The 108,312-nt window shown below is 73.4% G+C and carries 109 protein-coding genes, 1 tRNA gene, 1 pseudogene and 1 riboswitch; of the genes and pseudogenes, 45 read left to right on the top strand and 66 right to left on the bottom strand.

Annotated features, from left to right (window positions below):
- Nucleotides 1-1,099 precede the first annotated feature (1,099 nt).
- Nucleotides 1,100-2,041: a hypothetical protein gene (locus ACZ501_RS29790; RefSeq protein ID WP_361603705.1), complete on the bottom strand. Its 942-nt coding sequence runs from the start codon at nt 2,039-2,041 to the stop codon at nt 1,100-1,102.
- A gap of 63 nt (nt 2,042-2,104) precedes the next feature.
- Here ACZ501_RS29790 and ACZ501_RS29785 point away from each other — a divergent pair, with 63 nt between their 5' ends.
- Together ACZ501_RS29785 and ACZ501_RS29780 are read left to right on the top strand one after the other, a co-directional pair.
- Entirely contained in the window at nt 2,105-4,573 is a 2,469-nt protein-coding gene (locus tag ACZ501_RS29785; RefSeq protein ID WP_468799572.1) for a helicase-associated domain-containing protein, read from the top strand.
- Nucleotides 4,574-4,654: 81 nt separating this feature from the next.
- The gene (locus ACZ501_RS29780; protein ID WP_468799570.1) at nt 4,655-5,281 is read left to right on the top strand and encodes a DUF4291 domain-containing protein; all 627 of its coding nucleotides are present in this window, start codon (nt 4,655-4,657) and stop codon (nt 5,279-5,281) included.
- Here the strand turns inward: ACZ501_RS29780 and ACZ501_RS29775 are convergent.
- A complete protein-coding gene (locus tag ACZ501_RS29775) occupies nt 5,266-5,733 on the bottom strand; it encodes a GNAT family N-acetyltransferase (protein ID WP_468799568.1) in 468 nt (155 codons plus the stop codon). The genes ACZ501_RS29780 and ACZ501_RS29775 overlap by 16 nt on opposite strands.
- A 175-nt stretch (nt 5,734-5,908) precedes the next feature.
- Here ACZ501_RS29775 and ACZ501_RS29770 point away from each other — a divergent pair, with 175 nt between their 5' ends.
- Complete coding sequence (locus tag ACZ501_RS29770) at nt 5,909-7,552, top strand: DNA repair helicase XPB (RefSeq protein WP_468799566.1); 1,644 nt, start codon at nt 5,909-5,911, stop codon at nt 7,550-7,552.
- Here ACZ501_RS29770 and ACZ501_RS29765 read toward each other — a convergent pair.
- On the bottom strand, nt 7,518-8,342 hold the full coding sequence (locus ACZ501_RS29765; protein WP_468799564.1) for a glycosyltransferase 87 family protein: 825 nt from the start codon (nt 8,340-8,342) through the stop codon (nt 7,518-7,520). The genes ACZ501_RS29770 and ACZ501_RS29765 overlap by 35 nt on opposite strands.
- An 88-nt stretch (nt 8,343-8,430) precedes the next feature.
- Nucleotides 8,431-8,616, bottom strand: a complete 186-nt coding sequence (locus tag ACZ501_RS29760) for a hypothetical protein (protein ID WP_361603723.1) — start codon at nt 8,614-8,616, stop codon at nt 8,431-8,433.
- A gap of 448 nt (nt 8,617-9,064) precedes the next feature.
- Between ACZ501_RS29760 and ACZ501_RS29755 the strand changes: the two genes are divergently transcribed.
- Nucleotides 9,065-11,056 (top strand): HelD family protein, encoded by a 1,992-nt coding sequence (locus ACZ501_RS29755; RefSeq protein ID WP_468799661.1) that lies wholly within the window; start codon nt 9,065-9,067, stop codon nt 11,054-11,056.
- Between the two features lie 470 nt (nt 11,057-11,526).
- Here ACZ501_RS29755 and ACZ501_RS29750 read toward each other — a convergent pair whose 3' ends face one another.
- Entirely contained in the window at nt 11,527-12,219 is a 693-nt protein-coding gene (locus ACZ501_RS29750; protein WP_361598598.1) for a copper homeostasis protein CutC, read from the bottom strand.
- 131 nt (nt 12,220-12,350) lie between these two features.
- Here ACZ501_RS29750 and ACZ501_RS29745 point away from each other — a divergent pair, with 131 nt between their 5' ends.
- Together ACZ501_RS29745 and ACZ501_RS29740 are read left to right on the top strand one after the other, a co-directional pair.
- A complete protein-coding gene (locus ACZ501_RS29745; RefSeq protein ID WP_468799562.1) occupies nt 12,351-13,010 on the top strand; it encodes an HD domain-containing protein in 660 nt (219 codons plus the stop codon).
- 90 nt (nt 13,011-13,100) lie between these two features.
- Entirely contained in the window at nt 13,101-14,321 is a 1,221-nt protein-coding gene (locus ACZ501_RS29740; protein WP_361598592.1) for a Cmx/CmrA family chloramphenicol efflux MFS transporter, read from the top strand.
- Nucleotides 14,322-14,327: 6 nt separating this feature from the next.
- On the opposite strand, the gene ACZ501_RS29735 is transcribed toward ACZ501_RS29740, so the two are convergent.
- Nucleotides 14,328-14,600: a DUF4031 domain-containing protein gene (locus ACZ501_RS29735; protein WP_361598589.1), complete on the bottom strand. Its 273-nt coding sequence runs from the start codon at nt 14,598-14,600 to the stop codon at nt 14,328-14,330.
- A gap of 7 nt (nt 14,601-14,607) precedes the next feature.
- Nucleotides 14,608-14,985, bottom strand: coding sequence for a hypothetical protein (locus ACZ501_RS29730; RefSeq protein ID WP_361598586.1), 378 nt, complete (start codon nt 14,983-14,985; stop codon nt 14,608-14,610).
- A 142-nt stretch (nt 14,986-15,127) separates the two neighbouring features.
- Between ACZ501_RS29730 and murQ the strand changes: the two genes are divergently transcribed.
- Together murQ and ACZ501_RS29720 are read left to right on the top strand one after the other, a co-directional pair.
- Nucleotides 15,128-16,108, top strand: a complete 981-nt coding sequence (gene murQ / locus ACZ501_RS29725) for an N-acetylmuramic acid 6-phosphate etherase (protein WP_468799560.1) — start codon at nt 15,128-15,130, stop codon at nt 16,106-16,108.
- 55 nt (nt 16,109-16,163) lie between these two features.
- Nucleotides 16,164-17,657, top strand: coding sequence for a PTS transporter subunit EIIC (locus ACZ501_RS29720; RefSeq protein WP_361598580.1), 1,494 nt, complete (start codon nt 16,164-16,166; stop codon nt 17,655-17,657).
- A 23-nt stretch (nt 17,658-17,680) separates the two neighbouring features.
- On the opposite strand, the gene ACZ501_RS29715 is transcribed toward ACZ501_RS29720, so the two are convergent.
- Both ACZ501_RS29715 and ACZ501_RS29710 read right to left on the bottom strand, forming a co-directional pair.
- On the bottom strand, nt 17,681-18,364 hold the full coding sequence (locus ACZ501_RS29715; protein ID WP_468799558.1) for a hypothetical protein: 684 nt from the start codon (nt 18,362-18,364) through the stop codon (nt 17,681-17,683).
- Nucleotides 18,361-18,579, bottom strand: coding sequence for a hypothetical protein (locus ACZ501_RS29710; protein ID WP_361598574.1), 219 nt, complete (start codon nt 18,577-18,579; stop codon nt 18,361-18,363). Before ACZ501_RS29710 ends, ACZ501_RS29715 begins: the two co-directional genes overlap by 4 nt.
- A 113-nt stretch (nt 18,580-18,692) precedes the next feature.
- Here ACZ501_RS29710 and ACZ501_RS29705 point away from each other — a divergent pair, with 113 nt between their 5' ends.
- Both ACZ501_RS29705 and ACZ501_RS29700 read left to right on the top strand, forming a co-directional pair.
- The gene (locus ACZ501_RS29705; RefSeq protein ID WP_468799556.1) at nt 18,693-19,526 is read left to right on the top strand and encodes a helix-turn-helix domain-containing protein; all 834 of its coding nucleotides are present in this window, start codon (nt 18,693-18,695) and stop codon (nt 19,524-19,526) included.
- The gene (locus ACZ501_RS29700; RefSeq protein WP_468799554.1) at nt 19,510-19,764 is read left to right on the top strand and encodes a DUF397 domain-containing protein; all 255 of its coding nucleotides are present in this window, start codon (nt 19,510-19,512) and stop codon (nt 19,762-19,764) included. Before ACZ501_RS29705 ends, ACZ501_RS29700 begins: the two co-directional genes overlap by 17 nt.
- Nucleotides 19,765-19,767: 3 nt before the next feature.
- Here ACZ501_RS29700 and ACZ501_RS29695 read toward each other — a convergent pair whose 3' ends face one another.
- Nucleotides 19,768-20,958, bottom strand: a complete 1,191-nt coding sequence (locus tag ACZ501_RS29695) for a S8 family peptidase (protein WP_361598565.1) — start codon at nt 20,956-20,958, stop codon at nt 19,768-19,770.
- Between the two features lie 373 nt (nt 20,959-21,331).
- Here ACZ501_RS29695 and ACZ501_RS29690 point away from each other — a divergent pair, with 373 nt between their 5' ends.
- Nucleotides 21,332-21,676 (top strand): protease inhibitor I9 family protein, encoded by a 345-nt coding sequence (locus ACZ501_RS29690; protein WP_468799552.1) that lies wholly within the window; start codon nt 21,332-21,334, stop codon nt 21,674-21,676.
- Between the two features lie 13 nt (nt 21,677-21,689).
- On the opposite strand, the gene ACZ501_RS29685 is transcribed toward ACZ501_RS29690, so the two are convergent.
- The 7 genes from ACZ501_RS29685 to thrC all read right to left on the bottom strand — a co-directional run bounded on the left by ACZ501_RS29685 (nt 21,690) and on the right by thrC (nt 28,419).
- The gene (locus ACZ501_RS29685; protein ID WP_468799550.1) at nt 21,690-22,352 is read right to left on the bottom strand and encodes a LamG domain-containing protein; all 663 of its coding nucleotides are present in this window, start codon (nt 22,350-22,352) and stop codon (nt 21,690-21,692) included.
- A 193-nt stretch (nt 22,353-22,545) separates the two neighbouring features.
- The gene (locus tag ACZ501_RS29680) at nt 22,546-23,238 is read right to left on the bottom strand and encodes a hypothetical protein (protein ID WP_361598556.1); all 693 of its coding nucleotides are present in this window, start codon (nt 23,236-23,238) and stop codon (nt 22,546-22,548) included.
- 262 nt (nt 23,239-23,500) lie between these two features.
- Nucleotides 23,501-24,112 (bottom strand): phosphoribosylanthranilate isomerase, encoded by a 612-nt coding sequence (locus ACZ501_RS29675; protein ID WP_468799548.1) that lies wholly within the window; start codon nt 24,110-24,112, stop codon nt 23,501-23,503.
- Between the two features lie 144 nt (nt 24,113-24,256).
- On the bottom strand, nt 24,257-25,879 hold the full coding sequence (gene groL, locus ACZ501_RS29670; protein WP_361598550.1) for a chaperonin GroEL: 1,623 nt from the start codon (nt 25,877-25,879) through the stop codon (nt 24,257-24,259).
- A 343-nt stretch (nt 25,880-26,222) separates the two neighbouring features.
- Nucleotides 26,223-26,429, bottom strand: a complete 207-nt coding sequence (locus ACZ501_RS29665; RefSeq protein ID WP_008743607.1) for a cold-shock protein — start codon at nt 26,427-26,429, stop codon at nt 26,223-26,225.
- A 401-nt stretch (nt 26,430-26,830) separates the two neighbouring features.
- A complete protein-coding gene (locus ACZ501_RS29660; protein WP_361598547.1) occupies nt 26,831-27,109 on the bottom strand; it encodes a ubiquitin-like small modifier protein 1 in 279 nt (92 codons plus the stop codon).
- Nucleotides 27,110-27,144: 35 nt separating this feature from the next.
- Nucleotides 27,145-28,419, bottom strand: coding sequence for a threonine synthase (gene thrC / locus ACZ501_RS29655; protein ID WP_361598544.1), 1,275 nt, complete (start codon nt 28,417-28,419; stop codon nt 27,145-27,147).
- A 17-nt stretch (nt 28,420-28,436) separates the two neighbouring features.
- A riboswitch (SAM riboswitch) is annotated at nt 28,437-28,575 on the bottom strand.
- A 197-nt stretch (nt 28,576-28,772) separates the two neighbouring features.
- On the opposite strand from thrC, the gene ACZ501_RS29650 reads away from it, so the two are divergent.
- Both ACZ501_RS29650 and ACZ501_RS29645 read left to right on the top strand, forming a co-directional pair.
- Nucleotides 28,773-29,723 (top strand): glucosyl-3-phosphoglycerate synthase, encoded by a 951-nt coding sequence (locus tag ACZ501_RS29650; protein WP_468799546.1) that lies wholly within the window; start codon nt 28,773-28,775, stop codon nt 29,721-29,723.
- A 104-nt stretch (nt 29,724-29,827) separates the two neighbouring features.
- Nucleotides 29,828-31,285 (top strand): alpha,alpha-trehalose-phosphate synthase (UDP-forming), encoded by a 1,458-nt coding sequence (locus tag ACZ501_RS29645; RefSeq protein WP_468799544.1) that lies wholly within the window; start codon nt 29,828-29,830, stop codon nt 31,283-31,285.
- A gap of 133 nt (nt 31,286-31,418) precedes the next feature.
- On the opposite strand, the gene otsB is transcribed toward ACZ501_RS29645, so the two are convergent.
- The 3 genes from otsB to ACZ501_RS29630 form a co-directional block, all read right to left on the bottom strand.
- Entirely contained in the window at nt 31,419-32,279 is an 861-nt protein-coding gene (gene otsB, locus ACZ501_RS29640; RefSeq protein WP_468799542.1) for a trehalose-phosphatase, read from the bottom strand.
- 54 nt (nt 32,280-32,333) lie between these two features.
- Entirely contained in the window at nt 32,334-32,606 is a 273-nt protein-coding gene (locus tag ACZ501_RS29635; protein ID WP_361598532.1) for a DUF3263 domain-containing protein, read from the bottom strand.
- A gap of 90 nt (nt 32,607-32,696) precedes the next feature.
- Nucleotides 32,697-34,001: an extracellular solute-binding protein gene (locus ACZ501_RS29630; protein WP_361598529.1), complete on the bottom strand. Its 1,305-nt coding sequence runs from the start codon at nt 33,999-34,001 to the stop codon at nt 32,697-32,699.
- A gap of 211 nt (nt 34,002-34,212) precedes the next feature.
- Between ACZ501_RS29630 and ACZ501_RS29625 the strand changes: the two genes are divergently transcribed.
- The 3 genes from ACZ501_RS29625 (at nt 34,213) to ACZ501_RS29615 (ending at nt 37,326) form a co-directional block, all read left to right on the top strand.
- Nucleotides 34,213-35,145 carry an ROK family protein gene (locus tag ACZ501_RS29625; protein WP_361598604.1) on the top strand — a complete coding sequence of 311 codons (933 nt, stop codon included), beginning with the start codon at nt 34,213-34,215 and terminating at the stop codon, nt 35,143-35,145.
- Entirely contained in the window at nt 35,145-36,296 is a 1,152-nt protein-coding gene (gene nagA, locus ACZ501_RS29620; protein ID WP_361598526.1) for an N-acetylglucosamine-6-phosphate deacetylase, read from the top strand. Before ACZ501_RS29625 ends, nagA begins: the two co-directional genes overlap by 1 nt.
- Nucleotides 36,297-36,399: 103 nt before the next feature.
- Complete coding sequence (locus ACZ501_RS29615) at nt 36,400-37,326, top strand: 1-phosphofructokinase family hexose kinase (protein ID WP_468799540.1); 927 nt, start codon at nt 36,400-36,402, stop codon at nt 37,324-37,326.
- A gap of 7 nt (nt 37,327-37,333) precedes the next feature.
- On the opposite strand, the gene ACZ501_RS29610 is transcribed toward ACZ501_RS29615, so the two are convergent.
- A complete protein-coding gene (locus ACZ501_RS29610) occupies nt 37,334-38,365 on the bottom strand; it encodes a carbohydrate-binding protein (protein WP_468799538.1) in 1,032 nt (343 codons plus the stop codon).
- A gap of 68 nt (nt 38,366-38,433) precedes the next feature.
- Nucleotides 38,434-40,161, bottom strand: a complete 1,728-nt coding sequence (gene cdgB / locus ACZ501_RS29605) for a diguanylate cyclase CdgB (RefSeq protein ID WP_468799536.1) — start codon at nt 40,159-40,161, stop codon at nt 38,434-38,436.
- Nucleotides 40,162-40,464: 303 nt separating this feature from the next.
- Between cdgB and ACZ501_RS29600 the strand changes: the two genes are divergently transcribed.
- Nucleotides 40,465-41,049: a flavin reductase family protein gene (locus ACZ501_RS29600; protein ID WP_468799534.1), complete on the top strand. Its 585-nt coding sequence runs from the start codon at nt 40,465-40,467 to the stop codon at nt 41,047-41,049.
- A gap of 27 nt (nt 41,050-41,076) precedes the next feature.
- Here the strand turns inward: ACZ501_RS29600 and arfB are convergent, their stop codons facing one another.
- Nucleotides 41,077-41,502 (bottom strand): alternative ribosome rescue aminoacyl-tRNA hydrolase ArfB, encoded by a 426-nt coding sequence (gene arfB, locus ACZ501_RS29595; RefSeq protein WP_361598511.1) that lies wholly within the window; start codon nt 41,500-41,502, stop codon nt 41,077-41,079.
- Between the two features lie 145 nt (nt 41,503-41,647).
- Between arfB and ACZ501_RS29590 the strand changes: the two genes are divergently transcribed.
- Complete coding sequence (locus ACZ501_RS29590; RefSeq protein ID WP_361598508.1) at nt 41,648-42,223, top strand: TerD family protein; 576 nt, start codon at nt 41,648-41,650, stop codon at nt 42,221-42,223.
- A gap of 55 nt (nt 42,224-42,278) precedes the next feature.
- Here the strand turns inward: ACZ501_RS29590 and ACZ501_RS29585 are convergent, their stop codons facing one another.
- Nucleotides 42,279-43,682, bottom strand: coding sequence for a M1 family metallopeptidase (locus ACZ501_RS29585; protein WP_361598505.1), 1,404 nt, complete (start codon nt 43,680-43,682; stop codon nt 42,279-42,281).
- Between the two features lie 9 nt (nt 43,683-43,691).
- Nucleotides 43,692-44,213 carry a GlcG/HbpS family heme-binding protein gene (locus tag ACZ501_RS29580; RefSeq protein WP_361598502.1) on the bottom strand — a complete coding sequence of 174 codons (522 nt, stop codon included), beginning with the start codon at nt 44,211-44,213 and terminating at the stop codon, nt 43,692-43,694.
- 341 nt (nt 44,214-44,554) lie between these two features.
- On the opposite strand from ACZ501_RS29580, the gene ACZ501_RS29575 reads away from it, so the two are divergent.
- Both ACZ501_RS29575 and ACZ501_RS29570 read left to right on the top strand, forming a co-directional pair.
- Nucleotides 44,555-45,802, top strand: a complete 1,248-nt coding sequence (locus ACZ501_RS29575; RefSeq protein ID WP_361598499.1) for a sensor histidine kinase — start codon at nt 44,555-44,557, stop codon at nt 45,800-45,802.
- Nucleotides 45,799-46,422, top strand: coding sequence for a response regulator (locus ACZ501_RS29570; RefSeq protein ID WP_267033560.1), 624 nt, complete (start codon nt 45,799-45,801; stop codon nt 46,420-46,422). The genes ACZ501_RS29575 and ACZ501_RS29570 overlap by 4 nt, the downstream gene beginning before the upstream one ends.
- Before the next feature lie 9 nt (nt 46,423-46,431).
- On the opposite strand, the gene ACZ501_RS29565 is transcribed toward ACZ501_RS29570, so the two are convergent.
- Nucleotides 46,432-47,271: a GbsR/MarR family transcriptional regulator gene (locus tag ACZ501_RS29565; protein ID WP_468799532.1), complete on the bottom strand. Its 840-nt coding sequence runs from the start codon at nt 47,269-47,271 to the stop codon at nt 46,432-46,434.
- A gap of 241 nt (nt 47,272-47,512) precedes the next feature.
- Here ACZ501_RS29565 and ACZ501_RS29560 point away from each other — a divergent pair, with 241 nt between their 5' ends.
- The 4 genes from ACZ501_RS29560 (at nt 47,513) to ACZ501_RS29545 (ending at nt 51,938) form a co-directional block, all read left to right on the top strand.
- Nucleotides 47,513-48,742, top strand: coding sequence for a serine hydrolase domain-containing protein (locus ACZ501_RS29560; RefSeq protein ID WP_468799530.1), 1,230 nt, complete (start codon nt 47,513-47,515; stop codon nt 48,740-48,742).
- 95 nt (nt 48,743-48,837) lie between these two features.
- On the top strand, nt 48,838-49,341 hold the full coding sequence (locus ACZ501_RS29555; protein WP_361598489.1) for a hypothetical protein: 504 nt from the start codon (nt 48,838-48,840) through the stop codon (nt 49,339-49,341).
- A gap of 95 nt (nt 49,342-49,436) precedes the next feature.
- The gene (locus ACZ501_RS29550; RefSeq protein WP_468799528.1) at nt 49,437-49,961 is read left to right on the top strand and encodes a hypothetical protein; all 525 of its coding nucleotides are present in this window, start codon (nt 49,437-49,439) and stop codon (nt 49,959-49,961) included.
- A gap of 105 nt (nt 49,962-50,066) precedes the next feature.
- Nucleotides 50,067-51,938, top strand: coding sequence for a serine/threonine-protein kinase (locus ACZ501_RS29545; RefSeq protein ID WP_468799526.1), 1,872 nt, complete (start codon nt 50,067-50,069; stop codon nt 51,936-51,938).
- Nucleotides 51,939-51,999: 61 nt separating this feature from the next.
- Here ACZ501_RS29545 and ACZ501_RS29540 read toward each other — a convergent pair.
- Nucleotides 52,000-52,672 (bottom strand): annotated as a pseudogene (locus tag ACZ501_RS29540) (pentapeptide repeat-containing protein).
- Between the two features lie 94 nt (nt 52,673-52,766).
- Between ACZ501_RS29540 and ACZ501_RS29535 the strand changes: the two are divergent.
- Complete coding sequence (locus ACZ501_RS29535) at nt 52,767-53,768, top strand: zinc-binding dehydrogenase (RefSeq protein WP_468799659.1); 1,002 nt, start codon at nt 52,767-52,769, stop codon at nt 53,766-53,768.
- Between the two features lie 117 nt (nt 53,769-53,885).
- Complete coding sequence (locus ACZ501_RS29530; RefSeq protein WP_468799524.1) at nt 53,886-55,262, top strand: NAD(P)/FAD-dependent oxidoreductase; 1,377 nt, start codon at nt 53,886-53,888, stop codon at nt 55,260-55,262.
- 87 nt (nt 55,263-55,349) lie between these two features.
- Here the strand turns inward: ACZ501_RS29530 and ACZ501_RS29525 are convergent.
- Nucleotides 55,350-55,423: transfer RNA gene (locus ACZ501_RS29525), tRNA-Thr, on the bottom strand.
- Nucleotides 55,424-55,657: 234 nt separating this feature from the next.
- Here ACZ501_RS29525 and ACZ501_RS29520 point away from each other — a divergent pair.
- From ACZ501_RS29520 to ACZ501_RS29510, 3 genes are all read left to right on the top strand, one after another.
- Nucleotides 55,658-56,734, top strand: a complete 1,077-nt coding sequence (locus ACZ501_RS29520; RefSeq protein ID WP_361598474.1) for an ABC transporter ATP-binding protein — start codon at nt 55,658-55,660, stop codon at nt 56,732-56,734.
- 192 nt (nt 56,735-56,926) lie between these two features.
- Nucleotides 56,927-57,337 carry a hypothetical protein gene (locus ACZ501_RS29515; RefSeq protein ID WP_361598471.1) on the top strand — a complete coding sequence of 137 codons (411 nt, stop codon included), beginning with the start codon at nt 56,927-56,929 and terminating at the stop codon, nt 57,335-57,337.
- Nucleotides 57,338-57,391: 54 nt separating this feature from the next.
- Entirely contained in the window at nt 57,392-58,162 is a 771-nt protein-coding gene (locus tag ACZ501_RS29510; RefSeq protein WP_468799522.1) for a nucleotidyltransferase family protein, read from the top strand.
- Nucleotides 58,163-58,296: 134 nt separating this feature from the next.
- Here the strand turns inward: ACZ501_RS29510 and ACZ501_RS29505 are convergent, their stop codons facing one another.
- The 6 genes from ACZ501_RS29505 to ACZ501_RS29480 form a co-directional block, all read right to left on the bottom strand.
- Nucleotides 58,297-59,865: a DoxX family protein gene (locus ACZ501_RS29505; protein ID WP_361598465.1), complete on the bottom strand. Its 1,569-nt coding sequence runs from the start codon at nt 59,863-59,865 to the stop codon at nt 58,297-58,299.
- Between the two features lie 168 nt (nt 59,866-60,033).
- A complete protein-coding gene (rlmB, locus tag ACZ501_RS29500) occupies nt 60,034-61,005 on the bottom strand; it encodes a 23S rRNA (guanosine(2251)-2'-O)-methyltransferase RlmB (protein ID WP_361598462.1) in 972 nt (323 codons plus the stop codon).
- A 91-nt stretch (nt 61,006-61,096) separates the two neighbouring features.
- Entirely contained in the window at nt 61,097-62,497 is a 1,401-nt protein-coding gene (gene cysS, locus ACZ501_RS29495) for a cysteine--tRNA ligase (RefSeq protein ID WP_468799520.1), read from the bottom strand.
- A gap of 115 nt (nt 62,498-62,612) precedes the next feature.
- Nucleotides 62,613-63,110: a 2-C-methyl-D-erythritol 2,4-cyclodiphosphate synthase gene (ispF, locus tag ACZ501_RS29490; RefSeq protein ID WP_361598456.1), complete on the bottom strand. Its 498-nt coding sequence runs from the start codon at nt 63,108-63,110 to the stop codon at nt 62,613-62,615.
- Nucleotides 63,100-63,846, bottom strand: a complete 747-nt coding sequence (ispD, locus tag ACZ501_RS29485) for a 2-C-methyl-D-erythritol 4-phosphate cytidylyltransferase (protein ID WP_361598453.1) — start codon at nt 63,844-63,846, stop codon at nt 63,100-63,102. The genes ispF and ispD overlap by 11 nt, the downstream gene beginning before the upstream one ends.
- Nucleotides 63,847-64,194: 348 nt before the next feature.
- On the bottom strand, nt 64,195-64,677 hold the full coding sequence (locus ACZ501_RS29480) for a CarD family transcriptional regulator (protein WP_003953493.1): 483 nt from the start codon (nt 64,675-64,677) through the stop codon (nt 64,195-64,197).
- 556 nt (nt 64,678-65,233) lie between these two features.
- Here ACZ501_RS29480 and ACZ501_RS29475 point away from each other — a divergent pair.
- The gene (locus ACZ501_RS29475) at nt 65,234-65,917 is read left to right on the top strand and encodes a DUF461 domain-containing protein (RefSeq protein ID WP_361598450.1); all 684 of its coding nucleotides are present in this window, start codon (nt 65,234-65,236) and stop codon (nt 65,915-65,917) included.
- Between the two features lie 112 nt (nt 65,918-66,029).
- Here the strand turns inward: ACZ501_RS29475 and phoP are convergent, their stop codons facing one another.
- Nucleotides 66,030-66,701, bottom strand: a complete 672-nt coding sequence (gene phoP, locus ACZ501_RS29470; RefSeq protein ID WP_467644498.1) for a two-component system response regulator PhoP — start codon at nt 66,699-66,701, stop codon at nt 66,030-66,032.
- 5 nt (nt 66,702-66,706) lie between these two features.
- The gene (gene phoR / locus ACZ501_RS29465; RefSeq protein ID WP_361610414.1) at nt 66,707-67,945 is read right to left on the bottom strand and encodes a two-component system sensor histidine kinase PhoR; all 1,239 of its coding nucleotides are present in this window, start codon (nt 67,943-67,945) and stop codon (nt 66,707-66,709) included.
- Nucleotides 67,946-68,152: 207 nt separating this feature from the next.
- On the opposite strand from phoR, the gene phoU reads away from it, so the two are divergent.
- On the top strand, nt 68,153-68,830 hold the full coding sequence (phoU, locus tag ACZ501_RS29460; RefSeq protein ID WP_361610415.1) for a phosphate signaling complex protein PhoU: 678 nt from the start codon (nt 68,153-68,155) through the stop codon (nt 68,828-68,830).
- Between the two features lie 108 nt (nt 68,831-68,938).
- Complete coding sequence (locus tag ACZ501_RS29455) at nt 68,939-69,088, top strand: hypothetical protein (RefSeq protein WP_468799518.1); 150 nt, start codon at nt 68,939-68,941, stop codon at nt 69,086-69,088.
- A 79-nt stretch (nt 69,089-69,167) separates the two neighbouring features.
- Here the strand turns inward: ACZ501_RS29455 and ACZ501_RS29450 are convergent, their stop codons facing one another.
- Together ACZ501_RS29450 and ACZ501_RS29445 are read right to left on the bottom strand one after the other, a co-directional pair.
- The gene (locus ACZ501_RS29450) at nt 69,168-69,809 is read right to left on the bottom strand and encodes a GNAT family N-acetyltransferase (protein WP_361610418.1); all 642 of its coding nucleotides are present in this window, start codon (nt 69,807-69,809) and stop codon (nt 69,168-69,170) included.
- A 144-nt stretch (nt 69,810-69,953) separates the two neighbouring features.
- Entirely contained in the window at nt 69,954-70,712 is a 759-nt protein-coding gene (locus tag ACZ501_RS29445; RefSeq protein ID WP_361610419.1) for a phosphoglyceromutase, read from the bottom strand.
- 137 nt (nt 70,713-70,849) lie between these two features.
- Between ACZ501_RS29445 and ACZ501_RS29440 the strand changes: the two genes are divergently transcribed.
- Nucleotides 70,850-72,199, top strand: coding sequence for an MDR family MFS transporter (locus ACZ501_RS29440; protein ID WP_468799516.1), 1,350 nt, complete (start codon nt 70,850-70,852; stop codon nt 72,197-72,199).
- A gap of 319 nt (nt 72,200-72,518) precedes the next feature.
- On the opposite strand, the gene ACZ501_RS29435 is transcribed toward ACZ501_RS29440, so the two are convergent.
- A complete protein-coding gene (locus ACZ501_RS29435; RefSeq protein ID WP_362458837.1) occupies nt 72,519-73,019 on the bottom strand; it encodes a type III secretion system chaperone family protein in 501 nt (166 codons plus the stop codon).
- Entirely contained in the window at nt 73,012-74,394 is a 1,383-nt protein-coding gene (gene mshA / locus ACZ501_RS29430) for a D-inositol-3-phosphate glycosyltransferase (RefSeq protein WP_468799514.1), read from the bottom strand. Before mshA ends, ACZ501_RS29435 begins: the two co-directional genes overlap by 8 nt.
- 223 nt (nt 74,395-74,617) lie before the next feature.
- Here mshA and ACZ501_RS29425 point away from each other — a divergent pair, with 223 nt between their 5' ends.
- The 3 genes from ACZ501_RS29425 (at nt 74,618) to ACZ501_RS29415 (ending at nt 78,719) form a co-directional block, all read left to right on the top strand.
- Nucleotides 74,618-75,445: a class I SAM-dependent methyltransferase gene (locus ACZ501_RS29425; RefSeq protein WP_468799512.1), complete on the top strand. Its 828-nt coding sequence runs from the start codon at nt 74,618-74,620 to the stop codon at nt 75,443-75,445.
- Between the two features lie 209 nt (nt 75,446-75,654).
- A complete protein-coding gene (locus tag ACZ501_RS29420; protein WP_468799510.1) occupies nt 75,655-76,770 on the top strand; it encodes a C40 family peptidase in 1,116 nt (371 codons plus the stop codon).
- 704 nt (nt 76,771-77,474) lie between these two features.
- Complete coding sequence (locus ACZ501_RS29415) at nt 77,475-78,719, top strand: PP2C family protein-serine/threonine phosphatase (protein WP_468799508.1); 1,245 nt, start codon at nt 77,475-77,477, stop codon at nt 78,717-78,719.
- Nucleotides 78,720-78,788: 69 nt separating this feature from the next.
- On the opposite strand, the gene ACZ501_RS29410 is transcribed toward ACZ501_RS29415, so the two are convergent.
- From ACZ501_RS29410 to ACZ501_RS29400, 3 genes are all read right to left on the bottom strand, one after another.
- The gene (locus ACZ501_RS29410) at nt 78,789-79,127 is read right to left on the bottom strand and encodes a DUF2516 family protein (protein ID WP_361604302.1); all 339 of its coding nucleotides are present in this window, start codon (nt 79,125-79,127) and stop codon (nt 78,789-78,791) included.
- 122 nt (nt 79,128-79,249) lie between these two features.
- A complete protein-coding gene (locus ACZ501_RS29405) occupies nt 79,250-79,795 on the bottom strand; it encodes a hypothetical protein (protein WP_468799506.1) in 546 nt (181 codons plus the stop codon).
- A gap of 23 nt (nt 79,796-79,818) precedes the next feature.
- On the bottom strand, nt 79,819-80,229 hold the full coding sequence (locus ACZ501_RS29400; protein WP_361604308.1) for a helix-turn-helix domain-containing protein: 411 nt from the start codon (nt 80,227-80,229) through the stop codon (nt 79,819-79,821).
- Between the two features lie 96 nt (nt 80,230-80,325).
- On the opposite strand from ACZ501_RS29400, the gene ACZ501_RS29395 reads away from it, so the two are divergent.
- Nucleotides 80,326-80,991, top strand: a complete 666-nt coding sequence (locus ACZ501_RS29395) for a maleylpyruvate isomerase N-terminal domain-containing protein (protein ID WP_362458853.1) — start codon at nt 80,326-80,328, stop codon at nt 80,989-80,991.
- 164 nt (nt 80,992-81,155) lie between these two features.
- Here the strand turns inward: ACZ501_RS29395 and ACZ501_RS29390 are convergent, their stop codons facing one another.
- Complete coding sequence (locus tag ACZ501_RS29390) at nt 81,156-81,506, bottom strand: winged helix-turn-helix transcriptional regulator (protein ID WP_468799504.1); 351 nt, start codon at nt 81,504-81,506, stop codon at nt 81,156-81,158.
- 62 nt (nt 81,507-81,568) lie between these two features.
- Between ACZ501_RS29390 and ACZ501_RS29385 the strand changes: the two genes are divergently transcribed.
- Nucleotides 81,569-82,492, top strand: coding sequence for an NAD(P)-dependent oxidoreductase (locus tag ACZ501_RS29385; RefSeq protein WP_468799502.1), 924 nt, complete (start codon nt 81,569-81,571; stop codon nt 82,490-82,492).
- Nucleotides 82,493-82,573: 81 nt separating this feature from the next.
- A complete protein-coding gene (locus ACZ501_RS29380; protein WP_468799500.1) occupies nt 82,574-82,915 on the top strand; it encodes a DoxX family protein in 342 nt (113 codons plus the stop codon).
- A 32-nt stretch (nt 82,916-82,947) separates the two neighbouring features.
- On the opposite strand, the gene ACZ501_RS29375 is transcribed toward ACZ501_RS29380, so the two are convergent.
- Genes ACZ501_RS29375 through ACZ501_RS29360 form a run of 4 tightly spaced genes read right to left on the bottom strand, consistent with a single transcriptional unit; the run spans nt 82,948 to nt 86,591 of the window.
- Nucleotides 82,948-83,844 (bottom strand): sigma-70 family RNA polymerase sigma factor, encoded by an 897-nt coding sequence (locus tag ACZ501_RS29375; protein WP_468799498.1) that lies wholly within the window; start codon nt 83,842-83,844, stop codon nt 82,948-82,950.
- A gap of 19 nt (nt 83,845-83,863) precedes the next feature.
- A complete protein-coding gene (locus tag ACZ501_RS29370; RefSeq protein WP_468799496.1) occupies nt 83,864-84,649 on the bottom strand; it encodes a putative protein N(5)-glutamine methyltransferase in 786 nt (261 codons plus the stop codon).
- Between the two features lie 18 nt (nt 84,650-84,667).
- Complete coding sequence (locus tag ACZ501_RS29365) at nt 84,668-85,912, bottom strand: GNAT family N-acetyltransferase (protein WP_468799494.1); 1,245 nt, start codon at nt 85,910-85,912, stop codon at nt 84,668-84,670.
- A 55-nt stretch (nt 85,913-85,967) separates the two neighbouring features.
- Nucleotides 85,968-86,591 (bottom strand): RsiG family protein, encoded by a 624-nt coding sequence (locus ACZ501_RS29360; RefSeq protein WP_468799492.1) that lies wholly within the window; start codon nt 86,589-86,591, stop codon nt 85,968-85,970.
- Nucleotides 86,592-86,723: 132 nt separating this feature from the next.
- On the opposite strand from ACZ501_RS29360, the gene dtd reads away from it, so the two are divergent.
- Complete coding sequence (gene dtd, locus ACZ501_RS29355; protein ID WP_361604335.1) at nt 86,724-87,149, top strand: D-aminoacyl-tRNA deacylase; 426 nt, start codon at nt 86,724-86,726, stop codon at nt 87,147-87,149.
- A gap of 30 nt (nt 87,150-87,179) precedes the next feature.
- Here dtd and ygfZ read toward each other — a convergent pair whose 3' ends face one another.
- From ygfZ to ACZ501_RS29290, 13 genes are all read right to left on the bottom strand, one after another.
- Nucleotides 87,180-88,148, bottom strand: a complete 969-nt coding sequence (gene ygfZ / locus ACZ501_RS29350; RefSeq protein WP_361604338.1) for a CAF17-like 4Fe-4S cluster assembly/insertion protein YgfZ — start codon at nt 88,146-88,148, stop codon at nt 87,180-87,182.
- A gap of 20 nt (nt 88,149-88,168) precedes the next feature.
- Nucleotides 88,169-88,609, bottom strand: coding sequence for a Fur family transcriptional regulator (locus ACZ501_RS29345; protein WP_361604341.1), 441 nt, complete (start codon nt 88,607-88,609; stop codon nt 88,169-88,171).
- 70 nt (nt 88,610-88,679) lie between these two features.
- A complete protein-coding gene (locus ACZ501_RS29340; RefSeq protein ID WP_361604344.1) occupies nt 88,680-89,252 on the bottom strand; it encodes a heme-binding beta-barrel domain-containing protein in 573 nt (190 codons plus the stop codon).
- Nucleotides 89,253-89,518: 266 nt separating this feature from the next.
- Nucleotides 89,519-90,391: a hypothetical protein gene (locus tag ACZ501_RS29335; protein WP_468799490.1), complete on the bottom strand. Its 873-nt coding sequence runs from the start codon at nt 90,389-90,391 to the stop codon at nt 89,519-89,521.
- Nucleotides 90,388-91,224 (bottom strand): hypothetical protein, encoded by an 837-nt coding sequence (locus tag ACZ501_RS29330; RefSeq protein WP_361604350.1) that lies wholly within the window; start codon nt 91,222-91,224, stop codon nt 90,388-90,390. The genes ACZ501_RS29335 and ACZ501_RS29330 overlap by 4 nt, the downstream gene beginning before the upstream one ends.
- Nucleotides 91,221-92,021: a hypothetical protein gene (locus ACZ501_RS29325; protein WP_468799488.1), complete on the bottom strand. Its 801-nt coding sequence runs from the start codon at nt 92,019-92,021 to the stop codon at nt 91,221-91,223. The genes ACZ501_RS29330 and ACZ501_RS29325 overlap by 4 nt, the downstream gene beginning before the upstream one ends.
- A gap of 116 nt (nt 92,022-92,137) precedes the next feature.
- On the bottom strand, nt 92,138-92,404 hold the full coding sequence (locus ACZ501_RS29320; protein WP_361604356.1) for a DUF3099 domain-containing protein: 267 nt from the start codon (nt 92,402-92,404) through the stop codon (nt 92,138-92,140).
- Nucleotides 92,405-92,514: 110 nt separating this feature from the next.
- Nucleotides 92,515-92,805: a DUF1416 domain-containing protein gene (locus ACZ501_RS29315; RefSeq protein WP_030030422.1), complete on the bottom strand. Its 291-nt coding sequence runs from the start codon at nt 92,803-92,805 to the stop codon at nt 92,515-92,517.
- A gap of 65 nt (nt 92,806-92,870) precedes the next feature.
- Nucleotides 92,871-93,716 carry a sulfurtransferase gene (locus ACZ501_RS29310; protein WP_361604360.1) on the bottom strand — a complete coding sequence of 282 codons (846 nt, stop codon included), beginning with the start codon at nt 93,714-93,716 and terminating at the stop codon, nt 92,871-92,873.
- Nucleotides 93,717-93,915: 199 nt separating this feature from the next.
- Complete coding sequence (locus tag ACZ501_RS29305; protein ID WP_350206375.1) at nt 93,916-93,999, bottom strand: putative leader peptide; 84 nt, start codon at nt 93,997-93,999, stop codon at nt 93,916-93,918.
- Between the two features lie 162 nt (nt 94,000-94,161).
- On the bottom strand, nt 94,162-94,869 hold the full coding sequence (locus ACZ501_RS29300) for an LmeA family phospholipid-binding protein (protein ID WP_468799486.1): 708 nt from the start codon (nt 94,867-94,869) through the stop codon (nt 94,162-94,164).
- A gap of 95 nt (nt 94,870-94,964) precedes the next feature.
- Complete coding sequence (locus ACZ501_RS29295) at nt 94,965-96,620, bottom strand: hypothetical protein (protein ID WP_468799485.1); 1,656 nt, start codon at nt 96,618-96,620, stop codon at nt 94,965-94,967.
- A gap of 10 nt (nt 96,621-96,630) precedes the next feature.
- Complete coding sequence (locus tag ACZ501_RS29290; protein WP_361608620.1) at nt 96,631-96,885, bottom strand: MoaD/ThiS family protein; 255 nt, start codon at nt 96,883-96,885, stop codon at nt 96,631-96,633.
- 502 nt (nt 96,886-97,387) lie between these two features.
- On the opposite strand from ACZ501_RS29290, the gene ACZ501_RS29285 reads away from it, so the two are divergent.
- The gene (locus tag ACZ501_RS29285) at nt 97,388-98,206 is read left to right on the top strand and encodes a response regulator transcription factor (protein WP_361608618.1); all 819 of its coding nucleotides are present in this window, start codon (nt 97,388-97,390) and stop codon (nt 98,204-98,206) included.
- A gap of 23 nt (nt 98,207-98,229) precedes the next feature.
- Nucleotides 98,230-99,252: a LacI family DNA-binding transcriptional regulator gene (locus ACZ501_RS29280; RefSeq protein WP_361608616.1), complete on the top strand. Its 1,023-nt coding sequence runs from the start codon at nt 98,230-98,232 to the stop codon at nt 99,250-99,252.
- Between the two features lie 122 nt (nt 99,253-99,374).
- Here ACZ501_RS29280 and mshD read toward each other — a convergent pair whose 3' ends face one another.
- Entirely contained in the window at nt 99,375-100,304 is a 930-nt protein-coding gene (gene mshD / locus ACZ501_RS29275) for a mycothiol synthase (protein WP_361608614.1), read from the bottom strand.
- A 138-nt stretch (nt 100,305-100,442) separates the two neighbouring features.
- Here mshD and ACZ501_RS29270 point away from each other — a divergent pair, with 138 nt between their 5' ends.
- A complete protein-coding gene (locus ACZ501_RS29270) occupies nt 100,443-102,260 on the top strand; it encodes a bifunctional metallophosphatase/5'-nucleotidase (RefSeq protein WP_468799483.1) in 1,818 nt (605 codons plus the stop codon).
- A 121-nt stretch (nt 102,261-102,381) separates the two neighbouring features.
- On the opposite strand, the gene ACZ501_RS29265 is transcribed toward ACZ501_RS29270, so the two are convergent.
- On the bottom strand, nt 102,382-103,167 hold the full coding sequence (locus tag ACZ501_RS29265) for an alpha/beta fold hydrolase (protein WP_468799481.1): 786 nt from the start codon (nt 103,165-103,167) through the stop codon (nt 102,382-102,384).
- A gap of 128 nt (nt 103,168-103,295) precedes the next feature.
- Here ACZ501_RS29265 and ACZ501_RS29260 point away from each other — a divergent pair, with 128 nt between their 5' ends.
- Both ACZ501_RS29260 and ACZ501_RS29255 read left to right on the top strand, forming a co-directional pair.
- Nucleotides 103,296-103,883, top strand: a complete 588-nt coding sequence (locus tag ACZ501_RS29260) for a TetR/AcrR family transcriptional regulator (RefSeq protein WP_468799479.1) — start codon at nt 103,296-103,298, stop codon at nt 103,881-103,883.
- A 61-nt stretch (nt 103,884-103,944) separates the two neighbouring features.
- The gene (locus ACZ501_RS29255; protein ID WP_468799477.1) at nt 103,945-104,820 is read left to right on the top strand and encodes a phosphatidylinositol-specific phospholipase C; all 876 of its coding nucleotides are present in this window, start codon (nt 103,945-103,947) and stop codon (nt 104,818-104,820) included.
- On the opposite strand, the gene ACZ501_RS29250 is transcribed toward ACZ501_RS29255, so the two are convergent.
- Genes ACZ501_RS29250 through ACZ501_RS29240 form a run of 3 tightly spaced genes read right to left on the bottom strand, consistent with a single transcriptional unit; the run spans nt 104,800 to nt 108,196 of the window.
- Entirely contained in the window at nt 104,800-106,239 is a 1,440-nt protein-coding gene (locus tag ACZ501_RS29250) for a sensor histidine kinase (protein ID WP_362466511.1), read from the bottom strand. The two genes, ACZ501_RS29255 and ACZ501_RS29250, sit on opposite strands and share 21 nt — an antisense overlap.
- Nucleotides 106,236-106,970, bottom strand: coding sequence for a response regulator transcription factor (locus ACZ501_RS29245; RefSeq protein ID WP_361608602.1), 735 nt, complete (start codon nt 106,968-106,970; stop codon nt 106,236-106,238). The genes ACZ501_RS29250 and ACZ501_RS29245 overlap by 4 nt, the downstream gene beginning before the upstream one ends.
- Before the next feature lie 50 nt (nt 106,971-107,020).
- A complete protein-coding gene (locus ACZ501_RS29240) occupies nt 107,021-108,196 on the bottom strand; it encodes a S1C family serine protease (RefSeq protein ID WP_468799475.1) in 1,176 nt (391 codons plus the stop codon).
- Between the last annotated feature and the right edge of the window lie 116 nt (nt 108,197-108,312).

The following is a 108,312-nucleotide window of genomic DNA, read 5'->3' as shown; positions in this document are numbered from 1 at the left end:
GAGGGAACGTAAGCGGAGGTTGGCTTATCGGATGCCCCTATTTGGCGAAATGTCAGCTCTGCGGGGATTCCTCACCGGGGGGCGGGGTGCGGGGGGGCGGTCTCAGGGATGGGTTGGGGGTTTCCCGTCAGTCCCATCGTCATTCCGGTTCGCGCCGGTCCCTCAAGGGCGCTCCTTCGTCGCGTCGCTCCGCGATGGCCTTCGGCCACCCTTGACCGACCGACCCGCCCCGGAAAGCCGAAAGACTGCCGGGAAGCCCCCAAAAGAACGGTCACGGGGCAGGAGAGGCAGGAGCGGGTCCCTCAGGGACGAGACGAGGGGCCAGGGGCCATGACCCCCACCGAACAGCGACCAGAGCAGCCCGGGAAGCGCCCAGGCGCGACAGATCGCTACGTGCCTCCTCTTGGTTCGGCGACCGACGGCCGTCTGGGGCCGATACCTGCACCAGACGGTGACCAACAGCCCGTCCGGGACCGAAAGACCAGCGGATCGCTAGGCGGGCCTTACGGCTTGGCGCTTGGCGGGCGTATGGGTCGAGAGAGGGGTGGATGGGCCCTTTGGGAAGCGAAATGGGCCCTTTCGGAGCGGGGTTGGGGGTTTGTCGGAGGCTAGGGACAACCTTTGTGGCGGCAGACTCCGACAGAAGCCCTTCACTCCTGACGCCAACCACCAAAGGCGAACAGAGGGAACGGGAGAGACCTTGTGGCGCCCCCCCACCAGCCACAGACGGGTCGCAGACGCCCTTCCAGAGAAGCGCGTAGCGATCTGTCGCGCCTGGCCCTGGTGGCCAGGGCCGGCGAAATCGGGGGACCGGATCCGGGAAGGGGATATGGCCCCTGGCCCCTCGCCTCATCCCTGACGGGGCCGCTCCTGCCTCTCTCCCCGGTGACCGTTCTTTTGGGGGGTTCCCGGCAGTCTTTCGGCTTTCCGGGGCGGGTCGGTCGGTCAAGGGTGGCCGAAGGCCATCGCGAAGCGACGCGACGAAGGAGCGCCCTTGACGGGCCGGCACGAACCGGAATGACGATGGGACTGCCGGGAACCCCCCAAACCGGCTGTGAGACGGCTCAGCCGAAACCCCGCCCCCAAACCCGGCCCCGCCCTACCGCCGCCGCGAGCGCCACAGCAGGTACGCCGCCGTGGTGGCGGCCGCCGTGCGGGCCAGGGTGGGCCAGAGGGACTGGAAGGCCTGACCGGCCTCCGTGGAGGGCAGGGGGTCGCCCCAGCGGCCGGTGGTGCGGCCCCACAGCCAGAGCGCGGCCAGGGCGAAGACCCCGGCGGGCAGGCCGGGGAGGACCCACTTGCGCTCCCGGGGGCCGAGCACCCGGGAGGCGTACGCCACCAGCGCGCCGGCCCCGAGCAGCAGCCAGTACCCGGTGAGCGCCCCCGCGAGGAGCAGCGCCGCCGCCAGCAGGAGGAACGCGTGGGGGCGGGGCCGGGGTTCCCGGGCCTCCGGCGCGGCGGCCTTCCTCCGTTCGCGCCGGTCGCGCAGGAACCGTACGAGTCCCCCTGCCCCTGCCCCTGACCCTGCCGCCGGAGCTCCCGGCTCCGGCTTCTCTCCCGGCTCCGCCGCCTCTTCCTCCCGCTCGCGGAAGAAGTCCGGGAACTCGATGCCGCCCGCGAAGCCCGCCACCTGCGGCCCCGCCCCGGAGGCGCCCGGGGACAGGCTCCACCAGTCGGGTTCGGCTCCGGCCGAGGGCCCGAGTTCGTCGAGCCCGGCGAGGTGCGGCGGCACGTTCTGCGGGGCCGCCGGTGTGCTCGGCGTGCCGCCCCGCTGCACCGGGACCCCCGGGCTCGCCGGCGGAGCGGCAGGACGCGCCGGCCCCACTCCGTCCACGACCTCCTCCGGCGTGCCGATCCGCTCCAGGATGCCGCGTACCGCCGCCGGGGTGTCCGGCTCGTACGTCGCGCGCCGGCGCTCGATCTCGTCCCGCAGCCCCGAAACCAGCCGCATCCGCTCTCCGGACGACAGCTGCCGCCGCTGGGCCAAGTCCCCGACGCGGCTCAGATATTCGTAGACCAGATGGTCGCTCTCGATCCCCACGCCCCCGACGGTAGCGCGTGCGTCCGTGGAGCGGCCGACGGCGCAGCGGATACCGTTGGCCGGATGGGGACCGGACGGCGGTCCGGCCGGCGTGACCAGGAGGCGACCAACGTGCCCGAGGCAAGCACCGCTGCGGCGAACGCCCCGCGCTCCCTCGCCGAGGCGCTCCGCGCCCGCGACGACGTGGCGCTGGCCGCCCTGCTGCACGCCCGCCCCGACCTGCTGAACCCGGTGCCCGGCGACGTCACCCAGCTGGCGACCCGGGCCGGCACCCGGGCGTCGGTGGTGCGCGCCCTGGACCGCCTGGACCGGTTCGCGCTCCAGACGGCGGAGGCCCTCGCGGTGGCCCCGGACCCGTGCCCGTACCCGGTGCTGGAGGGGCTGCTGGCCGGCTCCGGCGCGGAGGACGGGGCGGCCCGCGACGCGCTCCCCCGGGCCCTGGGCACCCTGCGCGACCAGGCTCTGGTGTGGGGGGACGAGGACCGGCTGCGGCTGGTGCGCACCGCCCGGGAGCTGCTCGCCCCGTCCTCGCAGCGGCCCTCGCCGACCGGGCTGGGGCCGACCGTGGCGGAGGCGACGGCGGGGATGTCGCCGACCCGGATCCAGGAGATCGTGGCGGCGGCGGGGCTGCCCGCGACGCACGACCCGGTGTCGGCGGTGGCCGCGCTGACCGGGCTGTTCACCGACCCGGAGCGGATGTCGGCGCTGCTGGACGAGGCTCCGGCGGAGGCGCACCAGGTGCTGGGGCGGCTCGTGTGGGGGCCGCCGTACGGGGAGGTGACCCCGAATCCGACGCCGCCGGTGCGCTGGCTGCGGGACCGGGGGCTGCTGCTGCCGGCTTCGCCGCGGACGGTCGTACTGCCCCGGGAGGTGGCGCTGCACCTGCGCGGCGGGCTCGCGCACCGGCGGACGGAGCCGCTCGCGCCGCCGGTGGGCGTGCACCGGGAGCACCGTCCACAGCTTGTGGACGCGAACGCGGCGGGGCAGGCGCTGGCCGCGCTGGCGACCGTCGAGGAGCTGGTGAAGTCCTGGGAGCACGCCGGGCCGCTGGTGCTGCGGGCGGGCGGGCTGGCGGTGCGGGACCTCAAGCGGACGGCGGCCGCGCTGGACACCACCGACCAGCAGGCGGCGTTCTGGATCGAACTCGCGTACGCGGCGGGGCTGCTGGCCAGTGACGGGGAGGCCGACGAGCGGTACGCGCCCACCCCCGCCTTCGACGACTGGCGCGAGCTGCCGCCCGCCGAGCGGTGGTCGGTGCTGGCGGCGGCCTGGATGGCGGCCACCCGCACGGCCGGGCTGGTCGGGGAGCAGGACGCCAAGGGCCGCACGCTGTCCGCGCTCGGCCCGGACCTGGACCGGTCGGCCGCGCCCGAGGTGCGCCGCCGGGTCCTGGACCTGCTGGGCGAGCTGCCCGAGGGCGGGGTGCCCGACCCGGAGGTGGTGCTGGAGCGGCTGGCGTGGGAGCGGCCGGCGCGCGGTACGGGCGACCTGCGGGCCCGGCTCGCGCACTGGGCGCTGCACGAGGCCGAGGTGCTGGGTGTCACCGGCCGGGGTGCGCTCAGCGTCTTCGGCCGCGCCCTGCTGGAGCACCGGGATCCGGCGGCGCTGCTGGCCCCGCTGCTGCCGGAGCCGGTGGACCACGTGCTGTTGCAGGCCGACCTGACGGCGGTGGCGCCGGGGCCGCTGCTGCGGCCGCTGGCGGAGACCCTGGGCGTGCTCGCGGACGTGGAGTCCAAGGGCGGGGCGACGGTGTACCGGTTCACGCCGGGTTCGGTGCGGCGGGCGCTGGACTCCGGGCACGCGGCTTCCGACCTGCACGCCTTCCTCGCCGAGCACAGCCGTACGCCGGTGCCGCAGCCCCTCGCGTACCTGATCGACGACGTGGCCCGGCGGCACGGGCACCTGCGGGTGGGCGCGGCGTCCTCGTACGTGCGGTGCGACGACGACGCCATGCTGGGCGAGATCCTGGCCGACAAGCGGTCGGCCCCGCTGGGCCTGCGGCGTCTGGCGCCGACGGTGCTGGCGGCGCAGGCGGATCCGGGCGCCCTGCTGGAGGGGCTGCGGGCGATGGGTTACGCCCCGGCGGCGGAGTCGCGGACCGGTGACGTGCTGGTGGCGCGGGCGGACGCGCACCGCACTCCGGCGCGTTCGGCGCCGGTCCCGGTGCCGGACGGGCCGCCGGTGCCGGACGCGACGCTGCTGGGCGCGGCGGTACGGGCGATCCGTGCGGGCGACTTGGCGGCGACGGCGGTCCGCAAGGAGCCGGCCGCCGCGTCGGCCGGGGTCCCGGGGGAGCTGCCGCGCACCAGCGCGGCGGAGACGCTGGCCACGGTGCAGGCGGCGGCGCTGACGGGGTCGGCGGTGTGGATCGGGTACGTGAACGCCGACGGCGCGGCGAGCCAGCGGGTGATCGCCCCGGTCCGGGTGGAGGGCGGCTTCGTCACGGGCTACGACCACACGGCGGACGAGGTCCGCACGTACGCCCTGCACCGCATCACGGGGGTGGCGGAGCTGGCGGAGGACCAGGTCTAGGGGGTGTCCCGCCGTGCGGGAGAACCGCCGCCCGCCGGAAAACCGCTGGTCGGCGGGCGCGTCGCACGGCACCCTGGCGGCATGTCCGAAGCCACGCCCCACGTCGCGCCCGCACCCGGGCCGGCCCTCCCCCGGTACGGGATCCGCGCCGCCCACACCGCCTCCACGATCACCGTCTACCAGGCCTACGCTCCCCGCCTCGGCCTGCCCGCGGCCCGCGACGGGCGTTTCCCGCCCGCCTGGAAGCGGGAGCGGATGACGTGGGTCAAGCCGTCGTTCCTGTGGATGATGTACCGCTGCGGCTGGGCCACGAAGGCCGACCAGGAGACCGTGCTGGCGGTCGAGATCACCCGTGCGGGCTTCGACCGGGCCCTCGCCCGCGCCTGCCTGTCCCACTACGTGCCCGGCGTCCACCCGGACCGGGAGGCGTGGAAGGCGTCCCTGGCCGGTTCCCCGGCCCGGGTGCAGTGGGACCCGGAGCGGGACCTGCACCTGAACCCGCTGCCCCACCGGTCCCTGCAACTGGGCCTGTCGGGGGAGGCGTCACGGGCCTACGCCGACGAGTGGACGGTGTCCATCCGCGACGTCACCCCGCTGGCCCGCCGGATCCACGCCCTGGTCCGCGCGGGCGACACCGAAGCGGCGCGCGCGCTGCTGCCGGCCGAGCCCCCCTACCCGGCGGGCCCGCTGCCTCACCTCGGCGCGTAGTCGGTCCGCGCGGGGTCGAAGGGCCACGCCTCGCGCAGCCACGCGCTCACGGCTCCGTACACGGCGGCGTCGAGGTGCGCCCGGTCCTCGCGCACCCAGGAGCTGACGTGCACCCGCCCGGGCTGCTCCTTCGCCGGATAGACGTACAGGCAGCCGACGACCTCCGCATCCCCTTCCAGGACGCTGTACGTGAACCCGCGCCGCTCCGCGAAGTCCCGGGCGTGCCGCTCCAGGTCGGCCAGGTTCGCCTCGGCGGACATCCCCTCCGGCGGCGGCCAGTGGCGGCCCGCGAAGCCGGGCGTGGCCCGGATGTGCGCGATGCTCCCGCTCCAGGCGGCGAGGTCCCGCGCGTTGTGCTCCGGCCCGAGCGGCTCCAGCCGGAAGCCGTCGCCGGCGAGCGTGCGCGGCACGTCGAAGTCCTCGGGGACGAAGGGCTGCTGATCTTCACTCATGCCGGGACGGTACGTTCGCGCCCGGACCGGTGTCAGCGGTTTTCCGCCGGGCCCCCGGCCGGACGGCGTGTGCCCGGGGGATTCCACGGCCGTCCCGCCCTGCTCCTCAGGGGCCGGGACGCCCCCTGATGAGGCACACTGGACGTTTGACCCATTGCGGAAGGGACGCAGCCAGGTGAACGGGCCCCTCATCGTCCAGAGCGACAAGACCCTCCTTCTCGAGGTCGACCACGAGCTCGCCGGCGCCGCGCGCCGGGCCATCGCTCCCTTCGCCGAGCTCGAGCGGGCCCCCGAGCACATCCACACCTACCGGATCACCCCGCTCGGCCTGTGGAACGCCCGGGCCGCCGGGCACGACGCCGAGCAGGTCGTCGACGCGCTCGTCGAGTACTCCCGCTACCCCGTCCCGCACGCGCTGCTGGTCGACGTCGCCGAGACCATGGCCCGCTACGGGCGGCTCACCCTGTCCAAGCACCCCGTCCACGGGCTGGTGCTGACCAGCACCGACCGGCCCGTGCTGGAGGAGATCCTGCGCTCGAAGCGGGTCGCCCCGCTGGTCGGTGCCCGGCTCGACGCCGACACCGTGGCCGTGCACCCGTCCGAGCGGGGGCAGATCAAGCAGACCCTGCTCAAGCTGGGCTGGCCGGCCGAGGACCTCGCCGGGTACGTCGACGGCGAGGCGCACCCGATCGAGCTCGAGGAGAACGGCTGGGCGCTGCGCCCCTACCAGGCGCAGGCCGTCGAGGGCTTCTGGCACGGCGGCTCCGGTGTGGTCGTCCTGCCCTGCGGCGCGGGCAAGACGCTGGTCGGGGCCGGTGCGATGGCCAAGGCGAAGGCGACGACGCTGATCCTGGTCACCAACACCGTCTCGGCGCGGCAGTGGAAGCACGAGCTGGTGCGGCGGACCTCCCTCACGGAGGACGAGATCGGCGAGTACTCCGGCACCCGCAAGGAGATCCGGCCCGTCACGATCGCCACGTACCAGGTGCTGACGACCAAGCGGAAGGGCGTCTACCCGCACCTGGAGCTGTTCGACTCCCGCGACTGGGGGCTGATCCTCTACGACGAGGTGCACCTGCTGCCCGCGCCGGTGTTCAAGTTCACCGCCGACCTGCAGGCGCGGCGGCGGCTGGGCCTGACGGCCACTCTGGTGCGGGAGGACGGGCGCGAGTCGGATGTGTTCTCGCTGATCGGGCCGAAGCGGTTCGACGCCCCGTGGAAGGAGATCGAGGCGCAGGGCTACATCGCGCCCGCCGACTGCGTCGAGGTCCGCGTCAACCTGACCGAGTCCGAGCGGCTCGCGTACGCGACCGCCGAGACGGAGGAGAAGTACCGCTTCTGCGCGACGACCGCGACGAAGCGGAAGGTCACCGAGGCGCTGGTGCGCAAGCACCGGGGCGAGCAGACGCTGGTCATCGGGCAGTACATCGACCAGCTCGACGAGCTCGGCGAGCACCTGGACGCGCCCGTCATCAAGGGCGAGACCTCCAACGCGCAGCGGGAGAAGCTCTTCGAGGCGTTCCGCCAGGGCGAGATCAACGTGCTGGTCGTCTCGAAGGTCGCGAACTTCTCCATCGACCTGCCGGAGGCGACCGTCGCCATCCAGGTGTCCGGCACGTTCGGCTCGCGGCAGGAGGAGGCGCAGCGCCTGGGCCGGGTGCTGCGGCCGAAGGCGGACGGGCACGAGGCGCGGTTCTACTCGGTCGTGGCGCGCGACACGATCGACCAGGACTTCGCCGCGCACCGCCAGCGCTTCCTGGCGGAACAGGGCTACGCGTACCGGATCATGGACGCGGACGAGCTCCTGACGAGCGACTGACCCCGACCCCGGGGGTCGCCCTGGGGGCCGGGACGTGCGCCGTCGTCGGCCGGCGGCCGGTGTGGCGGCGGTGGGCCGCGCCGGCCAGGGCCGTGAGCAGCGGTACGCACCACACCCACAGCTGCGGCCACTCCCGCAGCAGGGCCCGGCCGCTCCCGTGCAGGTGCCGGGCCCAGAAGTCGGCGGAGGCCTCCGGGAGCACCACCAGGCCGAGCAGGGCGGTGCCGGCGAAGCCGGCCAGGGCGGTCAGGGCGGCCCGGACGCGCCGGGTCAGCAGCAGGTACGGGATGCACAGCGCCGGGGTCAGGGTGATCCCGGCGGCGGTGCCCAGGGCGAAGCCCTTGCCGAGCGCGGCGTGCGCCCGGCCCAGGTCCCACACGGCGAGGCAGGCGAGCGCCAGGTTGATCTGGGCGGGCAGCGGGCTCTGGAACAGGGGCTCCAGCCACAGCCCGGCGATGGTGGCGGCCAGGACGGGTCCCCGCCGGGCCCGTACTCCCGCGAGGCGGCAGGAGAGCAGGACCAGCAGGGCGAGCAGGCCGGCGTTGCCGAGGACGAGGACGGCCTTGAGCACACCGGCCGGCAGCCAGGCGGCGGGCGTGAAGAGGATCGCGGCGAACGGCGGATAGGCGGAGGGCGGATGCCAGTCGGCGGCGGAGAAGCCGCTGAGGACGGCGTCCGCCGTCGGGATGCGCAGGGCGATGCCCAGCACGCCCAGCACCAGCAGCGGGGCTGTGACCAGCACGCCTGCGAGCGGCGACGGCGAAGAAGCGGAAGTGGAGCTGCGGGTCACGCGCGTGACCCTAGTGGATCAACCGCCCACCCCCGCCGAGTTCAGGCCACGGCTCGCACGCACCGTGAGCGCGCGGGCCGCCCGGGGATCAGCGGCGTATGAGGCCGGTGTCCTCGGCGTACTCACCCAGCACGACCACGCTCACGGCGGCGGCGGCGAAGACCCTCGCCGCGCGCAGGACGTCGCCGACGCGGTGGCGGGAACGGTGGTCGGAGGTGTCGGCGGCGCCTTTCGGGCGGCCGCCCTGGACCGGGGCGAAGGTTGCGGTGCTCATGGATCCATGGTGCGTTTCCGCCCCTCTTCGCACATCGCCCGCAGGACGGAACCTGCGGGCCCCCCGCGTCCTCCTCACGGCCCACGCCACCCCCGAGAAGCCCTGACCAAGGTCTGACACCCCCAGGTATGACACCCGTACGGGGGGCCTCCCCCGCCGGACGCCCGGCCCCTCAAAAGCATTCGCGCCGCCCCGCCCTGCTGCGTACAATCTCCGCTCTTGCCGCCTCCCGCCGCCCCATCGGGGAGAGCCGCCTTCCGGACGGAAACCGGGGGCTTTCCGTACCGCACCAGACGCAGCACCAGACACCAGACCAGCAGCTGGAGGCCTCCCCGTGTCCGCGCACGCCCCCGACACCGCACCCGCCACGGCGACCGCATCCGACCCCGGCGACCCGCTCGGCCGCGAGCGGGCCCACCTGTCGGCCTCGCGCTCCGCCCTGCGCGCCATGCGCGAGGACGTCGAGGCGCTCGACATCCGCGACGTCACCGCCAACTGGGTCAACGCCATCGTCCTCCAGGCGCAGATCGACGACCGCATCAAGGCCCTCGCCGACCTCGCGCACACCCCGCTCTTCTTCGGCCGCCTCGACTACCTGCACGCCCCGGGCGCGGAACTGGCCGAGGGCGCCGAGGGCGAGCAGTTCTACATCGGCCGCCGCCACGTCCACGACGCCGGGGGCGACCCCATGGTCATCGACTGGCGCGCCCCCGTCTCCCAGCCCTTCTACCGCGCCTCCAAGGCCGACCCGCAGGACGTCGCGCTGCGCCGCCGCTTCGGCTACACCGGCGGCGAGCTGACCGCCTACGAGGACGAGCACCTGTCCGACCCGGCGGAGTCGGCCGCCGTCAGCAAGCTGCTCCAGCAGGAGATCGAACGCCCCCGCGTCGGCCCCATGCGCGACATCGTGGCGACGATCCAGCCGGAGCAGGACGAGATCGTCCGCTCGGGGCTCTCCGGATCCGTCTGCGTGCAGGGCGGCCCCGGCACCGGCAAGACCGCCGTCGGCCTGCACCGGGTCGCGTACCTCCTGTACGCCCACCGCGAGCGCCTCGCCCGGACCGGGACCCTGGTCATCGGGCCGAACCGTTCCTTCCTGCACTACATCGAGCAGGTCCTGCCGGCCCTGGGCGAGCTGGAGGTCAAGCAGGCGACCGTGGACGACCTCGTCACCCGCGAGGGGCTGGAGGTACGCGGCACCGACGCAGCCGCCACGGCGGTGGTCAAGGGCGACGCCCGGATGGCCGAGGTGCTGCGCCGCGCGGTCCGCTCGCACGTCACCGTGCCGACCGAGCCCCTGATGGTGGTCCGCGGCTCGCGCCGGTGGCGCGTCCCCGCGTACGAGCTGGAGGAGATCGTCGCCGAGCTCCAGGCCCGCGACATCCGCTACGGCGCCGCCCGCGAGGCGCTGCCCCAGCGGATCGCGCACACGGTGCTCGTCCGCATGGAGCAGGCGGGCGAGGCGCCGGACGACCGGGTGCAGGACGCGGTGGCCCGCAACGCGGCGGTGAAGGCGGCGGTCAAGGCGGTCTGGCCGGCGGTCGACCCGGCGAAGCTGGTGCTGCGGCTGCTGTCGGACGCGGAGTTCCTGGCGCTGCACGCGGAAGGGGTCCTCACGCAGGCCGAGCAGGAGCTGCTGCTGTGGCCGAAGCCGTTCCGCAGCGTGAAGTCGGCGAAGTGGTCGGCGGCGGACCTGGTGCTGATCGACGAGGCGGCGGACCTGGTGGAGCGGACGCATTCGCTCGGCCACGTGGTCGTCGACGAGGCCCAGGACCTGTCCCCGATGCAGTACCGGGCGGTGGGCCGCCGCTGCACGACGGGCTCGGCGACGGTGCTGGGCGACCTCGCGCAGGGCACCACCCCGTGGGCGACGCGCAGCTGGGAGGAGGCGCTGACGCACCTGGGCAAGCCGGAAGCGGTGCTGGAGGAGCTGACGGCGGGCTTCCGCGTGCCGCGCGAGGTGATCGCGTACGCGTCCCGGCTGCTGCCGTCGATCTCCCCGGGGCTGGCCGCGGTGTCCTCGGTCCGTGAGACGCCGGGCTCGCTGACGGTGACCCGGTCCGCCGACGCCGACGGCCTGACGGCGGACGTGGTCGCCGCCTGCCGGGCCTCCCTCGCGCACGAGGGCTCGATCGGCCTGATCGCGGCGGACGCGCGGATCCCGGTGCTGGCGGAGGCCCTGCTGGCGGCGGGCCTGCCGTACCTGGCGCCGGGTGAGGAGACGACGGCGCAGTCGCGCCTGACGCTGGTGCCGGCGTCGCTGGCGAAGGGCCTGGAGTACGACTACGTGGTCCTGGACGAGCCGGCGGCGATCGTGGCGGGCGAGCCGGACGAACGCACGGGCCTGCGCCGCCTGTACGTCTGCCTCACCCGAGCCGTCTCGGGCCTCACGACCCTCCACACGGCCCCCCTCCCGCCGGCCCTGTCCGACCCCTCCTGACGCGCCGCCCGCGCGGCTGCGCCGGACTCCGTCCGCCGGTTGCGGGCGGGGGTGGGTGTGGGTGGCTGGGGCCGATGGGTCATCTGCGGGTGGGCGGGCCGCTGCGCGGGCGAGGTCCCCTACCCGCCCTTCCACCGTTCCCCGGGCGCTGCCCGGACCCGCGCATCACACGCCGCCGGCACATCCAGCCCCGCCGGCGTTTGAGGCGCGGGGGTCCGGGGCGCAGCCACGGGGGGTCCGGGGGAGCAGCCCCCAGGGGTCCGGGGGAGCAGCCCCAGGGGGTCCGGGGCGCAGCCCCAGGGGTCCGGGGCGCAGCCCCGGGGAACGGGCGAAGGGCGGGGAGGGGCAAGCCCCGCAGGGCCCGGCCCGCGCGACGGCCGCAGCGCCCGGACGGCACCGCCGCGGCGGAGTGGCCCGGTACGGGCGCGGCACCCCCCGAACCCCGCCCGCCGGGACACGGCAGGGGCCGGCTAGGCCAGGGCCTCGCGCCAGGCGGCGACCGCCGTCGGGGAGACCGGGTGTTCCCACCCGGAGGGACGGGCCGCGCCGCCGATGTGGAACGCGTCGATCCCCGCCTCCCGCAGCACCGGCAGGTGCGTCAGGGCCAGGCCGCCGCCGACCAGGAGCCGCGGCCCGTACCCCGGCTCGCCGCGCCGCCCCGCCGCCGCCTCCGCCACCAGCACCGGGAGCCCCTCCGCGACCCCGGCCGCCGAGCCCGCCGTCAGGTACGTGTCCAGCCCGGGCAGGTCCGCGACCGCCTTGCGCAGGCCGTCCCGGTCCGCAGCCCGGTCGATCGCCCGGTGGAACGTCCACCGGCAGCCGTCCAGCTCCGCCAGTACCGCCTCGACCGCGTCGAGGTCCGGGCTGCCGTCCGGGTGCAGGAACCCGAGGACGAACTCCTCCGCCCCCTCCGCCCGCAGCGCCCGCGCCGTCCGCGCGAGTTCGGCGGCGTCGCCCGCCGCGAACCCGTCCGCCCTGCGGAGCATCACGCGCAGCGGGATGTCGACGGCCGCCCTGATCGCCGCGAAGGTCTCGCGCGGCGGGGTGAGCCCGTCGGCGGCCATGTCGGTGACCAGTTCGAGTCGGTCCGCCCCACCCGCCTGGGCGGCGACCGCGTCCTCCACGTCGAGGGCGATCACCTCCAGGAGTGCACGGTTGCTCATGTGATCCCATCCTTCGGAAGACGGCTCGGAAGTGGAGTAGGACTCACCCAAATAGGTCTAGTCCAATATGCAGAGTACGGGGCCCACCCCACCCTCCACCAGCACCATCACGCCACCCCCACAATGGCCGCATGGACACGCCCGCCACGCCCGAGACCGCCCCCGACAACGCCCGCCTCCGCGACCGCTGGCACGCCACCGCCACCGCCGCCGGCGCCACCCGCGACCCCGCCCCCTACGCCGACCGGCTCCTCACCGCCTGGGCCGAGCCCCAGCGGCGGTACCACACCACCGCCCACCTGGCCGACGTCCTCGCCCGGATCGGCGTCCTGGACGACCACGCCGCCGACCCCGCGGCCGTCGAGCTCGCCGCCTGGTTCCACGACGCCGTCTACCGCCCCGACCGCTCCGAGAACGAGGAGCGCAGCGCGGCCCTGGCCGAGCGCGCCCTGCCCGAGCTGGGCGTCGACGCCGCCCGCACCGCCGAGGTCGCCCGCCTCGTGCGGCTCACCGTCACCCACGACCCCGCCCCCGGCGACACCAACGGCGAGGTGCTGTGCGACGCCGACCTCGGGGTCCTCGCCGGCGAGCCGGACGCCTACGCCGCCTACGCCGCCGCCGTCCGCGCCGAGTACGGCTTCGTCCCCGACGACGCCTTCCGCACCGGCCGCGCCGCCGTCCTGCGGCAGCTGCTGGCCCTGCCCCGCCTCTTCCGCACCCCCTACGGCGCCGCGCACTGGGAGGCCCCGGCCCGCCGCAACCTGGAGGCCGAGCTGACCGCGCTGACCTGACACACGCACCGGTGCCCGGGAATGCGTCCCGCTTCACGACGGTTCGGGAAGAACATGCCCTCAGCCTCCCGATCACCGTCCCGAGCCCGCATGCCCGTCGCCGTCTACGTCCTCGGCCTGTCCGTCTTCGCACTCGGCACCAGCGAGTTCATGCTGTCCGGACTCCTCCCGCCGATCGCCGAGGACATGGACGTCACCATCCCGCAGGCGGGCCTGCTGATATCCGCCTTCGCGATCGGCATGGTCATCGGGGCCCCGCTGCTGGCCGTCGCCACCCTGCGCCTCCCGCGCCGCACCACCCTCGTCGCCCTCATCAGCCTCTTCGGCCTCGGCCAGGTGGCGGGCGCGCTGGCCCCCTCGTACGGGTTCCTGTTCGCCTCCCGCGTGGTGTCGGCCCTCGCCTGCGCCGGGTTCTGGGCCGTCGGCGCGGCCGTCGCCATCGCGATGGTCGACAAGGACCAGCGGGCCCGCGCGATGTCCGTCATGATCGGCGGCCTGTCCGTCGCCAACGTCCTCGGCGTCCCGGCCGGCGCCTTCCTCGGCGAGCAGTTCGGCTGGCGCTCCGCGTTCTGGTCGGTCGGCGCGGCCTCCGCCGTCGCCCTCGCCGGCATCCTGGCGCTGATCCCGAAGATCCCGCTGCCCGACGCCAAGCCACGCCTCAGCAGCGAGCTGCGCATCTACCGCGACCGCCAGGTGTGGCTGTCGATCGGCGTCACCGCCCTCGCCGCGGGCGGCGTCTTCTGCGCCTTCAGCTACCTGTCGCCGCTGCTCACGGACGTGGCCGGGCTGGACGCGCGGTGGGTGCCGTGGATCCTCGGCCTCTTCGGCGTCGGCGCGCTGATCGGGACCGCCGTCGGCGGCCGCATCGCCGACGCGCACCTGTTCGGGGTGCTGCTCTGGGGCATCACCGCCTCGACGGTGTTCCTCGGGGCGCTCACCGTGCTGGCCTCCAGTGCGGCCGCCGCGATCGCCCTGTCGTTCCTGCTCGGCGTCTCGGCGTTCTTCACCGCCCCGGCCCTCAACGCCCGGATGTTCAACATCGCCGGCGCCGCCCCCACCCTCGCCGGAGCCACCACCACCGCCGCCTTCAACCTCGGCAACACCGGCGGCCCCTGGCTCGGCGGCACCGTCATCGACGCCGGGTACGGCTTCTCCTCCCCCGCCTGGGCGGGCGCGGCCATGACCGTCACCGCGATCGCCCTCACCGTGATCGCCCTGCGCCTGGAGCGCCGTACGCCGGCCCGCGCGGCCCGCGTGGTGGCCGGATCGCCGTCCCACCAGGCACCGGCGGACACCGTCAGCAGTACGTGAGGGTGTTCAGGCCGCGGGCGGCCGGTGTTTCGGCCGCCTGAGGCCCGCCGCCGTGAGGCGGCGGACGAGTTCCTTGCTGCCGACCTCCACCGCCCCCGCCGCCACCGCGTCCGCGTACCGGTGCGAGGGCACGTCGTAGTGGTCCCGCTCGAAGGCCCGCGGCGGGCAGCCGATGCCCGCCGCGAAGGCGTGCAGTTCCTCGTACGAGACATCGCTGACCAGGTGCGACCACATGCGGCCGTGTCCCGGCCAGACCGGCGGGTCGATGTACACCGTCACCGGCGGCTCACCGTCCCGGGTGGAAGACGGGGCCGAGACCGCCCACCGCCGCCACCTTCACGCCCGCCTCCGAGCACACCCAGTGCGGGTCGCGTCCGAGCTCCGGCTCCACGTCCAGCGCGTGCGGATCGCCGTGCGCGCAGACCGGGCACAGCGGCCAGCGCCCGTACTTCTCCAGCAGGGCGTCCTTCACGTCCTGCGCGACGAGTCCGGCGAGGTAGTCGACCCCCTCCGGCCACTGCTCCACCCACCACCGGCGGTGCGTGACCGAGTCCTCGACGAGGGAAACGACATCGGCATCGGCGACCTCACCGGCGGCGAGATCGGCGAGAACGAGGGCACGGGCGACGTGCAGCGCCTGTTCCAGGGGGGTCGCGTGGTCCATGGGCTCATTGTGGACCCGTACGGGCCCCCTGGCGAAGGCCTCCTTTCCCCGCCCTTTCCCCCGCCTTTACCCGCCCGGCACCCGCCGCGCCGCCGGCTCGCGCCTTCTTGCCCCCGGCCCCGCCGGAAAATAGGTTCCAGGCGTGAGCGAGAACCGCAGGGAAACCGCCGCCGCCCCCGCGGCCACGACCGCCTCAGCCGCCCTCCGCGCCCAGCTCGACTCCCTGACCACCGAGGCCTTCCGCCCGGAGCTGGCGGAGATCGACCGGCTGCCCACGCCGGAGATCGTCCGGATCATGAACGCCGAGGACGCCACCGTCCCCGCCGCAGTCGCCGCCCAGGCCGAGCCGATCGCCGCCGCCGTCGACGCCATCGCCGAACGGATGGCCCGCGGCGGCCGGCTCGTCTACGCGGGCGCCGGCACCGCCGGCCGGCTCGGCGTGCTCGACGCCAGCGAGTGCCCGCCCACCTTCAACACCGACCCGGACCAGGTCGTCGGCCTGATCGCGGGCGGCCCCGGAGCCCTGCTGAAGGCCGTCGAGGGCGCCGAGGACTCGCGCGAACTGGCCGCCGCCGACCTCACCGCCCTTGCCCTGACCGCCGACGACACCGTCGTCGGCGTCTCCGCCTCCGGCCGCACCCCGTACGCGGTCGGCGCGGTCGAGTTCGCCCGCACCCTCGGCGCGCTCACCGTCGGCCTGTCCTGCAACGCCGGCTCCGCCCTCGCCGCGGCCGCCGAGCACGGCATCGAGGTGGTCGTCGGGCCCGAGCTCCTCACCGGCTCCACCCGCCTGAAGGCGGGCACCGCGCAGAAGCTCGTACTGAACCTCATCTCGACCGTCACCATGATCCGCCTCGGCAAGACGTACGGGAACCTCATGGTCGACGTGCGCGCCTCCAACGAGAAGCTGCGCGCCCGCTCCCGCCGCATCCTCGCGCTGGCCACCGGCGCGCCCGACGCGGAGATCGAGGCCGCGCTCACCGCGACCGGCGGCGAGGTGAAGGACGCGGTCCTCGTCCTCCTCGGCGGCGTCGACGGCCCCGAGGCCGCCCGCCTCCTCGCCGGCGCGCGGGGCCACCTCCGCGCCGCCCTCGCCGAGGCCGCGCAGGTGCGTACCCCGTAACCGCGGCCGGCAGGACCGCCCGTATCCGCCCGTACCCCCGACGCAAGGCGAGTACATGTCCACTGACAAGAACCGCGCCACCGCCGCCGCGATCCTCCCCCTGGTCGGCGGCCCGGACAACATCAGCTCCATCGCGCACTGCATGACCCGCCTGCGGATCGGCCTGCGCGACCGCTCCCTGGTGGACGACCCGGCCCTGCGGGCCGTGCCCGGCGTGCTGGGCGTGGTCGAGGACGACACCTACCAGATCGTGCTGGGGCCCGGCACCGTCGCCCGCGTCACGCCCGAGTTCGAGGCCCTGGTCGAAGAAGCCCGCACGGCCGCGCCGGCCGCCGCCGGACCCGCCGCCGCCGGCGTCACCGCAGCGGACCTCGCCGCGCAGGGCGCCGCGCTGAAGGAGGCCCGCACCGCCCGGAACTCCACGCCCTTCAAGCTCTTCCTGCGCCGCATCGCGAACGTCTTCGTCCCGCTGATCCCCGCCCTCATCGGCTGCGGCGTCATCGCCGGCCTCAACGGCCTGCTCACCAACCTCGGCTGGGTCCCGGCCGTGGTCCCCGCCCTCGCCGCGATCGCCTCCGGCTTCCTGTCCCTGATCGCCGTCTTCGTCGGCTTCAACACCGCCAAGGAGTTCGGCGGCACTCCCGTCCTCGGCGGGGCCGTCGCCGCGATCATCGTCTTCCCGGGCGTCGCGAAGATCGACGCCTTCGGCGAGCACCTCTCCCCCGGCCAGGGCGGCGTCCTCGGCGCGCTGGCGGCGGCCCTGCTCGCCGTCCGCGTGGAGCGCTGGTGCCGGCGCCGGGTGCCCGGGACCCTGGACGTGCTGCTCACCCCGACCCTCACGGTCCTCGTCGCGGGCTTGGTCACCCTCTTCGGCTTGATGTACCTCGCCGGTGAGGTCTCCACCGCCATCGGCGCCTTCGCCGACTGGCTGCTGGCCACCGGCGGCGCCTTCGCCGGGCTGGTCCTCGGCGGCCTCTTCCTGCCCCTGGTGATGCTCGGCCTGCACCAGGCCCTGATCCCCATCCACACCACCCTGATCGAGCAGTCCGGCTACACCGTCCTGCTGCCGATCCTCGCCATGGCGGGCGCGGGCCAGGTCGGCGCGGCCCTCGCCGTCTACTGCCGCCTCCCGCGCAACGGCTCGATCCGCACCACCATCAAGTCCGCGCTCCCGGCCGGCTTCCTCGGCGTCGGCGAGCCGCTGATCTACGGCGTCTCCCTGCCGCTGGGCCGCCCGTTCGTCACCGCCTGCGCCGGCGGGGCGGCGGGCGGCGCGTTCGTCGGCCTGTGCAACCAGCTGGGCGTCGCCTTCGGCTCCACCGCCATCGGCCCCTCGGGCTGGGCCCTGTTCCCGCTGCTGGACGGTACGTCGGGCATGGGCCTGACCGTCGCCGTCTACGCGGGCGGCCTCGCCGTCGGCTACCTGGTCGGCTTCGCCGCCACCTACTTCTTCGGCTTCACCCCGCGCATGCTGGCCGACCTGGACACCGGCCCCGGACCGGCGGACCCCCCGGGCACGGCCGCGGCCAAGGAGCCGGCCCTGGCCTGACCCCTCGGCTGCGGGCGGACCCGTTACGGACGCCCCGGCTCGGGAAGCCCCCCGGCGGCGGTGCGCAGGAAGCGGACCAGGTCCTCCACGGAGTAACCGAGCTTCGGGCCCCGCTCGGCCGCCATCAGGAGCAGCTGGCCGAGGGTCTCGGCGCCCCAGCCGTCCGTCCCGTCCGGCGACCACCCCCACAGCTTCTCGATGCCGAGGTCGTCCATCAGCAGCCCGTACCCCTCCCGGACCTCCGCGCACACGGCGGCGACCGCGTCCAGCAGCCGGGCACCCGGCCGCTCGCAGCGCAGCCCGAAGTACCCGCCGATCTCCTCGGGCACGCACCCGCGCGGCGGCTCCGCCTTGAGCCGGTCGTAGCGCGCGTCCTCGTACGGGGGACACTCCCCCACCGGGCAGTGGATCAGCGTGAACCGCTGCCACCCCGGCGGCGGGGGCGGCTGCGGACGCCACCCCGTGACCCCGAACGCCTCCTGCACCTGCGCCGTCGCCTCGTCCGCCGTGTCGGCGCTGCGCGTCTGCCGCCGCTCCCCGTCGTCCCCGACGGCCGTCCACGCCCCGTCGGCCCCGTGCGGGCTGGCCCTTACGGCGAGCCCGAGCCCCGGGCGCCGCCACCCGCCGCCGGGCAGGTCCGCCTCCAGGCCGCGCAGCTTCCAGCCGAGCTCGAACGCGAACTGCGCCGCGTCCACCGACCCGCTCACGCGCCGTTCCGCTCGTGCAGTACGGCGGCCAGCCGGAGCGCGGTGTCGAGGTTGCAGCGCCCGAGGTCGACCAGGGGCAGGCCGTACGTTCCGGCGGCGGAGACCGGGTCGACGCCGAGCGACGGGAAGACCACCCCGACCCCGTCGAGCGCGCCCTTGAGCTGCCGCACGGCCTCCTCGGCCGCGCGCATCCGCTCCTTCGCCGTCATCACCATGACATGTCACCTTCCACTCTGAGTAATCAGATTCTGCACTCAGAGTGGCGATGAGGTGGCTAGCCTTCAAGTGGGCCACCACAGCAACCGCACATGCTGGACCGGGAGTTGTCATGCCACGAAAGAAGCTCGATCCCTCCTCACCCCGCGCCCTGCTCGGCGCCGAGCTCCGCGTAGCCCGCGAACGCGCCGGAATGAGCCAGGCGGGGCTGGGCGAGCGGCTCTTCGTGAGCGGCTCGTACGTCGGCCAGATGGAAGTGGGCACCCGCCGGATCACGCTCGAACTGGCGAAGGCGATAGACGTGATCCTGGGCACGGACGGCTTCTTCACCCGCAACTGCGGGAAGGACGGCAAGTCCAAGTACCCCGACCACTTCGCGGAGGCAGCCGAAGCGGAGGCGGAGGCCGTGTCCATCCGGGAGTACGCGCCCCTTGCCGTACCGGGGTTGCTCCAGACCGAGGCGTACGCGCGAGAGGTCTTCCGCGCATACCAGCCGACCGCGACCGAGGATGTCATCGACGAGTTGGTCAGGAACCGACTCGACCGCGCCGCTCTACTGAAGGACCCAACAAGGCCGGAGTTGTGGTGCGTTCTTGACGAGACCGTCCTCCGGCGGACAGTCGGAGGCGCACCCGTGATGGCCGCAGCCCTACGGCACATCACAGGCCTGATCCGGGCGTGCCGAACCATCGTCCAAGTTCTCCCCTTCAACGCAGGTGCCCACGCATCCATGGGAGGCACCTTGAAGCTGATGTCGTTCACGGACGCTCCCCCACTCGCCTACATCCAAGGCAACGCAATGGGCATGCTGTTGGACGATCCAGCTACGGTCGCCCGTCATACGCTGACCTACGATCTCCTCACGGCCAGCGCACTGCCACCGCGCATGTCACTGGCATTGATCGAGTCAGTGGCGGAGGAATACGAGCATGAAGCCCATGCCTGAGTACGACCTGTCGACAGCCATCTGGCACAAGTCCAGCTACAGCGACGGTACTGGCGGCGACTGCCTGGAGGTCGCCACCTGGCGGAAGTCCACCCACAGCGCCGGCGACGGCGGCAACTGCGTCGAGGTCTGCGACGCCCACACCGACCTCGTCCCCGTGAGGGACTCCAAGCAGCCCGAAGGCCCGCACGTGGTGTTCCACGCACGGGCCTGGGCCGATTTCATCGCGGCACTCTGACCGTCAGAGGCCCGACGAGAACAGCAGCTGGTTCGGCGTGCCCTTGCTGACGGAGGTCAGGACGTCCTTGGTGGACTCCTCGTTCAGGAAGTTGGCGATGTCCGCCGGGAGCTCCGTCGGGTGTGCCTGCTTGTAGAGCGCGGCGACGCCCGTGACGTGCGGCGCGGCCATGGACGTCCCGTTCAGGGCCACGCTGCCGCCGCCGAGGCGGGCGGAGACGATCTCCTGGCCGGGGGCGTACAGGGCGACGCACCGGCCGTAGTTCGAGAAGGTCGTCTCCTCGTCCCAGCGGTTGGACGCCCCGACCGTGACCACGCGGTCCGACGACGCGGGCGAGACGTTGCAGGCGTCCTGCGCGTCGTTGCCCGCCGCGACGACCGGCAGGACGCCCGCGTCGGAGAGGGCGTTGGCGGCGTTGTTGACAGCGTCGGACTTCGGGCCGCCCAGGGAGGCGTTGAGCACGGCGGGCTGCTTGGCGTTCTTCGCCACCCAGTCCATGCCCGCGATGATCCCGGCGTAGGAGCCCTTGCCGTCGCAGCCGAGGACGCGGACGCTCACCAGGTTCGCCTTGCGCGCCACGCCGTACGAGGAGCCGGCGACCGTGCCCGCGACGTGCGTGCCGTGGCCGTTGCAGTCCTGGCCCTTCTGGGTCGCGGCGTCCGCCATCGCGTCGAAGCCGAAGGTGGCGCGGCCGGCGAACTCGGTGTGCGCGTAGTCGATGCCGGTGTCGAGGATGTACGCGTTCACCCCGGCGCCGCTGCCCTGGACGGTGAAGTTGTCGTTCAGCGGCAGGCTCCGCTGGTCGACCCGGTCCAGGCCCCAGGAGGTGGACGGCGCCCTGGTCGCGCTCGGGGCGGAGGGGACCGGGACGGAGGTCACCCGGGTGTCCTCCTCGACCGCCTTCACACCGACGACCATGCGGACGGTCTCCAGCTGGAGCGCGGTGAGGGGGGCCGCGAAGCCGTTGACGGCGGTGGAGTAGACGTGCTTCGGCTTCAGCTTGAGCGTCTTCGCGAGCTTGGCCGCGTCCATGCCCTTGTCGAGGGTCACGATGTACTCGCCGGGCACGGCGTCGGCGGACGTCCGCAGCGGTGCCGGGGTCGCCTCCGGCGTGTCCGCGGACGACGCCGTGCCGACGGCGACGGGGGCGAGGGTGATGAGGGCGGCGGTTGCCACACGTGCGATCAGGCGCATGAGGGAACTCCCGAGAGGAAGGGGTGGTGTGGCCGCCCCGGGGGCAGCGGTGCGCGGGCACCTTCCGGAATGCGGCCGTCCCCTTCTTCGGTCGTCCCCCGAGCGGCACTTGAACCGACCAGCCCGCTTGGCCCACGGGCCCGGCGCCGTCCGGCGGCGGTTCCCCGCGCCCGGTGCAGAAAGGATCCTTCCTGGTTGACGCCCTGAGCCGTTCACCTGCCCGGACGTCCGGGGAGCGGTCCGGCAAGTTCACCCGTACGGGGAGGGTCCCGCGCACCCGTCGAGGGGGCGCACGCGTTCTTCACCTCCGCCCGTGCGCGCCGCGCCGCCCGGGTCGTTGACCGGGGCGGGCGCGCGTGATGACCTCCCGGTCATGCGCAATCGCCCGAGCCGGCCCCTGCGGGCGGCCGCCGTAGCCGCCGCCGCACTGGCCGCCGTAGCCGCCCTGCCCGTCGCCCTGCCCGCCCACGCCGCGCCCGCGCCCGCCGCCTGGGCGGTCCCGGCCGCCGACGAGCCGTCGTACCTCGTCAGCGTCCGGGAGGGCCTCGACCCGGCCGCCGTCGCGGCCGCCTACGGGATCCGGCCGACGCACGTCTTCCGCGAGGTGGCCAACGGCTTCGCCGCCCGCCTCACCCCCGAGCAGGTGCAGGCGCTGCGGGACACCCCGGTCGTGGAGTCCGTCGAGGAGGACGGCGCGGCGACGGGCGTCCCCGCCTGAGGCGGCGCCTCCCTCAGGCCCGCAGGACGCGCAGCCGCGACACCTCGTACGACATCTCGGTGAGGCCGGGGCCGGGCGCGGGGTGGTAGCGGCCGGCGGAGACGGACAGGTTGACGATCAGGTACGCGTGCCAGCCCCGGCCGACGCCCCGGCCGTCGGAGTAGACGCGCCGGCCGTTGACCCACCAGACGACGGATCTGCGGCCGAACTCCACCTCCAGGTCCAGCCACGCGCCCGGGTGGACGGCCGGGTCGCGGTGGTAGCGGTGGGCCTCGCGGACGTGGTTGGACAGCTCCAGCAGGTCGGGGTTGTCGGGGTGGTACTCGAAGACGTCGATCTCCTGGCCCCCGTCCCGCCACGTCCAGATGGCGGGCCAGGCGCCGGTCTCCTCCGGCAGCCGGACCCGGGCTTCCAGGACGTCGCCGGTGCGGACCTCGAAGCCCTCGTCGCTGCCCTCGGTGGTGAGCAGCCCGGCGTCCCAGTTCCCGTCGGGGCGCAGGGTCGCGCGGAAGGTGCCGGTGCGGCTGTAGGCGGGGTCGGCGGTCAGGTGGTCGAGCTTGTTGTCGCCTGGGTTGACGGGGCCGCCGTCGGGATAGGCCCAGGAACGGCCCGCCACCCACTGGGCGGCGGAGGAGAAGTCGGCGGTGAAGACGGGCGAGAGGCGGCGCGGCGTCACGCGCCGTAGCCATGCGAGCGGTGGCGTGACCATACGGTGCCTATGCCCCGGCACGACCCGGACGCACCGCGATTTTCGCGGAGAGTAGTTGCGCGGACACGTTCCGTCGTGCGCCCCCTGCGCACCGGCGCGGACACGCCGCGGCCCCGGCACCCGGGGGTGCGGGGGCGGCGGCGCGGGCGCGGGCGACCGGTCAGGTCCCGGGCGCGCAGGTGAGCGTGAACGTCAACGAGTCGGCCACGTTGCCCGCCGAGAGGTTGGCGGTCACCTTGGGGATCGGTTCATTGGGCGCCCCGCGCGTGGGGGACTTCACGACGAACGGACCGGTCGGGGTCTCCGGGGCGTTGAACTTGAGGGAAGGCGCGGACTGCTTGCCCTGGCCCGACCAGAAGTAGTCGACCTCCCCGGTTCCGGTACCGGTGAACTTGCCCTGGAACGTAACGTTCTGCGGCTTGGAGCAGTCGACCGCTGCGGGAGTGGTGGACGCGCCCGTGATGTCCGCGTCGGTGATCCGGACCTTGACGGGCGCGGGCGGCCTGGGATCCTTGGTGCAGCCTGTCTTCCGCTCGTTCCTGCCCCAGCCGCTCGTCACGGTGTAGGCGCCCTTCTTGACGTCCTCTTCCGTGACGGAGCCCGCGCCGTTGGCGTTGCGCTGGAATTTCTCCGGGCCCGACACCCTGAGCAGCTGACCGCCCCTGAAGCCGGTCATCACCAGGTCGTACTCGACGGGATTCGTGCCGGGTGCCACGACGAGCTTGCAGGCCGCCTGGGGGGCGGCGGACGGCGTGAGCGGGGCGGGGGCGGCGTGGGCGGCCATCGTGGGCGGCATGGCGACCGCGGTGACCAGGAGCGGGGCGAGAAGTGCATAACGGGCATGCCTGTTCATGCGTTCCCTCCTTGCCGGGAAAGCACCGATGGGGGCGGACGCCTCGACGGCGCGAGCGCGCCGAGGGCCCGGGTGCGATGAGGCGGGGGAGGAGGGGGCGCACACGGCCTCGTCCACCTCGGACCCGCCCGCCCTGGACCGGCAGTTCAGCGGTCCAGAACCCGCGCGCCGGGCACCTGCGTCCAGTTCCAGGCTAGCTCCGCGGACTGACGGCGGCACGCCGGGCTACCACCGCCCACACCCGCCGCCCACGCCCGCGGCGTCACCCGTGCGAGGAACCCCGCACCGCTTCGATGAAGGCGCGGATCAGCCCGGGGTCCTTCACGCCGCGCTCCCGCTCGACACCGCTGGAGACGTCCACGCCCCAGGCCCGCGTCGCCTTGACGGCCTCCCGCACGTTGCCCGGGTTCAGCCCGCCGGCCAGCAGCCACCGCCCGTCGGGCGCCCGGAATTCCGCGGAGCCCCAGTTCCAGGGCTTGCCGGAGCCCGGGTCGGGGGCGTCGATGAGCAGCAGGTCCTCCCCGTACTCCCCGCACCGCCCGACGTGCTCGGCGGTGGCGCGCAGCAGCGTCCGGCCCGGGGCGCGCAGTTCCGCGTAGTGCGCGGCCGGTTCGTCGCCGTGCAGCTGTACGCCGCGTACGCCGCTCTCCTCGGTCAGCCGGCGCACCTCCTCGACGGACTGCCCCCGGAACACCCCGACGGTCAGCACCCCGTCCGGCACCCGCGCGGCCAGCTCCCGGGCCTCGGCGGCGCCGATGGTCCGGGGGCTGCCGGGCGCGAAGACGAACCCGACGGCGTCGGCCCCGGCCTCCACGGCCACGTCGACGTCGTGCGCGGTCTTCAGCCCGCAGATCTTGACGAACAGATCGCTCATGCCCCCAGTCAACCAAAGCCCGGGGACCGATGGTGATCCGTCCCGGCAGCCGGGCACCGCCGTCCGTCTCCGGGAACGCCCGAGGGCGGCACCCCGCCGGGGGTGCCGCCCTCGTTCGAGAACAGCCGATCAGCCAGGGGCCGATCAGAAGTCCATGTCACCGCCCGGCATGCCGCCGCCCGCGGGGGCACCGGCCTTCTCGGGCTTGTCGGCGATGACGGCCTCGGTGGTCAGGAAGAGCGCGGCGATGGACGCGGCGTTCTGCAGGGCGGAGCGCGTGACCTTCGCCGGGTCGATGATGCCCTCGGCGATCATGTCGACGTACTCGCCGGTCGCGGCGTTCAGACCGTGGCCGACGGCCAGGTTGCGCACCTTCTCGACGACGACGCCGCCCTCGAGACCGCCGTTGACGGCGATCTGCTTCAGCGGGGCCTCCAGCGCGAGCTTCACGGCGTTGGCGCCGGTCGCCTCGTCACCGGTGAGCTCGAGCTTCTCGAAGACCGAGGAGGCCTGGAGCAGGGCCACGCCACCACCGGCGACGATGCCCTCCTCGACGGCCGCCTTCGCGTTGCGCACGGCGTCCTCGATGCGGTGCTTGCGCTCCTTGAGCTCGACCTCGGTCGCGGCACCGGCCTTGATGACGGCCACGCCGCCGGCCAGCTTCGCGAGGCGCTCCTGGAGCTTCTCGCGGTCGTAGTCCGAGTCGGAGTTCTCGATCTCGGCGCGGATCTGGTTGACGCGGCCCTGGACCTGGTCGCTGTCACCGGCACCGTCGACGATGGTGGTCTCGTCCTTGGTGATGACGACCTTGCGGGCGCGGCCGAGCAGGTCGAGACCGGCGTTCTCCAGCTTGAGGCCGACCTCCTCGGAGATGACCGTACCGCCCGTGAGGATGGCGATGTCGCCGAGCATGGCCTTGCGGCGGTCGCCGAAGCCCGGGGCCTTGACGGCGACGGACTTGAAGGTGCCGCGGATCTTGTTGACGACCAGGGTCGACAGGGCCTCGCCCTCGACGTCCTCGGCGATGATCAGCAGCGGCTTGCCGGACTGCATGACCTTCTCCAGGAGCGGCAGCAGGTCCTTGACCGAGCCGATCTTGGAGTTGACGATCAGGATGTACGGGTCGTCCAGGGACGCCTCCATACGCTCCATGTCGGTGGCGAAGTACGCCGAGATGTAGCCCTTGTCGAAGCGCATGCCCTCGGTGAGCTCCAGCTCCAGACCGAAGGTCTGGGACTCCTCGACGGTGATGACGCCTTCCTTGCCGACCTTGTCCATGGCCTCGGCGATGAGCTCGCCGATCTGGGTGTCGGCGGCGGAGATGGAGGCCGTGGAAGCGATCTGCTCCTTGGTCTCGACATCCTTGGCCTGGGCCAGCAGGGCAGCGGAGACGGCCTCGACGGCCTTCTCGATACCGCGCTTGAGGGCCATCGGGTTGGCACCGGCGGCCACGTTGCGCAGGCCCTCGCGGACGAGCGCCTGGGCGAGGACGGTGGCGGTGGTCGTACCGTCGCCGGCGACGTCGTCCGTCTTCTTGGCGACTTCCTTGACCAGCTCGGCGCCGATCTTCTCGTACGGGTCCTCGAGCTCGATCTCCTTGGCGATGGAGACGCCGTCGTTGGTGATCGTGGGCGCGCCCCACTTCTTCTCAAGGACGACGTTGCGACCCTTGGGGCCAAGGGTGACCTTGACGGCGTCGGCGAGCTGGTTCATGCCACGCTCGAGACCGCGCCGGGCCTCCTCGTTGAACGCAATGATCTTGGCCATCTGAAGTGGTCCTCCAGGACTGGGGTTCCCCCTACGCCGCCAGGCGTGAGGGGAGGGTGGATTGCTCCGGACCGCGCCCGCGCCCGCGACGGACGGCCTGCGGACCCGGCGGTTCCTTCCCGCCGGACCCTGCGGGCCTCACCGGCCCGGTCCTCGTCTGAGTAGCACTCTCACCAGGAGAGTGCTAACGCCAATGATTAGCACTCGACCCCCGCGAGTGCAAGCGGCTTCGGGCAACACGCAGGCGACCTGGGGCCGACACACAGGAGGGGCCCGCATCCCTGTCCAGGATGTGGGCCCCTCATGCGTGTGTGCGAGCGTCGGTGGCCGATCGCGCTTCGACTCAGCCGGCCGCGAGCTTGACCATGTCAGCCTGCGGACCCTTCTGGCCCTGCGAGATCTCGAACTCGACCCGCTGACCCTCTTCAAGGGTGCGGTACCCGTCCATCTGGATGGCGCTGTAGTGGACGAACACATCCGCACCACCGTCGACCGCGATGAAGCCGTAGCCCTTCTCCGCGTTGAACCACTTGACGGTGCCCTGAGCCATGCCTAACTCCCCTATTACTGGCCCTTGCGCGGGACCGCACTTCGCGGTCCCGGGTCAGAACTTGCGCCGGAACGCCTCGACCGCGGCTGAATGTATCCGCACCGGTGCTGTCAGCAACAGGTCAATCCGCCGAGAAATCTGGACACACGGAAAGCTTGAAATAGAGTGAAAATTTGCAGTATTCCAGGGCAACTCGGGCCAGACAAGCGGCACCAAAGGCCCAAAAGGCACGCGCATGTTGACTCAATGTCAACCATCCGGCGGCCCGCTCATATGCGGCGGGCAAGAACAGCGGAGGGGACTGCCCAACTCTACCGCGCCCAATCAAGCAGAATTGCCCCCTCCGCTTATTAGCGGAGGGGGCAATTCTGTTTATGAAAGGTCAGCGCGACACCCGCGCGTCAGCAGCCGCCGGCGACGGCGGGGATGATCGAGACGCCCGCGCCGTCCGGCGTCGCCGTCTGCAGGCCGCCCTCGAAGCGCACGTCGTCGTCGTTGACGTAGACGTTCACGAAGCGGCGCAGCTTGCCCTGGTCGTCCAGGACGCGCGCGGCGATGCCCGGGTGGTTCTGCTCCAGGGAGTCGATGACCTCGGCGAGGGTCGCGCCCTCGGCCGGGACCTCGGCGGCGCCGCCGGTGTAGGTGCGCAGGATGGTGGGGATGCGGACGTTGACGCTCATGGCGCTACCGCCTTTCCGGGTGTCGGAGGGAAGGGTCAGGCCAGCCCGGCGGCGCGGAACGCGTCCAGGCTCGGGCGGATGGTGGCGGTCTGCCCGGTGTCCCCGGACACCGCCTCCAGGGTCTTGAGGCCGTCACCGGTGTTCAGGACGACGGTGGTCAGCGCCGGGTCGAGCAGCCCGTTCTCGATGAGCTTCTTCGTCACGCCGACGGTCACGCCGCCCGCGGTCTCGGCGAAGATGCCCTCGGCCCGCGCGAGGATCTTGATGGCCTCGACGACCTGCTCGTCGGTGACGTCCTCGACGTAGCCGCCGGTGCGCCGCGCGATGTCCAGGACGTACGGGCCGTCCGCCGGGTTGCCGATGGCCAGCGACTTGGCGATGGTGTTCGGCTTCTGCGGGCGGACCACGTCGTGGCCGGCCTTGAAGGCGGTCGAGACCGGGGAGCAGCCCTCGGCCTGGGCGCCGAAGATCTTGTAGGGCTTGTCCTCGACCAGACCGAGCTTGATCAGCTCCTGGAGGCCCTTGTCGATCTTCGTCAGCTGGGAGCCGGACGCGATCGGGACGACGATCTGGTCGGGCAGCTGCCAGCCGAGCTGCTCGCAGATCTCGTACGCCAGGGTCTTGGAGCCCTCGCCGTAGTAGGGGCGCAGGTTGACGTTGACGAAGCCCCAGCCCTCGCCCAGCGGGTCGCCGATGAGCTCGGAGCAGAAGCGGTTGACGTCGTCGTAGTTGCCCTCGATGCCGACGAGGTCGCCGCCGTAGACACCGGCCATGACGACCTTGCCCTGCTCCAGGTCGTGCGGGATGAACACGCAGGAGCGGAATCCGGCCCGGGCGGCCGCGGCGCCGACGGCGCCGGCCAGGTTGCCGGTGGAGGAGCAGGAGAGGGTGGTGAAGCCGAAGGCGCGGGCGGCCTCGACGGCGATGGCCACGACACGGTCCTTGAAGGAGTGCGTCGGGTTGCCGGAGTCGTCCTTGACGTAGAGCTTGCCGGTGACGCCCAGCTCCTTGGCCAGGTTCTGCGCGTCCACGAGCTGGGTGAAGCCGGGGTTCAGGCTCGGCTTGGAGGCCACGTCCGCCGGGACGGGCAGCAGCGGCGCGTAGCGCCAGATGTTGTCCGGGCCGGCCTCGATCGCGGCGCGCAGGGCCTCGGGGTCGCCGAGCGGCAGTTCGTAGGCCACTTCCAGCGGGCCGAAGCACTCGGCGCACGCGAAGATGGGGCCCAGTTCGAAGCGGGTACCGCACTCGCGACAGGAAAGGCCGGTGGCGGGTCCGAGATCGGCAGAGGTGGCGACAGTCTGTGCAGCCATGATGGCGAGGCCCTTTCTCCTCATCTTCCCCATGGCGCACTTCGCCATGAGACGGAATTGGCACCTTCCCTAGCCGGGGCCCCGCGCGTGCGAGAACCGACTGGAGGGTTGCCGGGGCTTCAACGGGCCGTGTCCCTCTGCCCCTCTGGATGAGCGGTATGGCACCGGCACACGCGCTCTGTGGCGCGCCGGTGCGTTTGTCGCGCGGGACCCCCGGCATGCGGCGGTCCTTCGCGTTGTTCAAGACTGTAACCGAAGGGACGGGCGGTTGAGACAGCCGTCCGAACCGCGAGATGGATCACGATTCGGCCGCAAACCGCCGAGTGCCGCAGAGAAGCCAGGGAGTGCTGAGAGTGCTGGATGAGGTGGAGCGCTGGCTGGCAGACCGCTCCTGGTCCGCCGCCGACCGACCGCTCGACCAGCTGCTCGAACGGAAACGGGCGGCCGGGACGACGGTCAGCGTGGTGCTGCCCGCGCTCGACGAGGAGGCCACCGTCGGGCAGATCGTCGAGGTCATCCGGCGCGACCTGATGGAGGGGCTCGCGGTCCCGCTGGTGGACGAGCTGGTGGTGGTCGACTCGGGCTCCACCGACCGTACGGCCGAGGTCGCCGCGGAGGCCGGCGCCCGGGTGGTGCACCGCGACGCGATCCTGCCGCGGCTCCCGGCCTTGCCGGGCAAGGGCGAGGTGCTGTGGCGCTCGCTGCTGGCCACAACCGGGGACGTCGTCTGCTTCGTGGACGCCGACCTGCGGGACTTCGACTCCGTCTTCGTCTCGGGGATCGTCGGGCCGCTGCTGACCGACCCGCAGGTGCAGTTCGTCAAGGCGATGTACGACCGCCCCCTGGGGGACGCCCCCGGGCAGGGCGGCCGGGTGACGGAGCTGGTGGCGCGGCCCCTGCTGAACCTCCACTGGCCGCAGCTGGCGGGGTTCGTCCAGCCGCTGGGGGGTGAGTACGCGGTGCGCCGCTCCCTGCTGGAGCGGCTGCCGTTCCCCGTCGGGTACGGGGTGGAACTGGGCCTGCTGGTGGACGCGCTGCACACGGCCGGGCTGGACGCGCTGGCCCAGGTGGACGTGGGGGTCCGGCTGCACCGGCACCAGGACGGGCGGGCGCTGGGCCGGATGGCCGCGGCGATCTACCGCACCGCGCAGCTGCGGCTCTCGCGCGGGCACCTCGTACGGCCGGAGCTGACGCAGTTCGAGCGGGGGCCGGACGGGTTCGTTCCGCGCACGTACCCCGTGGACACGGAGGAGCGGCCGCCGATGGTGGAGGTCGGGGAGTACGCGGGCCGGCGGGTGGCGTGAGGCGCGGGCCGCGCGGGTGGCGCGGGGCGCGGCGCGGCCAGGGCGTGACGAACCGGACAATTCCCGGACGTTTGAGCGAGGAGGACCCGGGCTAGGTTCGCGGCATGGCTTCTCAGGTACTCGTCGCCGCCAACCGCGGCCCGCTCTCGTACGCCCTCGCCGCCGACGGCACCCTCAGCGCACGCCGCGGCGGTGGCGGCCTGGTCTCCGGCCTGTCCGCGGCGCTCGCCGCTCAGCCGGAGGCCCTGTGGATCTGCGCGGCCCTGTCCGACGCCGACCGGGAGGCGGTCCGCCGGGGCGTTTCCGAGCCGGGCGTCCGGATGCTGGACATCGACCCGGCGGTGTACGACGACGCGTACAACGGCATCGCCAACTCGGTGCTCTGGTTCACCCACCACCACCTCTACGACGTCCCGCGCGAGCCGGTCTTCGACGCGGCGTTCCGCCGCCGCTGGGAGTCGTACGCCGCCTACAACCAGGCCTTCGCCGAAGCGCTGGCCGAGGAGGCCGCCGAGGGCGCGTCGGTCCTGGTCCAGGACTACCACCTGGCCCTGGTCCCGGGCGCCCTGCGCGAACTGCGGCCGGACCTGCGGATCGCCCACTTCACGCACACCCCCTGGGCGTCGCGGGAGTTCCTGGACATGCTCCCGGACGACATCCGCAGCCGGCTGGTGTGGGGGATGCTGGGCGCGGACCTGGTGGGCTTCCACACCTGGGCGTGGGCGCACACCTTCATGGCCGGCGCGCACCTGGACGACGAGCGGGGCATCGCCGAGCCGAAGTCCCCGGCCGGGGTGGATCCGGCGGAGGCCCGCTACGTCCACAAGAACCCCAACAGCCCCGTGCGGCACAAGCGCACCAACGTCGGGGTCTTCGCCCTCGGCGTCGACGGGGACGACCTGCGGGCCCTCGCCCACCGCCCCGAGGTGGACGACAAGCTGGCGGCGCTGCGGGCGGAGGTCGGCGACCGCAAGACCATCGTGCGCGTCGACCGCACCGAACTGTCGAAGAACATCCTGCGCGGGCTGCTGGCCTACCGGGAGCTGCTGACGGTCCACCCCGAGTGGCGCGGCCGCGTGGTGCACCTGGCGTCCGCGTACCCCTCCCGGCAGGACCTGAAGGTGTACCGGGACTACACCGCGTCCGTCCGCGACCTGGCCACGGAGATCAACGCGGAGTTCGGCACCGAGGACTGGCAGCCGGTCCTCCTCTCCGTGGAGGACGACTTCGCGCGCTCGCTGGCCGCGTACCGCATGGCGGACGTGGCCCTGATCAACCCGGTGCGGGACGGGATGAACCTCGTCGCGAAGGAGATCCCGGTGGTGTCGGAGGAGGGCTGCGCGCTGGTCCTGTCCACGGGGGCGGGGGCGTACGAGGAACTGCGCGGGGACGCCCTGACGGTCAACCCGTACGACGTCTCGGCGACGGCCGCCGCACTCCACGAGGCCCTGTCGATGCCGCCGGAGGAACGCACGGCCCGCACCAAGCGCCTCGCGGCAGCCGCCACGACCCTCCCCCCGGCGGCCTGGTTCACGGCGCAACTGGAGGCCCTGCGGGGGTGAGGGGGACGGTGCCCTCACGGGCCGTCTCAGGGCTGGTTCGGGGGTTCCCGTCAGTCCCATCGTCCTTCCGGTTCGGGCCGGCCCGCCAAGGCACCGCTCCCCGGGCCCTGGCCCGCGCCCCGGGCCGGCCCGGCTACGCGTCCCGGAGGGCCGCCGCCAGGCGGGCCAGGAAGGCCGTCACCGCCGCCGGGCCCGGGAGGACCAGGTCGGCTCGGGCTGCGAGTTCGGGGACTTCGGCCGAGCCGCTGCACACCAGCAGCCCCGGGAGGCCGTCGGCGCGGCGCTTCTCCACCGCCGAAAACGCCGCGAGGTCACCCAGGTCGTCCCCCGCGTACAGGACGGCCTCGGCGTCCCGTTCGGCCAGGAACTCCGTCAGGGCGACGCCCTTGTCCATGCCCGGCGGGCGCAGCTCCAGCACCGCCCGGCCCGGCTCGACCATCAGCCCGTGCCGGGCGGCGAGCTCCGCGAGGGGCTCGCGCAGGGCCTCGAAGGCCGCCTCCGGGTCCTCGGCGCGGCGGGTGTGGACGGCCAGCGCCCGGCCCTTCTCCTCGATCCAGGTCCCGCGCCACGCCCCGATCGCGTCGAGGAAGCCCGGCAGCTCCGCCCGTACGGCGGCGACCCCGGGGTGTTCGGCGGGGGCGCGGACGCTGCCGGTGACCGCGTCCCAGCGCTCGGCGCCGTAGTGGCCCAGGACCACGAGGTGCTCCAGCCCGGGCACGCCCGCGAAGCCGCCGTGGCGTACGGCGACGCCCGCCGGGCGGCCGGTGACGACGGCCACCGCGTCGACCCGGGGCGCCAGCTCGGCGAGCGCCGGGACGGCGGCGGGGTGGGCGCGGGCCTGGTCGGGGTCGGGGACGATCTCGGCGAGGGTGCCGTCGAAGTCGAGCGCGACGACGGCTCTGCGCGGCGTGCGCAGCAGGGCTTCGAGTCCCTCCCGTCCGGCTGCGGTGGCGGGCACGGGCATAGGCGGCAGGTCGTGCGGCTGGCTCCCCATACGGACGACCCTACCGGGGCGGCCCTGACCCGCCCACCCCGCCTCCGCGACGGCCTAGCGCCGTGCCCGCTGGGCCTCGCGGATGCGGCGGAGGCGGTTGACGGTGCCCGGGGCGTGGGCGAGGGCGCGGGGGTCGTCCATGAGGGCGTTGAGCAGCTGGTAGTAGCGGACCGGGGTGAGCCCCAGGCCCTCCCGTATCGCCCGCTCCTTGGCGCCGGGGCCGGGCCAGCTGCGGCCCTCGTACGCGAGCACGGCGGCCTCGGCGGCGGTCAGCCGGCCCTGCGCCGCCTCCGCCCCCGTGTCACCCGCCTGCCCGCCATCCGTCATACGGCCACATTAACGCCGCCCACCGACACCGCCCCCGGGCCGCCCCCGCGCCCCTCCCGCGCCCGCGCCGGACCCCTCGCGCGCCCGCCCTCAGCGCTCCCCGTCCGCCTTGCGCGCCGTCGTCGCGATCTCCTCCAGGACCTTCGCGGGCTGTCCGCCCGGCTGGACGGCCTTGCCGATGTTCTGCTTCACGTCCTCGCTGACGCCCGCCCAGGACTTCTTGCCCACCGGGTAGAGGCGGGCGTTCGGCAGGGCCGCCAGGAAGGTCTTCAGCTGCGTCGCCGAGCCACCCGTACTGGCGGCCATGGCCCGGTAGCCGCTGGTGGTGACCGGCAGCAGGTCGTAGGTGTTGGTGAAGGTCGTCACGTTCTTCGCCGAGAACAGGTGGTCCAGGAACTTCCCGGACTCCTTCCGGTGGCCGTTCTTGAAGGCCATCACCCAGTCCGCGACGCCCATGGCGGAGTGGTCGGTGCCGTCGACGGTCGGCATGGGGACCATCCCGAACCGCACGCCCTTCCCGGCGGCCTGCTTCAGCAGCGTCGGGTGGCCGTTGAGCATGCCCACCTCGCCGCGCGTGAAGGCGTCGAAGGCGGCCTGGCGGTCCAGCTTGCCCGGCTCGACCGGGCCGGTCAGCTGCTGGCCGACCATCTTGTCGCGGAGGAACTCCAGCGACTTCACGTTCTCCGGGGAGTCGATCGCGTACGCCTCCTCGTTGTCGGTGTAGCCGCCACCGCCCGAGAGCATCCACATCATCGTCTCGGCCTGCGCCTCCTCGCGGCCCAGGGGCAGCGCGAAGGGGGTCGGGACGTTCGCCGCCTTGAGCTTCTTGGCGGCCGCCTCCAGGTCCGCCCAGCTCTTCGGCTGCCAGCCCGCGGTGCTGTCCTTGGGGATGACCCCGGCGTCGCCGAGCAGCTTCTGGTTGTAGAAGAGCAGCCGGGTGCTGGCCACGAAGGGCATGCCGTACTGGACCCGCTTGACCTTGCCGGCGTCGGCGAGCGGGGCGAGGAAGTCGGCCTCGGTGGTGACGGACAGCAGCTCGTCGGCGGTGTAGAGCTTGCCGGCTTCGGCGTAGTCGGCGTAGGCGCCGATCTGCGCGATGTCGGGGGCCTTGCCGGCCTTGACCATCTCGGCGACCTTGGCGTCGACCTCCGACCAGGAGTAGACGCTCACCTCGACGTGGACGCCGGGGTTGTCCTTCTCGAAGGAGGCGGCGAGGTCCTTCCAGTAGCCGGCGGAGGAGTTCTGCGGATTGTCCCCGTAGTCGGCCGCCACGACCCGCAGGGTCACCTCGTTGTCCCCGGCGAGGCCGGACAGCGTTCCACAGCCCGCCAGCGTCGCCACGGTCAGGCACAGCGCGGCGCCGGACGCGGCCGGCCTCAGGTAACGGCCCTTCACAGTTCTCGATCCACCCCTGGTTGTACGTACGATCCGTCATAAGGTCTACACCACTTTGACGGCTCCGCCACATCCGGAACGGGGTCGCGCGCAGGACCGTGTCCGGACCGTGTCCGGATACCGGCCCGGATTTGTATGGCCGCTCAACAATCCCGCCCAATGGACTAGACCTTTCCCCGCCGAGCACGCGAGACTGTCTGCTGTGAAACCCGTGAAACACGTCATCGCCCTCGATGTGGGCGGCACCGGGATCAAGGCCGCCCTCATCGGCGCGGACGGCTCCCTGCTGCACGAGGCCCGCCGCGCCACCGGCCGCGAGCGGGGCGCCGAAGCCGTCGTCGAGACGATCCTGGACTTCGCCGCCGAGCTCCTCGGCATCGGCCGGGAGCGCTTCGGCACGACCGCCTCCGCCGCCGGCGTCGCCGTCCCCGGCATCGTCGACGCCGAGCGGGGCCTCGCCGTCTACGCGGCGAACCTCGGCTGGCGCGACGTACCGATGCGCGACCTGCTCGGCGCCCGCCTCGGCGGGATCCCGGTCGCCCTCGGCCACGACGTCCGTACGGGCGGACTCGCCGAGGGCCGCATCGGCGCGGGCGCGGGCGCCGACCGCTTCCTCTTCGTCCCGCTCGGCACGGGCATCGCCGGCGCCATCGGCATCGCCGGCCGCATCGAGGCCGGCGCCCACGGCTACGCCGGCGAGATCGGGCACATCGTGGTCCGCCCCGGCGGCCCCGCCTGCGGCTGCGGCCAGTACGGCTGCCTGGAGACCCTGGCCTCCGCCTCCGCCGTGAGCCGGGCCTGGGCCGCCGCCTCCGGCGATCCCGAGGCGGACGCCGCCGACTGCGCCAAGGCCGTCGCCTCCGGTGACCCGGCCGCCCGCGCGATCTGGCTGGCCGCCGTCGCCGCCCTCGCCGACGGGCTGGTCACCGCGCTCACCCTGCTGGACCCCAGCACGCTGATCATCGGTGGCGGCCTCGCCGAGGCCGGGGAAACCTTGTTCACACCGCTGCGGACGGCCGTGGGGGAACGCGTGACGTTCCAGCGGCTGCCCGACATCGTTCCGGCCGCCCTCGGGGACACCGCCGGATGCCTGGGCGCAGGGCTGCTCGCCTGGGACCTACTCGCCACGGAGGTACCGGCCTGATGTCCGGAAGCGCACAGAGCACCGTTCTCTCCGGCGCGAGGGTGGTGCTGCCCACCGGGATCGTGGCGGGCGGCCGCGTCATCGTCGAGGGCGCCCGCGTCGCCGGCAGCGCCCCCGACGACGCACGCGTCGTCGACCTGGCCGGGCACTGGATCGTCCCCGGCTTCGTGGACATGCACAACCACGGCGGCGGCGGCGCCTCCTTCACCTCCGGCACCGCCGAGGAGGTCCTCAAGGGGGTGCGCACCCACCGCGAACATGGCACCACCACCCTCGTCGCCTCCACCGTCACCGGCGACCTGGACGAACTGGCCCGCCGCGCCGGGCTGCTCGCCGAGCTCACCCAGCAGGGCGAGATCGCCGGCATCCACTTCGAGGGCCCCTTCATCAACCCCTGCCGCAAGGGCGCGCACAAGGAGGAACTGCTGCGCGACCCCGACCCGGCCGAGGTCCGCAAGCTGGTCGACGCCGCGCACGGCACCGCGCGCATGGTCACCCTCGCCACCGAACTCCCCGGCGGCCTGGAGTCCGTACGGCTGCTGGCCGAGCACGGGGTCATCGCCGCGATCGGCCACACCGACTCCACGTACGACCAGACCCGCCAGGCCATCGACGCCGGCGCGACCGTCGCCACCCACCTCTACAACGCCATGCCCGGCCTGGAGCACCGCGCCCCCGGCCCGATCGCCGCGCTGCTGGAGGACGAGCGGGTCACCGTCGAGCTGATCAACGACGGCACCCACCTGCACCCGGCGATGCTGGAGCTGGCCTTCCACCACGCGGGCGCGCACCGCGTCGCGCTGATCACCGACGCCATGGACGCGGCCGGCTTCGGCGACGGCACCTACCACCTCGGCCCGCTGGAGGTGGAGGTCAAGGACGGTGTGGCCCGGCTCGTGGAGGGCGGCTCCATCGCCGGCTCCACGCTGACCCTGGACACCGCGTTCAAGCGGTCGGTGACGGTGGACCGGCTGCCCGTCGAGTCGGTGGTCCAGGCGATCTCGGCCAACCCGGCCAAGCTGCTGGGCCTCTACGACGAGGTCGGCTCGCTGGAACCCGGCAAGTACGCCGACCTGGTGGTCCTGGACGCCGCGTTCGACGTCAAGGGCGTCATGCGGCGCGGTGAATGGATCGTCAGCCCGCTGGACTGAACGAGCCCTTCGACCGGCCTCCCGGAGGCGGCCCGCCTCCGGGACTGGGCTGGCCGCCCTCGATTTGGCATGATCCCGGCACACACCAAGACCGGGGCTGGCCATGATCCTCACCGTGACGCTCAACACCGCGCTCGACGTCACCCACCGGGTGCCGCGACTGCTGCCGCACACCTCCCACCGGGTCACCGGTGTCACCGAACGCCCCGGCGGGAAGGGCCTGAACGTCGCCCGGGTGCTCGCCGCGCTCGGCGACGACGTCACGGCGACGGGCTTCGCGGGCGGCCCCACCGGCCAGGTCGTACGCGAACTCCTCGCCGCCGCGCCCGGGGTGACCGACGCCCTCGTCCCCTGCGCGGGCACCACCCGGCGCACCCTGGCCGTCGTCGACGAGAGCACCGGGGACACCACCCAGTTCAACGAACCCGGCCCGCAGATCTCCCCCGCCGAATGGGCCGCCTTCCTGGAGCGGTACGCCGAACTCCTCCCCGGCGCCCGCGCGGTGGCCCTGTGCGGCAGCCTGCCACCCGGCGTGCCGGTCGGCGCGTACGCGGTCCTCGTACGGGCGGCCCGCGCGGCCGGCGCCCCGGTGCTGCTCGACACCAGCGGCGAGGCCCTGCGGCGCGGCGTCGCCGCCCGGCCGGAGATCATCAAGCCGAACGCGGCCGAACTCGCGGAGCTGACCGGCTCCCGCGACCCGCTGCCCGCCACCCGCGACGCCCGCCGCCGCGGCGCCCACGCGGTGGTCACCTCCCTGGGCGCCGACGGGCTCCTCGCCGCCACCCCCGAGGGCACCTGGCACGCCGCCCCGCCCCGCCCGCTGCGCGGCAACCCCACCGGCGCGGGCGACTCCGCCGTGGCGGGCCTGCTCTCCGCCCTGGTGCGGGGCCTGGACTGGCCCGAGCGCCTCGTCCGCGCGGTGGCCCTCTCCGCCGCCACCGTGCACGCCCCGACGGCGGGAGAGTTCGACCCCCGCACCTACGAAGAGGTACGGGGGTCGGTCAAGGTGACGTCCGGTCAGCCGGACTGAGCACCGGCTACAGCGGCTCCAGCCAGAGCTGGTCGATGATGATCTCGCACTGGTTGCCGGTCTCGCAGGAGATCTTGACCGTGTTCGTACCCTTCTTCAGCTCCACGTTGGAGTGCGTGTACGTCCACTTGTCCCACTCGCCCGGCTTGGCGTGCGAGAAGTTGTCCATGTTTATCGGGCGCGTCTGCTGCTCGCCGTTGACGGTGAGCGTGGTGCTCGCGGCCTTGCCCGGCACCGCGTAACTGATCTTCAGCTTGTACTGGGACGCCTTCGGCGCGTCCAGCGTCCAGGTCAGCGCGGCGCCGGTCTGGTTGAAGTTGCCGACGTACTGGCCGCCCGCGCTCTTGGCACCCGGCACCACGGCCGTGAGCGCCGCACCGCCCGTCAGGTTCATGCCGGAACCGGAGGCGTCCGCCTTGGGCAGCGGGCTCGCCGACGGCGCCGGGGAACCGCTGGCCTGCGGACCGTCGGAGTTCTTGGGCGCGGACGACGGCTGGTTCTGGTTCCCCTGCGCCTTCTCGTCCTTGTCGCCCTTGTCGCCGAACATCAGGGCCGCGCCGATGCCGATGCCGACCGCGGCGACCACCGCGACCGCGGCGATCAGCAGACCGCGCCGGCTCGACCCGCCGGAGGAACCGCGCCCGCCACCGTGCCCGCCGCGCCCGCCGTGGGCCGCCGCCGCGGAGTGGCCCGGCGCTGACGGCTGCTGCGGAACCCCGTAACCGCCGGCCTGGAGGGCCTCCGGGGCCTGGTACTGGGCCTGGTAGGCCTGCGGGGGCTGCTGCTGCGGCACGGCGCCGCGCTGGCCGCCGTACGTCCGCTCGCCGACCGTCCGCACCTGGTTGTACGAGGTCCGGGGGACGCCGGGCTGCGCGCCGGGCGGTCCGCCGGCCGACGGGCCGGGGTAGCCGTATCCGCCGCCCTGACCGGGCGGGGTGGCTCCGGCGGCCTGGCCGTCCGCGTAGAGGTAGCCGAACGGATCATCGTCCTCGGGCTGGTTCGCCCCACCGTGCGGGCCGTTGTTCGCGGGCGTCGTCATCGCAGGTCACTCCTTTCGACCCACGGGAGCCTACCCCGAACACGTGCGCCCACGGGCGGCCCGCGGGCTCAGCCGGCCCGCCGGTGCGCCTTGGAACGGGACCGCTTCTCGATGTACATCCGCTGGTCGGCGGAGCGCAGCACCTCGTCCGCGGACATCCCGCAGCTGGCCCAGCCGATCCCGAAACTCGCCCCCACGCGCACCGCGCGGCCGTCCACGCGGATCGGCGGGATGATCGCGTTGCGCAGCCGCACGGCGAGGTCGGCGGCGTCCGCGGCGCCCAGTCCGTCGGCGAGGACGACGAACTCGTCGCCACCCAGCCGGGCGACGGTGTCACCGTCCCTGACGCCCGTCGTCAGCCGCCGGGCGACCTCGATCAGCACCGCGTCGCCGGTGTGGTGGCCGAACCGGTCGTTGATCGACTTGAAGCCGTCGAGGTCGCAGAAGAGCACCGCGAGCCCCTTGGTGCCGTCGTCGACGTCCGTGGCGGGCGCCACCGTGTGCACGTGGTGGTCGTACGGGCCGTCCGGGCCGCCGGGGAACGCGCCGGGGACGTCGAAGGATTCGCCCGGCTGCCCGGCCGGGGCGGCGGCGAAGCCGGCGTCGTAGCCGTAGGGCTGTCCGTCGGGCGGAAAGCCGTGCTCGCCGGCACCACCCGCCCCGGGGCGGCCCTCGTACGCCGCGTCCAGCGCCTCCACCGCGGTGGCCCGTACGGACTGGGGCCGCCGGCACAGGCGCGCGCCGAGCCGCGAGCGCAGCTCGGCGCTGTTGGGCAGGCCGGTGAGGGAGTCGTGGCTGGCGCGGTGCGCGAGCTGGAGTTCGTGCCGCTTGCGCTCCTCGATGTCCTCGACGTGGGTGAGGAGGAAGCGGGGCCCGTCCGCGGCGTCCGCGACCACCGAGTTGCGCAGCGAGACCCATACGTACGTGCCGTCGCGCCGCCCCAGGCGCAGCTCGGCGCGGCCGCCCTCGGCCGAGGTGCGCAGCAGGGTGCCGATGTCCTCGGGGTGGACGAGGTCGGAGAAGGAGTAGCGGCGCAGCACGGAGGCGGGCCGGCCCAGCAGCCGGCACAGGGCGTCGTTGGTGCGCAGCAGCCGGCCGTGCTGGTCGCCGCCCATCTCGGCGATGGCCATGCCGCTGGGGGCGTACTCGAAGGCCTGCCGGAACGACTCCTCGCTGGCCCGCAGGGCCTGTTGCTCGCGCTCCAGCCGGACCAGGGCCCGCTGCATGTTCGCGCGCAGCCGTGCGTTGCTGATCGCAATGGCGGCCTGGAAGGCGTACATCTGGAGTGCCTCGCGCCCCCACGCGCCGGGGCGGCGCCCGTTGCGCGGTCTGTCCACCGAGATGACGCCCAGGAGTTCCCCGCCCGTCGCGTACATGGGGGCGTAGAGCCGGTCCTCGGGGTGCCACTCGTCCAGGAAGCGCGGGTCGGGGCCGTCCGTGTGCCACTGGGGGACGTCGTCCTCCATCAGGACCCAGCCCTCGGTGTGCGGTATGAAGCGCAGGCCGTCCCAGTCCTCGCCCATGGTCAGCCGGCGCTCCCAGGCGCCGCGGGAGCCGACGCGGCCGGTGATCAGGGCTTCGGCGGCGGGGTCGCCGGCGAAGGCGGCGACGACGAGATCGCCGTCAGGACGTACGAGGTTGACGCAGGCGAGTTCGTAGCCGAGGCCGCGGACGATGCCGTCCACGACGGTCTGCAGGGTGTCCGCCAGGCTCCGGGCCGTGTTGAGTTCGGCCACCACCTGGTGCAGCTGCCGCAGGGTCGCAAGACGGACGTACGGCTCCGACTCGGTCTCCATTGCTCGCTCTCCCCGAGACCTCGACAGCAACTCCAGGTTTGTCATCGGCGTTTCGTTGCGGTGTCTCGTCCACTGAATCACAGTGAGCTGTGCGGCAGGTACACAGGGTCAACAAATCTTGCTCTCTGTGACTCAAGTCACATGGGATGAATAAAGACGTGCCGCGCGGCGCAGGGGGAGGGGGAGCGCTCCCGGCCGTTTCCGGAAGCGAACGACGGGCCCCGGCCTAGGCCGCGAGGCGGGGACACGGCTCCGACCCGCGGCCGATGTGCGGCGCGCGATATCGGCACTAGCGTTCGGTACGTGCCCAAGACGACCCCCGTACACCCCGCTCCCGTCCACCCCGCGAACGCGGCCACCCCCCATCCTGAGGGGGTGAGCAACGACGAGTTCCGGGCCGCCATGTCCCGGCTGGCGTCCGGCGTGTGCCTGATCACCGCGCAGGAGCCGCCCCTGAGCGCCGACGGGCCGCGCGGCGAGGACGTCGGCATGACGGCCACCGCCTTCATGTCGGTCTCCCTGGACCCGCCGCTGGTGCTGGTGAGCGTGCGCGAGGGGTCCCGGATGGACGACCTGCTCGCGGAGCAGCCGCTGTGGGCGGTCTCCCTCCTCGCGGACAGCCAGCTCCAGGTCGCGGGCCGCTTCGCGATGAAGGGCCGGATCAGCGACCGCCTGCTCTTCGAGGGGGTCCCGTACGTGCGCGGCGCCCTCTCCGGGGCGCCGCTGCTGTCGGGGGCGCTGGCCACCCTGGAGTGCCGCACCGAGTCCCGGGTCACCGCGGGCGACCACACCCTGGTCGTCGGGCACGTCCTCGGCGCGGCCCTGCCGGTCCCGGAGGCGCCGCCGCTGACGTACTTCCGCGGCCGCTACCGCCACCTGGCCTCGTAGGCCTGCCGGCGGGGACCACAGGTCCCGCTACCAGTCGCGGCCGGTGCGGCCGCGCTTGGTCTCGCCCCGGGCCTTCTTCTCCCGCAGGCGCCGCTCGTTGATGCCCCGCGGGATCTTCGTCGCGCGGCGCGGCTTCGGCGGCGGGGCCGTGGCCTCCGCCAGCAGCGAGGCCAGGCGGACCAGCGCCATCTCCCGGTTGCGGAACTGCGAGCGGTGCTCGGAGGCCCGTACCGTCACCACACCGTCCACCAGCCGCGGCGCGAGCCGCTCCAGCGCCCGCTCCTTCCACACCGGCGGCAGCGCGCCGGTCGCCGCCACGTCGAAGAGCAGCTCCACCCGCGAGTCGGAGGTGTTGACGTGCTGTCCGCCCGGCCCGGAGGAACGCGAGAACCGCCAGGAGAGCTCCGCCTCGGGGAGCACGACCGAACCGCGGATGACATAGGGACCAGGCATGACCCTATGATCGGCCCCCGCCGGGGCCGCCGTCACCCGTATTTCCCGCTCCCGGGAACCTGTGCGCCCCCTCGCCGCGTTATGCAGGGCAGCGGTAACTTGACCGCGTATCGCGGTCGTGTGACGAGGAAGGACACCAGTCAAAATGGCAGTAAGCCTGTCCAAGGGCGGCAACGTCTCGCTCTCGAAGGAGGCCCCCGGCCTCAGCGCCGTCACGGTCGGCCTCGGCTGGGACGTCCGTACGACGACCGGTGTCGACTTCGACCTCGACGCCTCGGCCATCGCGGTCAACGCCACCGGCAAGGTCGTCTCCGACGGCCACTTCGTCTTCTTCAACAACAAGTCCACCCCGGACCAGACCATCGTCCACACCGGTGACAACCGCACCGGCGAGGGCTCGGGCGACGACGAGGCCATCAACGTCAACCTCGCCGGCCTGCCCGCCGACGTCGACAAGATCGTCTTCCCGGTCTCGATCTACGACGCCGAGTCCCGCAGCCAGAACTTCGGCCAGGTCCGCAACGCCTACATCCGCGTCGTCAACCAGGCCGGCGGCGCCGAGATCGCCCGCTACGACCTCTCCGAGGACGCCGCCACCGAGACCGCCATGGTCTTCGGCGAGCTCTACCGCAACGGCGCCGAGTGGAAGTTCCGCGCGGTCGGCCAGGGCTACGCCTCCGGCCTCACCGGCATCGCCCAGGACTTCGGCGTCAACGTCTGACCCGCGACACCCCCGCCCCAGCCCCCTCCCGGCCCCCGGGCAGGGGGCTCGCGCGTCAGCCCTTGGGACGCCCCGCGCCGTACAGCCAGACGTCCCACACCTTCTTCAGGTCGTGCCCCGTCAGCCGCTGCGCGTACGCGGTGAAATCGGCGGTGCTCGCGTTGCCGTGCCGGTGGTCGGCGGCCCAGCCCCGCAGCAGCGCGAAGAACGCCCCGTCCCCCACCTCCTGCCGGATCCGGTGCAGCACCATCGCACCCCGGTAGTAGACCGGGGCGTCGGAGATGTGGGCGGCGTCCGGCGGCGCGGCGGGCGGGAAGGCGCCCCAGTCCTCGCCGGCCCCCCGGTCGACCTCGGTGTCGCCGGCCAGGAACGCCTCGAACCGGCGCTGCGCGCTGACACCGCCCCGGTCCTCGGACCACAGCCACTCCGCGTACGTGGCGAAGCCCTCGTTGAGCCACATGTCCTTCCAGGACGCGGGCGACACCGAGTTGCCGAACCACTGGTGGGCCACCTCGTGCAGGACCAGCTCCTCGTCGGGCGCACCCGAGTAGACCGGCTTGGTCTGCGTCTCCAGGGCGTACCCGAGGGTCTGCGCCGGCATCACGATCGAACCGGCCGACCCGAAGGGGTACGGGCCGAACCTGGCACTGCCCCACTCGACGATCTCGGGCAGCCGCGCCAGCGCGGCCGCGCTGCCCGCCGCCTCACCGGGAGCGACGGCGTTGTACACCGCCACCCCCGAGGGCGTGCGCCCGGTGCTCACCTTGAACTTCCCGACGGCCACCGTCGCCAGGTAGCCGGCCATCGGCTCGGGGCTGTGCCAGGCGAACTCGGTCCGCCCCTCCCCCACCGCCCGGCGGGAGCGCAGCTCGCCGTTGGAGACGGCCTCGTAGCCGTCCGGCACGGTCACGGTCACGTCGTACGAGGCCTTGTCGGAGGGGTGGTGGTTGCCGGGGAACCACCCCATCGACCCCACCGGCTCGCCCACGCCCACCGCCGCGTCCCCGGTGGTGATCCAGCCCTCCTCGGACCCGTCCGGATCGACGACCGGCTTGGGCCGCCCGGCGTAGTCCACCGTCGTACGGAAGACCTCGCCCTTCTTCAGGTCCCGGGCCGGGCGCACCGTCAGCTCGCTGCCGGTCCGGTTGTAGCGGGCGCGGGCACCCTGCACGTCCACCCCCTCGACCTTCAGGCCGCTGAAGTCGAGGTTGAAGGAGCTGAGCCCCTGCTCGGCGCGCGCGGTGATCACGGCCGTACCGCGCAGCCGGCCGTCGGCGGGGTCGTAGGCGAGGTCCAGGGCGTAGTGCTCGACCTGGTAGCCGCCGTTGCCGGCCCGGGGGAAGAACGGGTCACGCAGACCGGAAGCGCCGGGCCGCCCCTGCACCGTCGCCCCCGTACATCCCGTGGTCAGGACGAGCAGGGCGGTGACGGCGGGGACGGCCAGGCGCTTGAGTTCCACGCACCGACCTTACTTCTGCAGGGCCTCCACACCGGCCTTGGCGAACTTCTCGTCCAGGTCACCGCTCGGGGCGCCGGCCACGCCGATGCCCGCGACGGGCGCGCCGTCGGCCTGGACGGGGGCGCCGCCGGCGAGGAAGAGGGTGCCGGGGATGTCCTTCAGGTTCGGGGCCTGCGCGAGCCGGCCGACGAGGACGGAGGTCGGGGCGTTCCAGGACACGGCGGTGAAGGCCTTGCGCTCCGCCGACTCGTAGGACTGCGGACCCGCGCCGTCGCCGCGCAGGGTGACGAGGGTGTTGCCGTTGCGGTCGACCACCGCGACGGTGACCTTCTGGTGCTCCTTCTCGGCGGCCTCGAGCGCGGCCTGCGCGGCGCGGGTGGCCGCACCGATGGTGAGGTGGGTCGAGGTGGTGAAGTTCTTGTCCGCGTCCTTCTCGGCGGGGGTGGCGCTCGCGCTGACGGCGCCGAACGTCCCGGCGCCGAGGGCGACGGCGAGGGCGGTGCCGGTGAGGACGCGGGTGCGGGTGTTCATGTCTGCTCCTGATGGGTCGGCGGCTCGGCTGGCTCCCTCCAAGCGTCGGCGGCGAACCGCCCCCGGCCCGTCCCCGTACCGGCTCGCCCCGCTTGGCGCACCGGCTGACCCGAGGGTCATCCGATCGGCCGATGCGCAGGGGCCGCCCGCCCGTTTTGCTGTTCCTGACGCGCCCCTGGCTGCTCCCCGCCGGCGTTCGAGGCGCGGGGGTCTGGGGGCGGAGCCCCCGGGGAACGGTGGAAGGGCGGGTGGGGGACCCGGCCCCGCGCAGCGGCGCACCATCGGCCCCGCCAGGCCACGGCTGCCCTCACCGACGACCGCCCGGCCAGGGCAGAGGCAGTATGGACACCACCCGCCCCACCCACAGGAGCCACCCCGTGACCCGGGCCCCCGACACCCGCACCCTCGCCACCGTCATGCACACGGCGTTCTTCCTCCTGCTCGGCGCCTCGGTGGCACGGTTCCTGCTCCGCCACCCCGGTGAGCCCCGCACCCCCTGGGTGATCTCCCTCTCCATCGCCCTCGCCCTGCTGTACGTCCTGGGCCCCGCCGCCGGCGTCAACCGAACCGCCCCCGCCCCCGGCACCGGCGCCACCCCCGCCCTCCGCCCCCGCCTCTGGCTCGGCCTGGTCGTCGCCACCTGGGTGGTCCTCGTGGTGCTCGCGCCCAGCTTCGCCTGGTGCGCCGTACCGCTGTTCTTCACGGCCCTGCGCACCCTCCCCCCGCGCGCCGCCGTCGCCCTGGTCGGCGTACTCACCGTCTTCGTCGTCGCCGCCCAGCTCAAGCTCTCCACCGCCTTCGACCCGAACCTCCTCCTGGCTCCCCCGGCCGTCGCCGCCCTCGCCACGGCCGTCTTCGTCCACATGGAACGCCAGGCCCGCGCCCAGCGCGCGCTGATCGACGACCTGATCCGCACCCGCCGGGAACTGGCCGCCACCGAGCGCCGCGAAGGCACCCTCGCCGAGCGGCAGCGGCTGTCCATGGAGATCCACGACACCCTGGCCCAGCACCTGTCCAGCCAGCAGATGCTGCTCCAGGCCGCCGACCGCACCTGGGACACCGACCCGGCCACCGCCCGCGCGCACGTCCGTACCGCCACCGGCATCGCGGCCCGCGGCCTCGCCGAGGCCCGCCGCCTGGTCCACGACCTCGCCCCGCCCGAGCTGGACAACGGCGCGGGCCTCGCCGACGCCCTGCGCGCCCTGGACGCCGGCCCCGGCGTCGAGGTCCGCTTCCACCTGGAGGGCGTCCCCGTCCCCCTCCCGGACCGCACCGAATCCGCCCTGCTGCGCATCGCCCAGGGCGCCCTGGCCAACATCCGCGAGCACGCGCACGCGCACACCGCCGCCCTGACCCTCAGCTTCCTCGGCGACCAGGTCGTCCTGGACATCGCCGACGACGGCGCCGGCTTCACCGCCGCCACCCCCGCGCCCGCCGGCCACGGCCACGGACCCGACTCCGACCGCGGCCACGGACTGCCGGCGATACGCGCCCGCGTGCGCCAGCTCGGCGGCACCCTGACGATCGAATCGACCCCCGGCGAGGGCACCGTCCTCTCGGCCGCAATCCCCCTGGAGCCCACAGGATGACGACGATCCTCCTCTGCGACGACCACGTGGTGGTCCGCGCCGGACTCCTCGCGCTCCTCGGCAGTGAACCGGACATCGAGGTGCTCGGCGAGGCGGGCAGCGGCGAGGAGGCGGTCGCGCTGGCCGCCAAGCTGCGCCCGGACGTGGTCCTGATGGACCTCCAGCTCGGCGAGGGCATCGACGGCGTCGAAGCCACCCGCCGCATCACGGCCCTGCCGCGGCCGCCGCACGTCCTGGTCCTCACCACCTACGACACGGACGCGGACATCACCCGGGCGATCGGCGCGGGCGCGACCGGCTACTTGCTGAAGGCGGAGCGCCCCGAGGAGCTGTTCGCCGCCATCCACTCGGCGGCGGCGGGCCGCACCACCCTGTCCGCGCCCGTCGCGAGCCGGGTGATGGCCCACATGCGCGGTACGCGCCCCACCCTCACGGACCGCGAACTCGACATCCTGGGCCAGCTGGCCCGGGGCCTGGGCAACCGCGACATCGCCCGCGCGCTGTTCATCAGCGAAGCCACGGTCAAGACCCACCTGGGCCGCATCTACGACAAGCTCGGCGTCGACACCCGCGCCGGAGCGGTGGCGGTGGCCAAGGAACAGCGGCTGCTGCCCTCCTGACGCCGCCCCTCACGCCCCGCCGGCGGCGTCCCGCCCGGCCAGCCTCCGCCGCCATTGCTCCATGGCCTGCCGCAGGGACTCGTTCACGAGGGACAGCAGCTCGACGGAGGCCTCGAAGCGCGCGCCCGCCGCGGTCCCGGGCCCGAGGACCTCCGCGCCGCGTCGCGACACCGCCACCAGGGCGTCGTTCATCTGCGCGGCCGCCAGCAGTGAGCGGAGCCAGAGCTCGTCGTCGACGGCGTAGCGCTCGCGGCGCTCTCCGGCGGTCCGTTCCCGCCGGAGCATCCCCTGCTGTTCGAGCCAGGCGACGGCGTGCGAGACGGACGCCGGGCTGACGTGCAGCCGCTGGACCAGCTCGGCAGCGGTGAGGGCGCCGGTATCGGTGACGTACAGGCAGGCCAGCACCCGGGAGACCATGGGCGGCATGCCCTGCCGGGCGAGGAGGGCGGTGAAGGACTCCGTGAAGTCCCGGACCGCCCGCGGATCCCGCCCGGGGCCACTGCCGCGACCACTGCCGCCGCCGTCCTCGCCGCCGTCCTCGCCGCCGTCCTCGCCGCCGTCCTCGCTGCCGTCACCGCCGCCGCCGTCGCCACCGTCGCCGCCGTCGCCACCGTCGCCGTCCGGGACCGTCTGCGGCCGGCCCTGTCTGCGCCGGCGGGCCCGCTCCCGCGTGGCCTCCTGCGCCCGCTCCGCCCCGTACTGCTCGGGGCCGCCGTTGCGGGTGACCTCCCGCATCACGGTCGAGGCGGGCCGCCCCAGCCGCCGGCCGATCTCCGTGTACCCGAGACCCTCGGCCAGCCAGGCGGCGATGTGCCGGCGGTCCTCGCCGGTCAGCCTTCCTCCGGGCATCGGTCCCGTCTCCCCTCGTCGGCGGTGCGCACCCGGTGCGCAGTATGCGGCCACCGCCGACCCCATTGCAATCCGCCCCGGGCGGCCGCCGTGCGTTTAGTGCCATAGCCATTGCAACGTCAAGCCCACATCACCCTTTCCATCAGGTCGAGTTGCCCGAAGAAGTTCGTTGACGCATCCATAAACGCAATGTAGCGTCACCTGCGTTCAGCACTTCGCGAACAACGACGGGGGATTGATGATGGGCAAGAACACCGGCTTCTCCGAAACCGGGCTGCGCCGGATGCGCGACGTCCTGACGCGGCACGTCGAGTCCGGGAAGATCCCCGGCCTCGTGGCCCTCGTCAGCCGCGGCGACGAGACGCACGTCGAAGCGATCGGCAACACCCACCACGACGGTGGCGGCGCGCCGATGGACCGGGACACGATCTTCCGGATGGCGTCCACGTCCAAGCCGCTCACCATGGCCCCGGTGATGGTCCTCCTCGACGAGTGCGGGCTGCGCCTGGACGACCTGGTGCAGGAGTGGCTGCCCGAACTCGCCGACCGCCAGGTGCTGAAGCGGCCCGACGGCCCGCTGGACGACACCGTGCCGGCGCAGCGGCCGATCACCGTACGGGACCTGGTGACCTCCACCTTCGGACTCGGCGTCGACCTGTCGACCATGGGCTCCCCGCTCCAGGCCGCGCTCCAGGAGCACGCCGTCTTCAGCCAGGGAGTGGTCCCGGCGCCCGAGGCGGACGAGTGGATGCGCCGCCTGGGCGCGCTCCCGCTGATGCACCAGCCCGGCGAGCAGTGGGGCTACCACATCAGCCATGACGTGCTCGGGGTCCTCGTCTCCCGGGTCACGGGCAAGCCGTTCGAGACGTTCCTGCGCGAACGCGTCCTCGACCCGCTCGGCATGGCGGACACCGGCTTCCACGTACCCGGCGACAAGATCGACCGGCTGCCGCCCTGCTACGCCCCCCACCCGCAGACCGGCGAGTTCATGGTGTGGGACGAGGCGGCGGGCGGCCGCTACAGCCAGGCCCCGGAGTTCCAGTCGGGCGGCGGCGGCCTCGTCTCGACCGTCGACGACTACCACGCGTACTTCCGCATGCTGCTGGACCAGGGCACGCACGGCGGCGAGCGGATCCTGTCCCGCCCCGCCGTCCAGCTGATGACCACCAACCGCCTCACGCCCGAGCAGGAGAGCACCCGCTCGGCGCTGGCCCGCGGCGCCGTCCACGTCTCCTTCGGCCAGGGCCAGCAGGGCGGCTGGGGCCTCGGCATGGCGGTGCGCACCTACCGCGGCGACTACGCGCCCGTCGGCCAGTTCGGCTGGGACGGCGGAACCGGCACCTCGGCCTACGCCGACCCGCAGAACCGGCTCACCGGCATCCTGCTCATGCAGGTCGGCCTGTCCACCCCGGACCCGGCGCGCGTCATCCACGACTTCTGGACCACGGTCTACCAGGCGATCGAGGACTGACACCCGCGCCGCGGCCCCGCCGGAGCCGGCCGCCGCCGAGGCCGCCGGCTCCGCCCCCGCGCCGGGAGAGCGACACCCGTGACACCATCGGGAACGTGCTCGACATCGGTTACTCCCTCTCCCGCCGCTTCCCCGACCCGCCGCAGACCGACTACCGCTCCGCGGACGTCCGTACCCTGCGCCACGACCTGTTCTGCGGCGACGTCTACCTCGCCGACACCGACAAGGACGTGGAACTGTCCACAGCCTGGGGATGGGTGCCCGTACTCGACTTCGCCTGGGCCCTGTGCGACATCGTCGAGCAGCTCGACGCGGACCCCCGCGGCAGCCGCTCCGCCAACCGGCAGTACGCCGAACTCGACTTCACCGAGTCCGCCGACCGCATGCTCTTCGAGCGCCGCTTCGGCTGGGTCGACATCGAAGCCGACTGGATGGCACCCGAGGAAGAGCCCCTCACCTTCAGCCACCGCCTGCTGCGCCGCGAGGCCCGCGACTTCCTCCACGACCTGATCGCGGACCTCACCGACATGCACGACGGTCTCGCCGACAACCCGGTCGTCTGGACGCTCCAGTCCCGCTTCCCCCGCGTACCCGCCTGAGTCCGTCCCGCCCGCCCGGCGCCTCCCCCGCCCGGGGGAGCACGATCACCCCGCAGCCCGATCCCCGGCCGCCCCGCGGCCGGAAGGCTGGGCCCATGACCCTCCACACCACCGAACGCCCCGTCCCGCGCTGGGCCGTGACCACCGCCCGCCTCCTGCCGCTCCTCGCCCTGCCGGTGTGCCTGTGGCGGCTGCCCGTCGGATTCGGATTCCAGATGGGCATGGACGTGCCCCCCAGCACCGACCCGCTGTGGTTCACCGTCCCCTACGTCCTCGTCCTCAGCCTGCTCTCCGAGGCCTTCGCCCTGCTCTGCGCCGGCCTCGTCCGCCCCTGGGGCGAGACCGTCCCCGACTGGGTCCCCGTCCTGCGCGGCCGGCGCATCCCGCCGTACGCGGTCACCGTGCCCGCGGTCCTCGCCGGCCTGGGCTTCACCCTGCTGCTCGTCGACTGGATCCTCTGCGTCTTCCACCTCGCCGGGTTCTCCGACGTCGGCTACACCAACGGCTGGTGGCAGGCCCTCGCCTTCGCCGTCAGCGGCCTCTTCGTCCTCTGGGGCCCCGCGATCCTCGCCCTCGCCCTCGCCTACCACCGGCGCCGCCGCCCCCTGCCGGCCCGCTGAGCCGCTCCCGGACCGCGGCCCGTGCGAGCCCTGGGTGTCGGATACTCTCTCGGTTGGCTCCGGGGTGTCGGCAGGCTGGAACTGCCTGATAAGGGACGGTTTTTCATGAGCGGTAGCGGTGCGCCTTCGGCCGAGCTCTTCCAGCCCCTGCGGGCGGACGACCCCGCCACCGTGGGCGGTTACCGGCTGGCGGCCGTGCTGGGCGCGGGCGGCATGGGCAAGGTGTACCTCTCCTACACCCTCGGCGGGCGGCCCGTCGCCCTCAAGGTGATCCGGCCCGAGTTCAGCGAGGACCCCGAGTTCCGGCGGCGCTTCCAGCAGGAAGTACGCGCCGCCCAGCGCGTGCAGGGCCTCTACACCGCCCCGGTCATCGACTTCGACACCGACGGCGCGCAGCCCTGGCTCGCCACCTCCTACGTGCCGGGCCCCTCGCTCGCCCACGCCGTGGCCGGGCACGGCCGGCTGCCGCTGCGCAGCGTCCTGCTGCTGGCCATCGGCGTCGCCGAGGCCCTGCACGTCATCCACGGCGCCGGCATCGTCCACCGCGACCTGAAGCCCGGCAACGTCCTCCTCGCCGCCGACGGCCCCCGCGTGATCGACTTCGGCATCGCCCGCGCCGCCGACGCCACCGCCCTGACCAGCAGCGGCGTCAGCGTCGGCACCCCCGCGTTCATGGCCCCCGAGCAGGCCTCCGCCGGAACGGTCACCGCCGCCACCGACATCTTCGCCCTCGGCCAGATCGTCGCCTTCGCGGCGATCGGCGCACCCGCCTACGGCGACGGCAGCTCGCACGCGGTGCTCTACCGCATCGTCCACGAAGACCCCGACCTCAGCGCCCTGCCCGAGGAACTGCGCCCGCTGGTGACCCGCTGCCTGACCCGCGACCCCGCCGGCCGGCCCAGCCTCACCGAGGTCATCCAGATGTGCCACGACCTCTCCCCCGAGCCGCTGCGCCAGGGCGAGGACTGGCTCCCCCAGGCCGTCGCCGGTTCGATCACCGAACGCCTGCGGCTGCCCGAACCCGCCAAGACCCCGCCCCCGCAGGCCTCCGTCGCACCCACTCCGACCGAGCTCTCCCCGCCGCAGCCGGCCGCCGCACCCCCGGCGCCCGCGTACGCGCCGACGCAGACCGCGCCGGCGGTCCCGGCGGCGGCTCCGGGCCAGGTACCGCCCGGGTACCCGACCCCGCCGCCCGGGTACCAGACGCCGCCCCCGGGCTACCAGACGCCGCCGCCCGGCTTCGCCCCCGGCTACCCCACACCGCCGCCGATGCACCAGACCGGCTACCCCACCCCGCCGCCGGTCCACCAGACCGGCTACCCACAGCCCGGCTACCCGCAGACCGGCTACCCGACCCCGCCCGCCCCGCCGCGCCGGCCGAAGGGCCTGATCATCGCCGGGGCGATCGTCGGCGCCGTCATCGGCCTCGCCGTCATCGGCTCCCTCCTCCCGGACGGCTCCTCCAAGAGCGGCAGCCGCGGCAGCGGTTCGTCCCGCGGCACCACCCCCAGCCCCGCCGGCTCCGGATCCCAGGACAAGAACCAGAAGCGGCCCGACCCCGCCCCGGCGACCTACCAGGGCATCGACGTGCCGGCCAACTACCAGATCATGCTCGCCGACAACCCGCCGCGCCCCGGCTCGGGCGGCAACGCCGGTGTCTCCTACAACGGCGGAGACGTCTACTACTACTTCGACACCCTGTTCGGGGAGAAGCGGCTCGGCACCGCCAACGGCAAGCTGGTCGTCCTCAACAACGCGCAGAAGGGCTCACTGGAGACCTGCCGCGCCGAGACCCGCTACACCGAGAAGGTCGGCCTCGACCAGCTCACCGACGGGTCGGAGATCTGCGTGCTCAGCGACGCCGGACACATCGCCGTGGTGACCTTCCGCGGCAAGTCGGACACCAAGGACGCCAGCAACTACATCACGCTCGACCTCACCGTCTGGCGCAACGCCGAGGCCCCCAAGAAGCACTGACGCCCCCGGCTCCCGGCCCGTACGAAACCACTCGTACGGGCCGCGCGCCCGGCCTCGCCCCCTACCCCACCACCCGCACCCCCAGCTGCGCCGCCATCGCCGGCGCCAGCTCGAACAGCTGCCCGGCACTGATCACCGCCCCCCGCCAGCGCCTCCACCCCCCGCGCGATCCCCAGCTCCGCCGCCTCCCGCAGATCCACCTCCGCGAGCCGCGCCCCCGTGAAGTCCGCCCCCCGCACCACGCAGTCCCGGAACTCCACCCGCTCCAGCACCGCACCCGCGAAATCCGGCTCCACCAGCACGCACCCCTCGAAGACCACGTCCCGCAGCCGCGCCGCCCGCAGGTTCAGGTAGTCGATCTTCCCGCCCCGTACGAGGACCCGCTCCAGCACCGCCCCGTGCAGCTGCACCCCGCCCAGCCGGGCCTCCACCAGCTCCACGTCCCGCAGCGAAGCCCCCGACAGGTCCGTCCCCACCCCCCGGACCCCCTCCAGCACCGCATCCACCAGCCGCGCCTTCGCCAGCCCCGCCTCGTCCAGCACGCACCGGCGCACCGCGCAGTCCATGAACCGCGCCCCGACCCCCTCCTGCCCCGTCAGGTCCAGATCCGCGAACTCCAGCCCGTCGTAGTCCCCGTCCGGCTCCAGCCCACCGCCCTCCCACACCACCAGGTACGGCAGCCGCACCTCCGGCCGCCGCGCCGCCTTCACCACCGTCTGCCCGTCGCGCGCCATGCGTCCATCGTGACCCACCCCACTGACAGCCACCCCTTGACCTCAACCACTCTTGAGGCCGAACGCTGACGCCATGACCACGCACACCGACACCATGAAGGCCGTCCGCCTCCACGCCTTCGGCCCCGCCGAGAACCTCACCTACGAGACCGTCCCCCGCCCCGCCCCCGGCCCCGGCCAGGTCCGCATCGTCGTCGCCGCCGCCGGCGTCCACCTCCTCGACACCGCCCTGCGCCAAGGCGCCCAGGGACTGCCCGCACCCCTCCCCCCGCTCCCGACCATCCCCGGCCGCGAAGTCGCCGGCACCGTCGACGCCCTCGGCCCCGGCACCGACCCCGCCTGGCTCGGCCGCCCCGTCGTCACCCACCTCGGCTTCGCCCCCGGCGGCTACGCCGAACACGCCGTCGCCGACGCCGACCGCCTGCACCCCGTCCCCGACGGCCTCGACCCCGCCCAGGCCGTCGCCATGATCGGCACCGGCCGCACCACCCTCGGCATCCTGCAGTTCGCCGACCTCGGCCCCACCTCCACCGTCCTCGTCCCCGCCGCCGCCGGAGGCATCGGCACCCTCCTCGTCCAATACGCCAAGAACGCCGGCGCCACCGTCGTCGCCCTCGCCGGCGGCCCGGCCAAAACCGCACGCGCCACCGCCAACGGAGCCGACCTCGCCGTCGACTACACCACCCCCGACTGGGCCGACACCGTCCGCGCCCACCACCCCGGCGGCGCCACCGTCCTCTTCGACCCCGTCGGCGGCGCCACCGCCCGCACCGCCCTCGGCCTCCTCGCCCCCGGCGCCCGCCACCTCGTCTACGGCTGGTCCGAAGGCCCCCTCACCCTCACCGACGCCGAACGCGCCCACCTCACCGCCCGCCGCATCACCACCCGCACCGTCCTCGGCCCCGCCATGCTCGAAGCCGTCGGCACCCCCGACCCGCTGCGCACACTCGAGACCCGCGCCCTCGCCGAAGCCGCCGCCGGCCGCCTGCGCCCCGCCCTCCAGCGCTACCCCCTCGCCCGGGCCGCAGCCGCCCACCGCGACCTCGAAACCCGCGCCACCACCGGCAAGGTCGTCCTCGAACCCCGGCAGCGCTGAACCGCCCTACATCCCCCGCACCACCCCCCGCACCGGCCACCCGGTACGCCAACCGCCCCCGGAACGCGACACCCGGCATCTGGACGCCCCCGGCCCGGCCCCGGTACCAACTCCCCCATGACGATCAACGGCGGCATCTCCTTCTGGTACGCGACCACCGGATCCCCCCAGCCACCCCGCGCCCCCCTCACCGCCGACGCCACGGCCGACGTCGTCATCGTCGGCGGCGGCTACACCGGCCTGTGGACCGCCTACTACCTCAAGCGCGCAGCCCCCGACCTCCGCGTCACCGTCCTGGAGCAGAAGTTCTGCGGCTACGGTGCCTCCGGCCGCAACGGCGGCTGGCTCTACAACGGCATCGCCGGCCGCGACCGCTACGCCGCCCGCCACGGCCACGACGCCGCCCACCGCCTCCAGCACGCCATGAACGACACCGTCACCGAAGTCATCGACGTCGCCGCCGAGGAGGGCATCGACGCCGACGTCCACCGCGGCGGAGTCCTCGAAGTCGCCCGCACCCCCGCCCAGCTCACCCGCCTCAGGGCCTTCCACGCCGCCGAACTCGCCTACGGCGACACCGGACGCGAACTCCACGACGCCGCCGCCACCCGCGCCCGCATCGACATCGCCGACGCCGTCGGCTCCAGCTGGACCCCCCACGGCGCCCGCGTCCACCCCCTCAAGCTCGTCCGCGGCCTCGCCGCCGCCTGCGAACGCCTCGGCGTCACCCTCCACGAATCCACCCCCGTCACCGAGATCGCCCCCCGCCGCGCCGTCACCCCCTACGGCACCGTCCGCGCCCCCTACGTCCTGCGCTGCACCGAGGGCTTCACCGCCGCCCTCAAGGGCCACAAGCGCACCTGGCTCCCCATGAACTCCTCGATGATCGTCACGGCCCCCCTGCCGCCCGCGGTCTGGGAGCAGCTGGGCTGGCAGGACGCCCCGCTCCTCGGCGACATGGCCCACGCCTACATGTACGCCCAGCGCACCGCCGACGACCGCATCGCGATCGGCGGCCGCGGGGTCCCGTACCGCTTCGGCTCCCGCACCGACAACGACGGCCGCACCCAGCCGGCCACCATCGCCTCCCTCACGGCCCTCCTCACCGCCTTCTTCCCGCTCCTCACCGGCACTCCGGTCACCCACGCCTGGTCGGGCGTCCTCGGCGTCCCCCGAGACTGGTGCGCGACGGTCACCCTGGACGCCACCACGGGCCTGGGCTGGGCCGGCGGCTACGTCGGCTCGGGCGTGGCCACGGCCAACCTCGCCGCCCGCACCCTGCGCGACCTGGTCCTCGGCGACCCGACCGAGCTGACCACCCTGCCCTGGGTCCACCACCGCGTCCGCCGCTGGGAGCCGGAACCCTTCCGCTGGCTGGGCGTCCACGCCCTCTACGCCGCCTACCGCGAGGCGGACCGCCGCGAAGCGGCGACCCACCGCCCCACGACGACCCCCCTGGCCCGCCTGGCGAACCACATCTCGGGCCGCTCCTGAGCAACGCGAAAAGGCCCCGGGTGATCACCCGGGGCCTTCCGCTTCTGTACGAATCCCCTCGATCAGCAACCCTCTGACCTGGGGCGGAGCCGCCTGTCGGAATCGAACCGACGACCTCAAGATTACAAGTCAAGCGCTCTAGCCAACTGAGCTAAGGCGGCACGACTCCCACACGAACCCTCCATGCGCGGAGCCGCCCTCACTCTACACAGCGCCCGATTGCCCGGGCCATCACATTGATCCGCACCCCCCGGACCCCCGCCCGGCATCCGGTTCGTCAGATTGCTGACAGGAGCCGTACCGCCAGGTAGCGTCGGGCGGAGTCCGGTTCGCTGGACTAGACCTTCCACTCGGATCGTCCGGCACGTTCCTGCCGGTAGAAGGGATTCACCACCATGGCTTCTGTCACCTTCGACAAGGCGACCCGCCTCTACCCGGGCGGCGACAAGCCCGCCGTCGACCAGCTGGAGCTGGAGATCGAGGACGGCGAGTTCCTCGTCCTCGTCGGCCCCTCCGGCTGCGGCAAGTCGACCTCCCTGCGCATGCTCGCGGGCCTGGAGGACGTCAACGGCGGCGCCATCCGCATCGGCGACCGCGACGTCACGCACCTGCCGCCCAAGGACCGGGACATCGCGATGGTGTTCCAGAACTACGCGCTGTACCCGCACATGACCGTCGCCGACAACATGGGCTTCGCGCTCAAGATCGCCGGTGAGGACAAGGCCACCATCCGCCGCAAGGTGGAGGAGGCGGCGAAGATGCTGGACCTGACCCAGTACCTCGACCGCAAGCCGAAGGCGCTCTCCGGCGGCCAGCGCCAGCGCGTCGCCATGGGCCGGGCCATCGTGCGCAAGCCGCAGGTCTTCCTCATGGACGAGCCGCTCTCGAACCTGGACGCCAAGCTCCGCGTGTCCACCCGCACCCAGATCGCGGCGCTCCAGCGCGACCTCGGCATCACCACCGTCTACGTCACCCACGACCAGGTCGAGGCGATGACGATGGGCGACCGCGTGGCGGTCCTCAAGGACGGCCTGCTTCAGCAGGTCGACACCCCGCGCAACATGTACGACCGGCCGGCGAACCTGTTCGTCGCCGGCTTCATCGGCTCGCCCGCCATGAACCTGGTCGAGGTGCCGATCACCGACGGCGGCGTGAAGTTCGGCGAGAGCGTCGTGCCGGTGTCACGCGAGGCGCTGTCCGCCGCCGCCGACGCGGGCGACCGTACGGTCACGGTCGGCGTGCGCCCCGAGCACTTCGACATCGGTGACACCGGCGGCCTGACGATCACCGTGAACGTGGTCGAGGAGCTGGGTGCCGACGGTTACGTCTACGGCAGCTGCGAGGGTCAGGACCTCGTGGTGCGCGTGAACGGCCGCCAGGTGCCCGAGAAGGGCTCCTCGCTGCACGTGGTGCCGCGCGGCGACGAGATCCACGTCTTCTCGACGTCCTCCGGCGCCCGCCTCTCCAACTAGGCGGCCGGCAGGGGCGTCCCGCCAAGGGACGCCCCTGCCCCGGCAGTTGCGGGAGTCACGCCTCACGAACCCTGGCAGACCGGGCCATTCGGCCGCACTCGTCAACCCCTGATTCGAAAAGCCACATCGAACCATCCCCCGACCGGGTGACTAAATGTCGCCAAATCTTCACCGAGCGCTACTCTCGCCCTCGTGACCCACACTGCCCGCCGTATCGGCCGTTCCCTCGCCCTGGTCCTGCCCGTCGTCCTGGTCCTGTCCGGGACCCTCGCGGTCACCATGGTCCCCTGGGCGGATCACTCCTCCCAGATCCTGACCGCCTCCGCCGAGGACGTCTCCGTCCCGAAGAAGCCGGCCGCCCCCCAGGACCTGCTGCGCGACAAGCTCCTCGGCGAGCTCCAGCAGGGCGAGCAGCCGGGCATCGTCCTGACGCACCTCCAGCAGGAGGTGAACGGCCGGCCGTCGCTGGCCGAGCACTGCGTGAGCATCGCGCGGGCGCTCGGGCGGGCCGCCGTGGAGGCGTACGGGCCGACGAAGGCCCAGTCCTACGCGCGCCCGGTCTGCGACACCTCGTACGCGTCGGGCGTCGCCTCGATGGGCTGACGGTCCGCCGCGCCTGCCCCGGCCGGGGCGGGGGCCGTCCCTACGCTGGCGGCCATGACCGACCTTCCCCCCGTACCACCCCAATCCACCGATGACGCAGCCGCGTTCCCGGCCCTCCCCTCCCAGGCGGTCGTCCTGGCGGGCGGGCAGGGGACGCGGCTGCGGCCGTACACGGACGACCGGCCGAAGCCGATGGTCGAGATCCCGGGGACCGGACTGCCCATCATCGGGCACCAGTTGGCGTGGCTGGCGGCGGAGGGGGTGACGGACGCCGTCGTCTCCTGCGGGCACCTCGCGGAGGTGCTCCAGGAGTGGCTGCGGTGCACCGTGCTGCCGCTGCGCGTGACGACGGTGGTGGAGGAGGTGCCGCTGGGGCGCGGGGGCGGTCTGAAGCACGCGGCCGCGCACCTGCCGCATCCGGAGCGGGCCTGGTACGCGGCCAACGGGGACGTGTGGACGCGGTTCCCGCTGCGGGAGATGGCGGCCTTCCACGCGGAGCGGGAGGCGACGGCGACGCTGGCGCTGGCGCGGCCGCGGATGCCGTGGGGGGTGGTGGAGACGAACGAGTTCGGGCAGGTGCTGGACTTCATCGAGGCTCCGCCGTCGCCTTATCCGATCAACGCCGGCGTGTACGTGTTCGCTCCCGAATTCGCCTCGCTGCTGCCGGACTTGGGGGACCACGAGCGGACGACGTTCCCGCGGCTGGCCCGCGAGCGGCGGCTGGCGGGCTTTCCGCTGCCGCAGGGGGCCTACTGGCGGGCGATCGACACGGCGAAGGACCTCAGCGAGGCGGCGCGGGAGTTGGCGGCACAGGGCGCCGTCTGAGCGGTTTCCGTGTTGCTACGTCTCCCCCGGCACCCGGCACCCGGCCCCCGGCCCCGGAGCGTACGGCCCCCGGCACGCGGAAGGGCCCGGCGCGCGGGGTGCGCGCCGGGCCCTCCTCGCCGGGTCGGGGCGGCTCAGCCGAGGAGGCCGCCGACCAGGCCGGGCTTCTTGGTCGGGGTGTCCCCGCCGGATCCGCTGCGGGTCCCCGAGGAGGTGGCCGGCGGCTGCTGCGGGCTGGACTGCTTCGGGGTGCTGCTCCGGGGGGTCTGGCTGCCGCTGCCGGAGCTCTTGGTGGCGCTGGGCGCCCCGGAGCCGGTCCCGGTGCCTCCGCGGGCCGGGGAACCGCTGCTGGTGCGGCCGGACTTGGCCGCGGGCTCGGAGGGTGCGGCGGAGGGCGAGGCCTGCTTCGAGGGCTGCTGCCTGGCCGGTGCGGGCTGCTTGGCGGGGGCCTGCGGGAGCGGGCTGCCGGGGAGGTAGTTGCTCGGGGCCTGGCCGGGGCCGGGCACGGTGACGACGGTGGAGGAGCGGACGGCCCCGCCGAGGAGGGAGCCGATGAGCAGGGTGAGCCCGCAGACGACGGTGGCCATGACGGCGCCGCGGCGCAGGACGCGCCGGCGCAGCCGCCAGACCTCGGAGCGGGGGCCGAGCGTGCGCCAGGCCTCCCCCGCGAGGCGTCCGTCGAGGGAGTAGACGGGCGCGCCGGCGATGATCAGGGGGCTCCAGGCGGCCAGGTAGATGATGTCGGGCGCGTCGTAGGCGGGGACGGTCTTCCAGCTGACCGTCATCAGCAGGGCGGCGGAGAGCAGGGCGCCGATGCAGGCGGCGAAGCGCTGCCAGAGCCCGAAGACGGTCAGGACGCCGACGATCACCTGGAGGAAGGCGACGCTGAGGCCGGCTCCCACGGGGTGGGCGAGGGCGAAGTCGCGCAGGGGCTCGGCCAGGGCCCAGGGGTGCAGGGTCCGGAGCCAGGTGACCATGGAGCCGCGTTCGCCGCCGTCGAAGTAGACGGGGTCGCACAGTTTGCCCATGCCGGCGTAGATGGAGATGAAGCCGAGGAAGACGCGCAGCGGGAGCAGCACGACGCCGAGGTTCATCCGGCGGCCGGGGTAGTAGGAGGCCTGGGCGCGGGCGTCCTGGGCGGGGCGCCGGCCGTCGGCGCCGACCTCGGGGTCGGGGCCCGTGTAGGGGCCGTCGTACGGCCCGTGGGGTTCGTACGGCTGGTGGGGCCGGCGCGGGAGGTCGCGCACGGCGGCGAGGGAGCGGGTCTCGTCGGGGTCGCCGTAGGTGCGCTGGCCGATGACGGTGGGGGTGGCGAGGGTGTCGTCGCCCAGGTCGTGCGCCAGGTCGATGCGGGGGATGGTCTGGGTGGCGGCTCCACCGTCGTAGTCGTCGCCGCGGCGGGCCTCCCGTACGGCCTGGAGGAGTCCTCCCGTGGCCGCGGCGTCGTCGCCGGGGGCGGACTTGCCGCTCCAGACGACGGGCGCGCGGCGCCGGGCGGCTCCGGCGGCCGCCACGGCGGCGGCGCCGAGGACGGGCGCGCGGCCGGGGGCATTCGCGGGCTTGGAACGCGCGCTCGGGCTCGGTGCGAGCCGCACGCGGAAGCTGGCGTGGTTGACGATGACCTGTGCGGGGTCGCACGGCACCTTGACCATGCTCAGCGCGGGCTGGTCGTCGAACCCTGACGTTCTGGTGTCCACACTCATCTAACCGAGTGACGGGTGGTTAGGACACTGCCTTGACACGAGGGATCTGTCCGAGACCCGTCAAGATCAAGTCGCCCCGCCCGGAAGGGGCGGGGCGACACGCTCACGGGTCATGTCCCGTGGGCCGAGTGGATCAGGCGGGGCGGCCGGCGGGTGCGGCCGTCCGGGTCAGGCGCGGCCGCGCTGGTCCCGCTTGCGCGCGGCCTCGTACAGCACGACACCGGCGGCGACGCCGGCGTTCAGGGACTCGGCACCGCCCGGCATGGGGATGCGGACGAGGTAGTCGCAGTTCTCGCCGACGAGGCGGCCGAGGCCCTTGCCCTCGGAGCCGACGACGATGACGACCGGGCCGGAGAGGGCTTCGAGGTCGCCGACGGTGTGCGTGCCCTCGGCGGCCAGGCCGACGACGGCGATGCCGGCCTTCTTGTACTCCTGCAGGGCGCGGGTGAGGTTGGTGACGCGGGAGACCGGGGTACGGGCGGCGGTGCCGGCGGAGGTCTTCCAGGCGCCGGCGGTCATGCCGGCGGCGCGGCGCTCGGGGATGACCACGCCGTGCCCGCCGAAGGCGGAGACGGAGCGGACGATCGCGCCGAGGTTGCGCGGGTCGGTGACGCCGTCGAGGGCGACGATCAGCGGGTCCTCGCCGTTGTCGTACGCGGCGGCGGTGAGATCCTCCGGGTGCGCGTACTCGTACGGGGGGACCTGGAGGACCAGGCCCTGGTGGTTGAGCCCGTTGGTCATGCGGTCGAGCTCGGGGCGCGGGGCTTCCATCAGGTTGATGTTGCCGCGCTCGGCCGCGAGCTGGAGGGCTTCGCGGACGCGCTCGTCGTTGTCGATGAACTGCTGGACGTAGAGGGTGGTGGCGGGGACGCCGTCGCGCAGCGCCTCGAAGACCGGGTTGCGGCCGACGACCATCTCGCTGGTGCCCTTGGGGCCGCCGCGGCGGGGGGCGGGGCGGCGCTTGGCGGCCTGGCGGGCCATGGCGTTCGCGATCCGGTTCGCCTTGTGCTTCTTGCGGTCCTCGGCCTTGGGCGTGGGGCCCTTGCCCTCCAGGCCCTTGCGCCGCTGCCCGCCGCTGCCGACCGTGGCGCCCTTCTTGTTGGACGTGCGGCGGTTCCTGCGCTGGCTGTTCCCGGCCATGACCTCTACCTGTTTTCGTTGGTGCTGCGATATGTACGTATGAAGAGTGTGCCGCCCGGACGGCCGGGCGGCCACCACGTGCGTCCGGCGGTCAGCGGGGGCCGAGCGACCAGCGCGGGCCGGCCGGGCCGTCCTCGATGACCAGGCCGGACTGCTGGAGCTGGTCGCGGATGGCGTCGGCGGTCGCCCAGTCCTTGCGGGCGCGCGCGGACTCGCGCTGCTCCAGGACCAGCCGTACGAGGGTGTCGACGGCCCCGTGGAGGTCCTCGCCGCGGTCGGCCTCGCCCGCCCAGTGCGGGTCGAGCGGGTCCAGGCCGAGGACGCCGAGCATGGCCCGCACCTCCGACAGGCGGGCGATCGCCGCGTCCTTGTCGTCGGCGGCCAGCGCGCTGTTGCCCTGGCGGACCGTGGTGTGGACGATGGCCAGCGCCTGCGGGACGCCCAGGTCGTCGTCCATCGCCTCGGCGAAGGCCGGCGGGACCTCGGCGGCGGCCTCGACGGTGCCGCCCGCCTTCTCGATGACGCGCTGGTAGAAGCCCTCGATGCGGGCGAAGGCGGACTCCGCCTCGCGCAGCGCCTCCTCGCTGTACTCGATCATCGACCGGTAGTGCGGGGTGCCGAGGTAGTAGCGCAGGACGATGGGGCGCCACTGCCTGACCATCTCGGAGACGAGGACCGAGTTGCCGAGGGACTTCGACATCTTCTCGCCCGACATGGTGACCCAGGCGTTGTGCACCCAGTAGTGCGCGAACTCGTCGCCGTAGGCCTTGGCCTGGGCGATCTCGTTCTCGTGGTGCGGGAAGACCAGGTCGATGCCGCCGCCGTGGATGTCGAAGGCCGTGCCGAGGTACTTGTGCACCATCGCGGAGCACTCCAGGTGCCAGCCGGGGCGGCCGCGGCCCCAGGGGGTCTCCCAGGACGGCTCGCCGGGCTTGGCGGACTTCCACATGGCGAAGTCGCGGGGGTCGCGCTTGCCGGTCTCGCCGGTGGACTCCGGCTGGCGGATGTTGTCCAGCTCCTGGCGGGACAGCGCGAGGTAGCCGGGGTACGACTTCACGTCGAAGTAGACGTTGCCCTCGGACTCGTAGGCGTGGCCGCGCTCGATGAGCCCGCGCATCATCTCGACCATCTCGGTGACGTGTCCGGTCGCGCGGGGCTCGTAGGTGGGCGGCAGGCAGCCGAGGGCGCTGTAGCCCTCGTTGAAGGCGCGCTCGTTCTCGTAGCCGATGGACCACCAGGGGCGGCCCTGCTCGGCGGACTTCGCGATGATCTTGTCGTCGATGTCGGTGACGTTGCGGACGAAGGTGACGTCGTAGCCGCGGTAGGTGAACCAGCGGCGCATCATGTCGAAGTTGAGGCCGGAGCGGATGTGCCCGATGTGCGGGGCCGCCTGCACGGTCGCGCCACACAGGTAGATCGAGACGCAGCCCTGGACGAGCGGGACGAAGTCACGGATCTGCCGGGCGCTGGTGTCGTACAGGCGAATAGTCACGGCATCCAGGGTAGTGCGCCTGCGGCAGTGCCCCGCGACCGTTTGAGGCCACCCGGACGGTTTGTTGCCGAAGAGGTGACGTCCGGGCCCGCCCCCGCGTTCCCGTACGTCGTACTCAGCCCCGGTTCGTCCGGTAGACGAGGGCGGTGGCGATGGCGGCGAGCCCTTCGGCGCGGCCGGTGAGGCCGAGGCCGTCGGTGGTGGTGCCGGAGACGGAGACGGGGGCGCCCGCCGCCGCCGCGAGCGCCTTCTGTGCTTCCTCGCGCCGTTTGCCGATCTTCGGACGCACCCCGATCACCTGGACGGCGATGTTGCCGATCTCGAAGCCCTCGGCGCGCACGATCCGGGCGGCCTCCGCCAGGAGGGTGACCCCGGCGGCGCCGGACCACTCGGGGCGGGAGGTGCCGAAGTGCGCACCGAGGTCGCCGACGCCGGCGGCGGAGAAGAGGGCGTCGCAGGCGGCGTGGGCCGCGACGTCGCCGTCGGAGTGGCCGGCCAGGCCGTCCTCGCCCTCCCACAGCAGGCCGGCGCACCACAGTTCGCGGCCGGTCTCGAAGGCGTGCACGTCGGTGCCGATGCCGACGAGCGGGACGAGGGGCAGGTCAGTAGACATCGGTGGCCCTCCTGCGGGCGAGTACGGCTTCGGCGAGGACCAGGTCGAGCGGGCGGGTGACCTTGAAGGCCTCCTCGTGTCCGGGGACGGTCACCACGGTGACCCCGGTGCGCTCCACCATGCCCGCGTCGTCGGTGGCGCCCTCGCCGCTGACGGCGATGGCCTCGTGCGCGCGCAGCAGGGTGGCGAGGTCGAAGCCCTGCGGGGTCTGCACGGCGCGCAGCCGGGCCCGCTCGGGCGTGGCGACGACCGGCTCGGGCTCGCCGGGCGGGCCGGGCTCGACCTCCTTGACGGTGTCGGCCAGGGGCAGTGCGGGGACCACGGCGGGGGCTCCGCCGCGGACGGCTTCGACGACCGCGTCCACGGTGTCGACGGGGACCAGCGGGCGGGCCGCGTCGTGGATGAGGACGGAGGTGATGTCGGCCGGGAGGGCGTCCAGGCCGGCGCGCACGGACTCCTGGCGGGTGTCGCCGCCGGGGACGACCAGGACCTCGGTGCGGTCGGGCAGGGCGTGCTCGTCCAGGAGGTGGCGCACCTCGGCGGCGCCGTCGGGCGGGGCGACGACGACGACCAGGGCGACGGCGCGGGAGCGGGCCATGGCGCGGACGGCGTGGATCAGCATCGGGGTCCCGCCGAGGGCCCGCAGGGCCTTGGGGGCGCCGGGGCCGAGGCGTACCCCGCGGCCGGCGGCCGGGATCACCGCGGCGGTGCGGTGGGGGCGCGATTCGTCAGACATCAGGAGCTCCGAGCCAGGTTTCCGAGCCAGGTTTGTGACTTCGGGCGACATGGGTATGGCCTTGGGCGTGGCTGGTGGGCGCCGGGTGGACAGGACCGGTGGGCGGGGCCGGGTGCGGACGTCCGGGCGTGGCGGCCCGGGTGGATGCGGGGTCCGGGTGCGGCGTCCGGCGTGTTGCGGGTGTTGCGCGTGTTCACCAGCCGGGTGCGCGGTTAAGGGTGCGCGCGGCCGGGCAGGGGCAGGTGGTGGGAGCGGGTGCAGACATGCCGCAGCGCCCGGCAACGGCCCTCTCGTTGGGAGAGAGGGCGAGTCATCGGGCACCGCGGCACACTGTGGCCGGTTCGAGCGTCAGGACGCAAGAACCTCGTCGAGGAGGGCCTCAGCCTTGTCCTCGTTGGTGTTCTCGGCGAGCGCGAGCTCGCTCACCAGGATCTGACGCGCCTTCGCGAGCATGCGCTTCTCACCAGCGGAGAGACCGCGCTCGCGCTCACGACGCCACAGGTCACGCACTACTTCCGCGACCTTGATGACATCGCCAGAAGCGAGCTTCTCCAGATTCGCCTTGTAACGACGGGACCAGTTCGTGGGCTCTTCTGCGTACGGTGCGCGGAGCACCTCGAAGACCCGGTCCAGCCCGTCCTGGCCGACTACGTCGCGAACGCCGACGAACTCCGCATTGTCCGCAGGCACACGAACCGTCAGGTCGCCCTGGGCGACCTTGAGCACCAAGTAGGTCTTGTCCACGCCTTTGATCTGGCGAGTTTCGATGGCCTCGATCAGCGCGGCCCCGTGATGGGGATAGACCACGGTGTCGCCAACCTTGAACGTCATGTGACAGGTACCCCTTCCGTGGCTATCCAGGGTAACACGAGAACTGACTGTTATGAATGGCGTTTTCGCAGGTCAGGGCACATCTCGGGGCTTGACAACAGCGACACGAACGTGCTGCGGAAGGCTTCCGGAAGGGGGTATTCGCAGGTCGGAGGCGCTGTGCGGACCGGGCGAAACGGCCACGTTACACCTGGCGGTCACGGCCACGAGTGTGACGTACGTCCCGTTTTGCCGGGTTCCCGGACCGGAAACCGAAGTACTCCGTTCGACTGGCGGCCGCCCGTACGCAGTGGGTTCCGGCCCAATCTGGAATTGATCACGGACCGCGTTCGAGGGAATCCCGGAATTGATCACGCGGCGCTCCCGGACGGGATAGCGGAATGCAAGATCGCGGGGACGGCGCAGCGCGGTGCGCGCCCTGCGGAGGGTCGGGTGCGGGGGCGGGGCGGCGGCTCGGTAACCTAAGCCCGCTGACACACCCTTAGGGCGGCTTTACCTCAGCCGCTCTGAGTGCCTGTACCCGTCCCGTCCGTACGTCCAAGGAGTTGCCGCCGCCGTGAGCCGCAGCCTTCGACGCGGCGCTCTCGCCGCTACCGCCGTCGTGTTCTCGCTCGCCTCGCTCGCCGCGTGCGGCGCGGGCAACGACGCGCAGACTCTCGAGATCAAGCCGGACAACGCCGCTGTCACCAAGGGCGACATCAAGATCCAGAACGCCCTGGTGATCACCAAGGGCGAGAAGGACAAGAAGGGCCCGGCCGCCGTCTCGGCGACCGTGTTCAACGCCGGCAACAAGCCCCAGACCCTGGACGGGATCACCCTCGCGGGTGGCAAGTCCAAGGTCGTCCTGAAGCCCGCCGAGGGCTCCGGCAAGGTCACCGTGCCCGCCGGCGGCTCCGTGGTGCTGGGCGGCAAGGGCAACGCCTCCGCCGTGGTCGAGGGCGGCCGCGAGGCCGTCAAGAACGGCGACGTGCAGAAGGTCGTCTTCCAGCTGAGCAGCACGGGCGACGTGGAGATGGACGCGCTGGTCGTCCCGGCCGCCGGCATGTACGTCGGCTACGGCCCGACCGAGGCTCCGGTCGCGGCCCCCGGCGGCGCCCCGTCGGGCAGCCCCTCGGGTTCGCCCTCCCCGGCCGTCTCGGGCTCCCCCGCCCCGTCGGGCTCCCCGGCCGCCGGCGCCACCCCGTCGGGTGCCGCCTCGGGCTCGGCCTCCGCGTCGCCGTCGCGCAGCGCCGGCCACTGAGCGCCGTACCGCAGCCGTAAAGAGGGGAAGGGCCCCAGCCGCATCGCGGCTGGGGCCCTTCCCCGTGTGGCGTGAGGCCCGGCCGGGCCGCCGTCGGTCTACGGCCTATGGCCTACGGCTCGAACTTGTAGCCCAGGCCGCGGACGGTCACCAGGTAGCGCGGCGCGCCGGGATCGGGCTCGATCTTGGCGCGCAGGCGCTTGACGTGGACATCGAGGGTTTTGGTGTCGCCGACGTAGTCCGCGCCCCAGACCCGGTCGATCAGCTGCATGCGGGTCAGCACGCGTCCCGCGTTCCGCAGGAGCATCTCGAGCAGGTCGAACTCCTTCAGCGGGAGGTCCACCTTGGCCCCGCCGACGGTGACCACGTGCCGGTCCACGTCCATCCGTACGGGGCCCGCCTCCAGGGCCGCCGGGGTGACCTCCTCCGGCTCGCCGCGGCGGCGCAGCACCGCGCGGATGCGGGCGACCAGTTCCCGGGAGGAGAAGGGCTTCGTGACGTAGTCGTCGGCTCCTATCTCCAGGCCGACGACCTTGTCGATCTCGCTGTCCTTGGCGGTCACCATGATCACGGGGACGTTGGAGCGGCCGCGCAGCTGCCGGCAGACCTCGGTGCCCGGCAGACCGGGCAGCATCAGGTCCAGGAGGACGAGGTCGGCGCCGTTGCGCTCGAACTCGTCGAGCCCGTCGGGCCCCGTCGCGGCGATCGCGACCTCGAAGCCTTCCTTGCGGAGCATGTAGGACAGGGCGTCGCTGAAGGATTCCTCATCCTCGACGACGAGCACTCGGGTCACGGAAGGACCTCCGGGGCAGGAATGACTGGTTCTGGGTCAAGCAGGGGTCTGGCGGGTCCGGGGGCGGTCGCCGGGGCCGGCGCGGCCGCCTCGGGAAGGCGCAGGGTGAACGTGGAGCCCTGGCCCTCGGAGCTCCATACCGACACCTCCCCGCCGTGCGAGGCCGCCACGTGCTTCACGATGGCGAGGCCCAGTCCGGTTCCTCCCGTGGCGCGGGAGCGGGCCGGGTCGACGCGGTAGAAGCGCTCGAAGATCCGCTCGCGGTCCTTCTCCGGGATGCCGATGCCCTGGTCGGTCACGGCGATCTCGATCAAGTCTCCCCCCGGCGCGGTCACCCGGCGCGCGGCGATGCCGACGCGGGTGCGGGCGGGGCTGTAGTTGACGGCGTTCTCCACGAGGTTCCCGAGGGCGGCGGCCAGCTGGCCCCGGTTGCCCCAGACGCGCAGGTCGGCGGTGCCTCCCGCGGCCATGGTGATCTGCTTGGAGGTGGCCGTGTGGCGGCAGCGGTCGATGGCCTCCGCCACGAGCGTGTCCACGCGTACGGGCTCGGCGTCCTCCAGCGGGTCGTCGTTCTGCACCCGGGAGAGGTCGATGAGCTCCTGTACGAGGTTGATCAGGCGGGTGGCCTCGATCTGCATGCGGCCCGCGAAGCGGCTGACCGCCTCGGGGTCGTCGGCGGCGTCCATGACCGCCTCGGAGAGCAGGGAGATCGCGCCGACCGGGGTCTTCAGCTCGTGCGAGACGTTGGCGACGAAGTCGCGGCGGACCGCTTCGATGCGGCGCGCCTCGGTGAGGTCCTCGACCAGCAGGAGCACCAGGCGGGAGCCGAGGGGGGCGACGCGGGCGGAGACCGCGAGGGCCTCGCCCCGGCCGGTGCCGCGCCGGGGCAGGTCGAGCTCGACCTGGCGTATCTCGCCGTCGCGGCGGGTGTCGCGGGCCATGTGGAGCATGGGCTCCACGGCCAGCTTGCCGCCGCGGACCAGCCCGAGGGCGTACGCGGCCGAGCTGGCCTTGACCACGGCGTCGCCCTCGTCGAGGACGACGGCGGAGGAGCGGAGCACGGAGAGGACGGTGTCCACGCCGGGCGGGAGCACCGCGTTGATGTCGGGGCGCATGGAGCTCCGGGTGGGGCGGGCCTGGTCGCGCTCGCTCCAGCGGAACGCCAGCATGGCGATGACGCCGGTACAGAGACCGGCGATCGCCGCAGCTGCGGCGACCGCCGCGTTCACGTCCATGGATCCAGGTTAAGCAGGCCGGAGGACACTTCCACAGCCGTTCGGGTGGCACCTCGAACAGTCGTCGCCCAGAGTTCACCCTGACGACGGGGTTGATTCATGTGGGGTGCCGGAGTCGGACGCGTTGGCGACGGAACGTGCAACCGTGGGGATGACCGCCCACGCGACAGCAGTGACGAGCCGGCAAGCAGGCAAGAGAGGGACACCATGCGCGACGCGTACCACGAGGAACTGGACTCGATCGGAGAAAGCCTGGTCGAGATGGCCCGGCTCGTCGGTTCCGCGATCGGGCGGGCCACCACCTCCATGCTGGACGCCGACCTGAAGCTCGCGGAGAGCGTCATCGCCGCCGACCAGAAGGTGGACGACCTCCAGCACGACCTGGAGGCCCGGGCCATCGCGCTGCTGGCCCGCCAGCAGCCGGTCGCCACCGACCTGCGCATCGTGGTGACCTCGCTTCGGATGAGCGCCGACCTGGAGCGCTCGGGCGACCTGGCGCAGCACGTGGCGAAGCTGGCCCGGCTGCGCTTCCCGGACAGGGCGGTGCCGCGCGACCTGCACGCGACGATCCTGGAGATGGGGCAGCTGGCGCAGCGGCTGATGGCGAAGGCGGCCGAGGTCATCATCACCAAGGACGTGGACCTGGCGCTCCAGCTGGAGCAGGACGACGACGAGATGGACCAGCTCCACCGCACCCTCTTCCAGCACCTGATGGACGACCGCTGGAAGCACGGCATCGAGACGGCCGTCGACGTGACGCTGCTGGGCCGCTACTACGAGCGGTTCGCGGACCACGCGGTGTCGGTGGCCAAGCGCGTGGTGTACCTGGTGACGGGCGAGCACGCGGACGAGCTCCAGCACCCAACGCAGGTCGAGGGCGTCTGACCCCCTCGCGGCGGCACGCCCCAATGCGCCGTTGACGCGCCGGTGCGGCTGGGCATGAATGAGGCGAAGGCACCACGACTTCCCGTACGCCGCCTGCGAGGAGGCACCATGCCCGAAACCCCTGTCCCCATCACGCCCGACCAGGAGCCGCCGCCCCGTCCGGAGCCGCTGCGCCTGCCGCTGCTCGCGGCCTGCGGCTGCGGCTCGGGCTGCGGCTGCGGCTGCCAGTCCGGCGCCCCCTGCCAGTGCGGCGGCTGACCGGCCGCCGCCGAGGAGGGCCCCGTCCGTCCCGGACGGGGCCCTCTTCGTATGCGGGTTGCTCCGAGGGCGGGCGCGGTCAGTCCGCCCGGCGGACCAGGCCGGCCATCGGGGAGCGGGAGGTCCAGCCCAGGGCCTCGTACAGGGCCCTGCCGTCCGGCGTGGCCACCAGTACCCCGTCCCGCGCCCCGGCCTCCCGGGCGGTGTTCTGCAGCGTGCGCATCACCAGGGCGCCCAGGCCCCGGCGCCGCTGGTCCGCAGCGGTCTCGATCTGGTCCGGCACCGCGGTGCGGCCGGCCAGGCCCGCCTGGCCCCTCGCCGCCAGCCGCCCGTCCCCGGCCCGGACCAGGACCTTGATCACACCGCCTCGGGTCCAGGTCGTCACGGTGTACCCGGCCGGCGGCGGCCCGGCCGGCGCCGGGGCGAGCGGCAGGGTCATCAGGAAGCCGGGGACGTCCGTCTCCCATCCGTCCCCCGCCCAGGGCCGGACGACCTCGTCCGGGGCGAAGAGCTTGAGCCAGGTGGCCGCGGGGGCGGTGGCGGCGAGCTTGCGGACATCGGCCTCGGCGGGCACGGGCAGCACGTGCCGGACGACCTCCTTGGGCAGCCCGACGGCGACCGTCCACCCCCACGGTTCCCCGACCGGATCGGCCGCGCCGCGCGAAACGGTCCAGCCGTCGACCCACTGCTTCACCCAGCCGGTGATCTGCTCCTCGGACACGACTCCCCCTGCGTAATGATCCATTGCCAGCAGGGGCCATTACACCACCACCCCCGCCCCGCCGAAACAGCCAACGCCCCGCACACGACAACGCCCCCCACCGGCGCCGTACGCGCGGGGTGGGGGGCGTGCTCGCGAGAGGTGCTACTTCTTGCCCTGGTTCTTCACCGCTTCGATGGCGGCCGCGGCGGCGGTCGGGTCGAGGTAGGTGCCGCCCGGGGTGAGGGGCTTGAAGTCGGCGTCCAGCTCGTAGGCGAGCGGGATGCCGGTGGGGATGTTCAGGCCCGCGATGTCGGCGTCGGAGATGCCGTCCAGGTGCTTGACCAGGGCGCGGAGGCTGTTGCCGTGCGCGGCGACGAGGACCGTGCGGCCGTCCAGCAGGTCCGGGACGATCGCGTCGTACCAGTACGGCAGCATGCGGACGACGACGTCCTTGAGGCACTCGGTGCGCGGGCGCAGCTCCGGCGGGATCGAGGCGTAGCGCGGGTCGTCCGACTGGGAGAACTCCGTGCCGTCCTCGAGGGCCGGCGGCGGGGTGTCGTACGAGCGGCGCCACAGCATGAACTGCTCCTCGCCGAACTCGGCGAGCGTCTGGGCCTTGTCCTTGCCCTGGAGGGCACCGTAGTGGCGCTCGTTCAGGCGCCAGGAGCGGTGGACGGGGATCCAGTGGCGGTCGGCGGCCTCCAGCGCGAGCTGGGAGGTGCGGATCGCGCGCTTCTGGAGGGAGGTGTGCACGACATCGGGGAGCAGGCCGGCGTCCTTGAGCAGCTCACCGCCGCGGACCGCCTCCTTCTCGCCCTTCTCGTTGAGGTTGACGTCCACCCAGCCGGTGAACAGGTTCTTCGCGTTCCACTCGCTCTCGCCGTGGCGGAGGAGGATCAGCTTGTACGGTGCGTCGGCCATGCGTACGAGCCTAATGGACGCCGTGGGGCGCCCGTGGCCCCCGATTGACGGTCGGCGTCAATCCAGTGGACGGCGGCGGGCGGCGTTCGTAATGTGCCCAGGGAGCCAGGGGTACTTACATCATCGGGGGGAACCGCATGTCCGCTGCCAGTCTGAGACGGGCTGCCCGGGAGAGCGTGTCGGGTCTGCCGCGCGCGTTCTGGTGGCTGTGGGCCAGCACGCTGGTCAACCGGCTCGGGGCCTTCGTCGCGACCTTCATGACCTTGTACCTGACCCTGGACCGGGGCTACTCGGCGTCCTTCGCGGGACTCGTGGTCGCCCTGCACGGCCTGGGCGGGGTGGTGTCCTCGCTGGTGGCGGGTGTGATGGCCGACCGGCTGGGGCGGCGGCCGACGCTGTTGGCGGCGCAGGCCTCGACGGCGTTCTCGGTGGCGCTGCTGGGGTTCATGGAGCACCCGGCGGCGATCGCGGCGGTGGCGGGGCTGGTGGGGATGACCTCGAACGCCTCGCGCCCGGCGGTCTCGGCGATGATGGCGGACATCGTCCGGCCTGAGGACCGCGTACGGGCCTTCGCGCTGAACTACTGGGCCATCAACCTCGGCTTCGGGATCAGCTCGGTGATCGCCGGGGTGGTGGCGGAGTACAGCTACCTGGCCGGCTTCCTGGGCGAGGCCGCGCTGACGCTGCTGTGCGCGGTGCTGGTCTTCGTGAAGCTGCCGGAGTCGCGGCCCGTGAAGGAGGCGGCGGCCAAGGGGGCGGAGCCGGAGACCGGGCTGGGGACCGTGCTGCGCGACGGGCGGTTCATGGCGGTGGTCGGACTGTCCTTCCTGATCTCGCTGATCTTCACGCAGGGCTCGGTGGGCCTGCCGGTGGCGATGGGCCGGGCCGGCTTCTCGCCCGGCGACTACGGACTGGTCATCGCGGCGAACGGGCTGCTGATCGTGCTGCTCCAGATCCCGGTGACCCGTTTCATCGAGCACCGCGACCCGCGCCGGCTGCTGGTGGTCTCGGCGCTGCTGGCGGGGTACGGCTTCGCGATGACGGCCTTCGCCGGGGCGCTGTGGGCGTACGCGCTGACGGTGTGCGTGTGGACGCTGGCGGAGATCGTGAACTCGCCGACGCAGATGGGGCTGGTGGTGCGGTTGTCGCCGGTGCACGGTCGGGGCCGGTACCAGGGGATGTACACGATGTCGTGGTCGGTGGCGGCGCTGGTGGCTCCGCTGATGGCGGGGTTCGTGATCGACCGGTACGGCGCGGGGTGGCTGTGGGGTGTCACGGGCGCGCTGGGCACGGTGGCGGCGGCGGGGTACGGGCTGCTGATGCGGAAGCTCCCGGAGGGGGCGGGGGCGGCGGTGGCTGCGCCGGTGGCTGCGCCTGCGCCGGTACCGGTTGCGGAGCCGGTGGCGGTGGCGGTGGCTGCGCCGGTGGAGGTCGCGGAGCCGGCCGGTACGGCCGCGGCTCCGGGTGCGGTCGCCGCCGAGGCGTAGCCGGCCGTCTCCGGTGCCCGGTCGGGCGGGCCGCTGCGCGGAGCTGTCCCCTACCCGCCCTTCCCCCGTTCCCCGGGCTCTGCCCGGACCCGCGCCTCAAACGCCGGCGGGGCTGGGTGCGGCACGCAGCCGGACGGGCGCAGCCCCCGGAGAAGAGGCCAAGGACCGGACGCGGGACTGCCGCGCAGCGGCGAGGGGCGGCTCGGCACGGGGGCTGCCGTGCAGCGGCGAGAGCCGGCCCGGCACTGGGACTGCCGCGCAGCGGCGAGGGGCGGCCCGGCACGGGGACTGCCGGCGCGGCGGCGGGGCCCGGTCCGGGTCAGGGGGACGGGTGGGTCAGGTGTTTGAAGGCGTCCAGGTTGTGGGTCGGTTCGCCGCGCGAGACGCGCCATTCGTACTCGCGCCGGATCGCGCTCGCGAAGCCCAGCTCCAGCAGGGTGTTGAAGGCGCCGTCCGCCGCCTCCAGGACGGTGCCCAGCAGCCGGTCCAGGTCCTCCGGGGTGATCACCGACAGGGGGAGCCGGGCCGTGAGGTAGACGTCGCCGAGCGGGTCGACCGCGTACGCCAGCCCGTACAGCTTGAGGTTCCTTTCGAGCAGCCAGCGGTGGACGCCCGCCTCGTTCTCGTCGGGGTGGCGGATGACGAAGGCGTTGACCGACAGCGAGTGCCGGCCGATCCGCAGGGAGCAGGTGGTGCTCAGCTTGCGGGTGCCGGGGAGCTGGACGACGTACGAGCCCGGCTCGGGGCTCTCCCAGCTCAGCTCGGCGCCGGCCAGCGTGGACTCGATGATCGCGGCGGTGTCAGCGGCGGTGTCAGCCATGGTGGGAGCGTACGCGACGGCGATGATCATGCATGGCCGCGGTGTACACGTCGGCGGTGCCGCTGGCGGCGGTGTCCCAGCCGAAGAACTGCGCGTGCCGGGCGGCCTCGGCGCCCATCCGGTCGGTGAGACCGGGGTCGTCCACGAAGCGCCGCAGCTCACGGGCGTAGTCCACCGGGTCGTGTCCGGGTACGAGGATCCCCGTCACCCCGTCGTTGACGGCGACCGGCAGTCCGCCGACCTCCGCCGCGAGGACCGGCGTGCCCGTCGCCTGGGCTTCGATGGCGACGAGGCCGAAGGACTCGTTGTAGGACGGCATGACCAGCACGGACGCCGCCCGGAACCAGTCGGCGAGCCCGTCCTGGGCCACCGGCGGGTGGAAGTGGACGAGGTCGGTGATGCCGAGCTTCGCGGCGAGCTTCTGGAGCCCCTCGGGCTTGGCGAGGCCGCTGCCGCTGGGGCCGCCGACGACGGGGACGAAGAGGCGGCTGCGCAGCGAGGGGTCGCGGTCGACCAGCTCGGCGACGGCCCGCAGCAGGATGTCGGGGGCCTTCAGCGGCTGGATGCGGCCCGCGAACAGCGGGATCACCGCGTCCTGCGGCAGACCGAGGCGGGCGCGGGCGGCGGCGCGGCCGTCGCCGGTGGTGAAGCGGTCGAGGTTGACGCCGGGGTGGACGACGGCCACCTTGCCGGGGTCGGCCTCGTAGTGCCGTACGAGCTCCTCGGCCTCTTCGGCGGTGTTGGCGATGAGCCGGTCGGCGGCGGCGACGATCTGGGTCTCGCCGATGACGCGGGCGGCGGGCTCGGGGGTGTCGCCCTCGGCGAGCGCGGCGTTCTTGACCTTGGCCATGGTGTGCATGGCGTGTACCAGGGGCACGCCCCAGCGTTCGGCGGCGAGCCAGCCGACGTGGCCGGAGAGCCAGTAGTGGGAGTGGACGAGGTCGTAGTAGCCGGGGCGGTGGCCGGCCCAGGCCTGCATGACGCCGTGGGTGAAGGCGCACAGCTGGGCGGGCAGCTCCTCCTTGGCGAGTCCTTCGTACGGGCCCGCGTCCACGTGCCGTACGAGGACTCCGGGCGCGAGCTCGACCACGGGCGGCAGGCCTCCGGTGGTGGCGCGGGTGAAGACCTCGACCTCTATGTTGATCGCGGCGAGGCGCTTGGCGAGCTCGACGATGTAGACGTTCATGCCGCCGGCGTCGCCGGTGCCGGGCTGGTGCAGCGGTGAGGTGTGCACGCTGAGCATGGCCACGCGGCGGGGCTTGCGGTGGTGGCCGACGGCGGGCAGGCGCAGGCGGGGCGCGTCGGGGCGGGCGCCGCGCGCGGCGGCGATGCGGCCGCTGATGGTGCCGCCGAGGCGGGACACGTACTGGCTCAAAGGAGCAGTTCCTCTCGCTCGGACGACGGTCGACGGTCCTCTGCGACCCCGCGCTGGTGGGCGGGGTCGGCAGCGCCGGTGGGGCGGCATGGCTGCGGGAGCGCGGTCGGCGCCCTGCAAGGAGTGCAACCCGTGCGGCGGCCCGCCGCATTCCGGGGCCCGGAAGTTCCTGCGCGATTTCCGGATTTTTATCCTGGCCGCACCCTCCGCTTACGCTCGGCGCATGGTCTCCCGCAGCACCCCGCCGTCCCCGAGGCGCCCCGTCGGCACCGTGACGCGCGGGACGACGAACCCGAACCGGCTGCGCCGCATGGACCGCTGGATCGCCGCCGCGCACGGGGCCGCGCTGCGGCGGGCGGACGCGCCGGTGGCGGTAGACCTGGGGTACGGGGCCGCACCCTGGACGGCGGTGGAGCTGCTGGCGCGGCTGCGGCAGGCGGCGCCGGGGGTCCGGGTGGTCGGCATCGAGATCGAGCCGGCGCGGGTGGCGGGGGCGAAGCCGTACGAGCGGGAGGGGCTCACCTTCCGGCACGGCGGCTTCGAGGTGCCGCTGGACGGGACGGCCGGGGATCCGGCGGGGCACGCGGCGCTGATCCGCGCGGCGAACGTGTTGCGCCAGTACGACGAGGAGCAGGTCGCGGAGGTGTGGCAGCGGCTCTGCGCCCGGCTGGCCCCGGACGGGCTGCTGGTGGAGGGGACCTGCGACGAGATCGGCCGGCGGCACGTGTGGGTGGCGCTGGGGCCGGAGGGGCCGCGCACGGTGACCTTCGCGACCCGGCTGGGGTCACTGGAGCGGCCTTCGGACCTGGCGGAGCGGCTGCCGAAGGCACTGATCCACCGGAACGTGCCGGGTGAGCCGGTGCACGCGTTCCTGCGCGACTTCGACCGGGCGTGGGCGGCGGCGGCTCCGTACGCCTCGTACGGGGCGCGGCAGCGCTGGATCCGGACGGCGCGGGCGCTGTCCGCCGACTGGCCGCTGGCGGACGGTCCGGGGCGGTGGCGGCAGGGGGAACTGACGGTGCGCTGGGAGGCGTTGCGCCCGGCGGGGTGAACCTGGCGCCGCGGGGAACCGGCGCCGGAGGCGGCCCGTTGAGTCGGCTGGGACGGTCGGGGGTGGCCGGTCATGATCGGAGAGGCATCCGGAGGGTGTTGGAATTCACCGAGTCGTGGCACCATCCCGGAGACAGTGCCAAGTTACTGATGAATAGTCAGATCTGATGTCCGGTGACATCGATGTGACCCGGGGTGCCTGGGGGAGCCATGGGGACCGTTAAGCGTGCGTCGTCGCGTCGGCAGGGGGCGTCCGCCCTCACACTGCTGTGCGCCATGGCGATACTGGCGGCCCCCGGACTCGCGGGCACCGCGTTCGCGGCGCCGTCCGCACCTCCTGCCCCCTCGGCCCCCTCGGCCCCCGCCGCGCCCGCGCGCCCCGCGCCGGGCGGCAAGTCCCTGGAGCAGATCCGCAAGGAGATAGAGGACCTCTACCGCCAGGCCGGCACCGCCACCGACGCGTACAACCTCGCGGAGAGCGAGACCAAGGCGCAGTCCGAGCGGATCGTCCAGATCGCCAACCTGGTGGTGGCGGGCCAGGACCGCATCTCCTCCCTGAAGGACCGGGCCGGCGCCGCCGCCCGCGCCCAGTACCGCTCGGGCGGCCTGCCGCCGGGCGCGCGGCTGGCGTTGAGCGACAGTCCGGCCGACTTCCTGGACGGGACGGGCCGGTTGCGGCAGGGCGAGAAAGCCACCACGGACCTGCTGTCCGAACTGAACCGCACGCAGACCGACTTGGAGCGGTACGCCAAGGAAGCGGGCGCGCTGTGGCAGAAGATGGAGGACAACAGGGTCAAGAAGGAAGCCGCCAAGAAGGAGATCGAGGAGAAGATCAAGACGGCGGAGGCCCTGGAGAACAAGCTGGAGGCCGAGGATAAGGCCAGGCTGCTCCAGCTGGAGCAGGAAGCGCAGTACCAGGCGCAGACGGCCTGGCTGTCGGCCGGCGCCATGAAGGACGTCAAGGGCGCGGCCACGGACGCGGGCAGGCGGGCCGTGCAGTGGGCCACGGCACAGATCGGCGCGCCGTACGTATGGGGTGCCACGGGGCCGAACGCCTTCGACTGCTCCGGGCTGACCTCGCAGGCCTGGCTGGCGGCGGGCCGGGGGATCCCGCGCACCTCGCAGGAGCAGCTGCGGCTGCTGCCGAAGGTCCCGCTCAAGGACATGCGGCCGGGGGACCTGATCATCTACTTCGACGACGCGAGCCACGTGGGCATGTACGTCGGTGACGGCGCGATGGTCCACGCCCCGCGGCCGGGGCGCACGGTGACGATGGCGGGCGCGGGCTCGATGCCGATCAAGGCGGTGGTCCGCCCGGACGCGTAAGCCCTGGCCGGGCGGTGACCCGACCCCGGGGCCGCCGGTCCCGGTACCCCGGGGCCTCTCGCCCCGGCACCCCGGCGGGGACCCGAGCCCGGGGCCCTGCCAGCCCCGGCGGCTCCGGCCCAGGCCGCCGGTCTGGGCGCCCCGGGCGCGTGCGGCCCACTGCACGGCGCTACCGCGCCCGCGCCTCAAACGCCGGCGGGGCTGAAAGTGCGCTGCGCGCCCTCCAGCCCGCAAGGGTCCGGGCCGAGCCCGGGGTGATTCAGCCCCGCCGGCCTTGGAGGCACGGGTCCGGGCGATGGCGGGGCGAATCAGCCCCGCCGGCGTTTGAGGCGCGGGTCCGGGCGGAGCTCGGGGAACGGGCGAAGGGCGGGTAGGGGACCAGCCCCGCGCAGCGGCACACCCCGCCGACGCCCCGGCCCCGGCCCCGGCCCCGCACCACACCAGGCGCGGCCGGGCCGAGCACAGCCGGGGCACGGGCCAAGCGGAGCGCAGCGGTGACCGCAGCGGCGCTCCAGGGGTATCTCGGTGGGCGGGATGCGGAAGGGGCGCGCCGTGACGTTGGTCATCCCCGCGGCGCGGTTTTTCCCCGCGATAGGGGCATATGACGGCGGCCCTCCCACGGCCGCCATTCCGCTCGCCGGTACCCGCCCGCTAGGGTCTGCCGCATGAGCGCACCCTCGGGGGGAGGCAAGGAACCGGAGACGATGCCTGTACCCGTACCGCGGCAGAGGGACATCCCGGCCACGGACAGCGGCCCCGCCCCCCAGGCGTCGCTGACGCTGCTGGTGGTCGAAGACGACCCCGCCGGCGGCCTCACCGTCCCCGAGATCCTCGACGCCGACGGCCACCGCATCAGGATCCGCAGCGCCCGCAACCTCACCGAGGCCACCCGGCTGCTCACCCCCGACGTGCACTGCGTACTGCTCGACCTGGACCTGCCCGGGCCCGGCCCCGGCGAGGACGGCCTCGGAGCCCTGCGCGAGGTGCTGCGCATCGCCCCCCGCCACGCCGTCCTCGTCCTGACCGGCGAGGCCGACGCCGACCGCGCCGCCGAAGCCGTACGCGTGGGCGCCCAGGACTTCCTCTACCGCGACGAGCTCGACGGCCGGCTGCTGAGCCGCGCCATCCGCTACGCCGTGGAGAGAAAGCGGGCGGACATCGCCCAGTACAAGCTTGCAGAATCGAAACTGCGCGCCCAGGAGAACGCCCGCCTCGAACGCGGTCTGCTCCCCACGCCCCTCCTGGAGGGCTCCGACCTCCGCTTCGCCGCCCGCTACCGCCCCGGCCGCAGCCGGGCCCTGCTCGGCGGGGACTTCTACGACACCGTCCGCACCCCCGACGGCACCGTCCACGCGATGATCGGCGACGTGTGCGGTCACGGCCCCGACGAGGCGGCCCTCGGCGTCGAGCTGCGCATCGCCTGGCGCGCCCTGACCCTGGCCGGCCTGTGCGGGGACGACCTGCTCGCCACCCTCCAGGAGGTGCTGGAGGTGGAGCGCCCCTGCGAGGAGATCTTCGCGACGCTGTGCACGGTGGACATCTCCCCGGACGGTCGGCGCGCGGGCCTGTGCCTGGCCGGACACCCGGCCCCGCTGATCTCCCGGCCGGGCGGGCCGGCGCGGCTGCTGCCGTACGACGACAGCGGCCCGGCCCTCGGACTGCTGCCCCGGGCCCGCTGGCCCCGGCGCCAGGTCGACCTGGGCGGCAGCTGGAGCCTGATGCTCTACACCGACGGCCTGATCGAGGGCCGCATCGGCGAGGGCCGCGAGCGGCTCGGCCAGGACGGCATGGTGGAGATGATCAACCGGCACCTGGACCGCGGGCTGAGCGGCGAGGCGCTGCTGGAGGCGTCCGTCACCGAGGCCCGCCGGCTGAACGGCGGGGAGCTCACCGACGACGTGGCCGTCGTCCTGCTCTCCCGCGCGGCGGGCAGAACCCCGGCGGCCTGACCGGCGGACGGGGCTCAGCCCAGCGCACCCGAGAGGCCGAGACGGGGCCGCCCCGCGAGCCGGAACGGGTCAGCGGCCGCCGTTGTACGGTCCGTACGGGCCGTCGCTGCTGCTGCCACCGCGGCGCGGGCCGCCGCCCGAGACCTGCTTGAGGGCGGGGCGCACGTCGACGAGGAACACGATGGTCGCCACCAGGCCGGCGATCTGCAGGAAGAGCATCCCGAGGAAGAAGTCCACCAGGACGGTCACCCCGAGGATGACCAGCCAGAAGGTCTTCGTCTGCTTCTCGGCGGCCCGGTACGCGTCCTCCCGCGCCAGCAGCGCGAGCACGAAGGCCACGACGGCGAGCGCCAGCATGGCGTAGCCGAGCAACGGGAGGACCCCGTTATCGAACCCCTGCATCAGCATCGTCTCGCCCGCCCTCTCGCATCCGGCACCAGTGACTCCGACTCCACGCTACCGCCGCAGCTGCCCTCCCCCACGTCAACGAACCGGGCACCCGCGGGGTGCCCGGTCCGCAGCCGGGTCGTTCAGCTCTCGTCGCCGGGCGTGGCGGCGGCCTTCTTGGCGGTGCTGCGGCGCGCGGCGGACTTCTTCGCGGCGGGCTGCTCCGCGGCGGCGGCCCGAGCCGGCTCGGGCTCCTGCGCCGGGGCCGGGTCCTGCGCCGGCTCCACGGCCCCGGCGATGTCCACGATCTCGTCGGCCACCTCGCCGCGCCAGGCCCGTACGGCCTGCTCGCCGTGCTCGGCGACCTTGTCGTAGGTCTCCTTGGCCCGGACGGCGTACTCGGCGGCCACGCCGACACCGCGCAGCGCGAGGTCCTGGGCGGTCTCGCCGAGCTTCTTGGGGTCGATGGACCCGAAGACCTCGGTGACCTTGGCGGTGACGGCCTCCTGCACGGCCTTCGGGTCGGTGTTCTTCACGGCCTCGATGCGCGCGGGGGCCTCGGCGCGCAGCTGCTCGATGAGCGCGGGCACCTTCTTGGCCTGCTGGACGGCCAGGTCGGCCGTGCCGGCGGCGAAGTAGAGGGGGGTGGGGTCGGTGAGGGTCTTCTTCAGGTCATCGGCGATGGCCATGTGCGGGTCCTCCCGGATCACAGTCAGTTCGTAGGGGGCATCGCGGTGTCCGCGCCGGTGTTCTCGCCGCCGGAAGCCTCGTCGGCCTCCAGCGCGTTCTCCTTGCGGAACGCGTCGTAGATCTGGAGCAGCACCTGCTTCTGCCGCTCGCTGATCGACGGGTCGGAGAGGATGACGGCCCGCGTCTCCACCTCGTCCCGGTCCCGCTCGTCGAGAATCCCGGCCTGCACGTACAGCGTCTCCGCGGAGATCCGCAGCGCCTTGGCCAGCTGCTGGAGGATGTCCGCGCTCGGCTTGCGCAGCCCGCGCTCGATCTGGCTCAGGTACGGATTCGACACTCCCGCGGCGTCGGCGAGCTGCCGCAGCGAGAGCTGGGCCTGCCGCCGCTGCTCGCGGAGGTATTCGCCGAGGTTTCCGACGTTGAGCGATGCCATGCTCCGATCCTGCCGGACACTGCTAACTATTGCAAGCGCCTGCTTGCAGCAGCTCGCACTCTCCTTCCCCCGCACCAACGGTGCTAACTTGCGGGAATGGACGACTTCTCGCGGTCGTGGGTGGCGTTGCGGGCGGCGGTGGCCGGGCTCGAGGACCAGGATTTCGCGGCGGCGTCCGGGTGTGCCGGCTGGCTCGTGCGGGACCTGGTGTGCCACCTGGTCATCGACGCGCAGGACGTCCTGATCACCCTCGCCACCCCCGTGGACGCCGCGCCCACCCGGGACGCGGCGGGCTACTGGGAGGTCCTCGACGCCGCCCCGGACGGCGAGGACCCGCTCGACGCGCTGACCGTACGGCTCGCGGCCGCGTACGAGGAGCCCTGGCTGCTCACATTCCACCTGGAGGACGTCGGTTCCGCCGCCGGGCGGGCCGCCGATCTCGCGGACCGGGCCGGCCGCGTCAGCACCCGCGAACAGGTGCTGACCGTGGGCGACTACCTCGACGCGTACGTCCTGGAGTGGACGCTGCACCACCTCGACCTGACCGCCCGCCTCCCGCACGCGGAGCGGCCGCCCGCCGAGGGCCTGGCCCGCTCCCGCGCGCTGCTGGAGCGGATCGCGGGCGGCGCGTTCCCCGCGTCGTTCTCCGACGAGGACGCCCTGCTGATCGGCACCGGCCGCCGCGCCCCCGGCCCGGCCGAACAGGCCGCCCTCGCCGCCCGGGGAGGAATCGCGGCCCGACTGCCGCTCCACCTCGGCTAGACGGCCGGCCTCGGCCGGACGGCCGCCTCTTCCGGACAGCCGCCTCTTCCGGACAGCCGCCTCTTCCGGACAGCCGCCCTTCCCGACGGCCCGGTACCCACCTTTTTGTGGGTACTGGGCAGGCCGGCCCGCCCGGGTGAAGCTTGGGGGGTCGGGAGGAGGGGTCAGGAGGCCGGCCGGGCCTGCGCGAGCTTCTCCAGACGCCGGTGCCCCCAGTCGGACAGGGGCGCCACCGCCTCGGCGAGTTCCCGGCCGAACTCGGTGAGGGAGTACTCGGTCCTCAGCGGGAGCACGTCGTGCACCTCGCGGTGTACGAGCCCGTCGGCCTCCATCTCGCGGAGCGCCTGGGTCAGCACCTTCTCGCTCAGGCCCGGGGTCCGGCGCCGCAGCTCGCCCGGCCGCTGCGGACCGGATTCCAGCAGCCAGAGCAGGGTCGTCTTCCACTTGCCGTCGATCACCGCGATCGCGGCGGTGACCCCGCAGACGTTCGGGTCCAGGGCCCGGCTGCGCGTCATCCTCTCGTCCCCCTCCACACCACGTCCATGCCGATCATGCATGTTTTCACAGGAGTTGAGCCATGTCTTCGAACCCCGGACAGCCCGCCGTCACCGTACTCGGCCTCGGCCCGATGGGCCGGGCCCTGGCGGGCGCCTTCCTCGACGCCGGCGTGCGCACCACCGTCTGGAACCGCACCCCCGGCCGGGACCGGGACCTGGTCGCCCGGGGCGCGACCGGGGCGCCGTCCGCCGCCGAGGCCGTCGCCGCGAGCCCGCTGACCGTGGTCTGCGTGGTCAACTACGAGGCCGCGGACGCCGTCCTGCGGCCCGAGGCCGTCACCACCGCCCTCAAGGGCCGCACCGTCGTCAACCTGACCGCCGACACCCCGGGCCGGGCCCGGGAGAGCGGCGCGTGGGCGGCCGAGCACGGCATCCGCTACCTCGACGGCGCGATCATGACGCCGGCCACGACCATCGGAACAGCGGACGCGGTGTTCATCCACAGCGGCCCGCAGGACCTCTACCGCGAGCACCAGCCCGTGCTGGACGCCCTGGGCGGCACCCACACCCACCTCGGCGAGGACATCGGCCGGGCGGCGGCGTACGACATCGCGCTGCTCGACATCTTCTGGACCGCGATGGCGGGCTACGCGCACGCCCTGGCGGTGGCGAAGGCCGAGGGCGTCAGCGCCGGGGAACTGGCCCCGTTCGCACAGGGGATCGGCGCGATCCTGCCGCCGCTCTTCGCGGAGTTCGCGGGGGACGTGGACAGCGGCAGCTACTCCGGCGAGCTCAACCCGCTGACGTCGGCTGCCTCGTCCATCGCCCACATCATCCACACCTCCGAGGAACACGGCATCGACGCCGGCCTGATGCGCGCGACCGAGGGCCTGGCCCGCCGGGCGATCGCCCACGGCCACGGCGGGGACGGCTTCGTCCGCGTCGCCGAACTCCTCGGCCGCACGGCGGTGCCCGCGGGCACCGCGCACTCCTGCGGAAAATAGTTCCGGCGGGCTGTCACATCCGTGCGGGGCGGCGGGTCATAGGGGTGCCGGAGCAAACGAGATCCCCCGAAGGAGCCCCCGATGTCCACCACCGCCACCGTCATCACCCTGGTCGCCGCCCTCATGGCCGGGTACTCCGGCGCCTCGCTCTTCGCCCGCGCCAAGTACACCGTCGAGCCCCTCGTCCAGTACGGGGTCCCCCGCAGCTGGTGGAACCTGCTCGCCACCGCCAAGGTCGCCGGCGCGGTCGGCCTCCTCGCCGGGTTCGCCGTCCCGGCCATCGGGATCGCCGCCGGCATCGGCCTGGTGCTCTACTTCATCGGCGCCGTGATCGTCACCCTGCGGGCCCGGGACTACGCCCACGTCGTCTTCCCGGTGGTCTACGCCGCCCCGATGGCCGCCGCCCTCGTCCTGGTCGTCTGACCGGGGCGGGGCGGCGGCCCCGGCCTCCGGCCTCAGACCTCCAGGGCCGTCACGTCCAGCAGCTTCAGCCGCTCCGGGTCGGACAGCACGTCGATCGCGACGATCCTGCCGCCGACCACGGTGAAGGCCATCACCGACACCGCCCGGCCCTTGCGGACCACGACCACACCGGCCGCACCGTTGATCAGCGCCGGGCGCACGTACGGGGTGAGCACGCTGTACGTGACCGCCTGGCCCGCCACCGTCCGCGCACCGTGCAGGACCACGCTGAGCGCCCCGCCCGCGCCCCCGTCGGAGCGCAGCACCACGTCCGGGTCGAGCACCGCGACCAGTGCCTCGAACCGCCCGTCGCGCGCGGCGGCGAAGAAGGCGTCCACCGCCTCCCGCTGGCGGGCCAGGTCCGCGTCGGGAGCGGGGGCCTGCCCCTGCACCCTGCGGCGGGCCCGGCTGGCGAGCTGCCGCGTCGCGGCGGCCGACTTCTCGATCAGCGGGGCTATCTCGTCGAACGGCACCGCGAACATGTCGTGCAGGACGAACGCCAGCCGCTCCGCCGGAGCCAGCGACTCCATCACCACCATCAGCGCCAGCCCCACCGAGTCGGCGAGCAGCACCTCCTGCTCGGGGTCGATCCGCCGCTCCGGGCTGACGAGGGGGTCGGGGACCCGCGTCTCCAGCCGCTCCACCGGGTCCTCGCGCCGCTGCTCGCGCGAGCGCAGCAGGTTGAGGCAGATCCGCGACACCACGGTCGTCAGCCAGCCGCCGAGGTTCTGGATCTCGTCCGCGTCCGTCCGGTTCAGCCGCAGCCAGGTCTCCTGGACGGCGTCGTCGGCCTCGGCGAGCGAGCCGAGCATCCGGTAGGAGACCGCCCGCAGGTGGCTGCGGTGCTCCTCGAAGCGCTCGGTCAGTGAAGCCCTGTCGTCCTCGTCCACCCCTGGTGTCCCCTTCCCCTCAGGAAGCCGGCGCCGGCGCCCGGCCGATGACCACGGTCGCATACAGCTCCTCGGAGGTCACCGCCCGCACCACGAGACCGCCCCCGGTCAGCGCGGACGCCGTCAGCGGCGCCTGCCGGGCGCTGGTCTCGATCAGCAGGTGCCCGCCCGGCGCGAGCCACCGCAGGGCGTCCGCCGCGACCCGCCGGTGGACGTCCAGGCCGTCCGCACCCCCGTCGAGGGAGACCAGCGGCTCGTGGTCGCGGGCCTCGGACGGCATGAGCCCGATCTCCCCCGTCGGCACGTACGGGGCGTTGACCACCAGCACGTCCACCCGCCCCCGCAGCTCCGCGGGCAGCGCCGCGTACAGGTCGCCCTCCCACACGGAGCCGCCGTACGGGGCCACGTTGCGCCGCGCGTACTCCAGCGGTCCCGGGTCGATGTCGGCCACGTGCAGCTCGACCCCGCCCGGGACCTGGGCCGCCACCGCCGCTCCGAGGGCGCCGACCCCGCAGCACAGGTCGAGCACGACCGCGCCGGGCCGGGCCAGCCCCACCGCCTCCTGCACCAGGAACTCGGTGCGCCTGCGCGGTACGAAGGCCCCCGCGCCGACCTCCACGCGCAGCCCGCCGAACTCGGCCCAGCCCACGACGTGCTCCAGCGGTTCGCCGTCCACCCGGCGGGCGACCATGCCCTCCAGCTGCCCGTCGTCAGTGGCGGCCGCCGTCAGCAGGTCCGCCTCTTCCTCGGCGAAGACGCAGCCCGCAGCCCGCAGCCGTTCCACGATCGTCGTCACGTCACTCATTCCTCTTGTTTCCAGCCCTCAGAAGACGTCCGGGCACCACGGCCGGCGCGCGGTACGGAACACCGCGTCGGCCAGTGCGAGGGCCCCCGGCCGGTGTTCCGTCACCCGGCCCAGGGCGCCCAGCCGGACCGCTGAGGCGTCGCCCAGGTACAGGGAGCCCAGCGCGGACACGTCCAGCCGCAGGTCGGCCGGCTCCTGCGTACGGGAACACGTGCCGGCGCCCGCGTCCAGCCGGTAGCGGCCGCCCGCCGGGCCGGACGGGTCGTCGACGTCCAGGACGAGCACCCCGGGCACGGCGTACGTCCGCGCGCCCAGTGCTCGTTCGGCGTCCAGCACGCGCACCCACAGGAAGTCGGCGGCCGACACGGGCCGGGCCGCGCGCGCGTCGGGCAGCAGTTCCGGCAGCAGGTCGTCGGGGGCGCGGTTGCCGGTGCGGACCTTCAGCACCCAGTCGATGGAGCACAGGAAGTGCCACAGCGCCCGCTCGGCCTGCGGGGTGGCCGCGAGGAGGTCCCGGACCTGCACGGTGTTCAGCGGGGTCTTGGAGTCCGTCCAGTGGTCGTCGGCCCGGTAGGAGACCAGCCCGGCCACCTCACCGCCGGCGTCCCGGTACACGGCGTACATCCGCTCCTTGTACGGGCGGTGCGACATCTCCTCCTCACCGGTCTCCAGCCGCCACCAGCGCGCGTCGCGGTCGATGACGCCGTGCCGCCAGGCGCGCAGCCGCTCGTGCAGGGCGGGCCCCACGCGCCGGACCTCGGCCGCGTCCACCAGGTCGATGCGGCCGCCGTCGACCGGCGCGGGCCGGCTGCGGTCGATGCCGGTGCGGGCGACGTCGACCTCCCACTCGGCGTGCACGGTCGCGGGCCCGTAGCCGTAGCGCCCGTAGATCGGGTACTCGGCGGCGATCAAGGTGGACAGGACGTCACCGCGGGCGTGGGCGGCGGCCAGTTCGGCCTCCATCATCCGCGTCAGCAGGCCCTGTCGGCGGTGGGTGGGCAGCACGGTCACGTTGGAGACCGCGCTGCACCCGACGACGGCGCCGCCGGGCACGGTCAGTTCCTGGGCGAAGGAGCGGAAGGTGGCGACGCACTGCCCGGTGGCCTTGTCGAAGGCCCCCCGGATGCGCGCGAGATCGCTGTGCGCGGCGCGCTGGGCCACGTCGGATTCCGTCGGGGTGCCCGGAGTGAGGAAGCCCGTGTTCAGGGTGGTGAGCCAGGCGGGGAGTTCGGATGCGGCGATCGGCCGCACGTCAGCGCTCATGACCGGCCACGCTAACCGCCGTGCCCGGCCCCGGTCGCCCGATTTTCGCCGTCGGCTACGCCAGCAGGTCGTCCACCTGCGCCTCGCCCTCCCGGTAACGGCGGGTGATCTCCGCACTGGAGTCGTCGGCCATCCGCTGGAGCTGCTGGCGGCGCCGCGAGACCTGCTGCTCGAAGCCGACCAGCCGACCCATCGCGGCGTGCAGCTCGCCGTCCGTGCGCGCCTCCAGGTCGGACAGCTCCACGTCGGACAGCATCTCCGCCGCCAGCAGCCGGAACTCCTCGTTGTGCGGGGTGCCGAGCGTGACGTGCCGGGCGGAGGCGCTGCGGCTGGACGGTGCGTCGGCGAGGATCTCCGAGAGCCGGTCCACCACCGGCGCCTCGGGGTCCGTACGGCGGGCGAGCTCGGCGCGCAGGATGTCGATCCGGCCCTGCAGGAGTCTGCGTACGTAGCTCAGGTCGGCCTCGTCGCGCTGCGCGTCGCGCCGCAGCGCGCGCAGCTCGGGCAGGCCGAGGGCGGTGGCGGGGTTGGCCGTCCCCGCCGGCTCGCCGGTGCGCTGCGCGGGCGGCCATCCCGCGGCCGTGGTCATGGCCGTGGTCGCGGCCGGAGCGTCCGACCCGGGTGACGCGTGTGACGCGGGTGACGCGGGTGCAGGTGCGGAGGTACCAGAGGTGTTCATGCGTTCGTATCCGTCCCCTCGACCGGTGCTGGGGGCACCGCCTGCGTGCATGGTGCCACTCTCCGTGGTGTGCACGCAGTCCGGGACCACCCGATCGGCCCCGGACGGGTGCAGGGCTGGTACACAGGTGGTATGCGAGCAGTGGTGCAGAGGGTGGACGGCGCGAGCGTCGTCGTGGCCGGTGAGACGGTCGGCGAGATCGTCGGCGAGGGGCTGTGCGTGCTGGTGGGGGTGACCCACGACGACACCCCGGAGAAGGCGGCGCTGCTGGCGCGCAAGCTGTGGTCCGTGCGGATCCTGGAGGCGGAGAAGTCATGCAGCGACGTCGACGCGCCGCTGCTGGTGATCTCCCAGTTCACGCTGTACGGCGACGCGCGCAAGGGCCGCCGCCCCACGTGGAACGCGGCCGCGCCCGGCCCGGTGGCCGAGCCGCTGGTCGACGAGGTCGTGGCGCAGCTGCGGGCGCTGGGCGCGACGGTGGCGACGGGCCGGTTCGGCGCGGACATGCGGGTCTCGCTGACGAACCACGGCCCGTTCACCCTCGTCATCGACGTCTGAGGCGCGCGGCCGCGTCGTTCGGTACGGCCGTTACGGCGCTACGACGACCTCCTGGGCGGCGGCCGTCCCCCCGGCCAGCAGCGGGGCGTCGACGGGAACGTTCCGCTTGACCAGGGCGAGTGCGATCGGGCCGAGCTCGTGGTGGCGCACGGCGGTGGTGACGAAGCCGAGCTGGCGGCCGTCCTCCCCGTCCGCGGCGAGCCGTACGGGCGTGCCGTGCGCGGGGAGCAGCACCTCGGAGCCGTCCAGGTGCAGGAAGACCAGGCGGCGCGGGGGCTTCCCCAGGTTGTGGACGCGGGCCACCGTCTCCTGGCCCCGGTAGCAGCCCTTCTGCAGGTGCACCGCGGTGCCGATCCAGCCCAGCTCGTGCGGGATGGTCCGGTGGTCGGTCTCCAGACCGACGCGCGGCCGGTGGGCCTCGACGCGCAGCGCCTCGTAGGCGAGGAGCCCGGCGGCGGGGCCGTGGGCGGCGGCGAAGGCCTCCAGCTCGGCGCGGGGCAGGAAGACGTCCCGGCCGTGCCCGGTCTCGCGGACCACGTGCTCCTTGGCGACCTCGGCGATCGAGCCGGCCGGCAGGTGGACGACCGCGAAGTCGGCGGTGCGGTCGGCGACTTCGACGCGGTAGAAGAACTTCATCGACTCCAGGTAGCCGAGGAGCGCCTCCTGGGTCCCGGGCTCGACGTGCGCCCACACCGTCTCGCCGTCGTCCACGAGGTAGAGGGCGTGCTCGATGTGCCCGTTCGCGGAGAGGATCAGCGCCTCGGTGGCCTGCCCGGCCGGGAGGTCGCTGACGTGCTGGGTGAGCAGCAGGTGCAGCCAGCTCAGCCGGTCCGCGCCGGTGACGGTGACGACCCCGCGGTGGGAGAGGTCCACGAAGCCGCGGCCGTCGGCCAGGGCGCGCTGTTCGCCGTAGAGCTCTCCGTAGTGGGCGGCAACGCCCTCGTCACGGCCTTCGGCCTCTACGGCGCCGGGGAGATGGAGCAAGGGGCTGCTGGTCATGGCACCAGCCTACGACCCCGCTAGGAGGAGCCGGCCCGGCGCTCGGCCGCCGCGCACGTCTTGCACAGTCCGAAGATCGCGAAGTGCTTCATGTCGGTCTCGAACCCGAAGGTGGCGCGCAGCTTCGCCGTGAACTCGTCGGCGATCTCCACGTCCGCCTCGATGACGCCAGTGCACGTGCGGCAGACGAGGTGGATGTGGTGGTGCCGGTCGGCGAGGTGGTACGTGGGGGCTCCGTGCCCGAGATGGGCGTGGGAGACCAGTCCGAGCTCCTCCAGGAGCTCCAGGGTCCGGTACACCGTGGAGATGTTCACCCCGGAGGCCGTCTTGCGGACCTCCACGAGGATCTCGTCGGGGCTGGCGTGCTCCAGGGCGTCGACCGCTTCGAGCACGAGCTGGCGCTGCGGTGTCAGCCGGTAGCCGCGCTGCCGCAGATCGCTCTTCCAGTCGGTGGTCACCACCCGGCCAGTGTAAGCGCGCGAAGGGGACCGCGGGCGGTCCCCTTCGTCAGTCCGCAGGACTGCGGCGTGCTCAGCGGAAGAACGCGATGCCGTCTTCCGGCAGCTCCGGGAGGTTGCGCGCCATGTCGGCGATCTCCTCCGGGGTGACGACCTTCTTGAGCTGGGCCGACATGTACGGGCGCAGTTCGACGTCCGGGGTGGCCTTCTCGCCGACCCACATGAGGTCGCTCTTCACGTAGCCGTAGAGCCGCTTGCCGCCGCTGTACGGGCCGGACGCGGCCGTACGGGCCACCGCGTCGGTGACCAGGTCGATCTGCGGCTTCTGGTCGGCGAGCTCGCCGTACCAGACCTCGACGACGCCCTGGTCGCGCACCATGACGATCTCGACCTTGCGGTCCTTGTCGATGCGCCAGTAGCCCGACTCGGACTCCAGCGGGCGCACCTTGGCGCCCTCGGCGTCGAGCACCCAGGTACGGGAGGTGTACTCCAGGAAGTCCCGGCCGTCGTGGCTGAAGACGACTTCCTGGCCGAAGTTGCACTTCTCCTCGCCGGGGAAGTCGAAGACGCCGGCGCCTTCCCAGGTGCCGAGGAGGAAGGCGAGGGGGACGAGGCCCGGGTTCAGGTCGGACGGGATCTGGATCATGGTTGGCTGCTCAGGCGATCTGTGGGAGGGGTTCCGGTGCGGTCGGCTGGGCGGATGCTCAGCGCTGACCCTGGTACAGCTTCTTGACGGCCAGGCCGGTGAAGGCGAGGACGCCGACGCAGACCAGGACCAGCAGGGAGGTGAAGACTGCCTCAAGCACGGGGTGCTCCTCGGAGGTTTCGGTGCGGTGTACGGGGCCGGTCCCCAAGCCTACTGGCCCGGGGACCGGCGCACGCTGCGAGGTGGGCCGTACCGGCCCCCGGGATTCAGCTCAGCAGCTGCTGCTGCAGGATCACCGCCTGATGGAGCGGGATGGCCTCGGCCTTGCCCTTGCGGGTCTGGAGGATCACGGCCCGGACGTCGCCCGACTGGACGCACCCGACCCTGATCTGCTCGTCGCCGAAGGGAACGGATTCCTCGAGGACGGTGACGCCGCCGGGATCCGGGGCCGGCTGGTCGAGGCGGGCCTTGGACCAGGCGGTGTCCGCCTCGATCCGGTTGACGCCGTTCAGGTTCATGTCGGGCCCGCAGCCGGTGAAGGTGTCCGCGAACCCGGACGCGTGGAAACGCAGCAGGTAGACCCGGGTGCGAGTGCCGTCGGGGGTGGTCCAGCCGCGGGCCGCGATCTGGCGCAGGCCGTTGTGGGTGAACCCCTGCTTCATCTTCTCGCGCGCGGAGCCCTCGTACTCCTCGAGGAAGGTGTCCACGCTCACCACCGAGTCCTTCTCCAGCTTCAGCCCGGTGTCCGGTGCCGAGCCGAGCGGAGCGGGGAGGAGGAGCTGGGTCAGGCCGGCGTAGTGGATGCCGTCCTCGTTGTCCGTGGCGAAGGGCAGCGCCGCGCCGGGCGGGAGGGTGGGCTTGACCAGGGCCGGGTACGACCAGCGGCCGTCGCCGCGGGTGGACAGGCCGGGGATGTCGGTGCGGTCCGGCTGGGTGATCCCGTACGCGGTCCCCGCGCCGGCGGCCCCGAAGACGAGGGCGGCGGCGGTCCAGCGCAGGAGGGCGCGGAGCGCGCGGCGGTCCCGGGGGACGGCGGGGGCGGCGGGGACCTCTACGGCTGCGGGCGCAGCCGGGGTGTCCACGGCTTCGGGCGCAGCCGGGGCCGGAGCCGGGGCGGCGGTGGTGTTCGGCTCGGTCACGCGGACTCCCCGGGGGACTTCAGACGGGACAGCTGGTTCTTGAGGAATCCGGTGGCTTCGATCTTCGAGAACCCGTCCTTGGGCCCGTACGCGCGGAGGCTGACCAGGACGTCGTTCTGAACGGCCACGCAGTAGACGGAGTCGACCTTCTCCTGCTTCTCCTCGCCCACGGCCAGCAGGGAGCACTTGGCGTCCGGGTAGCCGTCCACCTTGGGTGCGTCACGGTCGTCGCCGTTGAGTTCGAGGAGCTTCTTGGACACCTCCGAGAAGGCCCCCACGGCCCGCGGGTCGGCCTGCATGAGGCGGATCTCCACGACCATGCTGCCGCCGGCGGCGGCGTAACTGCGGCCCGCCAGACCCTTGAGCTTGAGCTCGGCCAGCATGTCGTCGCGCTTCTTGCGCTCCGAAGTGGACAGGCCCTTGCGGGCCTCCTTGAAGCCCTCGACCGCCTTCTCGCCGGAGACGGAGAAGTCGTTCCCGTCTGCCGCGAGGTCGGGCCCCGCCGCGAATTCGGAGGGGGCCGGGAGCAGCTTGGCGGAGAGGTCGTTCGCGGGCACGGGTGCGGGGTTCTCCGCCTCCGGGAGCTTGCCTCCCGCCGGGACCCAGTAGGCGGTCGGCGCGGTCCGGTCGGCGCCCGCGATGGCGGAGGAAGCCCAGATCCCGCCGCCCACGAGGAGGGCGACGGCAACGGCCCCCGCGGCCCGGGCGGCCGTCCTGCGGCGGCCCGCCGTACCCGCCGGCCCGGCCGGGGCCCGGGTCTGCGGGACCGGAGTGGTCCCGTCCTGCGGCTCGGTGCCGGGCGCGGTATGCGGCGCGGTCTGCGGCTCGGTCACAGTCGCTCCAGCTGTCGCTTGGCCAGGTCGAGGACATCGCTCTCGGCGATCCGGCGGCCGCGCTTGTCGACGTAATAGAGGTCCAGGACGACGTCGCCCCGGCGGATGAGGGCACGGCTCTCCCGGACCGGAAGGTAGCCGGGCTCCTCGTGGGCTTCCGAGGCGACCCAGACGTGCCCGAGGTCCGCGGGGACGCCGGGGACGGCCACGCCGTCGTTGCCCGCGTATCTCTTCTCGGGCATGTACGACGCCTGCTCCCCCTGGTACGCGTCCGCGCCGGAGAAGTCGCGGAACTGCACGAGCCGGACCATCACCAGGACGTCGCCCTGGGTCCAGACGCGCGTGGCGAGGCGCCGGAACCCGTCCTCCAGGAAGCCGCGCAGGACGACGTCCGGCTTCTCGAAGGTCGTCGCGAAGGAGTCGAGGGTGTCGTAACCGTCGGCCTCGACCTTGGCGCCGGCGGGCGCCTCGATCAGGAGCTGGGCAAGGTCGTCGTCGGTCTTGTACCAGCGGTTGGCGTTGACCGACTTGACCGTCGTCGCGTCGTCCGGCGCCAGCGCCTTCGGCGTGTCCGGCTTCTGCTGCGCCAGCGGAGGCAGGGCGGTCGGTTCGCGGTGGTACTGGATCGCATAACCGGTGACCGTGCCGGCGAGCGCGCCGAGGGCCAGGGCGGCGGCGATCAGGAGCGTCGTGCCCCCGCGGCGGCGCGGGCCACGGGCCGGAGCGGAGACGTCCGGAATCGCCGGATCAACGGGTGGAATCTCGGGAGTACCCGATTCCTGGTTCTCGTTTTCCAAAACGGGGTCCCCCCACAGGGCTGGAGCCGCGGGAACGTTCGCCCGCGCACATCCAAGACACCCTGGGCCGGGGAGCCGTTGTACGCATCTTTATTACGCTTTTATATAGGCGGGATTCAGTCCTCCGGGCGGCGCCGCTTCCCGTCCAGTTCGTCCCACCATTCGTCCGACTTCGGATCGCCGGAGGGGTCGTCCCACCAGCGGTCGTCCGGGCCCCGGCGGTTGGCGACCATCGCGGCGACGGGCGGGATGACCATGGCGACCACGCACAGCGCGACCGCGGCCTCGACCGAGAACAGGCGCACGAAGGACCAGGCGGAGACGAAGAGGAACAGGCATCCGCCCATCAGCAGGAAATAGGCCCGCCGGCGCCGCGCGTACATAGCACCAGCGTAGGGCCGCGGGCGGACGGCGCGAAGGGCCGCACCCCGTTCCAGTGGCGTCCAACCCCCTGGGGTGCGGCCCTCCGGCCGGTTCGCTGTCGGTCAGGCGATCAGACCGCGATGGCGACGTCCGTCACGCCGCCGGCCTCGGCGACCACGACGGCGCGGTCGGCCTGGGCACCCGGGACGAGCGCCCGCAGCGTCCAGGAGCCGGTGGCCGCGTAGAAGCGGAACTGGCCGGTCGCGGAGGTCGGGACCTCGGCGGTGAACTCGCCGGTCGAGTCCAGCAGGCGGACGTAGCCGCTGACGGGCTCGCCGTCCTTGGTCACCTGGCCCTGGATCGCGGTCTCACCGGGCTTGAGCGTCGCGAGGTCGGGCCCGCCGATCTGTGCTCCACACATGTTCTCTGTCCTGTCCTAGAGAGGTTCTGCTGCCTACGGGGCGGGCGTCGCGTGCCCGGCCGGGGTTACTTGTTGGGGCCGAGCTCGATCGGCACGCCGACGAGCGAGCCGTACTCGGTCCAGGAGCCGTCGTAGTTCTTGACGTTCTCCTGGCCCAGGAGCTCGTGCAGCACGAACCACGTGAGCGCGGAGCGCTCGCCGATGCGGCAGTAGGCGATGGTGTCCTTCGCCAGGTCGACCTGCTCGGCCTGGTAGAGGGCGGTCAGCTCCTCGTCGGACTTGAAGGTGCCGTCGTCGTTGGCGTTCTTCGACCACGGGATGTTGCGGGCGCTCGGCACGTGGCCGGGGCGCTGCGACTGCTCCTGCGGGAGGTGCGCCGGGGCGAGCAGCTTGCCGGAGAACTCGTCGGGCGAGCGGACGTCGACCAGGTTCTGGGCGCCGATCGCGGCGACGACGTCGTCGCGGAAGGCGCGGATCGAGGTGTCCTGCGGCTTGGCCTTGTACTGGGTGGCCGGGCGGTTCGGGACGTCCTTGCCGTCGACCAGGTCGCGGGAGTCGAGCTCCCACTTCTTGCGGCCGCCGTCGAGGAGGCGGACGTCCTGGTGGCCGTAGAGCTTGAAGTACCAGTAGGCGTAGGAGGCGAACCAGTTGTTGTTGCCGCCGTAGAGGACGACGGTGTCGTCGTTGGAGATGCCCTTGGCGGAGAGGAGCTTCTCGAAGCCCTCCTGGTCGACGAAGTCACGGCGGACCGGGTCCTGGAGGTCCTGCTTCCAGTCGATCCGGACGGCGTTGGTGATGTGGTTCTTGTCGTACGCGGACGTGTCCTCGTCCACCTCGACGATCACGACGTTGGCGTCGTTCAGGTGGGCCTCGACCCAGTCGGCGTCTACGAGGACGTCGCTGCGGCTCATGGTGTTCTCCTCCGGGGCAGTTGCGGCGGGGCTGTGCTGGGCTTCTGCGAAGCGGGCCGTGCTGGTGCGTGCCGGGTGCGGTGGGGCCACCGGGCCCTGCGCGGGGAGGCGTCAGGAGGACGGGAGGCCAGTGCCGTGCGGTGCGGTCACGCGGAATGAAGGGCCGTCGGTCCGGCCGGTGGAGCGGAAGGCTCACACCTCACATGGAGCGACAGAGCATGGCGGCGACGCGACACAGGTCTACTGCCCGCCGCTTCGTGAGGTCCGCCTGCTGATGCTTCATAGCCATGGATCGTAGGGACGAACCGGCCGCCCTGTCACCGGTGTGTCATATACCGAGACAGGATCGTCCATTTGTCGGGATGAGAAAGCCCCGGAGGCCCGCCTCGCGGCCCTCCGGGGCTCTTCGTGCGGCCCGTCCTCCTGCGGATCGGACCGCGCCGTCTCACGATCCGGCCAGCGACACGTCCGTCCCGCTCAGCGTGAGGTGGACACCCGACTCGTCCGAGGTCAGCGCGGACAGCTTGAGCCCGGCCGGCAGCCCGTCGTCGATCCGGCGGTCGAAGTCGGTCCGCTTGCGCACCGCGCTCTCGATCCCCGGGATGCCCTCGCCCGGCACGGAGTCCGCGCGCACCCGGACGACCTTGCCGCTGCCCGAGTCCACGAGGGCGACCGTCGAGATCACGCTGCGGGTGACCGACCTGCCGAGGAACTCCACCGTCGCGGTGACCTTCACCTTGTTCGGCGCCCCGCCGTACGTCAGGACCACGCCGTTCTGCGAGGCCTTGGTGAGGTCCTCGTACGAGATCAGCGCGGTGCCCTCCGCGCGCCTGGCGGTGCCGCCGCTGTAGTCGCCGTTCAGCTTCACCTCGTGGAACGAGGCGTCGAGCTGCGAGAGCCGCGTCTTGCGGCCGTCGGCGGTGGCGTCGATGCCGGTCAGCTTCAGGTCGACCTGCTCCAGGTCGTGGCTGAGCGCCTGGGTCAGGAAGGGGAAGCCGTGGATCTCCACCTCCGCGCTGCCCGCGAGGCCCTGGCGGGACTGCACGCGGTCGGCCAGCCGGTTCTCGGCGTAGCCGACCGCCCAGCGGTCGACGCCCACGAACAGCGCCCCCAGCACCACGCCGATGATCACCACGACACGTATGAAACGCACGTGCCCCTCCCCCTACTAGTCGGTACGTCGTTCTAGTGGACCATGACCGGCCGTGAGGACGAGGTCAGCGGCGCTCCTGCCCGGGCAGCCGCCGGCTAGCCCACCACCCGGCCCATCAGGTAGACGGCGGGCGCCGCGGCGGCCAGCGGCAGCGCGACACCGGCCGTCATGTGGACGAACTTCGACGGGTAGTCGTACGCCGCCACGCGCAGCCCGATCAGCGCGCACACGCCGGCGGCGAGGCCGACCAGCGCCCCGCCCGCACCGAGCCCGGTCAGCCCGCCGACCGCGACGCCCGCACCGGCCGCGGCCGCCAGCGAGACGCCGACGGAGGCCGGGGTGGGCAGCGGCAGGGCCCGCGCGAACACGGCGACCGCGACGGCGGCGGCGCCGGTGGCCACCGGCTGCCAGTCCGCCGCGAGGAAGCCGGCGCACACGATGGCCAGCGCGGCGGACGCCACCGACGCCATCAGCCCGTACATCCGCTCGTCCGGGTCCGCGTGGCTGCGCAGCTGGAGGACGAGCGTGAGCAGCACCCAGGCCCCGAGGGTGCCGATGATCGCGCCGGGGCCGTACGTACGGTCCACCGCGAGCACCGCCGCGTCGGCGACGAGGGCGCCGGCGAAGGCGAGGACGATGCCCTGGCGGGCCGGCCACATGCCGTTGAGGCGGAACCAGCCGGCCGCGGTGAGCCCCTGGAGGGCGATGAGCGGGACCAGCAGGGCGTACTGGCCGAGCGCCGCCGCACCGGCCATGAGCAGCCCGAGCACGGCGGTGAGTATGGCCGACTGCGGACCGGGGTCGATGATCGGCGACCGGCCCTCGGCGCGGGCCTGGGCGGGGTCGACGGCGCGCAGGGTGTTGCCGCCGAGGGTCGGCGGCGAGTACTCGGCGGCCGGCCCGGCCTGCTGCGGGAGCGGCTGCGGCTGCCGCGCGGGCTCCGGCTCCGCCGCCACCGGGGGCAGGTACGCCGTCTGCGCGGCGGCGTCGGCGTCGGCGGACCAGGCGCCCTGCGCGGGAGCCTCGTGCCGCACCGGCGGCAGGTACGCGGTCTGCTCGGCGGCGCCCGCGTCCTCCCGCACCGGCGGCAGGTACGCCGTCTGCGCGGCAGCGTCGGCGGGCCAAACACCCTGCGCGGGGGCCTCGGACCGCACCGGCGGCAGGTACGCGGTCTGCTCGGCGGCGCCCGCGTCCTCCCGCACCGGCGGCAGGTACGCCGTCTCGGCGGCCGCGGCGGCCGGGCCGTCCGACCAGGGCGCGGCCGGGGCCTGCGGCTGCCGCGGCTGCGCGGGCTCGTCACGGAACCAGCCGTCGGGCACGGCGGGCTGCTGCGGCTGATGCTGCGGCTGCTGCTGCTGGGACGGGACCGGCGGCAGGTACGCCGTCTGCGCGGCGTCGGCGGACCAGGCGCCCTGCGCCGGGGCCTGCGGCTGCTCGTCGCGGAACCACCCCTCGGGCGCCGCGGGCTGCTGCTGGGGCGGCACCGGCGGCAGGTACGCCGTCTCGGCGGCGGCCCCGCCGGGCCCGGAGGCGTCCGGCCACGGCGCACCGCCGCCCCCGGTCTGCCCCCACTGCCCCTGCGGGGCGGGGGCGGGTGCGGCCGGCTGCCCGGGCACCGAGCCGAGCGGCGGCTGCACCGGCTGGTAGCCGGTCTCCCAGGTGTCGGCCTGCCAGGTCTGCGTCGCGTACGGGTCCTGCGCGGCGGCCTGCTGCTGCCGCTGCTGCTGCTGTTGTTCGTCGGGAGTGCTCATCGGTTTCCGCTCACCCGCCCGCGAACGGCGGGAGCACCTCGACGGTGCCCCCCTCGGTCAGCAGGACGGCATCGTGCGGGCGCTTGCCCACGGGCTCGTCGTTCACGAGGAAGGAGCAGCGCTGCAGGACCCGGGTCAGTTCCCCCGGATGGCGGTCCCGCACCGCGTCGAGCGCCTCGGCCAGGGTGTGCGCCGAGTACGGCTCCTCCGCCGTCTCGGCGGCGGCCTTCGCCGCCGCCCAGTAGCGGATGGTTCCGGTTGCCACTGCTGCTCCTATCGGTCGGCTCCGTCGGCTCTCTACCGTCGGCCTCCATGATGACCCCTCCGGCCCGCCACCCCCGCGTGCCCCCGCGCGCCGTCCGTGCGCCCGGAGGCACCGCAGGACCCGTCGGCAGGCCGCTCGATCCGGTGAAACCAGGGCATACGCAGGAGGAAGGCGTGGCGCGAACCACAGAATGCGGTGCACGGCAGCCCTCGGCCCCCCAAGGGCCGGTGGGCTATTCTGGCGGCGTAGAGGATCCGGGCAACGTAGCCCCCGGGTCCTTTTGTGCTTTCAGCACGTTGAACGGACCGAGAACAGTGGTATCCATCCGGACCCCAGGGCGCGGGGGCCGCGGCGGATGCCGGGCAAGTCGTACGAAGCAGTACCACGCACTCCCCCAGCTACCGCTGGGAGGTACCCCCGGGACGGGCCGAGGAGGAACCGACGTGATGGACCAGCCAAGCAAACAGGAGCACGGCCGCCGGACCGGGGCAGGTGGCCGGGCATGAGCTCTCTACTCCTGCTGACCAATGCCCTCCAGCCGTCGACCGAGGTGCTGCCCGCCCTCGGCCTGCTGCTGCACAACGTCCGGGTGGCACCCGCCGAGGGCCCGGCCCTGGTGGACACCCCGGGCGCGGACGTGATCCTCGTGGACGGCCGCCGCGACCTGCCCCAGGTGCGGTCGCTGTGCCAGCTGCTGCGGTCCACCGGACCCGGCTGCCCGTTGATCCTCGTCGTCACGGAGGGCGGCCTCGCGGCGGTCACCGCCGACTGGGGCATCGACGACGTGCTCCTGGACACCGCCGGCCCCGCCGAGGTCGAGGCCCGGCTGCGGCTGGCCACCGGCCGCCAGCAGCTCGGCTCGGACGACTCCCCGATGGAGATCCGCAACGGCGACCTGTCGGTCGACGAGGCGACGTACAGCGCGAAGCTGAAGGGGCGGGTCCTGGACCTGACCTTCAAGGAGTTCGAGCTCCTCAAGTACCTGGCCCAGCACCCCGGCCGGGTCTTCACCCGCGCCCAGCTCCTCCAGGAGGTCTGGGGCTACGACTACTTCGGCGGCACCCGGACGGTGGACGTCCACGTACGGCGGCTGCGCGCCAAGCTCGGTCCCGAGCACGAGTCCCTGATCGGGACGGTCCGCAACGTCGGCTACCGCTTCGTCACCCCGGAGAAGGTGGAGCGGGCGGCCGCCGAGGCCGCCGCCAAGCAGGGTGCGGGAAAGCCGGCGGCACCGGCCGCGGACCGTACGACCGGATCCGTAGCCCGTTCGGAGGAAGCTCCTGTGAGCAGTCCGTCGGCCAAACACCCTGCCCAGAGGTAGGTCACCCCGCGTAGACTTCGCGCGTGGCCAAGGTGACGCGGGATGACGTGGCGCGACTTGCGGGTACTTCTACCGCCGTCGTGAGCTACGTCATCAACAACGGACCCCGGCCGGTCGCCCCGGCCACGCGCGAGCGTGTACTCGCCGCGATCAAGGACCTGGGCTACCGCCCGGACCGGGTCGCCCAGGCGATGGCCTCGCGGCGCACCGACCTCATAGGCATGATCGTCCCCGACGCCCGCCAGCCCTTCTTCGCGGAGATGGCGCACGCGGTCGAGCAGGCGGCCGCCGAGCGCGGAAAGATGGTCCTCGTCGGGAACTCCGACTACCGGGACGAGCGCGAGGTGCACTACCTGCGGGCCTTCCTCGGCATGCGGGTGTCGGGACTGATCCTGGTCAGCCAGGGCATGAGCGAGCGCGCCGCCTCGGAGATCGACGCCTGGGACGCGCGGGTGGTGCTGCTGCACGAGCGGCCCGAGGCGCTCGACGACGTCGCCGTGGTCACCGACGACATCGGCGGCGCCCAGCTCGCCACCCGCCACCTGCTGGAACACGGGCACGCGTACGTCGCCTGCATCGGCGGCATCGAGAACACCCCCTCGGTCGGCGACCCGGTCGCCGACCACGTCGAGGGCTGGCGCCGGGCCATGCTGGAGGCCGGGCGGCCGGTGGAGGGCCGGCTCATCGAGGCCCCGTACAACCGCTACGACGCGTACACGGTCGCCCTGGAGGTCCTGGCCCGGCCCGACCGGCCCACGGCGATCTTCTGCGCGACGGACGACCAGGCCATCGGCGTGCTGCGCGCCGCCCGAGAGCTGCGGATCGACGTCCCCGGCGAACTCGCCGTCGCGGGCTTCGACGACGTCAAGGAGGCGGCCCTCACGGACCCGCCGCTGACGACGATCGCCTCGGACCGCCCGGCGATGGCCCGCGCGGCGGTGGACCTCGTCCTGGACGACGCCCTGCGCGTGGCGGGCTCCCGCCGCGAACGCCTGAAGCAGTTCCCCTCGGCCCTGGTCATCCGCCGCAGCTGCGGCTGCCGGTAGCCGCGCGGGGCGGGCCGGCGGGCGGTGTCCCCCCGGGCGGCCTCAGAGCCGGTTCGGGGCTTCCCGTCAGTCCCGCCCCACGAGCCGGCGGGCCCGCAGCCGAGCCCGCACCCTCCCCCGCGTCAGCTCTCCGTGCGGTACATCAGGTCGATCTCGTGCGTCGTGAACCCCAGGCCCTCGTACACCGCCAGGGCCGCCGGGTTGTCCGCGTCGACGTACAGCATCGCCGTCGGCAGGCCCGCCTCCGCCAGGTGCCGCAGGCCGATCGCCGTCAGAGCCTTGCCCAGGCCGCCGCCCTGCGCGCCCGGGCGGACGCCGACCACGTACACCTCGCCCAGCTGCTCCTCGGCGTGGACCTTCGTCCAGTGGAAGCCGACCAGTTCGCCCTCCCGCTCCGCCAGGAAGAAGCCCTTCGCGTCGAACCACGGCTGCGCGATCCGGTCGTCCAGGTCCCGCTGCGTCAGCGCGCCCTGCTCCGGGTGGTGGGCGAAGGCGGCGGCGTTGGCGGCCAGCCAGGCGGCGTCGTCCTGCCCGGGCACGAAGGTGCGGACCGTCACGCCGGCCGGGAGTGCCGCGTCGGGCAGCGGCGGCGCGTCGGGGCCGAGGGGGCGGCGCAGCTGGCGCAGTTCGCGGAAGAGCGTCAGGCCGAGCACCTGCGCGAGGTGCCGCGCGGCGGACTTGCCGCCGTGCGCCCAGACCCGGATCCGCTTGCCGGAGGCGTGCAGCAGGGCGGTGCCCAGCGCCCGCCCGTGGCCGCGGCCGCGCAGGGCGGGGTGGATGACGAGCTCGGCGGCGGGGGCCTCCACCGGGTCGGTGTCCTCCAGTTGGCCGTAGCCGCACAGCCGGCCGCCGTCGGTGACGAGGAAGTGCCGGATCCCCTCGCGCGGTCCGCCGCGCAGCTGGAGACGGCCCTGCTCGGAGACGGCGGTGGTGCCGTCGGTGCGCGCCGCCTCCGCGATGAGCGCCAGTACGGCGCCGGCCTGCTCCTCCGTCAGTTCCTCAAGGGTCTCAATCTGCCGTCCCGGCTCCAGGGCCGCTGCTGCGTCAGTCATGTTCCGAGCCTACGGCGCCGTCGCCCGGGGGCCGTGCGTAACCAGCTCGCAACCCGCTACCCCCTGTCGTGCTACGCGCGTTGACCTTAGGCTGCGAGGCACCTCCCAACTTGTCTCGCTGTCCACAAAGGGGACTAAATGTCAGCGAAGCCACAACGGCACCGCACGGCCCGCCGGTTGACCTTCGGCGCTCTCGCCCTCACGGCGGGTGCCGGCGCGATGGTCGCCGCCGCGCTGCCGGCCGGCGCCGCGAGTGGTGGCAGTGCTGCTCCCAAGAGCCGCACCGTCGACGTACAGATGCTGTCGTTCAACGACTTCCACGGCACGCTGGAGCCCCCGCAGGGCTCCTCCGGCACCGTGAGCGAACGGCAGGCAGACGGCACCACCAAGGCCATACCCGCAGGTGGGGTCGAGTACCTCGCCACCAGCCTGCGCGAGGCCCGCAAGGGCCACCCGTACTCCGTCACGGCCGCGGCCGGCGACATGATCGGCGGCAGTCCGATGCTGTCCGGTCTCTTCCACGACGAGCCGACCGTCGAGGCGCTCAACAAGCTGGACCTCGACGTGTCGAGCGTCGGCAACCACGAGTTCGACGAGGGCAGGACCGAGCTGCGCCGGATGGCGTACGGCGGTTGTCACCCGGTGGAAGGCTGCTTCGAGTACGGCAAGACCTTCACCGGAGCGCAGTTCCAGTACCTGGCCGCGAACGTGACGGACGAGAAGACCAAGCGTCCGCTGATGTCGCCCACCTTCATCTGGAAGAAGGGGGACGTGAAGATCGGCTTCATCGGCGTCACCCTGGAGGGCACTCCGGACGTCGTGACCGCCGAGGGCGTCAAGGGCCTGAAGTTCGGCGACGAGGTCGAGACGATCAACAAGTACGCCGCCGAGCTGAACAAGCAGGGCGTGAAGTCGATCGTGGCGCTGATCCACGAGGGCGGTCTGCCCGCGAGCGGCGCGTACAACTACGACTGTGACGTCCCGGGCGCCGGCGCCGGCATCTCGGGTGCGATCGTCGACATCGCCAAGAACGTCGACCCGAAGGTCGACGCGCTGGTGACGGGCCACACGCACCAGGCGTACTCGTGCAACATCCCCGACCCGGCGGGCAACCCGCGCGCGGTCACCTCGGCCGCCTCCTACGGCCGGCTGTTCACGGACACCACGCTGACGTACGACCGGGCCACGAAGGACATCGTCCGTACGCCGGCCAGTGCGCCGAAGCCGGTGAACAAGCTGGTCGGCCGCGACCAGCCGAAGGCCCCGGACATGTCCGAGCTGATCACCCGCTGGAAGGAGCTCGCCGCCCCGGTGGCGAACCGTCCGATGGGCTACATCTCGGCCGACATCGCGGGCCGCGGCTCGGAGGCGCCCGAGAAGCCGCTCGGCGACCTCATCGCCGACGCGCAGCTGGAGGCCACCGCCGCGGCGGACAAGGGCGGCGCGCAGCTGGCGATCATGAACCCGGGCGGCATCCGTGCCGACCTGGCCTACAAGGCCGCGGGTGACGAGGGCGACGGTGTGGTGACGTACGGCGAGTCGTACACGGTCCAGCCGTTCAACAACCTGATGAACATCGTGGACCTGACCGGCGCTCAGCTGATCACCGCGCTCCAGCAGCAGGTCAGCGGTCCGGTCAACGGCGCGAGCCCGAAGATCCTCCAGGTGTCGAAGGGCTTCACCTACACCCTGGACATGACGAAGACGGGCGCGGACCGCGTCGTCGTGGACTCGGTGAAGCTGAACGGCGCGGCGATCGACCCGGCCAAGACCTACCGGGTCGTGATGAACGAGTTCCTCGCGGGCGGCGGCGACGGCTTCACCGTCCTGAAGGAGCACAAGAACAAGCTGGTGGGCGCGTCCGACCTGGACGCCTTCAACGCCTACCTGGCGAAGTCGACGGCGGCGGCCCCGATCGCCCCGCCGGCGGGGGACCGGATCACGGTCGTCAAGTAGCACCTGCGCGCCCTGCGCGCGAGCACGAGCACGTCCCCGAGGGGGCGGTGGGCCGGCCGGCCCGCCGCCCCCTCGGGCATTCCCCCGCATCCCCCGCACCCCCGTGGCGGAGGGTCGGGCCTCAGAGCGCGGCCAGGAACGTCCCGACGGCCGCGTGGAAGCCCTCCGGGTCCGTGAAGGGCACGAAGTGGTCCCCGTCCAGGGCGGTGTACGAGGTCCCCGGGCGCCGGGTGACCATGGCGTCGGCGGTGGCCCGCGTGAGCGCCTGGCTGCGGGTGGCGTGGATCAGCAGGGCCGGGCAGGTGCTCGCGAGCCAGGTGTCCCAGTGGTCGCCCCGGCAGGCGCGGATGGAGTCGAGCATGTCCTGCCCGTGGAAGGCGAGCCGCCAGCCGCTCCCGTCGGAGAGCGGGCGCACCCCGTCGGCGACGAACGGCAGGGCGGCCGGGTCGACGGCGGCGAGCAGCTCCTCGCGGGTGGGGGCGCTGTAGGGGAGGGCCCCGAGGAAGTCGAACCACTGCGGGCCGGCCGCGATGTCGATGTCGACCGTGGCGTCGACGCCGATCAGGGCGCCCACCCGGCCGGGGTGCGCGGCGGCCAGGTGGTAGGCGTTGAGCCCGCCGAGGGAGTAGCCGAGGACGGTGACGGGCTCGGTGAGGCCGAGGTGGTCGAGGAGGGCGACGGCGTCGGCGACGTACCCCTCGCGGCGGTGGTGCGGGGCCCGGTCGGAGTCGCCGTGGCCGCGCTGGTCGGGGGCGATGACCCGCCACGCGTCGCCGAGGGAGGCGGCCAGGCCCGTGAAGGCGGCGGCTTCGGACATCCCGCCGTGCAGGGCGAGCAGCGGGCGGCCGGTGCCGCCGAAGTCCAGGTACGACAGCGCCCGTCCGTCGATGTCCAGTGTGTTGCGCATGTGCGGATCTCCCCGTTCGTCGGCCCAGGTGGTGGTTGCGGGCACCACCCTGCCAGCGTTTGGGCAAGCGCGCAATACAAACGTCTTGCGCATCCGCCCAATACCGCGCGGCCGATACCATCCACGGCATGGGAAATCGCGAGGAGCTGCTGGCCGGAGCGCGCCGCTGCCTGGAGGAGAAGGGGTACGCGCGCACGACCGTGCGCGACATCGCCTCGGCCGCGCAGGTGAGCATGGCCGCGATCGGCTACCACTTCGGATCGCGCGAGGCGCTGCTCAACCAGGCGCTGTTCGCCGCGATGGACGAGTGGGCCGCCGGCTCCGGCCGGCTCACCGGGCAGGGCGCGACCGCGGCGGAGCGGTACGCCGACACCTGGGACCGCAAGGTCCGCGACTTCCTCGACATGCGCTGGCTGTGGACCGCCAACATCGAGGCCTTCGTGCACGCCCAGTCCTCGCCCGAACTCCTCGCGGTGCTCGCCGAGGGCCAGCGCCGGTCCCGGCGCATGGTGGCCGCCCACCTGGCGGGCGTGTCCGAGGAGGCGGTGGCGGAGGAGGACGTACGGGCCCTGGGGTCGCTGCACCTCGCACTGCTGAGCGGGGTCATGGTGCAGGCCCTGACCGACCCCGAGCAGGCCCCGACCGGCAGCGAGCTCACCCAAGGGCTGCGCAGGATGGTCGAGTTGCTGGAGAAGCCCGCCCCTACCGACGGGTAGTAAACGCCGCTTCCGCACGCCATAATCCCGTCCCATCACCGGGTCGGCGAAGGGGCGGGGCATGGCAGTGGACCGACGGGCGTTTCTGGTCGGGGCGACGGCGGCGGGCGCGGGCGCGCTCCAGGGTGTCGGGGCGGCGGCACCCGCCTCCGCGAGGACCCTCGGCACACAGGACTGGATGGCCGGCCTGGCCGACTCCACCGCCCTCCAGCGGATGACCATCCCCGGCACCCACGACTCCGGCGCCCGCCAGGGCGGGCTGTACGTCGCCTGCCAGAACACCTCGATCGCCGAACAGCTGGACTCCGGGATCCGCTTCCTGGACGTCCGCTGCCGGGTGACCGGCGGCTCCTTCGCCATCCACCACGGCGCGTTCTACCAGGACCTGATGTTCGGTGACGTCCTCGTCGCCTGCTGGAACTTCCTCGCCGCGCACCCCTCCGAGACGGTGCTGATGCGCGTCAAGCAGGAGTACTCCTCCGACAGCGACGCCACCTTCCGCGCCGTCTTCGACGACTACCTCGACCACCGCGGCTGGCGCCCGCTCTTCCGGATCGCCGACACCCTGCCCACCCTCGGGCAGGCCCGCGGCAAGGTCGTCCTCCTCGCCGACAACGCCGGACTGCCCGGCCTGCGCTACGGCGACGGAGCCGTCTTCGACATCCAGGACGACTACAACACCGAGCCCTTCGCCAAGCGCACCCGCATCGAGAACCACTTCCGCAAGGCCGTCCAGCAGCCCGGCAAGCTCTTCCTCAACTACGTCAGCACGGCCGCGTACATGCCCCCGCGGTGGAACTCCGACCGCCTCAACCCGCAGGTCCACGCCTTCGTCGACGGCGCCGAACTGGCCGGCCGCACCGGCCTCGGCATCGTCCCGATGGACTTCCCGAACACCCGCTCCGGGCTGGTCGCCTCACTGATCCGGCACAACTGACGGCTCCGGCGACGGCGGCGGGGCGGGGGCGCCCGGGATGCGCAGGACCGCCTCCGTGCCGCCCGCCCCGTCCGCGGCGGCCCGCAGCTCCGCGCTGCCGCCCGCGCGGGCCGCCGTACGGGCCACGATCGACAGGCCCAGCCCGCTGCCGGGCAGGGCGCGGGCCGAGGGGGAGCGCCAGAACCGCTCGAAGACGTGCGGGAGGTCATCGGCCGGGATGCCCGGGCCGTGGTCGCGTACGGTCAGCTCCCCCGCCCGCAGGGACACCTCGACCGCGCCGCCCGGGGGGCTGAACTTCACCGCGTTGTCCAGGACGTTGACCACCGCCCGCTCCAGCGCCGCCGCCTCGCCCCGCACGTACCAGGGCTCCAGGGCGGATTCGAAGCGCAGCTCCGGTCCGCGCAGCCGGGCCCGGGACAGGGCCGAGGCGGCGATCTCGTGCAGGGCCACCACCCCCAGCGGGGCGTGCGGGGCCGCGTCCGGGCGGGACAGCTCCTGGAGGTCGCCGATCAGCGCGGCCAGCTCCGTCATCTGCGCCTTGACGGAGGCGAGCAGCTCCCGCCGGTCCTCGGGCGGGATGGCGCGGCCGGTCTCCTCGCTGCGCGCGAGCAGCTCGATGTTGGTGCGGAGCGAGGTGAGCGGGGTCCGCAGCTCGTGCCCGGCGTCGGCGATCAGCTGGGCCTGGCGCTCCTGGGAGGAGGCGAGCGCGGCGGTCATGGAGTTGAAGGACCGTGACAGCCGGGCGATCTCGTCGTCGCCCTCCTCGGGGATCCGTACCGTCAGGTCCTCGGTCCGGGCGACGTGCTCGACGACCCCGGTCAGTTCGTCGACGGGCCGCAGCCCCGTGCGGGCCACCCACAGGCCGGCCGCGCCGGCGCCCACCACGCCGATGCCGGAGACCAGGAGCAGCACCCAGGCGAGGGTGGAGAGGGGCTTGTCGATGTCGGCGAGGGGCTTGGCGATGGAGATCGCGAACCGCTGTCCGCCGGGGAGGCTGGCGGACTTGGTGTAGACGCGCATGCCGGTGCCGTCGTCGGTCGTCACGTCGTGCAGCCGTCGGGCGTTCGGGGTCGCCGCGACCTCCAGGTCGGCCTGGGTGACCGGCAGGTCGCGCCGGCCGTCGACCAGGCAGCGGCCGCCGTCGGCGGTGACGATCTGGACCGTCGCGTTCAGTTCCTCGGCGATGCTGGGCGAGGTCTGGGCCGGCCGGGTCGCGCATCCCTCGCGCAGGGTGCGCAGCACCTGGTCGTTGGGGTTCGTGGCCATCAGGGACTGGTTGAGCTGGTCGTTCAGCTGGGCCCGGACCATCACCCAGGACACCCCCGCCACCGCCGCCACGGCCACCGCCACCGCCACGGTGACCAGCAGCGCGAGGCGCGAGCGCAGCGGCAGGGCGCGGAACCGGGCGGCCGGGCTCACTCGGGCCCGCCGTCGCCGGCGCGCAGGACGTAGCCGACCCCGCGCACGGTGTGCACCAGGCGCGGCTCGCCGCCCGCCTCGGTCTTGCGGCGCAGGTACATCACGTACACGTCCAGGGAGTTGGAGCTGGGCTCGAAGTCGAAGCCCCACACCGTCTTGAGGATCTGCTCGCGGGTCAGCACCTGGCGCGGGTGGGCGAGGAACATCTCCAGCAGCGTGAACTCCGTACGGGTCAGCTCCACCGGCCGCCCGCCGCGGGTGACCTCGCGGGTGGCGAGGTCCATGCGCAGGTCGCCGAAGGTGAGGGCGTCCCCGGCGGGTTCCGGCCCGGCCGCGGGGGCGGCGTAGGAGCTGCGGCGCAGCAGCGCGCGCACGCGGGCGAAGAGCTCGTCCAGCTCGAACGGCTTGACGAGGTAGTCGTCGGCGCCCGCGTCGAGGCCGGTGACGCGGTCGCCGACGGTGTCGCGGGCGGTCAGCATCAGCACCGGGGTGACGCTGCCGGAGGCACGCAGCCGGCGGGCCGCCGTCAGGCCGTCCATCCGCGGCATCTGGATGTCCAGGACGATCAGGTCCGGGCCGTACGAGGCCGCCTGGTCGAGGGCGTCGAGGCCGTCGACGGCGGTCGCCACGGCGTACCCCTCGAAGGCGAGGCTGCGGCGCAGGGCCTCACGTACGGCCGGCTCGTCGTCGACGACGAGGATCCGCTGCGGGTCGCCTTCGGCGGGATTCATGACGGGTCCCCCAGGGGTGGTGGTCGGTGCGCGGGACAGCCCCCAGGGTCTCAGAAGGAGGTGCCGAAGCCGGTGGCGCCGCTGTCGCCGCCGCCCTGGCCCGCGCCGCCCCGGCGGAGGGAGTCGAGGTCGGCCTTGACGGTGTTGACCGGGATGGCGAAGCCGAGGCCGACGCTGCCGGCGCCGGAGCTGTCGCCGGCGGGCGAGTAGATCGCGGAGGGCATGCCGACGATCTCGCCGTTCATGTTGACGAGGGCGCCCCCGGAGTTGCCCGGGTTGAGCGAGGCGTCCGTCTGGATGGCCTTGTAGGAGGTGGTGTCCGAGCCGGTCGTGCCGTTGAACTGCTGCCCGCCGTACGAGAACGGCCAGCCGCCGCCCTGCCGCTGCGGGGACTGCCGGCGGTCCTCGGACTTGGGCACGTTCACCTCGCGGTTCAGCGCCGAGACGATGCCGCTGGTGACGGTGCCGGTCAGGCGGTCGGGGGAGCCGATGGCGACGACCTCGTCGCCGACCTTGAGCCGGTCGGAGTCGCCGAGCCTGGCGGGCTTGAGGCCGCTCGCGCCCTGGAGCTTGATCAGGGCGAGGTCCTTGTCGGGATCGGTCCCGACGATCTTCGCCTCGTACTTCTTCCCGTCGCTCGTCGTCACCCCGATCTCGGAGGCGCCGGCGACGACGTGGTTGTTGGTGGCGATCTCGCCGTCGGCGGTGAGCACGAAGCCGGAACCGGTACCGGTGCCGCCCTGCGCGGAACCGGTGCGGGTGTCGATGCGGACGACGGACGGGCTGACCTGCTCGGAGACGCCGGCGACGGTGCCGGAGCCGGACTGCGAGACGTTGGTCCCGCTGAAGCCGCCGCCGGCGGCTCCGCCCTGCCCGAGGAACTGCTGCACGCCGACGGCCGTACCGCCGCCGACCAGGGCCGCCGCGAGGGCGACGGCGGTGATCAGCCCGACGGGGCGCCTGGCGCGGGCCGCGTGCGCGGGGCCGGCCGGGGCGGCCGCGGAGGCCACCGGCGGCTGGTGCGCCTCGTACCAGCCGGGGGCGCGGCCGTCCGCGCTGCCCGGCGGGTACGGGGGCGGCGGCGGATACCCGCCGGCCCCGGCATCCCGGGCCAGCCGCTCGCGGCCCCGCTGCCAGTCGTCCCCGAAGGGCGCGCCGTGGCGGTCCGGGCCGTTCTCCTGGTTCTGCTGCGGGTGGCCGCCATCGCGGCGGAAGCTGTCGGTCATGCCAGCGACTCTGTCCGCGGATGATGAAAGCATTCTGAATCCCGCCTGAGAAGCCCGACAGAACCCCGTAGGCCCGGCATAAGTCCCCCCTCGCCACCGGGGCGGGGGAAGGACGC

Source organism: Streptomyces sp. NPDC034085 (genome assembly GCF_055575555.1).
The sequence above is the reverse complement of the archived record's forward strand: the minus strand, read 5'-3'. Positions and strand labels throughout refer to the sequence as shown.

What these genes read in the sequence shown, in the direction of transcription:
- ACZ501_RS29785 (WP_468799572.1), top strand. Translation starts at nt 2,105, where the DNA reads ATGGGGACCGGACGGCGGTCCGGCCGGCGTGACCAGGAGGCGACCAAC.
- ACZ501_RS29780 (WP_468799570.1), top strand. Translation starts at nt 4,655, where the DNA reads ATGTCCGAAGCCACGCCCCACGTCGCGCCCGCACCCGGGCCGGCCCTC.
- ACZ501_RS29775 (WP_468799568.1), bottom strand. Translation starts at nt 5,733, where the DNA reads ATGAGTGAAGATCAGCAGCCCTTCGTCCCCGAGGACTTCGACGTGCCG.
- ACZ501_RS29760 (WP_361603723.1), bottom strand. Translation starts at nt 8,616, where the DNA reads ATGAGCACCGCAACCTTCGCCCCGGTCCAGGGCGGCCGCCCGAAAGGC.
- ACZ501_RS29755 (WP_468799661.1), top strand. Translation starts at nt 9,065, where the DNA reads ATGCGCGAGGACGTCGAGGCGCTCGACATCCGCGACGTCACCGCCAAC.
- ACZ501_RS29750 (WP_361598598.1), bottom strand. Translation starts at nt 12,219, where the DNA reads ATGAGCAACCGTGCACTCCTGGAGGTGATCGCCCTCGACGTGGAGGAC.
- ACZ501_RS29745 (WP_468799562.1), top strand. Translation starts at nt 12,351, where the DNA reads ATGGACACGCCCGCCACGCCCGAGACCGCCCCCGACAACGCCCGCCTC.
- ACZ501_RS29740 (WP_361598592.1), top strand. Translation starts at nt 13,101, where the DNA reads ATGCCCGTCGCCGTCTACGTCCTCGGCCTGTCCGTCTTCGCACTCGGC.
- ACZ501_RS29730 (WP_361598586.1), bottom strand. Translation starts at nt 14,985, where the DNA reads ATGGACCACGCGACCCCCCTGGAACAGGCGCTGCACGTCGCCCGTGCC.
- ACZ501_RS29720 (WP_361598580.1), top strand. Translation starts at nt 16,164, where the DNA reads ATGTCCACTGACAAGAACCGCGCCACCGCCGCCGCGATCCTCCCCCTG.
- ACZ501_RS29710 (WP_361598574.1), bottom strand. Translation starts at nt 18,579, where the DNA reads ATGGTGATGACGGCGAAGGAGCGGATGCGCGCGGCCGAGGAGGCCGTG.
- ACZ501_RS29705 (WP_468799556.1), top strand. Translation starts at nt 18,693, where the DNA reads ATGCCACGAAAGAAGCTCGATCCCTCCTCACCCCGCGCCCTGCTCGGC.
- ACZ501_RS29700 (WP_468799554.1), top strand. Translation starts at nt 19,510, where the DNA reads ATGAAGCCCATGCCTGAGTACGACCTGTCGACAGCCATCTGGCACAAG.
- ACZ501_RS29695 (WP_361598565.1), bottom strand. Translation starts at nt 20,958, where the DNA reads ATGCGCCTGATCGCACGTGTGGCAACCGCCGCCCTCATCACCCTCGCC.
- ACZ501_RS29690 (WP_468799552.1), top strand. Translation starts at nt 21,332, where the DNA reads ATGCGCAATCGCCCGAGCCGGCCCCTGCGGGCGGCCGCCGTAGCCGCC.
- ACZ501_RS29680 (WP_361598556.1), bottom strand. Translation starts at nt 23,238, where the DNA reads ATGAACAGGCATGCCCGTTATGCACTTCTCGCCCCGCTCCTGGTCACC.
- ACZ501_RS29675 (WP_468799548.1), bottom strand. Translation starts at nt 24,112, where the DNA reads ATGAGCGATCTGTTCGTCAAGATCTGCGGGCTGAAGACCGCGCACGAC.
- groL (WP_361598550.1), bottom strand. Translation starts at nt 25,879, where the DNA reads ATGGCCAAGATCATTGCGTTCAACGAGGAGGCCCGGCGCGGTCTCGAG.
- ACZ501_RS29665 (WP_008743607.1), bottom strand. Translation starts at nt 26,429, where the DNA reads ATGGCTCAGGGCACCGTCAAGTGGTTCAACGCGGAGAAGGGCTACGGC.
- ACZ501_RS29660 (WP_361598547.1), bottom strand. Translation starts at nt 27,109, where the DNA reads ATGAGCGTCAACGTCCGCATCCCCACCATCCTGCGCACCTACACCGGC.
- thrC (WP_361598544.1), bottom strand. Translation starts at nt 28,419, where the DNA reads ATGGCTGCACAGACTGTCGCCACCTCTGCCGATCTCGGACCCGCCACC.
- ACZ501_RS29645 (WP_468799544.1), top strand. Translation starts at nt 29,828, where the DNA reads ATGGCTTCTCAGGTACTCGTCGCCGCCAACCGCGGCCCGCTCTCGTAC.
- otsB (WP_468799542.1), bottom strand. Translation starts at nt 32,279, where the DNA reads ATGGGGAGCCAGCCGCACGACCTGCCGCCTATGCCCGTGCCCGCCACC.
- ACZ501_RS29635 (WP_361598532.1), bottom strand. Translation starts at nt 32,606, where the DNA reads ATGACGGATGGCGGGCAGGCGGGTGACACGGGGGCGGAGGCGGCGCAG.
- nagA (WP_361598526.1), top strand. Translation starts at nt 35,145, where the DNA reads ATGTCCGGAAGCGCACAGAGCACCGTTCTCTCCGGCGCGAGGGTGGTG.
- ACZ501_RS29615 (WP_468799540.1), top strand. Translation starts at nt 36,400, where the DNA reads ATGATCCTCACCGTGACGCTCAACACCGCGCTCGACGTCACCCACCGG.
- ACZ501_RS29610 (WP_468799538.1), bottom strand. Translation starts at nt 38,365, where the DNA reads ATGACGACGCCCGCGAACAACGGCCCGCACGGTGGGGCGAACCAGCCC.
- cdgB (WP_468799536.1), bottom strand. Translation starts at nt 40,161, where the DNA reads ATGGAGACCGAGTCGGAGCCGTACGTCCGTCTTGCGACCCTGCGGCAG.
- arfB (WP_361598511.1), bottom strand. Translation starts at nt 41,502, where the DNA reads ATGCCTGGTCCCTATGTCATCCGCGGTTCGGTCGTGCTCCCCGAGGCG.
- ACZ501_RS29590 (WP_361598508.1), top strand. Translation starts at nt 41,648, where the DNA reads ATGGCAGTAAGCCTGTCCAAGGGCGGCAACGTCTCGCTCTCGAAGGAG.
- ACZ501_RS29580 (WP_361598502.1), bottom strand. Translation starts at nt 44,213, where the DNA reads ATGAACACCCGCACCCGCGTCCTCACCGGCACCGCCCTCGCCGTCGCC.
- ACZ501_RS29575 (WP_361598499.1), top strand. Translation starts at nt 44,555, where the DNA reads ATGGACACCACCCGCCCCACCCACAGGAGCCACCCCGTGACCCGGGCC.
- ACZ501_RS29570 (WP_267033560.1), top strand. Translation starts at nt 45,799, where the DNA reads ATGACGACGATCCTCCTCTGCGACGACCACGTGGTGGTCCGCGCCGGA.
- ACZ501_RS29565 (WP_468799532.1), bottom strand. Translation starts at nt 47,271, where the DNA reads ATGCCCGGAGGAAGGCTGACCGGCGAGGACCGCCGGCACATCGCCGCC.
- ACZ501_RS29560 (WP_468799530.1), top strand. Translation starts at nt 47,513, where the DNA reads ATGGGCAAGAACACCGGCTTCTCCGAAACCGGGCTGCGCCGGATGCGC.
- ACZ501_RS29550 (WP_468799528.1), top strand. Translation starts at nt 49,437, where the DNA reads ATGACCCTCCACACCACCGAACGCCCCGTCCCGCGCTGGGCCGTGACC.
- ACZ501_RS29545 (WP_468799526.1), top strand. Translation starts at nt 50,067, where the DNA reads ATGAGCGGTAGCGGTGCGCCTTCGGCCGAGCTCTTCCAGCCCCTGCGG.
- ACZ501_RS29535 (WP_468799659.1), top strand. Translation starts at nt 52,767, where the DNA reads ATGAAGGCCGTCCGCCTCCACGCCTTCGGCCCCGCCGAGAACCTCACC.
- ACZ501_RS29530 (WP_468799524.1), top strand. Translation starts at nt 53,886, where the DNA reads ATGACGATCAACGGCGGCATCTCCTTCTGGTACGCGACCACCGGATCC.
- ACZ501_RS29520 (WP_361598474.1), top strand. Translation starts at nt 55,658, where the DNA reads ATGGCTTCTGTCACCTTCGACAAGGCGACCCGCCTCTACCCGGGCGGC.
- ACZ501_RS29510 (WP_468799522.1), top strand. Translation starts at nt 57,392, where the DNA reads ATGACCGACCTTCCCCCCGTACCACCCCAATCCACCGATGACGCAGCC.
- ACZ501_RS29505 (WP_361598465.1), bottom strand. Translation starts at nt 59,865, where the DNA reads ATGAGTGTGGACACCAGAACGTCAGGGTTCGACGACCAGCCCGCGCTG.
- rlmB (WP_361598462.1), bottom strand. Translation starts at nt 61,005, where the DNA reads ATGGCCGGGAACAGCCAGCGCAGGAACCGCCGCACGTCCAACAAGAAG.
- ispF (WP_361598456.1), bottom strand. Translation starts at nt 63,110, where the DNA reads ATGTCTACTGACCTGCCCCTCGTCCCGCTCGTCGGCATCGGCACCGAC.
- ispD (WP_361598453.1), bottom strand. Translation starts at nt 63,846, where the DNA reads ATGTCTGACGAATCGCGCCCCCACCGCACCGCCGCGGTGATCCCGGCC.
- ACZ501_RS29480 (WP_003953493.1), bottom strand. Translation starts at nt 64,677, where the DNA reads ATGACGTTCAAGGTTGGCGACACCGTGGTCTATCCCCATCACGGGGCC.
- phoR (WP_361610414.1), bottom strand. Translation starts at nt 67,945, where the DNA reads ATGGACGTGAACGCGGCGGTCGCCGCAGCTGCGGCGATCGCCGGTCTC.
- phoU (WP_361610415.1), top strand. Translation starts at nt 68,153, where the DNA reads ATGCGCGACGCGTACCACGAGGAACTGGACTCGATCGGAGAAAGCCTG.
- ACZ501_RS29455 (WP_468799518.1), top strand. Translation starts at nt 68,939, where the DNA reads ATGCCCGAAACCCCTGTCCCCATCACGCCCGACCAGGAGCCGCCGCCC.
- ACZ501_RS29445 (WP_361610419.1), bottom strand. Translation starts at nt 70,712, where the DNA reads ATGGCCGACGCACCGTACAAGCTGATCCTCCTCCGCCACGGCGAGAGC.
- ACZ501_RS29440 (WP_468799516.1), top strand. Translation starts at nt 70,850, where the DNA reads ATGTCCGCTGCCAGTCTGAGACGGGCTGCCCGGGAGAGCGTGTCGGGT.
- ACZ501_RS29435 (WP_362458837.1), bottom strand. Translation starts at nt 73,019, where the DNA reads ATGGCTGACACCGCCGCTGACACCGCCGCGATCATCGAGTCCACGCTG.
- ACZ501_RS29425 (WP_468799512.1), top strand. Translation starts at nt 74,618, where the DNA reads ATGGTCTCCCGCAGCACCCCGCCGTCCCCGAGGCGCCCCGTCGGCACC.
- ACZ501_RS29420 (WP_468799510.1), top strand. Translation starts at nt 75,655, where the DNA reads ATGGGGACCGTTAAGCGTGCGTCGTCGCGTCGGCAGGGGGCGTCCGCC.
- ACZ501_RS29415 (WP_468799508.1), top strand. Translation starts at nt 77,475, where the DNA reads ATGCCTGTACCCGTACCGCGGCAGAGGGACATCCCGGCCACGGACAGC.
- ACZ501_RS29410 (WP_361604302.1), bottom strand. Translation starts at nt 79,127, where the DNA reads ATGCTGATGCAGGGGTTCGATAACGGGGTCCTCCCGTTGCTCGGCTAC.
- ACZ501_RS29405 (WP_468799506.1), bottom strand. Translation starts at nt 79,795, where the DNA reads ATGGCCATCGCCGATGACCTGAAGAAGACCCTCACCGACCCCACCCCC.
- ACZ501_RS29400 (WP_361604308.1), bottom strand. Translation starts at nt 80,229, where the DNA reads ATGGCATCGCTCAACGTCGGAAACCTCGGCGAATACCTCCGCGAGCAG.
- ACZ501_RS29395 (WP_362458853.1), top strand. Translation starts at nt 80,326, where the DNA reads ATGGACGACTTCTCGCGGTCGTGGGTGGCGTTGCGGGCGGCGGTGGCC.
- ACZ501_RS29390 (WP_468799504.1), bottom strand. Translation starts at nt 81,506, where the DNA reads ATGACGCGCAGCCGGGCCCTGGACCCGAACGTCTGCGGGGTCACCGCC.
- ACZ501_RS29385 (WP_468799502.1), top strand. Translation starts at nt 81,569, where the DNA reads ATGTCTTCGAACCCCGGACAGCCCGCCGTCACCGTACTCGGCCTCGGC.
- ACZ501_RS29380 (WP_468799500.1), top strand. Translation starts at nt 82,574, where the DNA reads ATGTCCACCACCGCCACCGTCATCACCCTGGTCGCCGCCCTCATGGCC.
- ACZ501_RS29370 (WP_468799496.1), bottom strand. Translation starts at nt 84,649, where the DNA reads ATGAGTGACGTGACGACGATCGTGGAACGGCTGCGGGCTGCGGGCTGC.
- ACZ501_RS29365 (WP_468799494.1), bottom strand. Translation starts at nt 85,912, where the DNA reads ATGAGCGCTGACGTGCGGCCGATCGCCGCATCCGAACTCCCCGCCTGG.
- ACZ501_RS29360 (WP_468799492.1), bottom strand. Translation starts at nt 86,591, where the DNA reads ATGAACACCTCTGGTACCTCCGCACCTGCACCCGCGTCACCCGCGTCA.
- dtd (WP_361604335.1), top strand. Translation starts at nt 86,724, where the DNA reads ATGCGAGCAGTGGTGCAGAGGGTGGACGGCGCGAGCGTCGTCGTGGCC.
- ygfZ (WP_361604338.1), bottom strand. Translation starts at nt 88,148, where the DNA reads ATGACCAGCAGCCCCTTGCTCCATCTCCCCGGCGCCGTAGAGGCCGAA.
- ACZ501_RS29340 (WP_361604344.1), bottom strand. Translation starts at nt 89,252, where the DNA reads ATGATCCAGATCCCGTCCGACCTGAACCCGGGCCTCGTCCCCCTCGCC.
- ACZ501_RS29320 (WP_361604356.1), bottom strand. Translation starts at nt 92,404, where the DNA reads ATGTACGCGCGGCGCCGGCGGGCCTATTTCCTGCTGATGGGCGGATGC.
- ACZ501_RS29315 (WP_030030422.1), bottom strand. Translation starts at nt 92,805, where the DNA reads ATGTGTGGAGCACAGATCGGCGGGCCCGACCTCGCGACGCTCAAGCCC.
- ACZ501_RS29310 (WP_361604360.1), bottom strand. Translation starts at nt 93,716, where the DNA reads ATGAGCCGCAGCGACGTCCTCGTAGACGCCGACTGGGTCGAGGCCCAC.
- ACZ501_RS29305 (WP_350206375.1), bottom strand. Translation starts at nt 93,999, where the DNA reads ATGAAGCATCAGCAGGCGGACCTCACGAAGCGGCGGGCAGTAGACCTG.
- ACZ501_RS29295 (WP_468799485.1), bottom strand. Translation starts at nt 96,620, where the DNA reads ATGAGCACTCCCGACGAACAACAGCAGCAGCAGCGGCAGCAGCAGGCC.
- ACZ501_RS29285 (WP_361608618.1), top strand. Translation starts at nt 97,388, where the DNA reads ATGAGCTCTCTACTCCTGCTGACCAATGCCCTCCAGCCGTCGACCGAG.
- mshD (WP_361608614.1), bottom strand. Translation starts at nt 100,304, where the DNA reads ATGACTGACGCAGCAGCGGCCCTGGAGCCGGGACGGCAGATTGAGACC.
- ACZ501_RS29270 (WP_468799483.1), top strand. Translation starts at nt 100,443, where the DNA reads ATGTCAGCGAAGCCACAACGGCACCGCACGGCCCGCCGGTTGACCTTC.
- ACZ501_RS29265 (WP_468799481.1), bottom strand. Translation starts at nt 103,167, where the DNA reads ATGCGCAACACACTGGACATCGACGGACGGGCGCTGTCGTACCTGGAC.
- ACZ501_RS29260 (WP_468799479.1), top strand. Translation starts at nt 103,296, where the DNA reads ATGGGAAATCGCGAGGAGCTGCTGGCCGGAGCGCGCCGCTGCCTGGAG.
- ACZ501_RS29255 (WP_468799477.1), top strand. Translation starts at nt 103,945, where the DNA reads ATGGCAGTGGACCGACGGGCGTTTCTGGTCGGGGCGACGGCGGCGGGC.
- ACZ501_RS29245 (WP_361608602.1), bottom strand. Translation starts at nt 106,970, where the DNA reads ATGAATCCCGCCGAAGGCGACCCGCAGCGGATCCTCGTCGTCGACGAC.
- ACZ501_RS29240 (WP_468799475.1), bottom strand. Translation starts at nt 108,196, where the DNA reads ATGACCGACAGCTTCCGCCGCGATGGCGGCCACCCGCAGCAGAACCAG.